We start from the raw sequence: 113317 nt of genomic DNA, 5'->3' as shown, positions 1-113317 counted from the left end.
CTTCGCTTTCGCCAGCTATCTTGCGTTTTGGTTTAATCGCGATCTGGAGCGTATGGACAGAGTGTTTCGGTCCTCGGGACTGTTTCGACAGAAGTGGGACCGTTCCGTCGGCGGAAAGAAAACTTATGGCCAATATACGCTTTCTCGTGCAATGAAGGGGAAAGAAAAGACGTTTATTCCCTATGATCGGACGCTTACACGGGACCCGGTTCCTCTCCCGGAGCCACCCCCGGAATATCCGAAAGAGGAATCCGCCGCGCCCCCGGTTTCGCCGCCTGCCGCTCCAGAGGATCCGGAAATTCTGAAAGACCCGAAAATGTATACGCTTGACGATACCGGCAATGCGTATCGTTTCCGGGACGCTTATTGCAAGGGGATCAAGTTCGACCACATAAATAAGATATGGATGATATGGACAGGCCAGCGTTGGACGGAAGACCAGACCGGGGAGGTTAAACGCCTGGCTGATGATCTGCTTGAACGGATGTGGAAAGAAGCTTCACCGGGTGAAAATAAGGAGGCGAATGATACCATGCTTAAACATATCCGCAGGACACGCTCCAGTAAATCAAAAAAAGCTATGATCGAGGAGACGCAGCATCTTCCCGGCATTCCTATCCTGCCGAATGAACTGGACCGTTATAAGGACGCGCTGAATGTTGCCAACGGCATTGTAGACTTAAAGACCGGGCAGCTGCGTCCGCATGATCGGCGGCTGAAAATGTCACTGTTGGCAGACGTTGAGTACATAGAGGGGGCAAAATGCCCGTTATGGATGAAATTTCTGAACGAAATCACCCAAGGTGATAAAGAGCTTCAGCTGTACATCCAACGCATGGTTGGGTATTTTCTGACCGGATCTACGGCGGAGCAGTGCCTGTTTTTCTTGTATGGGACAGGTGCTAACGGAAAAAGCACTTTTGTCAATATGATAAGCTCACTGTTCGGTGACTACACCAAAAATGCACAATCAGATACGATTATGCGAGCTGACAGGGGCAACTCCTCCTCGGCCAGGTCCGATATTGCCCGCCTGAAGAGTGTCCGCCTGGTCACGACGTCGGAGCCGTCCGGCGGCTGTGTCCTTGATGAAGCTTTGGTTAAGACGATGACCGGCGAGGATGTCATTACGGCCCGCAAACTGTACAAGGAAGAATTCCAGTTTCGACCGGAGTTCAAAATTGTGATGGCGACCAATGTAAAGCCAATTATTAAGCATAGCGATCACGGTATCTGGCGGCGCGTTCGCATGCTGCCCTTTGTCGCGCAGATTCCCGATGAGAAAAAGGATATCCATCTTGCTGAGAAGCTGCAGACGGAGAAAGCAGGAATCTTCCAGTGGGCGCTCAAGGGCGCTGTTGAATGGTACAAGAAAGGAATGCCTTCCTGCGCTAAGGTGAACGCAGCCAATGAGGAATACCGAAAGGAAATGGATAAGATGCAGCAGTTTGTTGACGACTGCGTGATCAGCGCCGCAGGATGCTCCATCCCCTCTGGCAAGCTCTATTCCGTATACCGGGCATGGTGTACTGACAGAGGAGAACGGTATCCCGCTTCGCAAAGCAAGTTTTCACTTGATCTGCAGGATAATTATCACTTTTATAAGCGGAAGACGGCGCGCTTCAATGAATTTGTGGACATTTCTTTGTCCGAGGCGGGAAATCAGTTTGCGGCAATGGCCCCCTCATCCCCCCAGTAAATGGAAGGGTATGGAGACTTGGAAGGTCTTTCCGAAACTTTCTCTTATAAATTTTACATGCAAAATTTATCGACTGGCCTTCCATGCTTCCACAAGTATCCACAAAGACAAGGCTGTTCTATATAATTTGAGCTATATATCTTCCATTATCTGTCCATGAGTATCCATAAAGGAGGATTTCTAAATGAATGATGAAGAAAAGAAAGAAAAATTAAGGCGGTACCTGATAGCAGTTGACCGGTTAAAGATGAAATGCGACGATGCGGCCCGATGGGAAAGCCTGAGCTTGGGCCCGTCTGGTGGGACCCGGATGCGCACGGGAGCTGCCGGTCCTGATGAAATAAAGGAAACGGCGATCCAGACCCGGCAGGAATGCGAAGGTCTTGCGGTGAAAGTGCGGGGCTTGCGGCAACAACTGGACGATGCTCTATCTCTGATGAAAGACGACCGTCTCCGAGGCTTCCTCGAAAGCAAGTACATTCAAGGAATGAGCGATCGGCAGATGTGCGAGGTTTATTGCTATTCAAAGCGTCATATGAGCCGCCTGATGGCTCAGGCGATACATGAGCTGGAAAGATCAAGCAGCTTCTTTTCCTAAAGGTTGTCCTTAAATGTCCGTGTTTGTCCGCAGATGTCACCTTGAAAAGCATACCGTTATTGACATATAATAATGCTCAGAGAGGTATGCTCGCAAGGGCATATCTCTCTTTTTACCCCCAAATTCAAATTGGCTCCAAATTCAAAGGGGTTAGGTGAATTCAAGGGGTAGCGGAAAGTTTTCAACAGTTTGCTGTCAAAAGTGCCTGCAGACGGGGGTTTTCCACAATGATGCAAAGGTTTTGAACAGAAAAAGCCAGGTGTGGTGCGGGTTGTGGGTCCTTCCGGCCCGGTGCCCCCGTTGCGGGTCTTGCGAGGCCCGAGGAATACCCGGATTAAAAACAAAAAAAGTGCTTTGAATATTTGAAAAGCCGGATTCCCGCCCCGTCATGGCAAAATTTATGCAAAGTGCCAAAGTCGACGGCCACTGGCGGTCAGACCGGGGCGAGGTGGTGGATTCGGCAGAATGCCGAAAAATGCAGAGCGGATTTTTCTGTGTTTCTTGGCTGGATGGTTTTGGAAGCAGAGGTCCGATTTGCACTAATCGGGGGGAAGGGGGAAATCTCTATGGTGGATGAAGAGAAGGCGGAACAAAGGGGGGATCTGTATTTCGAGGCAGGAACGATCATTGCCTGTACCCGATATGCGGCAGCGTATTTTGGGGTAACAGCAGCGACTCTCAGTAACTGGATGAAAGCTGGTTGTCCCCGTGTAAGGCATGGATATTACGACATCAAGGCTGTTACGGAATGGAATGCACAGCGGGAGGGTGAGAAGCTGGCGGAGGCCGCGAGAAGCGATCCGGACAAAATGACGCCGTCTCAACTGAAAACCCACTATGAAGCGGAATTAAAAAAAGAGCAATTGGAATCTTCGCGGCTGAAAAATCAGATCGCGGGTGGCGAGTATCTCTCAAAGACGGATATTGTAGAAAACCTGTCACGCTTTTTTTCTGTATTCAAAAGCTCCGTTTTTGGTTTGGGGCATGAGCTTGGGTTGACGGTTGCCTCCTATGTCGATGCGGATGAGGCTCGCCGGGTTGACCAGATGATTAACGACCGAATCGCTGATTCTCTGACCCAGATGTCGATTGATGGAGTTTACCAGCCGGAGGTTGATGAATCTTGAATTCGTATAAAGTTCCGGACTGGTTGCGATCAGCTCTGGTTTCGCTCAGACCCCCGGGGAAGAAGACGGTTAGCGAGTGGGCCGACGAAAATCGCATATTATCTCTTTCAGAATCAAGCAAACCCGGTCCATGGCGAACGGATTATGTTCCCTATCTCCGTGAAGTAATGGATGCATTTTCTGACCCGGAAGTAGTAGAGGAAGAATTTATCAAGGCTACTCAGGTAGGAGGAACAGAAGCAATCCTGAACATGATGGGGGCGGCGATATGTCAGGATCCGGGGCCAATGTTGGTGGTTTATCCGCAAAAAGAATTGGCCGAACGCATCAGTGATCACCGAATACAGCCTATGATGAAGAATTGCCGGGAACTGAAAAAAAGGTTTGATGAGAACAGTAAGCGGCTTGACCTGAATTTTACCGGAGGAATCAACATCGGAATTGTGGGGGCGAATTCCCCTAGCGATCTGGCGAGCTTCCCGATCCGATATGTTTTCCTTGATGAAGAGGATAAATATCCGATACAGGCCGGGAAGGAAGCGAGTCCGGCAAAGCTGGCCATGGAACGACAGAAGTCTTATCCGGCAAATAAAAAGACGGTTCGTGTTTCAACTCCGGTTTTTGAGTCGGGCCCGACCTGGCAGAATTGGCTGAAAGCCGATACTCAGATGGAATGCTTTGTTTCCTGCCCGCACTGCGGTGCAAGTTGGACTTTTAAATTCCGGCAATTGAAGTGGCCGGACGGCAGCACTCCGGATCAGGCAAGGAAGGAAGCATTTTACGTTTGCGAGGAATGCGGGTGTTTGATTTCGGATGCGGATCGAAATGAGATGGTTCGGCACTGTGAATGGAAAGCGGTGAGGACGAACGGTAGCCGTCGGAAAATTGCTTTTCGGTTGAACGCTTTTTATTCTCCGCTTTTGCGCTTCGGCGATATCGCGTCGGAGTTTTTGGACAGCAAAGGTCAACCGGAGCTGCTGCAGAACTTTATTAACTCTTGGCTGGGGGAGCCTTTTAAGGAAATTGAGCAGGAGTTGGATGCCGAGCGCTTGCTTAAAGAAAAGCAAAGCGTGTATCCCTCAAAGGTAGTCCCTCCGAATACTGTGATGCTGACCGGCGGGGTGGATGTCCAGAGGAAAAGCTTTTATTATACGATCCGTGCCTGGCGTGCAAACATGACAAGCTATAACGTGCTGCACGGACAGGTATTTACTTGGGCAGAGATAGAAGAAATTATGAACCGCTGGTACAAGGATAAGGCCGGAGTTAGATATCAGGTAAATCTGTGCTGTGTGGATTCCGGAGATCAGACGGACGATGTTTATGATTTTTGTGCAGTTAATCGGGAATGGACGGTGCCGATCAAAGGATCAAGTAGCCGTATGATTACGAAATATCGTCCGTCGGTTATTGACAGAGATGGGATTTCAAAAGGAATGACCCTGCTGATCGTCGATACGGATTATTACAAGGACATGATCTTTTCCCGTATTTTCAGGGATGAGGACAATGGTGGCTGGTATCTGCATGAGCGCTGTGACCCGGAGTATGCGGAGATGATTACAGCGGAACAGAAAGTTGTGGAGCGGGTGCGCGGTCATCTGATTCGCCACTGGGTGCAAAAGGCAACTGGAGGAGACAACCATTATCTTGACTGTGAAGTCTATGCCGCCTGTGCCGCGGACGTGTTTGGCATTCGTACTTTACATGCGAATCATACGCGTCAGGAGCGTGGAGATTCACAGCCTATGAGAACTCCTCAAATAAATCCGGAAATATTGCCGGCGAAAGAAAACCATTCAAATCAGATACATAGCGGAAAATCATTTCGGAAAAGGCGGTGGAGGTATTGACGATAACCGAACTGAAAGTCCGACGGGACAGTATTCTACAGGCAATCACGAAGATAGAAAATGGTGCCCAGGAATACCGGCTCGGTCAACGGACGGTGCAACGGGCCGATCTGGGGACGTTGTACGGGGAATACAATTCCCTGAATAATCAGATCGATCAGCTGGAGCGACCCGCGGCGACGGTGGCATTTCTGAGGAGGAGGCGGTGACCGAATGAAACAGAAGAAAATGTCGTTGATCAACCGGTTGCTGTTGCCGATCGCGCCGAAAATGGCTTTCCAGCGGGAAGTGTGGGTTCAACGTTCCCGTAATTTTTATTCCGCCGCGGATACCGGGCCTCGCAGTGGAGGGTGGACAACCCAAAATCCCAACGGGGAACAGGCAAATCAGGGAAGCCGGGATATGATCCGAGGACGCGCCCGCGATTTAGAGAGAAACAGCGATATTTTAGGGGCCGAGGTTCTCGCGCTGGAACGAAATGTGATTGGATCCGGGTTTGTCCTTCAGGCCAAAACTCTGAATAGCGACGGAACGGAAAATGAAAGCCTAAATACCAGCATTGAACAATGTTGGAAAAAATGGTGCCGACCGGAAAACTGCGAAATGACAGGACGGTTCAGCTTTTCAGAATTGGTTAGCATCTGCCTCCGCCGACGTTTTGTGGATGGCGGGATTCTGGTTCTGAAAGTGATGGATCAGGGACAGTTTCGGATTCAGTTGCTGGAAGTCGACGATCTGGATACATCGGTCCAGATGAACGGCGAGAATAGGGTTGTCGGCGGGGTGGAAATTGACAAGTACCGTCGGCCGGTTGCCTACTGGATCAAAATCTATGATGTATGGGGTTTTTCAGTAAAGTCGCAGCGGGTCCCGGCGAAACAAATTCTTTACCTTCCGTATCTGACGCGGCCCAGTCAGGTTCGAGAAATGTCGCAGACGGCCCCGTCACTGGGACGGATTGATGACACGAATGAGCTGATTGACGCGGCTCTGGAAAAGGAAAGGGTTCTTGCCCACCTGTCTGCGGTTGTCGAAAAAGATAGCGGGACTCTTACCGGGGTCTCCGGGTTGGGACGAGGGTACGATCAGGATTATGGGTCTTCGCCCGATCGGCAAGAGGAACCGCCGCAGGAAATCTTGGAACAGGGAACCGTAACTTATCTGAAGCCCGGAGAAAAAATCTCGACCGTCACGCCGGCCGGAACCAGCTCCACGGTTGACCCGATGGTGAAAACCACACAGCGGTTAGCCGGAGGGGCCGTAGGCCTGAGCTATGAAGCGGTTAGCCGGGATATGTCGCAGGTCAATTATTCCTCCGCACGGCAAGGGCTATTGGAAGATCAAAAGACCTATCGCCCCTTGCAGATATACATGATCGAACACCTGCTGGACGCGATTTATCCGGAATGGCTGGACTGGGCGGTGCTTTCAGGTCAGCTGAACATTCCTGGATATTTTAGAGATTCCGAAGAATATCGGCGTCATGTGTGGATTGCATCCGGCTGGGACTGGGTTGATCCCGTAAAAGAAGCAAATGCCAATAAGACCGCGTTGGCAACGAGTCAGAAAACGCTGCAGAAAATTTGTGCTGAAAAAGGCGAGGACTGGCGCGAAGTTCTGCGCCAGCGTGCGAAGGAAATGCAGATGATGCGGGATTTGAATCTGGAAGCGGGTCTTGATTCCCCCAATAAGGTCCCACCCATTGGAAACGGAAAGGATGATGAGAAGGATGGATCTTCCGATGATTCATAACAACAATTTGTTAACCCGGGCTGCCAGCGGCAACGGCGGCGGAGAACTGCGGCTGCAGTCCCGCGCATTGGAATGTAGGGCTGTCGAGGATCAGGAGAATCAGTATGAAATATCGTTTTCCAGCGAAACGCCGTATGTGCGCTGGGGCATCCCGGAAATTCTGTCGCATGATGCGGACGCTGTGGATTTAAGCTGTTTTACCGAAGGCGGAACCGGCGTATTGTTGTTTAATCACGGCAGCGATCTGGCTTACGGTAAGGTACCGATCGGGAAAGTAGTGAAAGCCTGGCTTGACGAAGCGCAGCATAAATGCCGGGCGATCATTGAAATGGATGCCGACGATCCGCAGGCCGCCCGCCTGCAGGGCAAGCTGGACAAAGGAATGCTGACCGGCGTTTCCGTCGGCTACACTGTGGGCGCATGGATGGAGCTCCAGACCGGCCAGAAAAGTCCGGACGGCCGTTTTATCGGGCCGGCAAACGTCGCGGTGAAATGGACACCGATGGAAATCAGTTTAGCCCCCGTCCCCGCCGATACCACGGTAGGGTTGGGAAGAAATATCAATTCTGAGGAGGAACATAGAATGGGAGAAGACAATAATACGAACCCTGTCTCCGCGGGCGGAGCAGCAGTCCCGTCGGTGGAGCCGACAGCAACCAGGTCACTTACCGGCACACAGCCGGGCGGAGCGCCTGCACCTACCGCGCCGGTCGCGGCACCGGTGACGTCCCCGAATCTGATCGAAGCGGAACGCCAGCGCTCTGCGGAAATCACTGTCCTGTGCCGCAGTTTCCAGATGGAGGATCGCGCCGCCGGGTATATCAGTTCCGGTACTGAACTGGACGCCGTTCGCGCAGAAATTCTGACGGCGCTGCAACAACGCAATGCGCCTCTTCCGGTTGGCGCGGAGCCGACCAATGTCGGTGTGACTCGCGACGAAATGGACAAGGTTCGCGCCGCAGCTGCCGACGGGATGCTGATGCGCAGCGGTATAAGCATTGAAAAGCCGGCGGAAGGTGCCAACGAATTCCGCGGCATGAGTATTAAGGATGTCGCGGTGGAATGCCTGATGCGCTTTGGAGACAGTAAGGCACATCGGTTGAGCAATGAGGAGCTATTCCGCCGGTCCATGACGCCAGATAGCGCGTTTGTGTCTATTGCAGACGACGTGGCAAACCGCACGGTACTCTCGGCGCAGCAGACGGCACCCACCACTTTCCAGGGGTGGACAAGTAAGGCCAGCCAGCCGGATTTTCGTCCTACGCATGTCTACGAAGTCAGTGACGGCGGTGAGCTGGAAGAAATTCCGCAGAACGGAGAATTCAAGGAAGCGAAACTTGGCGATGAGCCCGTTGCCACCCGTCGGCTGATTACTGTCGGAAAAATGCTGACGTTTACCCGCCAGATGTTTATTAACGATGATTTCAATCAAATCACCCGGTTTCTGACAGCCTACACCCTGGCGTTTGCACGCGGAATCAACAAATCCGTGTATGAAATTCTTCTGCAAAATCCGGCGATGCAGGACGGGCAACAACTGTTCAGCAACGCGCACAAAAATCTTGGAACCGGGGCTGTCCCGGGTACCGCATCGTTCAGCGAAGCGCGAAAGCTGATGCGCCAGCAGACAGACATGGACGGCAAAACCAAACTGAACGTAGCGCCCGCATATGTGCTGACCGGATCCACGACGGAAACCAGCATTGAGGCACTTCTTGCTTCTTTGGCAGACCCGTCCTCTGCAAATTCCGGCGTCGCGAACGTGTTCCGTAATAAGATGCAGATGATCACCGACGCGGAGCTGGATGTAGACAGCGGCGCACAACCGTATTTCTTCTCTGCAAATCCGGCGCTGACTCCGACGATCGAAGTCAGCTACCTGAACGGCGCCGAAGCACCGACCGTGGAATCGGAGGTCAGTTTTGACCATTTGGGCATTCGGTACCGTGTGTACGGTGATCGCGGAATCACCCTGTTGGGTTACCGCGGACTGGTTAAGAACCCCGGCATGGCTTAATCGCCGCCGGGAGTAGAGGAGGAAAATATAATGGCCAGATATATCCAGGAAGGCAAAATTATCAATTACCAGAATAGCACCGGAAGCGCAATCGCATACGGCGATGTTCTGGTTCTGACCGGGCGCATCGGCGTAGCCGTCGCGGATATCCCGAACGGCGCGTTAGGAAGCGTGGAACTGGAAGGCGTGTTCGAGATACCGGCGGAATCCACCCCCACATTGACGGTTGGTCAGACCGTGTACTGGGACGCAACTAATTCCCGTGTGACCGGAACAAAACCCGAAAGCGGCGAAATTGTCGCAGGAATTGTGGTGGAACCGAAGACCGCAGCAGAATCCACCGCGCTGGTGAAGCTGTAAGCGGAAAGGCGGAGAACAATGATTCAATTGAAATCGTCTTTTTTGTGGGATGGGCATCTGATCCCGGCTGGAAACTTAATCAGCTTGCCGGCGGAACTGGAACAGCGATTGGTTGCTGCGAGTAATGCTGCCGAACTTACATCTATTCCTAAAAATGAAGTTGAAATCGAACCTCCTGTGAATCCGGACGTTTCGGAGGAATCGTTAGACGCTGAGCTCACGGAGGACCCGGTTACCCCGGATCCCGAATTGAAACTCGGCCGCGGAGCTCCGAAGGTATGACGCTGCGGGAAGATATCGAAGAGGATCTTTCGATTTTTTTCGATATGGACGAAATGGCTACCGAGCACACAATTACTATTGGGCAGACGACCAAAACAGTTTCCTGTATTGTAGACAATGATGAAGGACAGCGAAATAGCCTGCGTTCCCCAGGGAGCAACTACGATGGCGATATGTTGTTTTTCATACGGTCATCGGATGCCGCAGGCATTGTTCCGGAGATGATGATCCAGTTCGACGGCAGGCCATATATGATTGCGGGGGTGGTCGAGGAAGACGGAATGACGCAGATCACGCTGACCGCCGGACAAGGAGGCTTTTGATATGGCCGGAAATGTTATTTATGCGAACACCAGGCAGTTAGACCAGATTGCCAAATTGCTGGAAGGGTACCCGAAAGACGCGGTGCGAATTATGAACAATGTTCTGTCCCGCACGGCGGATACCGTCCGGGTGGAAGCTGGACGGCAGATTCCGAAAGTGTTCGGCGCGCCGCAAAAGGAAATCAAAAGCGCGCTGAACAGCAAGCAGCGGAAAGTAAAAACCGTGATGGGAGCTTCTGGTACGGGCAGCGTTTCGGTTGTGGTTCTTGGCCGTCCGTTGACAATCACACGTTTTCAACACGTTCCAACATCCCCTGTGAAGAAAAACAAAGGCGGAAAGAAGCGTAATGTTCAGCCGATGGTGAAAATCTACAGCGAGAAAGGAAGGCTCCCCCTTGGTCCAGTTCGTGGAACGGACGGTAAAAATAACAAAGTATTTCTGGCTCCGGTTAAAAACGGTACAGAAGAGCGGTATCTATTTGCCGTACGGAACGGACCTAAAAAATACAGAGTTCTTCGGAGCCTTTCTGTTCCACAGATGGTGACAAACGAGGGTGTAGGCACCGTAATTGTGGATAAGGTCAATGAAGCCATAATGAAAAGGCTGACCCATGAGCTTGACCGGACGTTTGGAAACCTTGGGACCAATCTTGCGAAAGGGGCGGGATAATGCAGGCGGTATCTTCCCTGCAGAAAATTCAGGACTGGTTGCAACAGTTGATCGTAAAGGAGCATATCCAGTTAAAGCAGCCACAGGAAGATGATCAGACGGATCGTTATACATTGGTAGCTCCAGCCGTACATGTCGGGTACATTCCGCCGAAAGGGGAACTGTATCCGCAGGGAGGAATACGGATTCCCTGCTTGGTAGTTGGAACTTCTGAGGTTTCCGGCGACGAAGACAACGACACTATGAATCTGCAGATTACCGCCGTCGTGTGGGACCCGGGAATTCAGTCGACAATTGGGGCGGATGCTCCGATGCAGCTTTCCGCGAATTTCAGCGGTTATATCACGCTGCTGAATCTGCTTGACAGGGTTAAGCTGTGGATCCGGCGGGAAGACGGAATTGCCGGGAGGTTCCATCTGGAATCCCCTGTGAAGTTGAAAACATATGAAGAACAGCCGTGGCCGTATTGGTACGGATACCTGACCTGCACTGTTTCCGGGATTCCTGATCCTGAAACCCGGTATGCGGACGCGCTGAACTGACAAGCTGAACTTACAAAAGGAGTGAGTGATACATGAGCGAATACCGACACGGCGCATTTGCCGACCAGGTGGACAGTCAGGACTATACATCCCCCTCTGGCGTCGGCACGATCCCGGTCTATGTCGGACGTGCCCCGGTCCATCAACTGGCGGAGTACGCCGGAAAAACCAATGTCCCAATTCTGATTTCATCCTGGCAGGACGGGGTGCGAAAGATCGGATACAGCGAAGCCTGGGCGGATTATGACCTGTCCGAAGTGCTGTATGCGCATTTCCGGAACGACGTTAACAGCGTTGGGCCGATTGTGGTAATCAATGCGTTGAATCCCAACGACAAGAAAAATGAAGCCCCGCAGACGGCGACGGTCAATTTTGTGAAAAAGACGGCAGTACTGTCCAATCCAAAGGTGATCCTGTCGACGATTGAAATCACCGGCAAGGAGCTTGACGTCGATTTCAGCGCGGCATACTCTGACGATGGCCTGACCGTTGTAATCAAAGACCTGAAGGGAGGGCTGGTCAGCGCGGAAGTCAAATTCTACGAAGTGGATCCGAACGGCGTCAGCGACACTGACATAATTACCGCGATCAATACCGGGGTTTCAAAGGTCTACTATGACCTTTCCAAAGTGCCGACGATTCTGGCGGCTCCGGGGTGGAGCGATCATCAGATCGTTTTCGCGGCTCTAGTCGCTATGCTGGACAAGATCAACGGGCACTGGTACGCCTGGCTGAACGCTGATCTTGATTGCAGTACGATAAAAACCATTGATGCGGCGATCGAGGCAAAAGAAGCATATGAAACGACGACCGGCGCGGCCGGGCTCCTGTGGCCAATGGCCAAAAAGGGGAATCGGAAGTTTCATGCCAGCACACTCAACACAGTAACCATGCAATGGGTGGATTTCCAAAATAACAATCTTCCTTATGAGACTCCGTCAAACAAACAGATCGATATTGATTCTCTGTGCCTGGCGGATGGAACCGCGATTCAGTACGATCAGACGGAAGCGAACCGCCTGAACGCAAAGGGAATCAACACCATGACCTATTGGGAAGGGACCTGGCGGATGTGGGGCCCGCACACTATGAAGTACAGCGTGGATGCCAATATCAACGCCAGGGATGTTTTTGACTGCAATGTGCGCATGCTGCGTTATATCAACAATGCGTTTCAGCGGACTTACGGGTTGGAAGTTGACAAGCCTATGCCCCGGGGGCGCAAGGATTCCATCCTGAACGATTTTCAGGCATGGCTTGACGGGCTGGTCCAGGATGATGCACTGTTGCTCGGAACGGTGGAATTTGTGGCAAACGATAATCCCGTCAGTGATCTGGTTCAGGGGAACTTCGTCTTTTCAGGCGAATTCACAAACCCGGTACCCGGGAAGAGCCTTACCAGTAAGATGCGTTGGACTTCACGTGGCCTGAATGCAATGTTTGGAGGTGAATCCTGATGGCGCGTAAAACGATTGTGGGCGCTACCGGCGGAATTAAAGTGCTAGCAAATGGATACGAGATATCCAATGTAACCAGCGTATCCTTTGCTGAAATTGAAATGAAAGGCGAAGAAGTATCCGGCGCGGGACTCCTCGGCAGCTTCGCAATGCCGACGCCGGGTCAGTTTGGCGCAATGACCACGACGGTTTCCCTTCGCGCTGCCGGGGCTGATAAAAAATACCTGCTTGCCGCGACGGTCAATCTGGAAATTCGGATTGCCGCGAATCTGAGGGCCAGCGATGGCAGCATGGTTGTTTCCGGAACCAGATTCTATGTGACCGGGTATCCGTCAAAAATCAGTAACGGCAGCGGGGAAGTCAGCAAAACCCGGGACGAAAGTATTGATTATTCTACGGTGCGATACCGCGAAGTTGTGGACGGCGAGGAAATGCTGTTAATTGATCAGATCGCCGGAACCTACAAGGTTGGAGGAGTCGATCAGTTAACCGGGTTTCGCTCTGCACTGGGATAAGGAGGTAAATTTCTATGACAAAAGAACAGAACATGAGCCCTGATATCGGGGATAATCTGGCCGATGAACGTACGCTGATCCCGATGGGGAATCTGGGCGAGCAAAGCGACAATCAGGAGGAGATGCAGGATTCCGAATACTGTATGGTACTAAAGCATCCTCTTAAAATCGTCGGTGAGGAAATCCGGTATCTGGAGTATGATTTTGATGCTTTGACGGCCAATGATCTGCATCAGGCGTCCAAATACCTGAAGAATCTGGGAATTCCGGTCAGCGTGCCGGCACTGGACTATGAGTATCAGCTGGTTGTGTTTCACAAGGCCGTTAAAAAGAAAATGCCGGATGTGATGCTGGCCGACCTGATGCGGCTTTCCGGAGCCGATGCGATGAAAGCGACGGGGCTGGCTCGAGATTTTTTGCTCGACAAGGATCCCGGGCTGAAGGACTTGGGGTCAGAAGAATCATCACTCAGCTGACCATGACCACAGCAAACGATGTTGTGGTTCTTGGAAATCTTCCTCTTGACGATCTGTACCAATTGTATGAAGACGTCAATGAGGAGATGGACAGAATGCAGGCACCGGAGAAAGGCGGTGATGACGAATAAAAGGAAAAGAATTAAAGGCGCTGATCACACTTGCCGGAAAGGTAGATCCATCCTTGCAGGCCGCTCTGTTAAAGGCCAGCAACCAAAGCAGAAAAACATCTAATGTTTTTAACAAGGCAATGAGCGCTATGAATAAAGGCGTTCTGAGCGTTGCCGGGAAAATCAGCCCGGCGTTTCAGGCTGGACTAACCGGCGTTGAGACTAAGGCGTCGAAAGTGTTTGGCGCCGTACAAAAGGGTGCCGGCTATGTGGGAAAAGGTTTCCAGATAGCCGGCAAAGCTGCAAAAGGGCTGGCTCTGGGTGTCGGTGCCGTTGCAACAATTGGTGTTGCGGCGATGGCTCCTCTTGCCAGCCAGGGACTGGAATATGCAAGCAATCTGACAGAGGTGCAGAACGTTGTAGATACGACATTCGGAAAGAGCTCTGCCGTCATTGATGATTTTGCAAAAACTTCCATGCAGTCTTACGGGCTGACGACGCTACAGGCAAAGCAGTATTCTTCTGTGCTGGGTTCCATGTATAAAAGCATGGGCCTTGGTTCCCAGGAGACGCTGGCAATGTCGCAAAATATGACAGCGCTGGCCGGGGATATGGCGTCTTTTTACAATCTGGATCCGGAGGAAGCTTTCGAGAAAATCAAATCCGGTGTCTCTGGGGAAACGGAGCCGCTGAAAGCGCTCGGTATCAATATGAGTCAGGCCAATCTTCAGGCCTATGCGATGACTCAGGGGATCAAGAAGAACTACAGTAGCATGTCGCAGGCCGAACAGGCTCAACTGCGGTACAACTACCTTCTTTCCGCGACGGCTGATGCACAAGGGGACTTTTCGAAAACCAGCGGGACTTACGCCAACCAGCAAAAAATTATGAAGGCGAACCTTCAGCAGACGGCTGGAGAAATCATGCAGAAAATGATTCCGGCGCTGTCGACCGGAATGGGACAGATCAACCAATTTATCAGCAGCATGGACACCAATGCGATCGGAAGTTTTGTTGGTCAGCTTGGAAATATGGCGGTATCGTTCCTTCCACTGGTGCTGCAGCTAATGCCTCTGTTCGGGAGTCTTCTTCAGATGATCCTGCCGCCGCTGATTAGTATCGGACAACAGATCATGCCTGTCATTATCCTGGTCGTCCAGACTTTTCTAGCCGCACTGCAGCCGCTGATCCCTCCGATTATGCAATTCGTACAAGCCCTGCTTCCCCCACTCATGCAGATCCTGACAGCGGTATCCCCGCTGCTGATCCAGATAGCGGGAATTGTCGGTAACGTGCTGGGACCTGTGTTGAGCTTTGTAGTTGGGGTTATTCAGAACATTGCGGACCTGATTTCATCGGTGGCTAAGCCGGTAGGGGATTTCTTCGCAAGCGTTGGCTCGTTTCTCGGTATCAGCGGAAGCGCGCAGCAGCAGATATCTAATGTCGGCTCCTCTGCTTCCAGTACGAAAATCCCTGCATACGCAAACGGGGGATTTGCCAATAGTCCGGCCATTTTTGGCGAGGCTGGGCTGGAAGCCGCGATTCCGATCAGGCCCGGAAATGCCCGCAGCCTGGGCTTATTTGCGAAAACGGCGCAGCTGCTTGGTGTCGGTCGGCAGGATCCGGATGGCGAAAATGGAAAGAAAATGTTTGGATCCTTCTCTCAAGATAAGCATCTGCAATATCCAGGACGTCCTGTACGGCCGATTTCCTTTGTCTACGCTCCAGTTTTTCATGGAGAACGGCCTACGGAGAACGTGCTGAAGCGTGATGCGCAGAATGTTAAGCGGATTCTGGACGATTATTTTGGCAATAAGGGACGGTTAGCATGGGAATGATTGATGGTTTTGATTATACGACCATGGCCGGTGATACTTTCGATATGATCGCCCTGGATGCATACAACAACGAATTCCAGGCGGTCAAAATCATCAGGGCGAATCCTCAGTACGCTGGGATTGTGTCTTTTGACGCCGGTGTGGTGCTGCGGATTCCGTATCTGGAAGAGACTGCTCCGGAAACGCTTCCGCCCTGGAAAAGGTGATCAAATGGCACAAATATACTACGAAGGCAAGGACATTACCTCAGACGTCGAAATATCCGACCTGGTCGTCACAGACAGCTGCGGCGACCAGGCGGACGCAATCGACGCAAAGATGGCAAACAGCGAAAACCAATGGTCCAATTGGAATCCGAGAAAAGAAGACAGCATTAACATCATCCATCAAGGATACCGATCGGGAAGTATGTGGATTGACCGGGTTCGGCAGGAAATAGGATCAATCGATCTGGGCGCGGTCAGCATTCCACCCGGGGGGAAAACGAAACGCTCCCGGGCATGGGAAAACACCACACTGATTACGATTGCCTCCGACATCGCCGCCGCCCACGGACTGACGGCGCGGTTTCTGAATGTTCCTGCGTACACCTACGCGCGAGTCGACCAGATCGGCCGCGGGGACTTCGGATTTTTACAGGAACGCGCTATGCTGGAAGGTTGCAGCATCAAGGTCCAGGACGAAAAACTGTTTTTGTTTTCGGATACCCACATGGAAGATCAGCCGGCGGTCAAAACCATTTATGCCGACGACTTCCTCGAGGAGCCGCGGTTCAACAATTCGGCTGAAGATACATACCAGAGCTGCACCGTCGCCTGGAGGTCGGTCGGCGGGACGTTCTCTGACCAGGAAGCATCCGGACCGGCGCTGAATATTGGCACATACCCGGTTTCCAGTTCCGGGGAATCGCAGCGCTTTGCAAAAAACATACTGCGAAACCATAACAAAAAAGAAATGGTTGGAGAAATTTCCATTGCACTGGACACGACTATCACGGCAGGGAATGCGGTGATAGTCGCCGGGATGGGGCTAAGTGACGGAAAGTATTACATCGATACGGCGCAGCACAGTTTCGCGGGGGATATCAGCCGCCTGACGCTGCATAAGTGTTTTGGGAGGTATTAGTATGACATCAATTGGAACAGTGACGACAGTGCAGGCCAACCAGTACCGGGTTAATATCGGCGGAAGCCTGTCCGCACCAATCACGTGCCTGACAGGTGCCTTTCGGTTTCAGGTGGATGCTGAGGGCGTCATACAGCAGCTGCCGCCCTCGGTCGGTGACAGAGTTCTGTGCTGGTTCCCGGGGGAAGCCTACTGCGACGGCTACATTGTCGGGATAACGGAGGAATCGTTGTGATTGTTGGTACATTTGGAAACAAGATATTCGAGGTTTCTTCAAGCAAAATTTTGACTCCGAGGGATATATCCGTTTCGGGAGAGTTAAACGTATCAACCGAGGACACTTCGGGGAAGAAACCGACGACGACCATTAAAGGTCCGGGACTTGAGAAAGTCGGCCTTGAGCTCCGCGTCCTTGCAACGGCAGGAAATTCAGCGCAAACGGAAATAGACTCATGGAAGGCCCTGCGGGACGCAGCTGTCGCATATCCTCTTGTCCTGTTTGGGAAAGCTGTCAGTTTAAACAAATTTCTGCTTACAAATTGTTCGGCTTCGGACTACGTGGTGATCAAGATCGCCGGAGCGGCGTCGATCGCGGCGGCTACGCTAAAGCTGGAATTCTCCGAATATGTTCCGCCTGGGGCGCAGAAAAGTACTGCGGCGAGTAAAGCAGCCAGTGCGGCGGGACTTTCAGCTGCAGCTGTAAAAAATCCATACAAGGTTCCGACAACGGCGCAAAAAGCTTCCCAAAAGCGGGAAAATGAAAGGATGAGTGGTCCGTAATGGTGGTGCGGTCTGGAGAAGGTGGGATTAACTGGAATGCGACAGGCGACGATCGTATAGCACAGAACGTCCGCAATCTGATCAATACATACCGGTATGAAATTCCATATCACCGTACTATGGGAATCCCTGGTAGTCTGATCGATCGGCCGGGGCCTGCTCTGATGGAAAACGCCCGGGTGGAAATCGCCCAGATGCTGGCTGTCTATGAGCCTCGGGCCAATGTGAAGGATGTGCAATGTGAAATGGATGCGGATGGAAATGTGACAGTGGTGGTGATTTTGGAATGATAGAATTTGTTTCGACCGATCCGCAGCAGCTGCTGAATAATGCTGTTGCGCGCTACGAAGCTGTATCCGGAGAAACGCTGTATCCGGGGGATGAACATTATCAATTTTTATCTCAAATTGTGGAGCTGATTGTCGCCTGCAAGGAAGACATTAATTCATCTGCGAATCAGAATCTGCTTCGGTACTGCTCCGGAAGTATTCTGGATGAATACGGCAGCCAGTACGACGTGGACAGGGCTGCAGCAAAGACAGCAAGTGCAACCATGAAATTTTCGCTGCCTGCAGCGCTGGGATTTGACGTAACGGTTCCGGCCGGAACGAGGGCAACGCCAGACGGACAGTTGGAGTTTCCGCTTCAGACGGATGTAATCATTCCGGCCGGGCAGACTTCCGCTCAGGGAACCGTCGTTGCGAAATCAGCCGGAGCCGGCTATAACGGATTTCTTCCCGGACAAATTCAGAGCTTAATGGATCCCGTGGACTATATCGGATCGGTTACCAATGTGACGGCCACATCCGGTGGAGCTGATGAGGAAAACGACGATAGTTACCGGGAAAGGATCCGGCAGCGCTGGGAAGCGATATCGACTGCCGGGTCAAGAGAGAGCTATGAATATTGGGCTAAGGCGGCATCATCGGATATTGCGGATACCAGGGCGGTTAAAACTTCCCCCGGGGTCGTAACGGTATATGTTCTGATGAACGGGGCATCTGAGCCTTCTCAGAGCATCCTGAATGATGTCAGCACCTCCTGCAGTGAAGAAAAGCGCCGTCCCTTGACGGACAATGTCATTGTCTCTGCCGCCCAGGTAAAGGCCTATGATATTAATCTCACCTATTATATAAGCAACAGCCGATCGACAGAAGTTACAAGTATTCAGGCAGCGGTTAATAAGGCGGTTAATGATTCTATCGCTGCCCAAAAAACACATTTAGGTGGAAACCTGAATCCTGACAGCTTGCGCGGCGCGTTGTTGACGGCGGGGGCCTACCGCATTGATATTGCTGACCCGACCTATACGGAACTGCTTCCACAGGAAGTCGCGGTTGCAGGAACGGTTAGCGTTACTTATGGAGGAATCCTGTGATGGTTGATCTGAAAAATGTGGACCTGTTGTCTATGCAAAGTCAGCGCATGCAGCAGGATAGAACGACGCAGGCCCTATCCGCAGCCTTAACGCCTATACTGCAGGAGCTTGGCGAGGAGGTCATTGCGGTTATCCTGTATCCGTATCTTGACAGCCTTTCCGGTGCCGTTCTGGATGAGCTTGCTTGGGGGCTCCATGTGGACGTCTATGATGCGCTTGCTTCCGACGAGGAAAAGCGGCAGATGATCCGGAACTCGTATCTGATCCATAAGTATAAGGGGACTGTATTCGCGGTCCGGAAGATCGTGGAAAGCGTATTCGGAGAAGCGGGAAAAATCGAAGAATGGTTCCAGTACTCCGGAGATCCGTATCATTTCAGAATGGATGTGTATTGCCAGTCCAAGGGCGTAACGGCAGCCGAACAGATTAGGGCATTGCAACTGGTAGAAGCCGGAAAAAATCTACGGTCAGAGCTTGACGGGATTCGCTTAATCCTTTCACAGACGGTCAATGCGCGGGTTGCTGCGGTGACGTCTGTAGGATCTGTGATTGATGTGTACCCGATCGGTGAAATGGATACCCATAAAGTAAAAATTGCTACCGCTGCAATCCAGACAACGGTGGTTGACGTATACGCATTGGAGGGGTAAGCATGGAATATTACACGATAACAACAAATGCCTGTGATGCAGCAATTGCACAGGCTCTCCAGACCGGAATCTCGAAGACGTTTAAAAAGTTGGCTGTCGGGGATGGAAACGGATCCTATTATGAGCCTGCCAAAACGCAGACAGCACTTCGTCGGGAGGTCTGGAGAGGCGACGCCGTTACTCTGGTTGATCCTGATAACCCCAGGCGCGTGATTGTGGAGGCGGATATCCCCGCCAACGTGGGAGGTTTCACAGTCCGCGAAGCAGGAATATTTGACGAGGCGGGAACGATGATGGTTGTGTCGAAGCAACCGTTGTCGGAAAAAGTGGCCCCTGAGTCGGGAGCCAGCAATGATATGGTTATTCGGCTGCGTGCGGAAGTTTCTGACGCGAGCGCGGTAACCATCACGGTAGATCAGTCAGCAATCAGAGCGACAAAGGCGGATGTAAAGGCCGCAGGAGACAAGGCTGCCGCGGACCTTACAGCTCACGCTTCTGATGCTGTCGTGCACGTCACCCAGGCAGATCACGACAAGATTAACGGTGCCGTCCAGACCGCCACCATCGGCGGCGCTGCGGTCCCTAAGAGCGGGACGACGCTGCAACTTCCGGCGTATCCGGTCATTCCCAGCAGCCTTCCCGCCAACGGAGGTACGGCGGATTACGCCCATTACAGCAGTCATGCAGTCGGCTCCGGCGGCGCGGCCCTGCGCAACAACGCTGCTACGGTAGGCGGCAGTCCGTCAGGCGGCTCGGACGGTGACGGGTGGGACATATGCACATAAGGAGGCTGGGCGATGGGCGCACGATATGACAACATAGCCGGGGTGCAGCACAAGGTCAGTAAGCGGTACGATAACATCAACGGTGTGTGGCGGCCCGTAAGCAAGCGATACAACAATATCGCCGGGGTGTGGAGGCAGGGGTATTCTGGAACGATTGCTCAGGCGCACGTTAATCTCGACATATTACACGAGTCATATTTAAGAGAAGATGGTAGCGGACGATTGGGGTTACGTAGCACTTTTTATGATGATGACCCATCTAACTATAGTATGTCAATTGATTTTTACTTTGACGAAGCTATATCAATTGCACGCAACGGGACAGCTTTTCAGTTATTAGACATGACAGCAACCAGTTCCAGGGCAACTGACGGTGCATCAATTTATGTCCACGCATATAATGATGCTGGTACCGACTATTATCTTGGATACATTTACAGTAGCCAAACTCCTTATGGATTAAAGAACCCAGTAAAATCAAATTACGATGTTGTAGCAAAACGCGTCAATGTTTTATTTCAATCTAAATTATATGCTACTTCAAATTTCAATGCTTACTATTATGTGGATTTTCCTTCAGGAGCATTAACAATCGGTGGAAAAGTAATCAACTCGATTGAACTTATTTGACAGGAGGTAAAACATATGTCAACAATAAAATTCGCGAACGACACGGAGTTGCCAATTATCACGGCAATAGCCATCAATACCTATGCGCAGGGAGCGCAGCGGAGAGGCATAGAAATCCAGATGGCCAAGGATGCAATCACGTTCGACGTGCTGGATGCCCTGACTGCCGACAGCGCCAACACGGCCCAACTGACGCTGATCGACGGCGACAAGCAGTATGTCCATGACAATTACAGCATCCGCGCGGAGCTGGCCGTCAAGGCCGTGGAGATTACTCCCGCTACCGACACGGCCCCGGCGGAAACAGAGGACAGGCTGTGTGTCACGCTGGCGCAGCTCACGTACTTAGAGGTTACACAGGCGACGCAGGCCATGAAACAGACACAGACGGACGCGGCCATTGCGGAGCTGTCCGTACTAATTGCGGGAGGTAATGAGTAATGTTTACCGAAAATTCCGGCCTTGTGGCCGTGTGGGTGCGGCTGATTCAGGCAGGTACATACACCGAGGACAAGGTGCCGGCGCTGTCCAATTTACGAGATGCCGTGCATCAGGTTCTTAATGAGGGGGCGAGTACGTAAATGAACGGGATCGACGTCAGCAAACACAACAACAAGGGGAACCCGATTGACTGGGCCAAAGTCGACGCTTCCGGAATAGACTTCGCGCTGATCCGCGCCGGTTATGGGAACAGCATCAGCCAGAAGGACCCGAAATTTGAGGAGAACATGCAGGGTGCGCTGGCCCATAAGCTACATACCGGGGCATATTGGTTCAGTTATGCGATTTCCCCCGAGGATGCCCGGAAGGAATCCGAGGTTTTCAAAAAAGTTCTTGCTCCATACAGGGGAAGAATTGATTTTCCAGTTGCTTTCGATTATGAGTACGACAGTATTACATACTCACAAAAGCAAGGCGTAAACCCTACGAATACTTTGATCGACAATATCGCCAGGGCCTTTATAGATTCTATGTGCGCTGATAAATGGTTTGTCAACCTTTATACGAATCTCGATTTTATCCGGTCCGGCAGGTTTTCGGCAGCAACACTTGCAAAGTCCGACGTGTGGCTTGCCGATTATTCAGGAGGGCCGGATTACCCTTGTGGGATCCAGCAGACCGGCAGCGCCGGAGTGGTGCCCGGCATATCGGGGCCTGTTGATCTGGATAAAGCCTTTAAGGATTACCCGACTATCATCAAGGCAGGCGGCTATAATGGATATCCGCGGCCGCAGATCATAGACTTTAAGAGCGACACAACGACAGATATCCGCCTTAAGCTGGGACAAGCATATCAACTCAAGGTAACCGCAAAAAACGCTCCTGTGGTCACTGTGGGCACGACAGGGGTTGCCGCTCTCCTTCCTCGGTACAGACAAGGTGAGGACAGTTATTTTTATTTGGTGGGAATCGGGAAGTCTGGCACTGCCGCGGGGGTGTATGTCGATGGAGTGAAGCAGTTTGTAGTCTACGCCGCATAGGGAGGACTGCAGCTTATGGATATAGCAGAGGTTGCAAAGATCGCTGGTGATGCCCTCAGCCGCGCGGAAGCCGCGCATGATCGTCTCGATGAGCTGACCGGAGAAGTCAAAGATATCCGTAGCCTAACTGCTGTAATGGCTACGGCAAATCAAAAGATCGATAATCTCTCGTCGGATGTGAGCGAAATGAAACGCGACATTAAGGCGATTACGGAACGCCCGGGAAAGAGATGGGACAGCTTTACCACCGCGATTATTACCACTCTAGGTGCGTCACTCATTGCGGCGATATTGGCACTAATATTTAAATAGCCGGTCAACCCGGCAGGAAAGAAGGATACATATGAAAATCGATTGGAAACGGAAACTTACATCCCGGAAGCTGTGGGCGGCAATCGTGTCGTTCGCCGCGCTCCTTGTCGTCGCCTTGGGTGGCACCGAAGCGCAGGCGACGCAGATCACTGCGCTGATTATGGCTGGGGCAACCGTCGTAGCGTACATCGTCGGTGAGGGGCTTGTGGATGCGGCAAGTGCGAGGGCGGCATCGATCACGCAGCTCAGTGCACCGGTTATCGGTACCGTTGACCCCGCACCAGCCGAAGCTGCACGGACCGGAGCAGATCAGGCCGCGGCGATCAAACAGGAGACGGTGCTACCTGGGAACGAAAAAACGGAATAGGCATTAAAGCCCTCTGCTGACTTGAATTAGCCAACAGAGGGCTTTTAGTTCCAGATGAGATTGATTACCCCACAAATTTGTCTTAGTCCATCGAATTATATAATAGAACACATAAAAATATAATTTGAAACGAAGGCGATAAATAAGTGAAATCTACTGGGGCGATCCGTTATGCTGATACGTTTGGACGCGTTGCATTGCCAAAAAAGTTAAGAATAAAACTCAAAATAAAAGAGCAGGATCCCCTTGAAATTTATGTTGAGAATGGAAGAGTTGTCTTGAAGAAATACAAGCCTGCATGTGTCTTTTGTAACAGCATGCATAAACTCACGACATTCAAAGGCTACAGTATTTGTCGTGAATGTAGGGAGAAAATCAATGCAGTTGAAAATAAGCCGGGATAAAATTATCCCCCGCTGGCCTATCGGCTGACGGAGTTATCTCTATAAACAAAAACAGGCTCATCGGATTAACCGGTGGGCTTTTTTCACGTCACTGTGTCGAATTATGTAGTATAATATCTATAAAGAATATTGGCAAGGTGGTAATAACGTGAATACAGAAGATTTGAAACGCTATGATAAACGAGTTCAGCAAATTGTTGATCCGTTTGGAAATGGGTTTCCGAAACTGCGCAAACTTATGATAGAATGGGCACAAGAAAATAGCCTGTCCACTCACGATCTTATGGAGCAATACATGGCCTGGAAATGGAAAAAATAGATAAGTTTTCAGAAAACATATTAAAATGTTATCCCCTGAATTGATGCATAAACGCCTCCGGATGCCCCTTTCTTACCCATACATTACCATTGAAAAGAACGCATGTTCTATGTTACGCTAGCATACAATAGAACAAGGGTTCGGGGTGATAGCGGTGGAAAGGGTCATTGCGCATAGCGATCTAAATTGTTATTACGCTTCTGTAGAAATGCTGCGGAATCCACGCCTGCGTGATGTCCCGATGGCCGTGTGTGGAAGTACCAAGGAACGCCGCGGAATTGTTCTGACCGCAAACTACCCTGCAAAAAGACTCGGAGTGAAAACGGGCATGGCTAACTGGCAGGCTCATCAAGCTTGCCCTGGAATCTATACGGTTCCGCCGAGATACAACGATTACATGCAATTTTCCGGCTTTGTGAAGAATATGTATTCCAATTATACCGACCGTGTGGAGCCATTTGGGATTGATGAATCGTGGCTTGATCTGACCGGCTGCGTATCCTCTTTTGCACAGGGTGAGCTGTTGATACACGAAATGAGGGAACGAATCAAACGAGAAATTGGCCTGACTGTCAGCATTGGTCTCGCGGACAACAAAGTGTTCGCAAAGTTGGCGAGTGATATGAAGAAGCCTGACGCCTGCACGATTATTCCGGGGGACAAATTTAAAGAGATTGTGTGGCCGCTACCTGTTGGCGACCTTCTATACATCGGCACGGCAACGAAGCGCAAGCTTGAAAGCTATGCTATTCACACAATCGGTGATTTAGCTGCAACTGATACCAAGCGCCTGGAACGCTGGTTCGGAAAAATTGGCCCTGTGCTTCACGCCTTTGCTAATGGTGAGGATCGCTCGATGGTTGCGCCTGCCGGCTATGAATCACCCATTAAATCGGTTGGAAACAGCCAGACTTGCCTGCGCGATTTGGTTTCCGATACCGATGTAAAGGTTATGCTTTATGCGCTGTCCGAAAGTGTGGGCGGGCGGTTGATGGAAATGGGAATGTACGCCTCTACCGTTGAATTTTCGTTTTTAGACAGTGATTTGCAAAATTATGGTTCACGGCAATGCAAACTGACGGTCCCCACAAACATATCGGGCGAGATTGCCAATGCTGCGTTTAGACTTTTCAAGCGATGTTATGGCCACTGGCCGAAACCATTGCGAAAGGTAGGAGTTAGAGGCTGTGACCTGATAGGGATGGATGTTCCCCGGCAATTAACGATTTTTGAGGATGCAAACAAAGCAGTAGATAAAGAGGAATTGGAACGGGTGATCAACGCCTTGCGCGGCCGGTATGGTAACAAAATTATCCAGCGAGCGATTATGTATACGGATAAGGAACTATCGGGCGTGGATGCGAAGAAAGACCATACGATCCATCCTGTTGGTGTGTTTAACGGAGGTGTCAGTGTCACATGGGGCGGATACAAGACGAAAATTATGAAATAAGAATACCCGTTGATATGATCCAGCTGACGGAACGCAATGGGAAAGCATGGCCACTAGCATTTGACTGGGTGGAAGAGAGTACCGGTCAAACAATCCATGTAGAGATTGCGGACGTTAAGCCGGATATTATTCCTGATGCAGAACAGAAGAGCGGAACTGTGGGCGACCGTTACGAGTGCATCATTAACGGGCAGGTGGAATATCTGTATTACTCCATTCTACAACCTCGTAAGTGGTTTAAGTTAAAACGCGTCAGCGAAGCGGAGTACAAAGCATATTACAAGCTTCCTGGAGAAACCGCTGCAAAGGAGTGAGAGGGCTTTTTTTATTTCCAATTCTAACAAATAGTTTCTTCCGGACGATAATTATAATGAACAATTGTTACAGTGTGACCGGTTACATAATAAAACGAAATAGGAGATTTATTATGAAAAACAGGTTTAAGCTAAAAGGTTGTTTTATTTTTGTGCTTATTTTGACTTTGATCGTATCGACGATGCCGGTTATGGCCTTTGCCGAAGCGACGGATCAGTGGGTTGAAAAGGTATCAATGCAATCTCCCAGATTGGATTTTCAAACTGAAGTAATTAACGGTAAAATATATGCTTTTGGAGGTCACAATAGCGGTACAAGTTCTTTGTCAACAGTAGAAGCATATGATCCGGTTTCAGACACATGGGCGCAAAAAAAGTCAATGTCTATTGGAAGAACAAATTTTCGAGCAGAAGTCATTGATGGAAAGGTTTATATTATTGGTGGCTATGAAGTCAAGAATCAGACTTACTTATCTTCAGTAGAAGAATATGACCCTGTTTCTGATACTTGGACAACTAAAAAATCAATGAATGTAGCAAGGTATAATTTGGAGACAGAAACAATCAATGGGAAAATATATGCAATGGGCGGAAAGAACAAAAATGGCGTATTGTCAACTGTAGAAGAATATGATCCAGCTAGTGATACATGGATCGAAAAAGCATCAATGCCTACTCCAAGATACGATTTCCAAACGGAAGTTATTGATGGAAAAATTTATGCTATTGGTGGTGTAAGCGATAGCGGGGATATATCTTCGGTTGAAGAATACGACCTTTCCTCTGACATATGGACGACAAAAGAATCAATGTTGATTCCAAGAGCACTATGTCAAACAAAAGTTATTGGTGGTAAAATATATGCTTTTGCTGGTAGGAATAACAATAACAATGGTCCTCAATCTTCAGTTGAAGTATTTGATCCTGCATTAAACACATGGGATACAAAGGCACCAATGTTAACTGCAAGAGTTTCTTTTAAAGTTGAAGAAATCAATGGAAACATATATGCAATTGGTGGTTCTAATGCAAAAAGTCTGTCATCGACCGAAGAATATAACCCTATATCGGACACGTGGAATACAATAGCCCCACTGTCTGTTCCCAGATATGATCATCAGGCAGAAGTTATTAATGGAAAAATTTATGCTATTGGGGGATATGATGGTAGCAATCCGCTATCTTCAGTCGAAGAATACACGCCCACTTTAACTCAACCCGACACGCCCACAACCTTAACCGCGACAGCCGGAGACAAGCAAGTAACTCTGTCCTGGTCTTCCGTAACTGGAGCTACCGGCTATAATATTTACAGATCAACAACTTCTGGTAGCAACTATAGTAAGATCGCATCCAATGTCACCTCAACCACCTATGCCGACACTGGGTTAACTAACGGGGTTACGTATTACTATTACGTGACATCAGTTGACTCATCCGGTGCGGAGAGCCAACCCTCTAATGAAGCCTCGGCTACACCGACAGCCTCTTCAAGCGGTGGATATAATGCGACGCTTAGAATAACAATGGTAACTGGGGAAATCAAAGAATATAATGTAAATTCAACAGTCGTTGAAAGTTTTATTGCTTGGTTTAATAGTAAGGGCTCAGAATCCCCTGTGTTTACATTTGAAAAGACGTCAGACCTCGGCCCCTATACAAGCCATACGGATTATTTAGCATACGATAAGATATCCAGTTTTATAGTGTTGAAATATTAGTCTGAAACTGCCACTGAGAAAACCAATTGTGCCAAAAGAAACCCTCTCAGCCGTTGTCCACGGTTGGGAGGGCTATTAGCCTATAAGCCTTTATGCTTCAAATAATTTAGTTTAAAAAGCTCGAATATGGATTTAGATCATCATCTAACATTCTTAATTTTAGAATTTGTGACGTGCCCCATTCATTATCAAATTTTAATGTTAACTCTTCTACTCTGTATAAAGAAGAGTCTTGTTGTCCTCTAATTTTTGGGGCAAAAAGCAATATATTTCCATGTTCCAAAAATATTTCATCTCTGTTTGGCTGTATTGTAACAGTCATCCCTTTGCCGCACAGTCCTCCAGTACATTTATCGATGCTAGTAATATTATCATTGTTTAATACAATTAGTTTATTTGATAAGAATGCTTGATAGGTCAATTCAAGTATGGCCTTCATAACTTCTCTTATACAAATCGTGGCTAATAAATATTTTATTGTACTATAAATGGGTTCTTGCCTATTCATTAGTAATTTATCAATTTCGGAAGGGACAGAATGAACTCCGGAACTAAGTATCTGATGATTAATAGATTCAGCTAATGAAAGAAATTTACTTTTGCTTATCTGGGTCATGTCTGCATGCTTAAACTCTGATAGCAAACTAAAAATTTTACTATTTTGTAGTTCAGCTATTAAGCCATCACATATTGTTACATCAAAGAGATCATCAACATTCTTATAATATCCGTCGACAATATAATTTGAATACGGATTTAACAGATAAGCAAGTTGATGATTAATAATATGAAACGGTTCTGAACATTTTGTGTTTATATTATTTAATATACTATATCCAATAGTTAAATTCTTTTTTTCATCTTCTGTTAACGGAGGCAATGAGATATTAAGTTGCTCATGAATTGAATCTCTGCTTTTTTCACAGAGGAGGAACCCCAAGAATTGTGCATCTTTACTTCTTGCAAATTGATGATAAAAGTCTTTTGAGGGTAAGGAGTCATCAGGATTGCAGGTGGACAGTCCTTTCACTGTTGCCGCAATTGATGCTCTACAATCAATTGAAAATATATATTTACATATTTTGAAAACTTCGTTTTTAATACTCATCAATTACTTTCTCCTGTCCATGTTATTAACTATTTCGATAACTTCTTGCTCAGTTAATTGAGTAGATGTATCCGTTATTCCTTGAGGAGAATTTGTGAATCTTATATTTTCTTTCTCTAAATAATTCAACATATAATTGGGGAATAGTCTCCGACAGGAATCCAAAAATCGCTCTATAATAAGCTTTTCTCCAGTTGCATCTTTACTAACAAAGGGGTTCCATATTTCTGAATGATAACGACTTACATAACTAAGTGAGAATAGTATCATAAACATATATATTTCAATAGGTAAGGCTATTTTTTTGGAGTTTTTTAAATGCAATACCTGAAGATGTTTTTTCCCAGAAATATGAAATATCCCGATTTCATTATAGTCGAGTTTTCTTCTCAGAATTACATATTCGCCTATGTACTGGGGGGAAAGATAATTCGCTTTAAAGCCCCGAATATCATTACTAAAGGAGAAGGGTTCTGAAAAATTATTTAGATAATTATTTTGAATGCGTTCAACAACATTTTGCTTATTTTTCTTGATTTCTAAAGGAATACAATATGGTTGATGGCCTTGGTAACATAATAAAAAGTCATCTAAAATTTCGGGAATACTGCCCAGTAGCTCACTAATTGTCCAATCTCCAGAATGACAGATGTTTAATGAATCATCAAACATCTTAAGAAAAATGGATAGGGCACCAGATACTTCATTACACGGCCTGATCTGTATTTCGGCGATTTTACTATATTCTGGCGGAATAATAATTTTCATTCCATGATCAGTTATATGCTCTGTTTTTCCATTATGTAATCCTAATATCCCTAATAGAAGATTTGATACTCCATAATATAATAGAAGAGATCTTGTATAAAGTGAAGCTTGAATACTGGTGTTAAAATATTCTTGAGCTTGCAATATAGACCCTGAAATAATTTCTATTGTTTTATTATCATATGATAAGCCTTTATTGTTAAAATATCTTTCAATATTGCTTGAATATGTATATGTTTGCAAAATGCGCCATTGTTCAGTTTCGGGAGATTCAGCAAATATAGTTTTCATATCAAGCCTTCCTTTAGTTGTTACTTTATAATAATTATATCCTGAATATATTTTAATTACAATATAGCTTTCGTTTTTATATATTTAATAACAAATAGATATTAGGACCACCGTACTGGGCAATGATAATCTGTGCCAGCTTCGGATTGGTATTTTTAATATTGATCGGATACTGCAGGTTCTTCTGGTAATTCCACATTATTTGTTTCCCCCCTTGTTAACATCCCACGGCCATGGGGCGTTGATCCCATGCCAGCGGCTGGTGTCTGAACTGTTCTGATTCATCGGCCCGTAGGCCGCCTTGTACTGTATGATTAAATCATCCGCCATCCTGCGGTGTTTCTTTTGCTGCTTTGCTGCCTTACAATCGCCGGGATGGGTGAAAACAGGAAGCTCCCAGGTCGCAAAACGGCAGGCGTTCGTCCTGCGCATCAGCTGTTCCTGTTCGCTCATTTCCTCCTGCCTCCCAAAAACGGTTTGTCAAGCTCAGGGAAGATGGTTCCCATCTCCAACCCTTTTTCGGGAGTATAGGTGGAATTAAATTGTTGGAATGGAATATAGGCCATCGCTACAACCGGCATCGCCGGAAGGGGAGTCCGAGTCATTTCACAGCCCTGTCCGTCCATATCCATCATATTATCTGTCATTGTTTTTCTCCTCTCGTGAGCATTGGTATTATCTCACAATATATTATGTATTAGGATTTCAAATGGTGTAATTGCTTATTTCGTAACTTGACATTTCCCAAATGCGGGATTAATATTAGTTTACTAACAGTTAGCTTCCTAATTGACAGGAGGGATTTTTATGCCGGTTACGCTGCATATGGCGATCAATCGGGTATTTCACGCGCAAAAAAATGTGACGAGGCCCGGAATGGCGAAAATCGGCCTTTCACCCGGACAGCCGAAAATTCTGAACCACCTTTCACGGCAGAACCACTGCATGCAGAAGGACATTGCTTCGGCGCTGGACATCGAACCGGCCACCGTGTCGCAGATCCTGAACAATATGGTGCAGGCCGGCCTGATCCAGCGGTCGGCCCCCGCGGAAAGAAGAAGGGCGGAATCGGTGTCCATAACGGAAAAGGGCCGTGAATATCTGGAAAAATGGCAGCAGCTCTGTAAGGAAATCGAGGATGTGTCCCTGCAGGGGTTCACGCAGGAGGAGCAGGAGCAGTTCCTGGATTACCTCTATCGCATGTACTGGAATCTGACTGGGAAAGAGATTGAATAAAGCCTGTTCGGCACTTGGAGGGGAATGAGTGTTAAACCGTTTTTTTATTTATTTTGACAAGTATCGCAGGCATCTGGCCGGCGGGGTCGTCTGCGTCGCTCTGGAAGCGATGTTCGAGCTTGTCATTCCACTGATTATGGCCGATATCATCGACGTGGGCGTCGCCAACCGCGATACGAACTATATCCTGCGGAAAAGCCTTGCCATGGTTGCCTGTGCGCTGATTTCTCTGCTTCTGGGCGCGATTTACGCGCGTCTGGCGGCCAGAGCGGGTCAGGGCTTCGGCGCGGAACTGAGAAAAGCGGAATACCGCAAAATACAGGGCTTTTCCTTTTCCAATATGGATCATTTCAGCACCCCGTCGCTGATTACCCGTCTCACCAGCGATATCACCATTTTGCAGAACGCGATCTGCAACGGAATCCGGCCGATGGTCCGCGGTCCGGTCATGATGGTGATGGCGCTGGCGATGTCGATCAAAATGAGCGCGAAGCTGGCGGTGGTTTTCCTGACAGCGATTCCCGTGCTGGCCGTCTGCCTGGTTCTGATTCTTCGCAGGCTTCGCCCGATGTACGGAAAGATGCAGAAGGCGCTGGACCGGGTGAACTCTATTGTGCAGGAGAATCTGACGGCGATCCGTACGGTGAAATCCTATGTGAAGGGTGACAGCGAATGCCTGAAATTCAGCGCGGTCAACGAAACGTTCCGGTCTTCCTCGGAAACGGCTTTCCGCTACGCGGCGCTGAATATGCCCTGCTTTCAGTTTGTCATGTATTCCACCATTCTGTGCATCCTCTGGTTCGGGGGGAACTTTATCCACACGGGTACCATGCGGGTGGGACAGCTGACCGGATTTTTAAGCTATGTACTGCAAATCCTGAACTCGCTGATGATGATTTCCAACGTGTTCCTGATGCTCAGCCGTTCAATGACCTCCGCTTACCGTATTGCGGAGGTGCTGGACGAACCGGTGGGAATCACCGACGGCACGGGCAGCGGGACGGTGGAGCACGGAAGCATCGATTTTGAGCATGTCTGCTTCAAATATCAGGAGACGGCCAAAGAATATGTGCTGTCCGACATCAGCCTGCATATCGGCGCCGGTCAGACGGTGGGCATCATCGGCGGAACGGGCTCCGCGAAATCCTCGCTGGTACAGCTGATTCCCCGGCTTTACGACGTTACTTCCGGCAGCCTGAAAATAGACGGCCGCGACGTAAAGGAGTATCCGCTTGCGCATCTGCGCGACGCCGTGGGCATGGTGCTGCAGAAAAACACCCTTTTCAGCGGAACCATCCGCGAAAACCTGAAGTGGGGAAACGAAAACGCCACCGACGAGGAGCTGGACTGGGCGTGCCGGATCGCCTGTGCGGATGAATTCCTGTCCCGGATGCCGGAGGGCTACGACACCGACCTCGGGCAGGGCGGTGTGAATGTTTCCGGCGGGCAGAAGCAGCGGCTCTGCATTGCCCGCGCGCTGCTGAAACGTCCTAAGGTGCTGATCTTTGACGATTCCACCAGCGCGGTGGACACCGCCACCGAGGCGAAAATTCGCAGAAGGCTGGCGGAGGACTTAAAGGATACAACAAAGATCATGATTACCCAGCGCATCAGCTCGATTGAAAACGCGGATCTGATCGTGGTGCTGGAGGACGGGAAAATCAACGAGGCGGGCACGCATGAAAGCCTGCTGGCACACAATCCGATTTACCGCGATATTTATGAATTTCAGCAGAAGGGGGCTACGGCGTAATGGCGAGAACAACGCTGCATGAAAAGCCCAAGGATATCCGGAAAACGCTGAAATTCCTCTGGCGCTATCTGGAAAAGCACGGAACCGCTCTGCTGCTGATTACCGTCATGGTGGCCGTCAGCGCCGGGGCGAACGTCTTTGGCACCTATTTGCTGAAACCGGCCGTCAACGACTACATTATCCCCGGGGACATCCGGGGGCTTATGAAAATCCTGATCTTTATGGCCGCCGTCTATTTTGCCGGCGTAGCCGCGTCCTACGGATATTCCCAGCTGATGGTGAGAATTGCGCAGAAGATCGTACAGGAAATCCGCGACGACCTTTTCCGTAAGGTGCAGACGCTGCCCCTGAGCTTTTTCGATGCAAAAACGCACGGCGAACTGATGAGCCGGTTTACAAACGATATCGACACCATCGCCGAGGCCCTGAACAACAGCTTTACCGTGCTGATCCAAAGCTTCATTATCATCGTCGGCACGTTTACGGTGCTGATTATCCTGAATGCCGAGCTGTCGGCGATCGTGCTTTTGTCCTTCCTTGGCATGTTCCTGTTTCTGCGGTACAGCGGAAAGAAAAGCCACGCGTATTTTTCCTACCAGCAGAAGTTTATGGGCAGGCTGAACGGCTTTATGGAGGAGATGGTGGAGGGGCAGAAGGTCGTCAAGGTTTTCAATCACGAGGACAGGGACTTTGAAGAATTCTCCGACCGCAACAACAAGCTGCTGGATGCAGCCACGGGCGCGCTGACTTATTCGGGGCTTCTGATTCCGGTGGTGGTCAGCATTTCCTATTTCAACTATGCGCTTTCCGCCTGCATCGGCGCGTTCTTTGCCATTGCGGGCAGAATCGATCTGGGAAGCCTTGCCTCCTACCTTGTTTATGTCCGCCAGACGGCGATGCCCGTCAACCAGTTCTCCCAGCAGCTTAACTTTATTCTGGCCGCCCTGTCCGGTGCGGAGCGGATTTTTGAAGTCATGCAGGAAACGCCGGAAACGGACGACGGCACCGTGACCCTTGTGCATGCCGCGGTGGGGGAAAACGGCGAGCTGAAGGAATGCGGGGAGCGTACGGGCCAGTGGGCCTGGCGCGTACCGGATGCGGACGGGACCGACCGGCTGGTGCCTCTTTTGGGCGACGTCCGTTTTCACGACGTGGTGTTCTGCTACGTTCCCTGCCGCCCCGTTTTGAAGGGAATCAACCTTTACGCGAAACCGGGCCAGAAAATTGCCTTCGTGGGCTCAACCGGCGCGGGCAAGACGACCATTGCCAACATGATCAACCGTTTTTACGACGTTACCTCCGGAAGCATTACCTACGACGGGATCGACGTCCGGAATATCAAAAAGGACGACCTGCGTCATTCGCTCGCCGTCGTTTTGCAGGACACCCATCTGTTTACGGGCACGATCGCCGACAATATCCGTTACGGAAATCCGGATGCGGACAGGGAGCAGGTGATTAAGGCCGCCAAGCTGGCGAACGCGGATTCCTTTATCCAAAGGCTTCCGGACGGCTACGACACCATGCTTTCCGGCGACGGCGGAAACCTGAGCCAGGGCCAGCGCCAGCTGCTTGCCATCGCGCGCGCAGCGGTCTCCGACCCGCCGGTGCTGATTCTGGATGAGGCGACCAGCTCCGTGGACGCCCATACGGAAAAGCTGATTGAAACCGGCATGGATCACCTCATGGAAAACCGGACGGTCTTTGTCATTGCCCATCGGCTTTCCACCGTGCGGAACGCCAAGGCTATCATCGTGCTGGAAAACGGCGAAATCCTTGAGCGCGGAAGCCACGAGGAGCTGATTGCCCAGAAGGGGCGGTATTATCAATTGTACACCGGTCAGTTTGAATTGTCCTGAAGGGTTCCAATTCCCATCAGGCTTTCGGCTGTTTTCATAGACCGGCATATCCTCCAAATCGTTGCGTAAATGCGAAAGAGCCCTGCTTGCGTGAGTGTACGGAAGCAGGGCTCTTTTGGATGTTTCGGGGCTCTTGAAAAATTCTTGCGGAAAGAATAGAATTTAAGAAAAGAAACGGCTGAGGCCGCGGAAAGGAGACGTTATGGATTTTTTGATTGTTCAGGGAGATATTACAAAGCAAACGGCAGATGCTATTGTAAACGCGGCAAACACTTCCCTGCTGGGCGGCGGGGGAGTGGACGGTGCCATCCACCGCGCGGCGGGTCCGGAGCTTCTCAAGGAATGCCGGACCCTGCACGGCTGTGAGACCGGAAAGGCGAAAATCACAAAGGGGTACCGCCTTCCCGCAAAGTACGTCATCCATACGCCCGGACCGGTGTGGCGGGGCGGAGAAAGCGGCGAACCGGAGCTGCTGGAAAGCTGTTACCGCTCCTGTCTTGCGCTGGCGGAGGAATACCGATGCCGCACGGTTGCGTTTCCTTCCATCAGCACGGGCGTTTATCGTTTTCCGCCGGAGCTTGCGGCCAAAATCGCCGTGAGGACGATCCTGGAGTTTCTGAGCCGGAGCACCGCTGTGGAAACGGTCACCATGGTCTGCTTTGACCCGGAGACAAAGGCGGCGTACGACCGCGCGCTGGCGGCCGCGATGTGAATTTGGAAAGGGGGATTTTTTATGTCGATCGCAGGTGCGTTTATTATGCCGCATCCTCCCATTATCCTGCCGGAGGTGGGAAAAGGGGAAGAGCGGAAAATTCAGAGGACCGCCGACGCGTGCCGGGAGGTCGCGGGCAGGATTGCGGCGCTGAAACCGGACACGGTGGTGGTGACTTCGCCGCATTCCGCCCTGTACGCGGATTACTTCCATATTTCTCCCGGCGAATGCGCCCACGGGGATTTTGCCCGTTTCGGCGCGCCGCAGGCCGCCGTCGACGTCCGGTACGACAGTGAATTCGTACGGTCGCTGACCGACGCGGCCGGGAAAGCGGGCCTGCCCGCCGGAACCTTTGGCGAGAAGGAAAAATCCCTTGACCACGGCACTATGATTCCGCTCCGCTTTTTAAACGAATGCTGCACCGACTATCGGCTGGTGCGCATCGGGCTGTCCGGACTTTCCGGGCCGGACCATTACCGGCTGGGAAAATGCATCGCCCAAACGGCGGAGTCTCTGGGGAGAAAGGTCGTTTTTATCGCGAGCGGAGACCTTTCCCACCGTCTCAAAGAGGACGGGCCTTACGGTTTTGCGAAGGAAGGTCCGGAATTTGACAGCCGGGTGACCGACGCGATGGCAAAGGGGGACTTCCTGCGCTTTCTGACTTTCGGCCCCGACTTCTGCGACGCGGCGGCGGAGTGCGGGCTGCGCTCGTTTATCATCATGGCGGGCGCGCTGGACGGAAAGGCCGTCGAGCCCGAGCTGCTTTCGTATGAGGGGCCGTTCGGGGTCGGGTACGGCGTCTGCGCTTTCCGGATCACCGGGGACGACGAAAGCCGCCGGTTTGACGCAGTCTTTGAAGCCGAAGAGAAAAAAAGACTGGAACGGATCCAGTCGCAGGAGGATGAATATGTCAGGCTGGCCCGGCTGTCGCTGGAAACCTATGTCCGGACAGGGAAAAGGGCGGAGCTTTCCGCCGGACTGCCGGAGGAAATGCTGGGTCACCGGGCGGGAGCTTTCGTGTCGCTGAAAAAGAACGGGGAGCTTCGGGGGTGCATCGGCACCATCGGGCCGGTGACGTCCTGCGTAGCGGAGGAAATCGTAAGGAACGCGGTCAGCGCCGGTACGGAGGACCCGCGCTTTACGCCCGTTACGGAGCAGGAGCTGCCGACCCTTGTCTACAGTGTGGACGTGCTGGCGAGTCCGGAACCGATCGATACCGTGGAGGAACTGGATGCCGGGCGCTACGGTGTCATTGTCACCAGCGGGTACAAGCGCGGGCTGCTGCTGCCGAATCTGGAAGGGGTCGATACCCCGGAGCGGCAGATTTCCATCGCCATGCAAAAAGCAGGGATCCGCAAAGGGGAGCCCTGCTCTCTGGAACGGTTTGAGGTGGTGCGCCACAAATGAAAATCATCTGTGAAATCTGTCCCCATCACTGCGCGCTGGAGGAGGGGCAGACCGGTTTTTGCCGCGCGCGCAGAAACAACGGCGGCAAAGTGATTTGTGACAACTACGGAAAAGTGACCGGCCTTGCGCTTGACCCCATCGAAAAGAAGCCGCTGCGCCGCTTCTGCCCCGGCGGGAAAATCCTGTCCGTCGGCAGCTACGGCTGCAACCTGCGCTGTCCGTTTTGCCAGAACAGCTCCATTTCCATGACGGACGGGGAACACACGGAAAGCGCCGCGGTTCCGCCCGAGGCGCTGGCCGAAAAGGCGGCAGAGCTTGTGCCGCGCGGGAATATCGGCGTCGCGTATACCTACAACGAGCCGCTTGTGGGCTATGAGTTTGTCCGGGACTGCGCCGCCCTCGTCCGGGAGCGCGGGCTGAAAAATGTCGCGGTGACCAACGGCTGTATCTGCGAAGGGCCGCTGAAAGAACTGCTCCCGCTGATCGACGCGGTGAACATCGACCTGAAAGGCTTTACCGAACGCTTTTACCGGATGGTCGGCGGCGACCTGAAGACGGTGATGCGCGCGATTGAGCTGTCGGCGCAAAGCTGCCACACGGAAGTGACCACTCTGGTGATTCCCGGGGAAAATGACAGCGACGGGGAAATGGACGCGCTCTCAGGATGGCTTGCTTCGGTGGACGCGGAAATCCCTCTGCACGTTACCCGGTTCTTCCCGTGCTTTCAGATGACCGACCGCGGCCCGACTCCGGTGGAAACCGTTTACCGGCTGGCGGAAATCGCCCGCGGGCATCTGCGGTACGTCTATGTGGGAAACTGCTGACGCGGCACCGCTAAGGAGTCTGCTCCTTCCACGCTGGCAGCTTTGCCAGGGTTCTGACCGCCAGCTCGCAGGCGGCTTTTTCGTCGATCCCCTGTGTGCGGATCAGGAAACGGACGGTACCCTCCAGCTTTTCTGGGTAGGACTGCATGGAACCGTCCGGTCTGGTACAGTAAATGCAGTAATCCTTGCTTTCGTCCTGCAGGGGATAATCGGACGGCTTTGTCATGGGCATTCCACAGGCAATGCATGTTTTCATATTTTTCACACCTTTCGATCGCTTTCATAGGCTTCCAGCGCGGGAATCAGGCAATGGGTGATTCCCTGTACGCCGGATACGGTTATTGTCATCAGAATCGTATCCCTGATTTCGTCCCGCGATGCGCCGGCCATTTTGGCCATGGGGACATGCGCGGCAACGGCTTTGTCGTCTCCCTGGGACGCCTTGATTCCAATATAAACCAACTGACGGGTCTTGGCGTCGAGCGCGCCGGAAGAGACCGCCCGGATAAGTCCGTCAAACGCTTCGGAAACCTGGGGCGCCTCCTCTTTCAGTAATGCAAACGGGTTTTGATTGATCATGCCGGTTACCTCCTTTTATAAATATCGACATTCAGCCTGCAGAGCTCCTGTTTTCCGAGCTCCGTCAGGGAAAAGACGGTCGCTTTGTCGGCGTCGCGTTCAAACCACCCCAGCTCCAGCAGCCGTGAAAAAAGCCGGTTGCCCAGTGTGCCGCCAAGGTGCCCGTAACAGGATTTTGCTTTCAGTATTTCCGGGGGATGTTCGTTCATTGTCTTCAGCTCCTTTTTGATTCCGCCATTTTCAGATAAGTGTCGATCAGCGTTTCGCCGTACCTGTCAATGACCTTTCCGCCGGGGGCGAACAGGTCCGCGTTGGCAAGATAGTGGTGGATCAGCCCCAGCCATAAATTGAAAAGCAGGGAAACGGGCATCCGAAGGATTTTTCCGGTTTCCATTTCCCGCTCCGCTGCCCGGCTGAAATGCAGGGAGATTACGGACTGCAGCGAAATCCAGGCGTCTCGGGCCTGTGTGGGAAGCAGACGGTTTTCCGTGACAAGCGCGGTGTAAAACGGCTCGTATTCCCGGATGCCGTCCAGATGGGCGCGGAGCACTTCCCGCAGGGTTTGGCCGGAATCCGCAAGCTCGTGTGTACGCTGTGCTGTTTTCCCGACATACACTTCGATCACTTCCGCCATGAGTGCGTCCAGCGACGGGAAATGAACGAATACCGTGCCGTGGGAAACTCCCGCCGCCCCGGCGATATCGGAAATTCTGGTACTGAGAAAGCCGCGTTCAGAGAATATTTCAAAGGCTGTTTTGATTAAAAGCTCCCTTGTCTGCTCTTTTTGCAGCTGGCGGGCTGTTTTTTTCATTTCAATAACTCCTAAATCAGTGAATTTACAGTCATTATATAACCGCAAATGGATTCTGTCAAGTAGGCAGAACACTTTTAAGCCCCTTTTCTTGACTAATCTGCAAAATTGCCGTAAAATTTATGACAGTACGCCGCTGATCGGCAAAACCGGAGGATGATAACCTTGTGTTCGATACGAATTGACCCCGTCCTGTATACGTCAAAGCCCGCGGATGAGCGGCTTCCGAGAGAGACGGCGGTCTATGACCTGCTGGACAGGCTGGAAATCCCTTATACCCGCATTGACCACGACGCCGCCGGTCATGTAGACTTCTGCGACGAGGTGGGGGAAATCCTCGGGGTGGATATCTGCAAAAACCTGTTCCTGTGCAACCGGCAGAAAACGGACTTTTATCTTCTGATGATGCCGGGCAAGAAGGAGTTTCGTACGAAAGATCTTTCCGCGCAGATCGGCAGCTCCCGCCTGTCTTTTGCAGACGCCGAACGCATGGAAGAATATCTGAAGGTCACGCCGGGCTCCGTCAGCGTGATGGGCCTGATGAACGACGCTGGAAAGCGTGTCCGGCTGCTGATTGACCGGGAGGTGGCGCAGTCTGAATATTTCGGGTGCCATCCGTGCATCAATACCTCCAGCCTGAAAATCAGGACAGCCGACCTGCTTGAAAAATTCCTTCCCTTTGTAGAGCATGAACCGGTTTTTGTCACACTGTAATTTGAAAATCCGCCTGCACATCGCATAAGTGAAAAAAATTCACATTATAGAATTTCATAAAATCCCAACGCATCCGGAACGGCTTGAAAGCCCGTCTGGGTGCGTTTTTTATGCGATGTTTTCCCTCTGAAAATTACGGCACGCCATTCTTTGCAAGCGATAAAAAACATTTCAAAAATTAGCCTGAACAGTGCCATTTTATCCTGAATATTACTGTGATATAGAGTGATTTGAATGGAGGGCAACAATGAAGGGTATCGATGTCAGTAAGCACAACGGCACCATTGACTGGGGCAGGGTGGCGGCTTCCGGAATCGAATTTGTAATGGTCCGCGCCGGATACGGAAATCTGATCAGCCAGAAGGACCCCAAATTTGAAGAAAATGTCCGGGGTGCGCTTTCCCACGATCTGCATGTCGGCGCATACTGGTTCAGCTACGCGGTGTCCGCGGTGGACGCCCAGACCGAGGCGGAGGTCTGTAAGAAGGTCCTTGATCCCTATAAAGGGAAGCTGGACTTTCCGATCGCGTTTGATTACGAGTACGATTCGATCCGCTACGCAAACGAACAGGGCGTCAATCCGGACAATGCCCAGATCGACGGCATGGGCCGCGCGTTTCTGGAGCGGATGAAGGCGGACGGATGGTATGTCGCGCTTTATACGAACAATGATTTCATCCGGTCAGGCAGATTCAGCGCGGCTACTTTAAAGGCCTATGACGTGTGGCTCGCCGATTACAGCGGGGAGCCGGATTATCCCTGCGCCATCCGGCAGACCAGCTCCACGGGGACGGTTCCGGGCATCGGCGGAAAAGTGGACATGGATGAGTCCTTTCAGAATTATCCGGCCATCATCCCCGCCGGAGGCTATAACGGTTACCCGGTGCAGGTGAGTACCATTGTGGAGATCGATACCACAATGGATATTTCCTACGCGCATGGGACGTACTATGTTGTAAAAACCACGTCCCCCCAGCCGGTGACTCTTACCGCCGGGACGGGCGGGGTCGCGACCATCGTGCCGTTCCCCCGCACCGGGAACATTCAGTTGTTTGCGGTGGTGGCCGTGGGACAGTCCGGACAGGAGACGGGGATCTATACCTCCGTATCCGGCGAAAAGCCCCTGCGGCGCTTCAAGTTCAAAATTCAGTAGAGAGGGGATAAGAAATGGAGAAATGGAAAGCGGCCGTTATCGCGATATTCGCTGCGCTGTCCGCGTGGCTGGGGGTGCTGGCCGTTCCGGTGCTGCTGCTCGCGGCGGTAAACGTCATTGACTACGCTACCGGTCTGGCCGCGGCGAAATTCCGCGACCAGAAGATCAGCAGCTACAAAAGCTTTCGCGGGATTGCGAAAAAAATAAGCATGTGGCTTCTGGTGGCGGTGGGCGCAATTCTGGACTGCCTGCTTGCGTATGCGGCGCAGCGGGCCGGAACGGAGCTGCATTTCGGCTTTGCTGTCGCGTCGCTTGCCGCGGTGTGGCTGATCTGCAACGAGGTCATCAGCATTCTGGAAAACATATCCGATATCGGTGTGGCGCTGCCGCCGTTTTTGATGAAAATAGCGAGCGCCTTAAAATCACAGGTGGAAAGCAAAATCGATTAGAACCGTTTATAACAGATCAGGCGCAGGCCCCGGAGTCCGAAAGGACCGCCCGAAGCCTGCGCCTGTTTTTTTGTCCCGAAAGCCTTTATAGCGGCACAGTCCTTACTTACGACTGCTGAAAGCAGTAGAGGGAGTAAGACGACTGTGTGCCGGACGCGGAGGACCCGGTGTCTCCGCCGTATTCGGAGGGGTCAACGAGCACCGCGTTTTCCTTTACATAGGAGTCGATTTCGGAGTTGGAGCCTCTCGCCGTTCCGCTCTGCTCCGACACAAGGAAGTAGGTGACTTTCCCTTCGCTGACCAGCTGTTTCAGCTTGTTGAGGGTCAGCGCCTCATCCGATCCCAGAAAACCGCCGTAGGCGACCGCGGGCAGGCCCGTGTCCACGATAAAGGCCGCGACGTCGTTCGCTTTCTGGCCAACGACCAGATAGCTGCCTTCCTTGTAATGCGCCACCAGATAGTTTTCAAGGGCAAGGGTATTGCTGTCGCTTACGGTGAAGGTCTCCTGATTCGGCGTCATGCCCTGGGTCTCCTCCGTCGAGGCAAGCTCCGGCCCGGCATAGGGCATGGTCACGTTCTGGGGAACATAGAGCACCGTGGTCAGCGACCAGTAAAGCGGTCCCGCCAGCATGGCGGCAAGCATACATCCCGCCGCGGCAAAAAGCGTAAGCCGTTTCGGGCGGAAGAAATGAAGGAGCATCAGAAACAGCGCGGCGGAGCCGGCGACAACCATAACGGGAATCAGCCATGTCCTTAGATCGGAGTAGCTCCACACATACCACCCTTCTATGGCGAAGGTCGCAAGAAAAGAGACGGGGAGCAGCCATTGCCTCCAGCCGGATTTCGAGCGGTAAGCTTTCAGCATTTCAACAAAGCCGATTCCGACCGGCGCGGCGATTCCGGGCGCCAGCATGCACAGATAATACCGATGGTAGAAGCTCGCAAAGCTGAAAAAAGCCAGCATGGTAACAAGCCAGAGGACCCAGAAAAGCAGCGCGCCCTGCCGGATGTCCGGCTTTTTCAGGCTCCATTTCCGCAGGGAGGCCGCAATGCAGAACAGAGCCAGCACGATCAGCCAGGAAGCCTGGCCGTACATGCTGTCGGTCCACAGCCGCAGCACGCCCGCGGTGCCGATGTCATTGCCAACCGCGCCCCGTGTCTGGCCGCCCCGCGCCATCCCGTCGGTCCGGCCCGTGCCGTCCTGCCCGTTCATGGAAGGCGGCGCGCCGTTGCCCGTGCTGCCGTCCCGGGAGCGGTTCGGCGCCCCCTGCCCGTTTCCGTCGGGCTGTCCGTTTCCGTCCTGGCCTCCGCTGCCGTCAAAACGGCCGCCGCCCTGGAAACCGCCGCCGGTCCCGGTTCCGCCAAAGTTTCCGCCCCCGCCGCCGTAAATCCGCTCAAGGCCGTTATGGCCGACGATCAGCTCCATGACCGTGTTGTCCGTAGAGCTGCCGATGTAAGGACGGCTTTCGGACGGATACAGGTCCACCGCGATCACCCAGGCAAACGATACGACGGCGACGATGACGAGGCTGATCACGCTCGCCAGAATCCGCCGCCAGATCTTTTCTCTGGAGAACAGGAGATAAACGATGCCCATTGCCGGAAGAATCATATAGGCCTGCAGCATTTTGATGTTGAAGCCCAGCCCTACAAACAGGGCGGCCGCAAACAGGCTGCGCCATTTTCCGGTCTCGATTCCTTTAAAAAGGTACCGGACCGCAATAAGCAGGACAAAGACGAGCTGCATATCCATGGTGTTGTTGCGCGAAGCCACGACGACGGCGGGGGTCAGCGCAAGGACCAGAGCGGAAATCAGACCTGCCGGACGGCCGGAATATCTCGAAACCAGAACGTACATCATCAGGCACGCCCCGGTTCCGGCCAGCGCCTGCGGCAAAAGCATCGCCCAGCCGTGGTAGCCGAATACCAGCACGAAAAGCGCCTGTATCCACAGGGCAAGCGGCGGCTTGTCGACCGACACCACCCCGGCAGGGTCAAAAGAGACAAAGAAAAAATTATGAAAGCTCTGCGTCATGCTTTTGATTGCGGCCGCGTAGTAGGCGTTCCCGTATCCCAGCCGGGAGATTGCGTAAAAATTCAGTCCGAAGGACAGTGCGGCAATCGCCGCCAGCGCGTAAACGTACCGATATTTTTTCTGAAAGGGGCTTCTGATAAAGTCCCTGAAAACGTGTAGATTTTTCATGCTTTCACTTCACAATCCAATCCATGTTGATACTGTTTAGGATATCCTGCCGCTGTGACCGGAAGGTGAAGTCGGGTTGAATTTTCCGTGAGAGTGCTGATTCAGGGGAAACTCAGCCCTCGCTGTCGTAATCGTCCAGAAAGCTGTGCTGCTCGCCGCCCCTGCGGTAGCCGATGACCGTTTCCAGATTGACGTTGTGAATGCTGTGGAAGATATTCTGATCGATGTTCGGGCTGGTCTTCCGGAATTTTTTAATCAGCTCTTTCATCTCCTGCCGCTTGGAAGCGCCGCCGTTGTCGCCCAGCACGCAGTTTTCCGTAAAGCGGCAGGCGCACTGGATGAACTGAAGGTCGTTGTAGCGCCGCCAGGCAAGAATGTCGGCCTCCTTGACCATGTACAGCGGGCGGATCAGCTCCATCCCGGCGAAATTGGTGCTGTGCAGTTTGGGCATCATGGTTTTGATTTCCGCGCCGTACAGCATGCTCATCAAAATCGTTTCGATGACGTCGTCAAAATGGTGCCCCAGCGCGATTTTGTTGCAGCCCAGCTCCTGCGCCTGCTTATACAGGTGGCCTCTGCGCATTTTGGCGCACAGGTAGCAGGGCGACTGCTCCGTTTTTGCCACAATATCGAAGATCTTTGTCTCAAAAATCCGAATCGGAATATGGAGCGCCTCGGCGTTGTCGACGATCCGCTGCCGGTTTACCTGATTGTAGCCCGGGTCCATCACCAGATATTCCGCCTCGAACGGAAAATCGCTGTACTTCTGTAAATGCTGGACGCATTTCGCCATCAGCATGGAGTCTTTTCCTCCGGATATGCACACCGCGATCCGGTCGCCCGGCTGAATCAGACGGTAGTCCTTAATGGCCGCGATAAACGGAATCCAGATTGCCCTGCGGTATTTTTTGATGATACTGGTTTCCACCTGTTGATATTTTTCCATATTGTCCCTCTATTTTACAAATTGCCGGTAACATTCGTCAAAGGCCTTCAAAAAAGCCCCGTTTTCTTCCTGCGTGGTCAGGTGGCTCAGGCTGATGCGCAGGGTCGAGAGCGCCGCGCGCCGGTCCTTTGTCAGCGCGTAGACCGGTCGGGAAGGGGTGTTTGCCGCGCAGCAGGCCGATTTGGTGGAAAGGCAGATACCCCGCCCGGCCAGCGCCGACTGAAACTGCTCCGCCTTCGCTCCCGCAATACTGATATTGAGGATGAACGGGACGGACTCCTTTGTGCTGTTGACGCGGACCTTGGGATATTTTTTGAAAGCGTCCCGCAGCTGCCGGTTCATCCCCGACACCGTTTCGTAGCGTTCCTCTCTGCTTTTCACCGCCGTCTGGAGCGCCTGCGCCGTGGAGGCGATCAGGCTCAGCGCGGGAGTGCCGCTGCGGAACGGGGTGGTGCTTGTCCCGCCGTGAATCTGCGGCTCCAGCAGCACGTTTTCCTTTTTCACCAGTACGCCGCAGCCGTTCAGCCCATAAAATTTGTGGGGCGCAAAGGTCACCAGATCCACGTTTTCTATTTCCAGGGGAATTTTCCCCGCCGCCTGTGTGGCGTCCACATGGAACAGGCAGCGGGGATAGCCGGACAGGATTTCGGCGATTTGGCCGACCTGCTGGCGGATTCCGATTTCGCTGTCCACATAGCAGACGGAGAGCAGAATGGTGTCGTCCCGCAGAAGCTCTTTCAAATGCTCCAGGTCCACAAGGCCGTTTTCATCGATGTCCACATATTCGATCTCAAAGCCGCGGTTCTGCAGGGCCGCCATCGCTCCGTTTACCGAAGAGTGTTCCAGCCATGTGGTAATCACGTGTTTGCCATATGCCTGATACTGTCCGGCGGCGCCTTTAATGGCAAGGTTGTTGGATTCGCTTGCGCCGGAGGTATAGATGATTTCCTCCGCTTTTACGTGCAGGATGGCGGCGATTTCCTCCGTCGCCCTGTCCAGCCGTTCCTTTGCCGCCAGCCCGAGCGGGTGGGGCGAGTTCGGGTTCGCAATATACTCCCGCGTGACGTCGCAGAACGTCCGCAGGGCTTCTTCACAGGCCGGTGTGTTGGCCGCGTAGTCAAGATAAATCATAAAAGTCCTCTCTTCCGATTTCGCCGGACGGGAGTCCGGCAAAAGGTACGTTATTATAGTAACACGGATTTCATTTTTTTCAACCGGATATTTCCCCCGCTCCTTCGGCAGAAAGCGCTTCCTTTCGACGTCGTTTTTTCCGGGAGCATAAAAAACGGAAGAGAAATTCTTCGTTTTATGAGGACGCGCGGGCAGATGTATTTTCACAAATCTCTCTATTTTACATATTTTATACCAAAGGCGAACTATTTTTATGCGCACATGTCCCTTGAAAAAATGAACACAAAGATGAGGTGATACCGTTGGACGTACTCCGAGTTCAAAATATAGAAGCGACTTATCAGGCGGAAAATGGAGAAATAACCGCTCTGGACAATATCAGCTTTGTTGTGGAAAAAGGAGAATTTGTCAGCATTGTCGGGCCAAGCGGCTGCGGAAAGTCCACCTTGCTTTCAATTATTGCCGGCCTGTTGAAACCGACTGCCGGCGAAGTGTTTGTAAACGGAGAAAAAATCGTGGGGACTTCTCCCCACATCGGGTATATGCTTCAGCGCGACAATCTGCTGGACTGGCGGACCATTTACAGAAACGTACTGTTCGGCCTGGAAGTAAGGAAGATGCTCTCCCCCGAAAACAGGGAAAGGGCGGTCCAGCTTTTAAAAACCTACGGACTCTATGAGTTCCGGGATAAATATCCGGCGCAGCTGTCGGGAGGAATGCGGCAAAGAGTGGCGCTGATCCGCACTTTGGCGATCAATCCCGATATTTTATTGCTGGATGAAGCTTTTTCCGCGCTGGATTACCAGACGCGGCTGACTGTAACCGACGACGTCTACCGGATTTTAAAAAAGGAAAAGGTTACGACCGTCATGGTGACGCACGATATTCCCGAAAGCATCAGCATGGGCGATAAGATCATGGTCCTGAGCGCCCGGCCCGGCCGGGTAAGGGAAATCCTTGAAGTCGATTTTGAGGACGAAAACAGAACGCCTCTGAGCTGCAGAAACAATCCGAAATTCAGAGTGTATTTCGATCATATATGGAAAGAGCTGTCAGCCGATGAATAAACCCATCCTTTCTCAAGAGCGTACAAAATACCTGAAGAAAAAGAAACGCAGACAGCAGATGATCCGCTTCTGTCAGATCGCCGTTCTGGTCATTTTTATTGCCCAGTGGGAAATCACCGCAAGGCTGGGCTGGATCGACAGCTTTATTTTGAGCCAGCCGTCCCGCATCTGGCAGACCTTTTTGAACATGGCGCAGAACGATCTGTTCATGCACATGGGCGTAACGGTTTATGAAACGCTGGTCGGTTTTCTGCTGGGGGCCGTTTTCGGCACCCTTTTGGCGATTGCCCTGTGGTGGAGCAGTTTCGCGTCCAAGGTGAGCGAACCGTATCTGGTGGTTTTGAACAGCCTGCCGAAAATCGCGCTCGGCCCGGTGATCATTGTGATTGTCGGCGCGGGGACGCGAGCCATTATTTTTATGGCTCTGGCCATTTCGCTGATTGTCACCGTGCTGGAAATGCTCAACGGATTCCGCCATACCGATAACGAATATATCCGGATGGCAGCGACCTTCGGTGCGAACAAAGGGCAGATTTTTACAAAGGTCGTATTTCCCTACAATATTTCCACTTTATTCAATTCTTTGAAAATCAATATCGGCCTTTCCCTGGTGGGTGTTATTGCCGGCGAATTCCTTGTGTCAAAGGCCGGGCTGGGCTATCTGATCGTCTACGGCGGCCAGGTTTTCAAGCTGGACCTTGTGATGGCCAGCGTGATCATTCTCTCCGTTGTTGCGGCCGTGATGTATGAGGCGGTGGCGCTTCTGGAAAAGCTGGTCCTGAACTGGTACGGCCATTAAAAGAATACCGTAATCTGGTATAAAGCAGATTATTCGATAGGAAAGGGGAATTTCCCCGAATACAGTTTACGAAAGGGGTAAAGAGTATGAAGAAGGTGCTGAAATGGTCCGCCGTTGCACTCTGCCTTGCGGTCATGCTGGCAGCGGTCGCGGGATGCGGGAAAGCCGCGACGGAAAATAAGGAGAAGGTAAAAGTAAGGGTATGCGAAGTGACTCACTCCGTTTTCTACGCGCCGCAGTACGCGGCAATCAACCTCGGCTTTTTCGCGGATGAAGGAATCGACCTTGAACTGGCCACTGCGGAGGGAACCGATAAGGTGATGTCGACGGTCCTGTCCAACAACGCCGACATCGGTCTGGCCGGGCCGGAGGCCGCCATCTATGTTTACAATGAAGGAAAGGCGGACAGCGCGGAAATTTTTGCGCTGGTAACGCAGCGCGACGGTTCTTTCCTGCTCGGACGCGAGCCGGACCCGAATTTTACCTGGGATAAAATCCGGGGCAAGGTAGTGCTTCCCGGCAGAAAGGGCGGCGTGCCATACATGACTCTGCAGTATGTCATCCGTAAAAACGGGCTGGACCCGCAGAAGGACACCAAGCTGGACGACAGCATCCAGTATGCGCTGATGGGGCCGGCGTTCACCAACGGCACAGGGGATTATGTGACGATGTTTGAACCGGCGGCTTCCCAGATCGTAGCGCAGGGAAAGGGATACATCGTCGCTTCCATCGGCAAGGAAAGCGGAGAGATTCCCTACACGGGGTACTGTGCCAAGAAGAGCTATATCGAAAAGAATTCGGACCTGATCGCCCGCTTTACAAGGGCGGTCTACAGGGGACAGAAATGGGTCTACTCTCACACCCCGGAGGAAATCGCAAAGGCAATCGCGCCCTCCTTCCCGGATTCGGACGTAAAGCTCCTGACCACGGTCGCAAAGAACTATAAGGATATCGAGGCGTGGAGCCCCAATCCGATTTTAAAGCAGGAAGAGTTCTCCCTTCTGCAGGAGGTTATGACCCAGGCCGGCGAGCTGAAACAAACGGTTCCGTACGACAAGCTGATCAATACCTCCTTTGCCGAACAGGCGATCAAAGACGTAAAATAAACAAAATCTCCCGCGGGGCCGTTTCGGTGCGATACTGAAACGGCCCCGTTTTTCTGCCGAAGCGAAATGTCTTTCGGGAAAAATAAGGGACGGAGTATTTAAATTTACCTGCATCTTTCCGTCCGCGCTGCTATAATATTGGACATGGAATATTGCATAGAAGCATTTTGCAGCTTAGCCGGGAACGGAAAATTTCTGTGACCATTACGGACAGGCGGCCGAAAAGCCGTGCGCCCGTTTCGATGGAATATTAAATTGGAGGGAATGTTATGTCCTATCGTACCGTGTTGAATGAAACGTCTTACTTTGGCCCGGGGGCCATTGCGGAGCTGGCTCCGGAGGTAAAGAACCGCGGCTTAAAGAAGGTGATGCTTGTTACCGACAGGGATCTCATCAAATTCGGGGTCGCCACACGGGTGATGAAGGTGCTGGACGACGCCTCTGTTTCCTACGAGGTGTTCGATAACATCAAAGCGAACCCCACCATCCGGAACGTGCAGGACGGCGTGAAAGCCTGCAAAAAGATGCAGGCGGACTGCCTCATCGCCGTGGGCGGCGGCAGCGCCATTGATACCAGCAAGGCCATTGCCGTGATTATGACCAATCCCGGGCACGCGGATGTCCGCAGCTTGGAAGGCGCCGTGCAGACCCAAAACAAGTGCCTGCCCATTCTGGCTGTTTCCACCACCTCCGGCACCGCCGCGGAGGTGACGATCAATTATGTGATCACCGACGAGGAAAAGCACCGTAAATTCGTATGCGTCGATCCCCATGACATCCCCGTGGTCGCCGTCATCGACCCCGAGATGTCCGCCTCCATGCCGAAGGGCCTCTGCGCCGCGACAGGGATGGACGCGCTGACCCACGCGATCGAGGGATACATCACCAAGGGCGCATGGGAGCTGACCGACATGATGCACCTGAAGGCGATCGAAATCATTTCCCGCGCGCTGCGCAGCTCCGTGGCCGGAGACCCGAAGGGCCGCGAAGAAATGGCCCTGGGCCAGTATGTGGCGGGCATGGGCTTCTCCAATGTGGGCCTCGGAATCGTGCATTCCATGGCGCATCCGCTCAGCGCGCTGTACGATACGCCCCACGGGGTGGCCTGCGCGACCATCCTGCCCACCGTGCTGGAGTACAACGCGGAGTGCACCGGAGAGAAATACCGTGAAATCGCGCGCGCGATGGGCGTGCAGGGCGTGGACGATATGACGCAGGAGGAATACCGCAGGGCGGCCATTGACGCGGTCAGGCAGCTTTCCAGGGATGTCGAGATTCCGCAGAAGGTCTCCGAGGTGGGCGTCAAAGAAGAGGACATCCTGTTTCTCTCCCACTCCGCCATGGCGGACGCCTGTACGGGCGGCAACCCGAAGGACCCCACGGTGGAGGATATTATCGCTCTTTACGAGTCCATGATGTAGGCGTTTCCCGCGTTTCAGGCAGTACGCTCCGGTGAAAGCCGGATTTATCAGCGCGGCCGGAGTTTTCCGGCCGCGCTGATTTGCTGTTTTTTCAAAACGGCGGGGAAGCCTTCGGGGACAGAATTCGGCACCTTTTAAATTTACTGGGAATTGGTTTGTTTTGTGTTATGGATACATTTTGCTCCATGATAGTATATATTAATAGGATTTCCATTTTCGTTTGAAAAGAAGGATTTTTGTGAAACTGGTTGATTTGGAGCAATCCAACGGCAAGCTGATGCGGATCGTACAGGAAATTGTGCCGGGCAAGCAGATTACCATGGCGCATGTGATCGCGAGCCCCAATACGGTGATTTATCAAAAACTGGGACTGGACCCCAGAATCGACTACGCCAAGGCGGCAATCGGCATTCTGACCATGTCCCCCAGCGAAACCTCCATTATCGCCGCGGACATCGCCCTGAAAAAATCCGGCATCGATATCGGCTTTATAGACCGGTTCAGCGGCACGCTGATTATTACCGGAAAAATATCGGACGTGACCACCGCGCTGGAGGCCGTTCTGGATTACGCGGAAAACGTCATGGGCTTTACCGTGTGCAACCTGACGAAAGCGTAGGCGCAAAGGTGAAAAAAATAATGCTGGTGGGCAGGACCGGCTGCGGAAAGACAACCCTGACGCAGGCGCTCAGGGGAGAAAAAATACGGTACCATAAAACGCAGTATGTCAACCGTTACGACGTCATCATCGACACGCCCGGCGAGTACGCGGAAAACAGGGAGCTGGCGCGGGCGCTGATCATTTATTCCTATGAGGCGGACGTAGTGGGCATGCTGCTGAACGCCAGGGAGAATTACTCGCTGTACAGTCCCAACATCGTGGCGGGAGCGACCAGAGAGGTGATTGGCATCGTCACGCAGATCGACACCGAGGGCGCGAGGCCCGATCTGGCGGAAAGCTGGCTGAGGCTCGCGGGGTGCAAAACGGTCTTTCACGTCAGCTCCGTGACGGGGGAAGGCATCCCGGACATTTTAAACCATCTGAGGGAACCCGGCGACGTTCTGCCGTGGGAGGAAGGTCTTAATTTTGCAGGAAATCAGTCTTGATTTTACCTGTGGGTCGGAAGGAGAAAAATATGGACAAAATTCAGAAAAAAATACTGATTCTGGCGGGGGACTTTACAGAGGATTACGAGGTGATGGTTCCTTTTCAGACCCTTGGCGTGTTCGGGCTTCAAGCCGAGGTGGCGTGCCCGGGCAAAAAGGCCGGGGAATCCATTAAAACGGCCATCCATGACTTTGAGGGCGACCAGACCTACACCGAAAAGCCGGGGCACCGGTTTGTGCTCAACGCCACCTTTGCCGGACTCCAGATCGAGCAATACGCGGGGCTCTATCTGACGGGAGGGCGCTCCCCGGAGTATCTGCGGCTGAACGACGAGGTGCTGGACATTATACGGTATTTTATGAAGCTGAGCAGGCCGGTGGCCGCCATCTGCCACGGGGTCCAGCTGCTGACCGCGGCGGACGTGGTGCGGGGCAGAAGGCTTACGGCGTACCCGGCGGTCCGGCCGGAAGTGGAAATGGCGGGGGGGATTTATATCGAAAAGCAGGCGGATGAGTCGGTTGCGGACGCCAATCTGGTGACCTCTCCCGCGTGGCCGGGAAATACGGCTATTTTGAAGGATTTTGTCGATCTGCTTGGAATTTCGGTTTCCTTTTCAATGTCGGATTTTTGAGAAAAGAAAATTTTTCTGTAAAAACAATAAAGGTTTCACAGACGATAAAGTTCCGAAATTTTTATGGATATTTCATAAAATGTACTTGTTTTAAAAAGCATTTTGGTTTCAATTTTACATTGTTTGAGTCTGGATAGTATTGTGCGGTCAAGCAGAGGCGGGTATATAATCAAACAAGAAATCGGACTTCGGTGTTTAAAAATTCGTCGATCAAATTTTTTTAAGGAGGTATTTAAAGTGATAGAAAAAGGATTTTCCAAACCAACGGCAAGGGTTGAAAAGCTAAAGAAAATGATTTTGGATGCAACCCCTTATGTTGAGTCGGAAAGAGCGGTTCTGGTTACGGAGTCTTATAAGGAAACGGAAGGACTTCCCCCGATTATGAGACGCGCCAAGGCGGACGAGAAGATTTTTAACAATCTTCCTGTTACCATCCGTGACGACGAGCTGATCGTCGGCGCCATCACCAAGCATCCCCGCTCAACGGAAATCTGCCCCGAATTTTCCTTTGACTGGGTTGAGAAGGAATTCGACACCATGGCCACAAGGCTGGCGGACCCGTTCGTGATTCCGAAGGAAACCGCCCAGGAGCTGCATGAGGCCTTCAAGTACTGGCCCGGGAAGACGACAAGCGAGCTTGCTTCTTCCTACATGTCCCAGGAAACAAAGGACTGCCAGGCAGCCGGCGTATTTACGGTAGGCAATTACTTCTACGGCGGCGTAGGCCATGTGTGCGTGGACTACGGCAAGATTTTGGAAAAAGGCTTCCGCGGGATCATCGCAGAAGTGGTCGACGCCATGATGAAGATGGACCTGTCGGACCCCAGCTACATAAAGAAACAGCAGTTCTACAATGCTTTGATTATTACTTATAATGCGGCCATCAATTTCGCCCACAGATATGCCGATGAAGCCAGAAGGCTGGCTGCTTCGGAAACAAATTCCACAAGAAAGGCCGAGCTTCTGCAGATCGCCGCCAACTGCGACAGAGTGCCGGAAAACGGCGCCCGCAATTTCTATGAGGCCTGCCAGTCCTTCTGGTTTATCCAGAGCATGATGCAGATCGAGTCCAGCGGACACTCCATTTCCCCGGGCCGCTTCGACATGTATATGTATCCGTATCTTGCCGCAGATAAGAATATCTCGAAGGAGTTCGCGCAGGAACTGGTCGACTGTATCTGGATCAAGCTCAACGACGTCAACAAGACCCGCGACGAAATTTCCGCTCAGGCGTTCGCAGGCTACGCGGTGTTCCAGAACATCGGCGCAGGCGGCCAGACGGAGGACGGGCTGGATTCCACCAATGACGTTTCCTACATGATGATGGAGGCGTGCGCACAAACAAAGCTGCCGGCGCCTTCCTTCTCCATCCGCGTGTGGCAGGGAACTCCGGACGAATTCCTCTACAGGGCCTGCGAGCTTGCCCGTCTCGGGCTGGGCTTCCCCGCAATGTACAATGACGAAGTGATTATTCCGGCGCTTGAAAACAGGGGCGTATCCCTGGAAGACGCCCGCAACTACTGCATCATCGGCTGTGTGGAGCCGCAGTGCCCGCACAAGACCGAGGGCTGGCACGACGCCGCGTTCTTCAATGTCGCCAAGGTTCTGGATATCACCATCCACGGCGGCAAGGCCGGCGACAAACAGCTCGGCCCGGTCGTCCCGGATATGAGCCAGTGGAAATCCATCGACGAGTTCTACGATGCATTCAAGAAGGAAATGGCTTACTTCGTAAGGCATCTGGCGGAAGCCGACAACTGCGTCGACCTGGCCCATGCGGAAAGATGCCCACTCCCGTTCCAGTCGGCTATGGTTGACGACTGCATCAAGCGCGGCAGGTCCGTACAGGAAGGCGGAGCTATTTACAACTTCACCGGCCCGCAGGCGTTTGGTATCGCTGATTCCGGCGACTCCGTCTATGCGATGGATAAGCACGTGTTCCGCGACAGAGATATCACCGCCGCCCAGCTGAAAGAAGCTGTGGACGCGAACTTCGGCCGTCCGGTCGGCGAAAAAACCTTTGGAGCGGATCCCTGCAGCAGCACGGCGGATGCCCTTACGGAGCAGAAGATCTATGAGGCCGTCAGGAAGGTCCTCGGCAATTCCAGCAATATCGATATGGCCGACCTGCAGAAGATGTGCGGCGTAAAGGATACCTGCGCAGCTTCCTCCGGCAGCGGCGACTATGAGAATATTTTCCGGCTGATGGACAACACAGAATGCTTCGGAAACGATATTGACGAAGTCGATATGGTTTCCCGCAAGATCGCCAGAATCTACTGCGAAGAGGTTCAGAAGTACACCAATCCGCGCGGCGGCCAGTTCCAGGCGGGCGTATACCCGGTATCGGCCAACGTGCTGTTCGGTAAAGACGTCGGCGCGCTGCCGGATGGCAGACTCGCAAAGCAGCCTTTGGCGGACGGCGTATCGCCCAGACAGGGCAAGGACGTAAAGGGACCCACCGCGGCGCTGAATTCCGTCGCCAAGCTGGATCACTTTATCGCGTCGAACGGAACACTGCTGAACCAGAAATTCCTGCCCTCCGCACTCGCCGGGGACACGGGGCTGCAGAACTTCGCCTCCGTTGTCAGAAGCTACTTCGACCACAAAGGCATGCATGTGCAGTTCAACGTTGTCGACAGGGATACCCTGCTAGCCGCCCAGAAAAACCCCGACCAGTATAAGGACCTGGTAGTACGCGTTGCCGGATACAGCGCACAGTTTGTCGTGCTGGCAAAAGAAGTGCAGGACGATATCATCAGCCGCACGGAGCAGACCTTCTGATTGCGATGATATTGCTCCATGCGCTGATGAAATGTAACTAAGGGAGTTGTAGGTGGTGGATTCTATCAATTATAGCGCATCGGGACTTGTCTTCGACATACAGAGGTTTTCCGTACATGATGGTCCTGGTATTCGCACGATCGTATTTTTAAAAGGATGTCCTTTGTCATGCCAATGGTGCTGTAATCCTGAATCCCAAAAGCTGAAACCGGTGATTACTTATCAGAAAATGCGTTGTATTCATTGTGGAAAATGTATCAAAGCCTGCAGGCAGGGAGCGATCGATCCAAACAACAAGGGCCTGATCAACAGGGAGCTTTGTATTGGGTGCGGAGAATGCGCCAATGTCTGCCCCACGGGCGCGCTGGTGCTGAAAGGCGCCGGGATGACCGTGCAGCAGGTGGTGCAGGAGCTGAGAAAGGACGCGACGACCTACCGGCGCTCCGGCGGCGGAATCACCGTTTCAGGCGGGGAACCCCTGGTGCAGTCCGATTTTACAATGGAACTGCTCAGGGCCTGCAAGGAGCAGGGATGGCATACGGCAATCGAAACGACTGCGTATGCGGACGGCGAAGCGGTTGAAAAGGTGCTTCCCTATGTGGATTTGGCCCTGATGGATATCAAATCAATGAATCCTGAGGCACATAAAAAATACACGGGGGTAAGCAACGAGCTGATACTGAAAAACGCCGTCAGGGTGTCCGAAATCACGCAGACAGTGATCCGGGTCCCCACCATCCCCGGGGTAAACGCCACGGAAGAGGACATTCTTGCAATCAGCAGGTTTGCGAAAACATTACACAATATCAAGACAATCCATTTGCTTCCGTATCACACCTACGGGGAAAACAAATACGAGCTTTTGGGCAGGGACTATCTGATGAAGGACGTGAAGACACTGACTCCTGACAGGATACAGGCATTAAAAAGCGTGGTTGAAGAGCAGGGCTTCGAATGTATTATCGGTGGTTAAAAAAATTCAATGAAACGGAGGATAGGCAATGGACCAGCAATTAATCAATAAGGTAGTGCAGCAGGTTGCCGATGAACTGAAAATAAAACCTGAGGAAAAAGCAGCGGAAACCGGCACACCTTGCAGTTCACTGGGAGTGACAGAATTTGTGGGTACCTCTGTAGGCGATACGATCGGATTGGTCATCGCCAGCGTGGACCCGATGCTTGTCGATGTGATGAAGCTCGGTAAATACCGTTCAATCGGGATTATCGGCGGCAGAACGGGGGCAGGCCCGCAGATCATGGCGGTGGATGACGCCGTCAAAGCAACCAACACGGAAGTGATCACGATCGAACTGCCCAGAGATACGAAGGGCGGGGCCGGTCACGGCGACTTGATCTATATCGGAGCGGAGGATGTTTCGGATGCGAGAAGAGCGGTGGAAATCGCCCTGGCCAGCCTTCCGAAATACTTTGGCGATGTTTACGGGAATGATGCCGGACATCTGGAATTCCAGTATTCGGCAAGAGCCAGCCAGTGCCTTGAAAAGGCGTTCGGCTCTCCTCTGGGCAAAGCGTTCGGCATGACCTGCGCGGGCCCTGCCGCGATCGGCACGGTTCTGGCGGATGTGGCCGTGAAGGCGGCGAGTGTGGACGTGGTCTGCTACAGCTCTCCGGGCAACGGCGGGACCAGCTACTCGAACGAAGTGATCCTTATCTTTACGGGAGATTCCGGCGCCGTACGGCAGGCGGTCAGAGCGGCCAGAGATGTCGGTCTGAAGCTGCTTGGCGCGTTGGGCTCCGAGCCAAAATCAACCACTCATCCATATATTTAACACTAACGCTACAATGAAGGAGGTTTACACATGAACTCTGATGCACTGGGTATGATCGAAACACATGGACTCGTACCGGCAATTGAAGCAGCCGATGCCATGGTCAAGGCGGCAAACGTCACCCTGGTCGGCTACGAAAAGATCGGTTCCGGACTGGTAACGGTAATGGTACGCGGAGACGTCGGGGCCGTCAAGGCCGCGACGGACGCCGGAGCGGCTTCCGCCAAAATGGTCGGCGAAGTGGTCTCCATCCACGTCATTCCCCGTCCTCATTCGGACACTGAGAAAATTATCCCTCATATGGACTAATTCATCACCACTCAATTCTTCTTCCACACGTGACGGTGTAGGGCGTTAATGGTACGGAAGGGTCGGGGAATGCTCTTCCCTGATTCCTTCCTATCATGACCGCCTTTTCATTAGTCAGGATCAAAAGCTCTGGAAAGCAAAGGAGGGGTACCGTGGAAATCAATGAAAACAATCTGTATCAGATCATCCTGAAGGTGATACAGAAAATGCAGGCCGAAAATTTGTTGCCCAATTCCTCCGTACCCGAACAGAAACTGTATGTCATCCTTACCGAAGGATGGAGAGAGGAATACCGTTCCTTTTTTGAAAAGCTGAGGGACCGGCGCGAATACCGGGTCGTTACGGTGATTCCCCCTTCCATGACAAACGACTACCACATGAAAAAGCTCAGGGAATGCGAAGGCTGCGGCACCATTCTCAGGCAGGAGGAAGCCGATCTGGCAAAGCTGCCGGACGGTCCGACCGTTTTCCCGGCCGCTTCGAGAGAGCTTGTAGTCAAAACCGCGCTGTGCATCGGCGATACCTTCGAGACAAAATGGGTACAGAGCTGCATGGCGAACGGGCAGAAAATCGTGCTGCTGAAATCGGGTCTGGAATCGCTTACGAGGAAGGAACCCGCGGCGTATGCCGCCAGAATACGGGAATATTACAAAATCATCGCTCAGTACGGCATTGAAATCAAAGAGGAACTTTTTGACGGAAAACCGGTTCCCGGAAATCCCGGAATCACACGAGTCCAGCTGACGCCGCGCGCGGACAGCGGGCGGAAAGTGATTACGGAAGGCGATATCGACAGGTTTGCGCAGGAAGGACGGATTGTGCTGCGCCCGGGTGATCTTCTGACCGCTCTGGCGGAGGAGAAAGCGTCCCGGCTGGGCATTGAAATCGTCGGACAGTAATTTGAAAAGCGGAAAATCAGGTAATCAAATTTGATTTTGTTTACATTTTATATATTTTCAGAAGAAAAAAAGAAGTAAGGTGACAAAATGAAAAACGCATTGGGGTTAATAGAAATACGGGGACTGGCAACGGCCGTTCTGGTAGCGGACACCATGGTGAAAACAGCGGACGTGACGATTATCCAGATCGAAAAAGCAAGAGGGCACGGCTGGATTACCGTGAAGATCACGGGCGATGTGGCAGCCGTAAATGCCGCCGTCAGCGCGGGCAAGCAAGTCGGCGAGACCTTCCAGCACTATATTTCTTCCAAAGTGATTCCCAGACCTGCGGACAGCGTTGAAAGAGTATTTTGTCAGACTGAGAAAAAAGAGGACGGAACAACACCGCCGGATCATCCGGAACCTCCCGCGCCGAAGACGCCGGAGCCCGAACCGGAGCCGGAGCCGGAAGTTTCTGCAGCGCCGGAAATTCCGGAAGAGAAGCCAGAAGAGCCTCTCGGGGAGCCCGCCGTACCGCAGACAGAAGAACCTGTCCCGCCGGAGCCCGCACAGGAAGAGGCTGCAGTTCCCGCACAGGAAGCTGTTCTGACGGAGCCGGAAACGGTTTTGTCCGTGGAAGAAGTCCCTCTGCCCGAACCGGAAGCGGTTGTCCCGGAACAGGAAATCCCCGCGCCGGTGCCGGAAACGATTCAGACGCAGGCAAAGACGGAATGGGAAGCCCCTGCTGAATTCCCGGCAAAGGAAGAAAAGCCGCAGGATCCGCCTGCTGTTTCCGCAGCGGACGAACCGGCCGTTTCCCAGCCGGATGCCAAAGCCAAACCGTCCGGCAGAACGGGGAGGGGAAAATCCGCTGCAGCGGGAAGCACCGGCCCCAAAAACACGGTAGTGAAAGAAAAGGGGACCGCCAAACAGACTCCCAGAAAGCCGAGGGCCAAAAAAGAGAAATAATCCTTAAGAACTAAGGTCAGGAAAGGATTGTGATTACCATTTATATGGCAAAAGTGGTGGGCAATGTTGTTGCGACGCGGAAGGAAGAATCTCTGGTCGGTTTCAAGCTGATGATTATTCAGAAAATTGATTCCCAGAAGCGCAACATCGGCTCCGAAGAGGTTGCCGCCGATTATGTGGGGGCGGGCATCGGGGAGTATGTCCTGGTCTGCTCCGGGTCGGCCGTGCGTGTTCAAAAGCATAATGTCTCCGTTGACATGGCCATTGTAGGAATTATTGATACGATGGATATTTAGAAACAGGCAGTGTCATATCCTGAATTTATTTAACTGAAAGCCTGAGAAATCAGGCGAAGGAGAGGTTAAGATGAATACTGCGCAAATTGGAGAACTGGTGAAGAAATACCTGACCTGCAGCGATATGGTGAGAAGCGGGGTCTTCCGTTCGGTAAATGACGCCGTCGCGGTAGCGCAGGGAGCCTACACCCAGTATTCCAGGCTTACGCTGAATGAACGTCAGGAAGTCATCGATGCGATCAAAGAAGAGCTTTTGCCGCTGGTGAATGTAATCGCTGAAATGACGGCGGAAGAAACCGGAATGGGCAATGTGGAGGATAAGGTCAAAAAGCTCCTTCTGGCCATCCGGAAAACACCCGGCGTAGAGGATCTGATCACCGAGGTGAAAACGGGAGACAGCGGGATGACCCTGTATGAACTGTCCTCCTACGGCGTCGTCTGCGCCGTGCATCCCTGCACCAATCCGTGCGCCACACTCATTAACAATACCATCGGCCTGCTCGCCGCGGGAAATGCCGTCGTGCATGTCCCGCATCCCAGAGCCATCAAGGTTTCCCAGTTTGTCACGGAAATGATCAACGTCGCCATCCGGGATACCTGCGGCATCGACAATCTGGTCGTCACGCTGGGGGATACCTCCATGGCGGTGACTCGCGAGCTGATGACGCATCCCGATATCTCCATGGTGGTGACTACGGGCGGCAGCGGCGTTTTGAGAGAGGCGCTTGCCAGCGGCAAAAAAGTGATCGGCGCGGGGCCGGGGAATCCGACCGCCATCGTCGACGAAACGGCTGATCTAAAGCAGGCGGCAAGGGACATCGTCGAGGGTGCTTCCTTCGACAACAACGTCATGTGCATCTCGGAAAAAAGCATCGTGATTGTCGCGGCCGCCGCGGATGAATTTGTGGAAGAGCTCAAGAAAAACAACGTTTACTATATCCATAACGAGGAAGACATGCTGAAGCTGACCTCCGTGACCGTCACACAGGACATGGGCATCAACAAAGCGTTTGAAGGCAAAAGCGCCAATGAAATTTTAAAGGCGGCCAAAATCCCCTGCAGTGAAACCGTCCGGCTGATCGTGGTCGACACCATTCAGCATCATCCGTTCGTTACGCTGGAAATGCTGATGCCGGTCGTCCCCCTTGTCAGGGTGGCCGACTTCGACGAAGCGCTGGAAACCGCCTTTGAAATCGAACAGGGGTTCCGCCATACCGCGACCATCCACTCCCAGTCCATTGAACGGCTGAACCGGGCGGCAAAGAAAATGCAGACCTCCGTCTTCGTGAAAAACGGCTCTTCTCTGGCCGGGATTGGGTACAATGGGGAGGGTGACACCAGCTTTACCATTGCGACGATCACCGGGGAGGGAACCACGACCGCAAGGCATTTCGCAAGAAGGAGAAGATGCACGCTGATGGACGCCTTTACCATTCGTTAGAAAGCGGGGATGAAATTGGAACGTATCTATCTGAGAACCAAGATTTATTACGGGGAAAACTCGCTGGAACATCTCGCGGACATCACGGGAAAAAGAATCTGGATCATCTGCGACCGGTTCCTGATTGAAAACGGGAGCATCCGGAAAGTACTGGAGGTAATCGACAACAGCAACGAGGTAAAACTATTTAACGGGGTTCTGCCCGATACGCCCCTGACCGTCATCGGGAAAGGGGTCGCGATTTTGAAACAGTTCCGGCCCGAGGTCATGATCGCATTCGGCGGAGGCTCCGCTATTGACACCGCGAAGGGAATCCTCTATTTTGCGCGGGAGATGAAGCTTGCCGCCGGCGTACCGTTGATCGCGATTCCGACCACAAGCGGAACGGGCTCGGAGGTAACGGCAGCAACGGTCGTGGTGGACCACGAAACCAAGAAAAAACATATCTTTTTCGACGACAGCATCTATCCCGACGAAGCGATTCTCGACGCAAAGCTGACGCTGTCGCTTCCGCCGGAAATTACGGCGAACACCGGCATGGACGTTATGACCCACGCGATGGAGGCCTATGTGGCAAAGGGAGCCAGCGTTTACACGGACGCAATGGCCGAAAAAGCCGTGGAGTTGATTATGAGATCGCTCCTGCAGTGCTACCGTCACGGCGACGACGAGCAGGCAAGGGTGGAAATGCTTCTGGCTTCCAGCCTGGCGGGCATCGCGTTCAGCATCGCGGGACTTGGCATGAGCCACAGCATCGCGCATCAGGTGGGGGGAACCTTCCATATTACGCACGGGCTTGCAAACGCCCTTCTGCTCAATGAAGTGATTCTGTTCAACAGCCTGGACGACCGGGTCGCTGCCAAATATGCGCAGATGGCCTACCGGACGGGTATGGTGGAAAGAAGCGCAGACCCCAAGCTTGCCGTAGCGGTTCTTCTCGCCTGCATCACTTCCCTGAAAAAGCTGATGAATATGCCGCTCACCCTCAGCGAGTGCGGTGTATCGCAAGAAACTTTCGACCAATATGTCCATTATGTGGCCCAAAATGCGGTGCAGGACGGATGTACTCCAATGAACCCAAGGGGAATAACAGTGCAGGATGTCGAAACATTATTGAAAAAAATACACTAAAAATCCCCCAAGTCAAAGAATATATTATATAATATGGGCAGTGTGGTATATTAGAGTAGTATATTCTTGATTTAGGAGGTTGCTTTCATGGATGAGTTCTTAAATACCAAAATTAAAGATTTGGTGCAGGATGAAGACAGTGTGTTCAACAATTTCGATATCAACCATCTTTTTGGGAAAGAGAAGCTAGAAGATATCCAGGAAAAAATTTCCAAAGCGACGGGCCTGGCGTTTGTCACGGTGGATTTTAAGGGGGAACCGGTCACGGAAATGACCTCTTTCACCAAATTTTGCCGTGAAATCAGGAGGAATGAAGGAGAAAAACGCCTTTGCTGGTCCTCCGATGCGTTCGGCGCGATCCAGGCCGCGGTGACACAGAAAACTTCGGTGTATTTCTGTCCCTGCGGGCTGATGGAGGTCGCCATCCCGATTATCGTCCGGGGGCACTACCTCGGAGGCTTTATCGGGGGGCAGAAAAGGTGCAGCGACGCCCCTCCGAGTGTATGCAGGCTGGAAACCGTGATGCACCACGCGGAGGACTATAAAGTCAGCAAGAGCGACCTGTTCAATGAAATACAGGAAATGTCTTACCAGCAGTTTGTCAATATAGCGGACATGATTTCTCTGATTGTCAATCAGCTTGGCGAAAAGGAACTGTCAAGGCTGATGCTCAAGGAATCTTTGAACAAGGAAATGGAAAGCTTGAGCGAGAAGCGAAAGAGAATGGAGCTGGAGTACAGCCTGAAGAACGCCGAGCTGAGCGCGCTGCAGTCACAGATGAATCCCTCCTTTTTATTCCGGTGCCTGAACTCCATTTCCAATCTGGCGGTCATTGAAAGCGCCCCAAAGACCAATGAAATGGTGACGCTGTTTGCGGAGTTCTTACGGTATAACCTTATCAATACCAAAAATTCCATCTCCGTAGCGGATGAAATGGAAAATATTGAACGGTATCTGAAAATACAGAAGGTCCGGCTGGGAGAGCGGCTGAACTATTCCATTGATATTGCGGAAAATATACATATGCAGCGGATCCCGAAAGTTATTGTTCTTCCCTTTGTGGAAAAGGCGGTTTTTTACGGAATTGACCAGAAGCGGGAAGGCGGCACCGTGCGCATCTCGGTTTCCTATATGGACAGCGACGTGGTCATTTCCATAGAGGACAGCGGTCTGGGACTGAACGAGGAAAAAATTTCGCAGAGGTTCAAATCGTATAAAGAAGGCGGTTACGAAGGAGATACCATAGAAACGGGGATCTCCAGTATCAGACAGAGGCTGGTCAGTTCCTTTGGCCCGCAGTACGACGTTGTTATGCAATACAGCGAGAAAAGCGGAACAAAGTGTCTGATTAAATATCCAAAAAACTTTGATGAAAAGGTACTGTAAATGTATCGGGTAATGATTGCTGATGATGAAGAACTGATGAGAGAAGCCATGCGGATCATGGTATCCGACGTGAGTGGCTTTACTGTCGTGCGCACTGTTGCCAATGGAGAGGACGCCGTAGAGGTTTGCAAAACGGAAAAAATCGATATTGTATTTATGGATATTATGATGCCGGGAATCTCCGGGATCGAAGCGAGCAAACAGATTTATACGAACAACCACAACATCACAATTTATATTGTTTCCGCCTATAACAATTTTGAGTTTGCGCGCGAGGCTTTGAAAGCGGAGGTCCGGGAATATATTTCAAAGCCGGTTACCGGGACCCTCATTAAGAGCTTGCTGGACGGCTACTCGGAATCCCATAAAAAATACGGAAAGCAGACGGACTCCCTTTTCTCCATCCTCAAAGAAAAAGATTTCAAAAAAATGTACTACCAGATTCCGCAGATCGTGAATGAAATTTACTCCGATACGGGCAGTGACACCGAACAGCTGAAAGCCACGTTTATGAAGCTGGGACAGAGCCTGATGAGCATGCTGGACTGGCTGAATGAGGGGCAGACAAAATGCGAAGAACTGTTCCCGATGACGGAGGTTCTGCTCTCCGAAAAAAAGAGCCTGGAATTCTGGCTGTTCAATGTCATGAATTACATTTTCCAGCAGGTCAGCATTAAAAAGTACAAGGTGCTGGAATCCGTGTTCCGCTACATTGATGAAAACATCAAGAAGGATATCGGCCTGAATCAAATTGTGGACCACTGCAATATCAGTCAGGGGTACCTGAGCCGCATCTTTATGCAGCAGATGGGGGTAAGCGTCATTGAATATCTGCATATGCGGAAACTGACCATCGCAAAAGGGTATTTTTCCTTTACCGACCTAAACATTATCGACGTTGCGTTCCGCCTTGGCTATAACGAGAGCAGCTATTTCAGCAAAGTCTTTAAAAAATATGAGCATGTGACCGTGTTCCAGTATAAGAAATCACTGGCGCTGGAACAGGACAACGCTTTGAAATCAAGGTAGGGAAGAGAGAATGGATGAGTATTTGGTAACATCGGAATCTGTCACGGAAGGGCATCCGGACAAAATATGCGATCAGATTTCAGATGGGATATTGGATGCGTATCTGGCGAAGGACCCGGAGTCCCGGGTAGCTTTGGAGACCATGATTTCACCCGGCACGGTTATGATTGCGGGCGAGGTAACGTCCAAAGCAAAGGTGGACGTTCCCGGCGTCGCAAGGGAAATCGTGAAAAAGATCGGCTACACGCGTCCCTGCACCGGCTTTGACTGCCAAAACGCCGTCATCCTGACCAACATCACTTCCCAGTCGCCGGATATCGCCCGGGGAGTGGACGCTTCACGGACGGCGGATTGCGGAAAGAAAGTTTTCGGCGCGGGGGATCAGGGGATGATGTTCGGCTACGCGTGTGACGAAACGGAGCACTACATGCCGGTGACCATCGATCTGGCGCACCGGCTGGTCATGAAGCTTGCGCAGGTCCGAAAGGACGGAACCGTTCCCTGGCTGTACCCGGACGGAAAAAGCCAGGTAACCATGAAATACAGCGCAGAGGGGGAACCCCTCTGTCTTACCGGGATCGTCGTGTCCGCGCAGCACGAGGCGGACGTCGACCATGAAACCGTCTACAACACCATTTTACATAAAGTCATCCGGAGCGAGGTAGACCCCAAATGGATGAACAGCGAAACCAAAATCTACATTAATCAGACCGGCCGCTTTGTCATCGGCGGCCCGGCGGCGGACGTAGGGCTGACCGGCCGCAAGATCATGGTCGACACCTACGGCGGGGTCGGCAAGCACGGCGGCGGCGCCTTTTCCGGAAAGGACCCGACAAAGGTGGACCGTTCGGCGGCCTATATGGCCCGCTACGCGGCGAAAAATATCGTCGCGGCAAAGCTGGCCAGAAGATGCGAAGTGGCGCTGGCCTACGCGATCGGCATGGCCGATCCCGTTGCCGTCACCATCAACACGTTCGGCACGGAGCGGATCAAAAAGAAATATATTGATTCCGCAGTCAGGGAGACCTTCTCCTTTTCCGTAGCCGATATTTTGGAGCAGCTGAAGCTTCGGAAACCCCAGTTTTTAAAGACCGCGGCGTACGGGCACTTTGGCCGTGAGGATCAGGATTTTCAGTGGGAAAAGCTTGACAAAGTGCAGCTGCTGCAGGAAAAAGCAATTCAATCGGCCGCAAGGCTGATTTGTAATTGAACCGAAGAGTCGATTTCTATTTTGTGAACAATCATTCCAAAGGAGGCTTCCCCTATGATGAAATATGTTCCGCCCAACCGAATCAACCGAAGGCCGGTAGGCCGGGATTGAACAGAAACCGTCAGATCAAGCAGAAGGTGGCTGATACAGAGATGCAAACGGATGTCCTTGAAACAATTGCAAAACTGGTCGTTGAAAAGATTCAGAATCTGGAAAACTGCAAAATTCCGGTTGGCGTGTCAAACCGCCATGTGCATCTGAACCAAAGCGATCTGGAAAAATTATTCGGCCCGGGTTACCAGCTGACGCATATGAAAACGCTGAAGCAGCCCGGTCAGTTTGCGGCGAAAGAAACGGTCAATATCCGCGGACCGAAGGGTGAATTTCAGAATGTGCGTATTTTGGGACCGCTGAGAAAAGCGAGTCAGGTCGAAATTTCCCTGGCCGACGGATTCCGTCTGGGGGTCAGGGCCCCGATCAGGGAATCGGGAAGGCTGGACCATACGCCGGGACTGGAGCTGATTGGGCCGAAAGGGAGCATTACGCTGCCCTGCGGCACCATTGTGGCGCTCAGGCACGTCCATATGACCCCCGGGCAGGCGGCGAAAATGGGCGTAAAGGATAAGGAGATCGTGGAGGTGGAGACCTGCGGGGAGCGCAGATGCGTTCTTGGGAATGTCCTTGTGCGGGTTTCCGAGAAATCCTCGCTGGAAATGCATGTGGATTTGGATGAGGCAAACGCGTGCGCGTTAAAGAACGACGACTTTGTCATTCTGCGGAAGATCAAAGCGCCGAACCCCCGCGCATAAGCGGATGGAGCAGGGCAGATGTCCTATATTGTGCTATTGATGAATAAGGGGTGGAAAATCGATGGATATAGATGCGAATTTAATTGAAAAAATGGTCAAACAGGTACTGAACGAAATTGACGCGGGCAAAGCGGAAAAAACCGCCGCTGCCGAAATCAAAAAGGAAGAAAAGGGCGGAGCTTACGGGATTTTCAATACCATGGAAGAGGCGATCGACGCCTGTGATATTGCCCAAAAGCAGTACTTGTTCTGTTCGATGGCCGAAAGGCAGAAATATGTCCAGACCCTGCGGGACGTGGTCCTGAAACAGGAAAATCTGGAACTGATCTCCCGGCTGGCCGTGGAAGAAACCGGAATGGGGAATTACCCACACAAATTAATCAAAAACAGGCTTGCCGCGGAAAAATCACCCGGCATTGAGGATTTGGAAACAACGGCCCTGTCCGGAGACGACGGCCTTACCCTCGTGGAATATTGCCCGTTCGGGGTCATCGGCGCGATCACGCCCGCGACCAACCCGACGGAAACCATTATCTGCAACTCCATTGGGATGCTTGCGGCGGGGAATTCGATTGTGTTCAGCCCGCACCCGCGGGCAAAAGACGTTACCATCAGGCTGGTCACCATGATCAACAGGGCGCTGGAAGAAGCCGGCGCGCCGAAGAACTTGATCGTTACCGTCATGGAGCCGTCCATTGAAAATACCAACGTTATGATGAAGCATCCGAAAATCAGAATGCTGGTCGCCACAGGCGGCCCGGGAATCGTCAAGCTTGTCATGTCCACCGGGAAAAAGGCCATCGGGGCCGGCGCGGGAAATCCACCCGTCGTGGTCGACGAAACAGCGGACATCAAAAAAGCGGCGATCGATATTGTCAACGGCTGCAGCTTTGACAACAACCTTCCCTGCATCGCGGAGAAAGAGGTCATTGCGGTCGACCGGATCACCGATGAGCTGATCCGCAGCATGAAGGAAAACGGCGCCTATCAGGTTACCGATCCCGCCGTGATTCAGAAGCTTGCCGATCTGGTCAGGAAGGAAGGCGGCGGGCCGAAAACGTCCTTTGTCGGCAAGAGCGCCGTTTATATCCTTGATAAAATCGGGATTCAGGCCGGGCCGGAGGTCAAGGTCATCATCATGGAAACGCCGAAGGACCATCCGTTCGTGATGGAGGAACTGATGATGCCGATTCTGCCGATCGTCCGGACGAGAAACGTAGACGAGGCGATCGACCTTGCACTGATCGCGGAAAGAGGCAACCGCCACACCGCCATGATGCACTCCAAAAATGTCGATAAGCTGACCAAGATGGCAAAGCTCTTGCAGACCACCATCTTTGTCAAGAACGCCCCGTCCTACGCGGGTATCGGCGTCGGCGGCGAGGGACATACCACCTTTACCATCGCGGGGCCGACCGGCGAGGGCCTGACCAGCGCGAAATCCTTCTGCAGAAAGCGCAGATGCGTTTTGTCGGACGCGTTCCACATCAGAGATTTTTCCAAAGGATTATAAATCAGGCTGTCGATAAAGTCGCGTGGCCGCAAAACGGTAAAACAAGTTTGCTTACTGCGCTGGCTGCACGATTTCTCGACGCCTGACAGTTTTTCGACACTCTCATCAATCACAACCCAACACGGAATTTAAAATATGCTGACGCGGGATTAGTCTCAGGCAAACAAATCACAGATAGAATCCGTTGGGGGCCGCGGCGTTCGGTTATGCTGCGGCCCCCAACCGCAAAGGAAACCTGTTCCGCTGTGTGATGTTGATTGTTTTCAGGAGTCTGACCGGCAAGAGCGGTTTTAAATGAGAAGCATGAAAAAGCGGAAAGGCGGCCTGTATATGATGGATTTAGACAGAGTGGACAGCTATATGGCGCGGGTGGAGGAGTCCGAGACCAAAACCTTTCAGCCCGTCGGCGATAAATTGAAGGTCGGCGTCGACCTTGGCACCGCATACATCGTCCTCGTCGTTTTGGATGAGGATAACAATCCCGTCGCGTGTGAAAAAAAGGCGGCGCGCGTCCTGAGGGACGGCGTGGTCGTGGATTATCTCGGAGCGCAGCGCATCGTCAAGGAGCTGAAAGCGAAGCTCGAGGAACGCCTGGGCAGGGAACTAACCCACTGCGCGATCGCTATGCCCGCGGGGACTCAGTCCAGCACCAAAACCCACATTTATGTGGCGGAGGGCGCGGGGCTGGAGGTGGTCAACGTGCTGGATGAGCCGACGGCGGCAAATTCCGTTTTTCAGATCAGCGACGGCGTTGTCGTGGATATCGGCGGCGGGACGACCGGGCTTGCCATCTTCAAGGACGGCAAGGTGGCCGAAATCGAGGACGAACCGACGGGGGGAACCCATCTGACGCTGGTTCTGGCGGGAAATATGCACATTTCCTTTGAAGAAGCCGAGCAAATCAAGCTGGATTACGCGCGCCACCGTGAAATTTTCCCGGTGATCAAGGCTGTCCTTGAAAAAATGGCGGCGATTGTCAGGAAATACATCAAAAAAGACGATACACAGGCAATCTATCTCTGCGGTGGTACCTGCTGCATGACGGATATTGAAAAGGTGTTTGAGAAGGAAACGGGAATTCAGACGATCAAACCCCATTATCCGTTCCTGATCACTCCGGCGGGTATCGCGATGAATTGCGAAAGCAGGTAGAGGATAGGAGGAGCTATGGAGATGCAGGGGGGAAACCATACAAAGCCCGGCCTTCTGATATTGACGCAGAAGCACGACCACAGTACCGGGTGCCACCGGATGCTGGAGAGCGGGCGGCTGACGGCCCGCTACCGGACGGAATGTGCCCTGAAGGGCGAATACGGCTGTTCCGTGGACGAATTTTCGGCGGTCGTCCTTTTCAACCTGACGAACGATATGCTGGTCCGGATCGCTGGCGGAACGGAGGACACTCCGTACTCGAAAGCGGCGGTTCAGGCTATTTTAAAAGGGAAGACCGTCTTCGCGGTTGAGGAAGAAGTCGAGCTGTTCGATTATAAGAGGACGGCCCCGGCGGTTTACTACAACATGATGCTGGAGAAGGTCAATTTTCTGAAGGAATCTGGCGTGATTTTCTGCCCGCTGAGTCAGCTGGAGGACAGCGTGCTGGGCGAAACGACGGACGCGGCGTCCGCCGAGGCGCCTGCCGTGCAGCCGTGTCCGCGGCGGAAACGGTCGGGCGGAACGGGACGGGAAATTGTGACGGCAAGGGATCTGGCACTGCTGAACAACGACAGTATTCTTGTCATGCGGGTGGCGGCCGACAGCATCATTTCTTCCGAAGCCTGGGACTATGCCCGCGTAAACGGGATGCAGATCATCCGGGAATAACGAAAAACATGTATGGAATGTTTTATTTAGGACGGTGATACCATGAATCTGACAGAAGCGATTAAGGACGCCGGTGTCGTCGGCGCGGGCGGCGCGGGCTTTCCCACCCATGTGAAGCTTTCGGCGAAAGCGGACTGTTTTATCATCAACGCCGCCGAGTGCGAGCCGCTGATCGAGACGGACAAATATATCTCCCGTACTTATCCCGACCGGATCGTCGAGGCCGCGCAGGCCGTCTCCGCCCATCTGGGCGCAAAGCGGACGGTAATTGCCCTGAAAAGAAAATATACGGCGGAGATCGCCGCGCTCAGGAGCGCGATTGAAAAATCGGGAGCGCCGATCGAGCTGTTTGAAATGCCCGCTTTTTATCCCGCCGGAGACGAGCAGGTGATGGTGCAGCTGGTCTGCGGAAAATCCGTCCCGGAGCGGGGGATTCCCCTCGATGTGGGAGCGGTCGTGGACAATGTGGGCACGATGCTCAATATTTACGACGCGCTGCAGGGCAGGCCGGTAACGGACAAATATCTGTCCGTTGTGGGGGAGGTCAGAGAACCGGTTCTTCTCCATGTGCCGGTGGGGACTCCTGTAACCGAATGTATTGATAAAGCGCAGCCGACCGTTTCCGATTACGACATTATTTTGGGCGGGCCCATGATGGGGAAGGTGTTTACGGACCCCGTCCGGATTAAAGAGCTGAGCGTTACCAAGACGACGGGAAATATCATCGTCCTGCCGAAGGATCATTATCTGATCCGTCGGGCGACCATGCCGCTCCACCGCATCCGGCTTCAGGCCAAAAGCGCGTGCGTCCAGTGCAGAATGTGCACGAGCCTTTGTCCACGGAACCTGATCGGTCACAATATGAAGCCGCATCTTGTCATGCGCAGTCTGTTCCGGGAACCTTTTATCACCGATAACGAGGAATATAAGAAAGCCTTCGGAACGGCGATGAACTGCTCGGAATGCGGCGTCTGCGAGATGTTTTCCTGCCCTATGGGGCTGTCTCCCCGGAAGGTGAATATTTATCTGAAGGGCCAGCTCAGGGAACGCGGCATCAAGGTGGAGCAGAACAGGAATCCCGTTCCCAGCGAGGCCGCCCGGTACGGGCAGGTGCCTACCGGCAGGCTGGCGGCCCGGCTGAATATCATGGACTATTACCGGCTTCATGCAAAGGAATGCTGTGAGCTTGCCCCGGAAAGGGTGTTCATTCCTTTCCAGCAGCATATCGGCAAACCGGCTGCTCCGGTCAAACAGGTCAATGACCGCGTTGCAAAGGGCGAGCTGCTGGCCGCAGCGGCGCAGGGCGGATTGTCCGCGAACATCCACGCGAGCATTGACGGTGTGATAGAAAAAATCGACGGGACCGGCGCGGTCATCCGTCGGAGCAGGGAGGAGTGAGCAGCATGAGCAAGGCAATCGGTATGATTGAATTTTCCAGTATCGCCAGAGGAATTGAAACAAGCGATTATATGATCAAGGCCGCGAACGTGGACCTGCTGAAAGCGTCCACCGTCTGCCCCGGTAAGTATATTGTGCTGATCGGCGGGACGACCGGGGATGTCAAGGTTTCCATGTCCGTGGGGGAGAAGTACGCCGGAGAATATCTGGTGGATACCCTGCTGATCCCGAACATCCACTCCCAGCTGATTCCCGCGATCTGCCTGACGAACCAGGTGGAAAATCCCGGGGCGATCGGCGTGCTGGAGTTCTATTCCATCGCTTCGGCGGTAACGGCCGGGGATGTGGCGGCAAAAGCGGCGAACGTTACGCTGGTCGAAATCAAGATCGGCTATTCCATCGGCGGAAAGGGCGTGGTCGTCCTGACCGGAGACGTGGGGGCCGTGCGCACCGCCGTGGAGGCTGCGACAAAGCAGTGTGAGCTTCTGGTGCAGACAACGGTGATCCCGAAACCGTCTCCCAAGCTTTACGAGACGCTGCTCTAGTTTCCATGTTCCGTTCCCTTTCCATTCGCAGTATAAACAGATACATCCTTTTTTTAATCTTTCAGGCTTGAATCCATGTTTTTGCCCCACGGAAGGAAGTCCGTACTGGAAAGATCGACCACGCCGGAAGGCTTGGCTGATCTGCAGTATGGGCTTCTTTTTTTGTGAAAATTGCAGAAATTTCACATTAATATTCTTGCAATTTAACAACAGGGAAAGCATTTCATGGTATAGTATAGAAAATAATGGCAATTTGTCGATTCCATTTAAAAAGATAAATTTCGGAATCAATTGATCCGTTTACACAATTCAAAAATAATGGAAAAAATGACTGTCTCGACGGCAACGGAAAAGCATCCGGGAAAGTGCTTTTTCATTGCTGTACATCCATGAAATGACTGAAAAGGGGATTTCAAAATGATAAAAAAGCATTCGCTGCACCTGAAAGGAAAATTGGTCCTGTTTATTGGAGGCCTGCTGCTTAGTTTGATCGTTGTGCTGTCCGGCATTTCCTATCTCTGTATGGACCGGGCGTTCAATCTTTCCATTGCCGCCACCAAACAGGCGTATGATAAGGAAATCAAGGTCGCGGTTGAAAACATCGTCAGTGCTCTGGACGCGAATTATAAAAGCTATCAGGACGGGAAAATCACGGAACAGCAGGCGCTTGACAATGCGAAGGCAATTGTCCGGGATACCCGCTATAACAGCGGGGAAGGGTATTTCTGGGCGGACGAGGCCGACGGGCTGTGCGCGGTGCATATGAACAAGGAATATGAGGGTACCATGCGCTATGACGCCAAGGACCTGGCGGGCAATTATTACATACGCAACGTGATTGCTGCCGGCAATCAGGAGGGCGGCGGATATACTGAGTTTTATTTTACCAAGCCCGGGGAGCAGGGAACTTTTCAGAAACGGGCCTTTACCCAAAAATTTGAACCCTACGGCTGGTATATCAGCACGGGAAATTATTATGATGATATCAACAAGGCGGTGGCCAGCCAAAACCAGCAGAAAATGTGGTCCCTTTTCCTTCTGCTTCTGGTCAGCGCGGCCCTTGCCGTTTCCGGTATGCTGCTGATGTACCGGTGGGCGGGAAAGATCACCGGGCCGATCCAGAATGTCACCAAACGGCTGCACGGCCTTTCTTTAGGCGACGTTCAGTCCCCACCTTCGCCGGTTGTTATGACGGAGGATGAAACGGGCGTGCTGACTCAGGCGACGGAACAGCTGATCGTCATGATGCGCAGTATTGTTCAGGACATTACCGACCATTTGCTCAGAATCGCTCAGGGGGACGTCACCTCCGCCGTTGAGCAGGAATATATCGGGGATTTTATACCGATCAAAGAGTCCCTGCAGACCATCTATACCTCTTTGAACCGGACGCTGTCAACGATGAACGAATCCTCTCAGCAGGTGAAGTCCGGAGCGGATCAGGTATCCTACGCTTCACAGGCGCTGGCTTCGGGCGCGTCGGAACAGGCCGCCGCCATCGAGGAGCTGTCCCAGTCCATCGTCAATGTGTCCGAGCAGGTAAATCACAACGCAGCCAGCGTCGGCCAGGCGACGGATTACGTCGTGCAGACGGTTTCCAGTATTGAAGAAAGCAACCGACACATGGGGCAGATGCTCTCCTCAATGAACGAGATGAAGGTGTCCTCGGACCAGATCGGCCAGATCATCAAGGCCATTGAGGATATTTCTTCCCAGACGAACATTCTGGCGCTCAACGCGGCAATCGAGGCGGCGCGGGCGGGGGAAGCCGGGAAAGGCTTTGCCGTTGTCGCCGATGAGGTCCGCGTTCTGGCTGCAAAATCCGCCGAGGCGGCAAAGCGGACATCCTTGCTGATCAACGCTTCGATTGAGGCGGTGGCGGACGCCTCCCGGACCGCGGAAAATACGGCGGCGGAGCTGAGCCGGGTGACCGAAACCTCCGAACAGGTCAAAATTTCCATTGAAGAAATCGATAAGGCTTCTCAGGAGCAGGCGGCGGCAATCGCTCAGATCACCCAGGGCATCGAACAGATTTCCGCGGTGGTACAGACAAACGCCGCGACCGCGCAGGAAAGCTCCGCTTCCAGCGAGGAGCTTTCCGCTCAGGCAGCGATTCTTCACGATGAGGTCGGCCGGTTTCAGCTGGCGGCTGAGACATTCGATTCGTAAATGATATCAGAGGGAGCCGGTTCCCATGGAACCGGCTCCCTCTCTGTGTAAATAGAAAAGATGAACTCGCTACTGCTTTATTTCATATAACATAAAGTATTATTATGTATGATTATACCAATAGTTAATTATTTCGATTGATATCATAATGGTTTCTTTATCAGAACAAAATATCTGGAAATATTTTGTTGGTTTTAAACAAAACAGCAGAGTGTATTGTTTCGCTATTGACGAAATTGATTCCGTATTATAGAATTCAATTGACTTTTCCTGAATCTTATTCTAAAATATAGCCATCTGAAAATTTGCTTTTTCATATACAATATTTACGCTTTTAACGTTTTACAGAAAGGGATTTTTGCAATGACAGGCGAAACGGGTGTTTTTGTACAGTCTGTTGTCCGTGCACTGGATATTTTGGAGTGCTTTGAAGGACAATTGGTTGAGCTTGGAATTTCCGAAATTTCTGATCAGATGAAATTAAGCAAGAGTACCGTTTACGGGCTTGTGAATACATTGGTCAGCAAAGGGTATCTGGAACAGAATGTACAGACAAAACGGTATCGTTTGGGCATAAAGCTTTTCGAACTGGGCAGTCTGGTATATAAGCGCATGGATTTGCGCAACGAAGCAAAGCCGTTTTGTGAAGAGCTGGTCAGCAAGCACAACGCTACGGTTCATCTGGCCGCCCATTATGGGGACGAAATCGTTTATATTGATAAAGTGGACGCCCCCGGTGCCATGATCGTTTATTCTCAGACGGGTAAACGGGCTCCGATGCACTGCACGGGTGTGGGAAAAGCGATCCTTGCATTTTTAGGCGACGAGGCGCTCAGGCATCTGTTTGTGAAAGGGAATCTTGAGCAGTATACCGAGCATACTCTTACCTGTCTGGAGGATTTGAGCCAGGAAATGAATCATGTGCGCGCCTGCGGTTACGCGATCGACAACGAGGAAATCGAAACGGGCCTGCGCTGTGTGGCTGCTCCTATTTTCAATCATTTAAATCAGCCGGTTGCGGCGATCAGTGTGTCTGCCCCTACGGCAAGGCTGCCGATGGAAAATATCGCCTCCATTGCAAAGGATGTGCAGGGCTGCGCGCTGCAGATTTCACAAAGGCTGGGATATAAATAGCCCGGCATGAAATTTTTCTGAGAAATATAATGAACGGCGTTCGTTAACAGCGAATGCTATTCTTAAATTCATAATTATGAACGCTGTTCGTTAATGACGAACATGGAGGAAAGTATGGAAGATATCCGGGATACGATATTCAAAGGAATTGCCGACAAAGAATTTCGCGCTCTGCTGATTCCCGAGCGTGACGGATGCCTGTCCGGCACGGAGGAGGCACAGCGGCTGACCGGGGAGATCGGCGCGAAGCTCAGACTGTTTCTGCACGAGGGGGACAGCGTAAAGGCGGGAGAGCCGATCGGCGAAGTGATCGCTGCCCCGAAAATAATGGCAATGGCGGAAGAAAGGGTGATTGGAACGCTCTCTAAGTTTTCCGGTATCGCTACGGCCTCTCAGAAAGCCGTCCGGCTTGCACAGGGGAAAATACGGATTGTGTCCGGCTCGTGGAAGAAGATGCCTCCTGCCATCAAGAACGGTGTGCGTCAGGCGATTGTCGCGGGCGGAGCTTCCTTTCGCATCAGCAGTACGCCGATGGTCTATCTCGATAAAAACTATATCCGTATGCTCGGCTCCATCCCCGCCGCACTGGAAAGCGTGCGCGGCTGCGGGGATCTGGCGAAGGTGATTCAGATAAAGGGTAAAGAAAATTCTATTGAAGAAGAAACAAAGCAGGCTGTGGAAAACGGCTGCAGCATCCTGATGGTAGACACGGGCAATCTGGAGGATGTGGTCCGCTGTACCAAAAAGATTGAGCAAATGGGAATGAGCGGAAAGCTTCAGATCGCTTTTGCGGGTGGCGTCAAGCTGGAGGATATTCCGAAATTCATTGATTACGGAATAGATATGCTCTGCATTGGGAAAGAAATTGTTGACGCTCCGCTTCTGGATATCAAGATGGATGTTGAGCTGCAAAAAAATTGAGACGGAAAGGGGATTCTGAAGATGGGTCTGAACCTGCTGGAAAAGACGGAGCTCTGGGTCAACCACATCAAGCTCGATCATGTGAATTTGACCTTGCTCGCCCAGATCGTGGCGGATGTGCTTGGGCTGGAAAGCAGCAAGGTGCTGGTGGTCGACGTGCGCCCTGACCATATTACGCTGGACATTATGGAAAACGATATTCCTACTGAGAATATTGTAGGAAAGGAGCGCGCGCTGCTGGAAGCGCTTGCGAAGCTGGACGGCGTGCATCTGACCGAAGATTCCTGCATCCATTCCAACGGAATTCTGGGCCTGATCTGCCTGGAAGGGGAGAATCCCACCAGAATGAGCCGAAAGGTCGACCAAATGGTGGATGAAATGAGGGAGCGTATTGCCAAACGGGCAATTATCTTCCCGACCGGCTTTGAGCTGAAGCAGAACCTGATTGAAGATACGAACACCCCCTATCTGAAAGAACTTCTGGAGTCCGAGGGCTACCAGGTGACCGTAGGGGATGTGATTGAAGACGATCTGGACGACATGGAATATAAGCTGTCCGATGCGGTTTCGCGCGCGTTCGGGCTGATTATCACCACCGGAGGGGTCGGCGCCGAGGACAAGGATAAATCAGTCGAGAGCATGCTCAGAATCGACCCGCAGGCGGCAACGCCCTATATTGTGAAATTTCAGCAGGGAACCGGGCGCCACGTCAAGGACGGGGTGCGTATTGCTGTCGGAACGGTCGGGCCGTCCATGCTGGTGTCCTTCCCCGGGCCGAACGACGAGGTCCGGCTGGCGGCGGGCGTATTGCTGGAATGCCTGAAAAACCATGACGGAAAAGAGGAAACCGCTCAGAAAATCGCCGCGGTGCTTGCGGAAAAGCTGATGAAAAAGCCTTTCCACCATGAACACCACGGATTCGATCATCATTCATAAAAAGGAGTAAGATTTATGGACCGCAAGAAAATTGCTCAGGACTTATTGGAAGCAGAGAAAGAACGCCGTCAGATTGCGATGCCCACAGCGTCCAATCCCGATATGACCGTCGAAGATGCCTACGCCGTTCAGCTCGAAAATGTGGCAAAAAAGCTTGGCGCGGGTGAAAAAATCATCGGTATGAAAATCGGTCTTACCAGCAAGGGCATGCAGAATCTTCTGCATGTGAACGAGCCGGATTACGGCCATCTGACCGATAAAATGCTGGTGCTGGAGGGCGAAGCCTGTCCCGTTGACGAACTGATCCAGCCTAAGGTCGAGGGCGAGCTCGCTTTCTGTCTGAAAAAGACTTTACGCGGACCCGGCGTGACCGTCGCCGACGTATACAATGCCACGGAGTATGTGGTTCCCGCGATTGAAATCGTAGACAGCCGAATCAAGGACTGGAAGATTACCCTTGCGGATACCATTGCGGACAACGGCTCCAGCGCAAGATTCATCATCGGCGGCCGCATGACTCCCATTGCCGATGTGGATATGCGCCTGACCGGAATGACGCTGGAAAAGAACGGCGAGCTTGTGAACAGCGGCACCTGTGCCGAGGTCCTGGGCAACCCCGCGGCCTCCGTCGCCTGGCTGGCGAATAAACTCTCTGCTTTCGACATTGAACTGAAAGAAGGAAATATTGTAATGGCGGGTGCATTGACCGCCGCACAACCGGCTGCAAAAGGCGACAGCTTTACTGTGAGCTTTTACGGCATGGGCAGTGTGACAGCCAAATTCAAATAACATTCTTGAAAGGAAATCAAAATGGAGAAAATTAAGGTAGGCATCATTGGCCCCGGCAACATCGGGTCCGACCTGATGTATAAGGTTATGAAGAGCAAACATCTGCAGATGCATATGATGGCCGGCATCGTGGAGTCCGAGGGTATTAAAAGAGCCGCGGGGCTGGGCTTTAAAACATCGCTGAACGGCGTTGACGCGGTCGCCGCGGACCCGGATATCAAAATCGTATTTGACGCAACAAGCGCAAAAGCGCATTTACATAACGCGCCGATCCTGAAGGCCGCCGGAAAGATCGTAATGGATATGACCCCGGCCGCGGTGGGACCCTATGTGGTTCCCTGTGTCAACCTGGAACATCTTGCCCATGTCGATAACTTCAACATGGTGACCTGCGGCGGCCAGGCGACGATTCCGATCGCCTATGCCATTGATAAGGTAGCGGACTCCTCCTACACCGAGATCGTCGCGTGCCTTTCTTCCAAGAGCGCGGGCCCCGGAACCCGCGCAAACATTGACGAGTTCACACAGACGACAAGAAAAGCGCTTGAAATCGTCGGCGGCTCGGACAAAGCCAAGGCGATTATCGTTCTGAACCCCGCAGATCCGGCCCTGATGATGACGAACACCATTTACTCCATCGTAAAGAATCCCGATGAAAAAAAGATCATTGATTCCGTGTACGAATATGTGGAAAAGGTTCAGGCCTATGTGCCGGGCTATCAGCTTCGTGTTCCTCCGGTGATCGACGGGAACAAGGTTACCGTGATTGTACAGGTTGAGGGCGCCGGCGACTTTTTGCCGAAATACTCCGGCAATCTCGACATTATCAATCAGGCGGCAACCGCCGTTGCAGAAAAAGTTGCAGAAAATCTGCTGAGCAGGGAGGACTAACCGCTATGGAAAAAAGGAAAATTAAGATTGTAGATACCACACTGCGTGACGGAAGCCATGCAGTCAGCCACAGCTTTACGGTAGAACAGGCCACCGCAATCGCCGGAGGACTGGATAAGGTGGGCGTCAGCCTGATCGAACTGAGCCACGGCGACGGCATCGCGGGCTCTTCCATCAATTACGGGATGTCCAAGGTGCCGGAGATGAAGCTTCTCAGCGCCGCGAGCAAAGTGGTGAAAAACGCAAAGCTGACTGTTTTGCTGCTTCCCGGCATCGGGACCATTGAGGACCTTCAGGAAGCAAAGGACAACGGGGCACAGGCCGTGCGTGTCGCCACTCATGTAACTGAGGCGGATATCGCCATTCAGCATATCAAATACGCGAAAAGCATCGGTATGACGGCGGTGGGTTTTTTGATGATGTCCCACATGGCTTCTCCGGAAAAAATCGTCGAGCAGGCAAAGATTTTTGAGGAATGCGGAGCGGACTACATCAACCTTGCGGATTCCGCCGGACATATGGTGCCGGACGACGTCCGCGCAAGAATCAGCGCGCTGAAAAATTCCATTGGAATTCCGGTCGGCTTCCATTCCCACAACAACCTTGGCCTTTCCATCGCAAACTCCGTCGCGGCTGTCGAGGAAGGCGCTTCCTATATCGATGTCACCTGCCGCGGGCTGGGTGCGGGCGCCGGAAATACGCAGAACGAGGTCCTCTGTGCGGTTCTTGACCGCCTTGGATACGATACCGGCGTTGACCTGTACGGCATTATGGACGTCGCCGAGGAGATCGTCGAGCCGATTATGCAGCGCCCGCAGGTCGTCAATACGGCTTCCCTGATGCTCGGTTACGCCGGTGTTTACTCCAGCTTCCTGCTCCATACTTACAGGGCGGCGGAAAAATTTCATCTGAATCCCCGCGATATTCTTGTTGAGCTGGGCCGCCGCGGAATGGTCGGCGGACAGGAAGACATGATTATCGACGTTGCGTTTGAACTTTCCCAGCAGAAAACCCGGTAAAAAGATGGGGGAGAAGAATATTCTACTTTCAAAAGGAGGCAATCGGTTGGATGAATCCAGGCAGAATCGTATTGAAAAGGTCCGCAGTCAGGAAAACAGCAGCAGGAGAGGAGAGATTTAACGGATGAAACGAGTGACTCTTTTGGCCGAAGTGCAGCAGGACGTATGCCGCGGCTGTAAGGTATGTGAAAAGGTGTGTCCTGTTTATGCTATTTCGGTGACAGACAAAAAAGCAAAGGTAAAAGAGGATGAGTGCCGGGGATGTACCAACTGTGAATCCCGATGCCCGTTCCACGCGATCAAAATGGTAAAAAGGGAGAAACCGTTTACCGTCGGGGTGGATATTTCCCAATACGATTCCGGACAAATCCGCGAATTGTGTGAAAAGGCGCATCTGAATCCGGAACAGGTCATTTGCTACTGCGTAGGCGTGCGCGCCGAGGAGGTTGCCGCGGCGATTATGGCCGGGGCAAAAACCCCGGACGAAATTTCTTCCGTGACGGGGATCCGCACCGGCTGCACGATCGAGTGCATTCAGCCGCTGCTCCGTCTGATTCAGGCGGCGGGAATCGAGCTGAAACGCGATGAAAACGGCTGGCAGTGGTACGGCGTAACGCCTACCGCATGGACGCTTCCCGAAGATATTGTACACAAGTACAACAAGAGAGGCTTCTATTTTGAAGAGGATAAACAGCTGTTGGACCGCGTCGTACACACCAATCCGGAAGGGGAGGAAAAGAAATGAATTACACGGAATTGATGCATGAACCCATTAAGCCGATTCTGCCAAAGCCTTCCCAATACGGCATTGACCCTTCCCTGGTGAAAGCGCGTGTTTCCGAAATGCCGGGAATGGTGTCCCTTTATCTGCGCGAGCTCTTCCCGGACCTTCCCCCCGTGCTGCTGCCGGGTGGACCGGACGCGATCAAAAACGTCCGCCAAGCGGCGGAAGACGCCCTGATGAAGGTCGACATGAGCATGATTAAGCCGGAGCATTCCGTAAATGTGCTGGCTTCCCACCACGGCTTTACCCTGTTCGGCGGCGAACCGTACGCCGAGCTTTTAAAGGCGATCAGGGATGTTGTGGAAAAGAGGACCGGATGCAAAGATATCCGTCTGCGTGCCGGTGTCGGCATGCGTTTCCGTGAGACTGAGGAATATATCAAACGGTACGGATTGGATACTTATTATCACGGCAAGGCGATCGGCGTTGCCCCGATTGACGAAGGCATTCCGATCGAGACCGAGATCGGCACCCTTTACGGAATCAAGAAGGTCTACGACGCGGACTGGATCATCCACGCGCATCATACCGACGTGCGTGAGGTGCATTTTCACAGACAGGTAGACAAGGCGGTAAAGCCGTTCGGCATGTCCTATGCCCGTTGTGAAACCCGCAGCACCTATCATCAGAACCTCGGCCCCCGCGCGGCAAATTTTACGGCCCGTGCGATTTTTGAATCCAAATTCGTTCAGAGCAAATTCGCCTTTGCGGCTTTCCTGAACTGCGGTCCTCACGGCGTCATCGGCGCGGACTGCGACAACGATCTTTATGCGCTCAACGACCGGGCAACCTTTGTCGGCTGTCAGCTATACGGCAAAATCATGACGCTGTTCGGAGAAGTTGACAAGTGCATCGCGGTCCTCGACTTCCCCTGTCCGGTACCGTACGTCTTTTCCGCGGGCGTGATCTACGCCAACTTTACCGGCGCGAACACGGACCTTTACGATATGGAAAGCCCGCTTCCGCCTTACACCTGGTACACCGAAGCGTTCTACCGCAGGAACGGCCAGCCGCTGCTCGAAGAAACGCCGCCGATGAACCCGGCCATCAAAATGTGTGTGCACAACTACGCCTGGACCGGTTACCCGTCGGAATTCTTCTCCAAAAACATCCCCACGGTGGTTGTTGGCGAGGAACAGGGGAAACTGTTCGACACCGACTCTATGAATATCGGCTATATGGACTATGCGGTCACCGCAAGATCCACCGAGCAGGCGATGCAGTTCGCTTACAACGTTACCGGAACGGATAAGGTCATCATCTTCGACGGCGCAATGGGAGGCATGAACGTCAGCGAATCCCTTGCAAAGCTCCTGATTGACAAAGCACCGGAAGTCAGCAAAAAAGTTGACAATGTGCTGCTGCCGAAGTGGCTCAAGCAAAGGGGCGTAGACATTTCCGCACTTGACGCGCTTAAAAAAGACTGATTCCGTACGGTTCCTTTCAATCGATTGAAGGAGCCCCTAAACCGTAAAGATCCGTCTGTATATCAACAGACGGTCTGGATTATTAATGGTCAATGAGAAAGAGGAGGAATTGAAATGAAACCTATTCTGCGCGAATGGCTGTCTCAAATGGAAGAGGATGGAACCCTGAAGCGAATCAGCAAACAGGTAGATCCCATCAATGAACTGGCAGCGATCGGGAAAAAGCTGGAGCCGGACTACGGCGCTTATTTTGAAAATGTCAAGGGCAGCACTATGCCCGTTGTCACAGGACTCAGCCACACCCGCGAGGGAATGGCAAAGTCATTGGGAATGACCTACCCGGAGCTGAGGGAGCGCTTTTCTCAGGCACTGAGCAACCTGACTCCCTGCAAGGTATACGAAAAGAACGAGAAAAAGTTTGCCGTAAAGGAAAATATTATGATCGGCGACGAGGTAGACCTTGATATTCTGCCCGCCTGCCTGCACCATGAAAAGGACAGCTCCCGTTATATTACCGCTGCTATGTGCATTACAAAGGACCCCGATACCGGGATACGCAACGTAGCGATCCACCGTCATGAGGTAAAGGATAAAAACCATCTGGGCGCTCTGCTTCTGCCCCGTCACACCAATCAGCTTTTCAACAAAATGGAAGCCATGGGCAAGCCTCTGGAAATCGCTCTTGTGATCGGCGTGCATCCGTCCCTGCTGCTGAGTTCGCAGGCGACCACACGACTCGGCATTGATGAGTTTGAAATCGGGGGAACCCTTCTGGGCGAGCCGGTCGAGCTGGTAAAATGCGAGACGGTTGACCTTGAGGTTCCAGTGGAAAGCGAAATCGTCATCGAAGGAAAGATCATGCCCAATGTCCGTGAAAACGAAGGCCCGTTTGGTGAATACCCCAAGACCTACGGCCCCAAAGCGCCGCGTCATTTCATTGAGGTAACGGCAATCACTTATAGAAACAATCCGATTTACCACACGATTATCCCCGCAACCATGGAACATCTTCTGCTCGGCGGTATTTCCCGCGAGGCGATCCTGATGCAGGTGATCCGTCAGGTTACTCCCAACATTAAGAATGTTCATCTTACCCCCGCAGGCGGCTGCCGTTACCATGTGGTGATCCAGCTTGACCAGAAGCACGACGGCGAAGCGAAGAACGCAATGCTTGCCGCATTTACAAGCAGCACGGAAGTAAAGCATGTGGTTGCTGTCAACACGGATATTGACATCTTCAATATGCAGGATGTTGAGTGGGCGATTGCCAACCGCGTTCAGGCGGCAAGAGACATCTTTATCATTCCAGGCGCCATGGGCAATAAGCTGGACCCGTCTTCAAGGGAAGGCGTCTGCGACAAAATGGCTGTTGACGCAACAATTCCCATGAGTGGTAATAGGGAACGTTTTGAAAAGATACATATCTCCGGAATGGAAGATATCGATCTTAAAAACTATCTGTATTAATTCCGGGTCATAAGGACCCGGAATCTTCCGAAAAGTAAATGAAAAAGAGATTATATTTTAGAAAGGAACCATAAAAATGGAACTTAATATGGCTCTGATTTCTTTGATTGCCGTAATCGTTTTATTTGTCATAGGCGGTCTTGGTGCGATTCAAAAGAACCCGATCCACCTTGGACTGATGGGATTGCTGCTCGCATTCATCGTCGGCAAAATGGCTGGAATAAAAGAAACGGAAATCATGGGATTTTTCCCCACGGCCCTCTTTGTACGCGTATTTGGCATTATGTTTTTCTTTGCCATCACCCAGGTAAACGGCTCTATTGAACTGCTGGCAAAAAAACTGCTTGCCAAAGTCGGAAAAAATGCAAAGCTGATCCCTTTCTTCCTGTTCTACGTTGGTGTCTTCCTTAGCTCTATCGGCATCAACAGCCTTGCCGGCATGGCGATTCTGTCCGGCATCGGCATCTCTCTTGCACACGCATCCAACGGCAAGCCTCTCCTTTACGGCTTGGCCGGCGCTTACGGCATTGCCTGCGGATGTTACAGCCCCATCAATGAGTATACCATTAATATTACCACTGCCGCCGAATCATCGGGGCTGCATATTAACCTTGTATACGTTTACCTTTTCTGCCTGGTTGCTTTTTCCGTCAGCTTCTTTGTGGTGTACCTGATTTTAGGCGGACTGCAGGTGAAAGGTTCCGTTGAAACGGAATCGGTTACGAAAGAGCTGCCGAAATTTTCCCGTGCGCAGATGGTCAGCCTGTTAGGCATTATTGCGGTAGTTGCACTTGTCGTCCTGTTCAATGTGGACATTGGCTGGTCCGGAATCATTGTGGGAATCGCCTGCCTGATTCTTGGAGCCTGTAACTGTGCGGATGCCGTCAAAAAGGTTTCCCTCAGTTCCCTGATGCTGATTTGCGGCGTCGGTACGCTGATTAACCTCGTATCCAAGCTGGGCGGTTTCCAGCTGATGAGCTCTGCTCTTGCTTCCATTATGAGCACAAACACAGTTGCTCCTATCATGAGCTTTACCGCCAGTATCATGGCAATGTTCACGCTTTCACGCCTGGTGGTTTTGACTCTTATCCCAACGATTCCTGGAATTATTGCGTCTATCCCATCCGCTTCTGCAACGCTGGCAATCATTGGGACTTCAGCGGGTGCGTTTGCCGCCTGCATGAGCCCTCTGGGTGCTACCGGAGCAATCGTCATGTCCAATCTTGTACAGCAGTACGGCGAAAAAGAGGCGCAGAGCTACTTTGCCAAACAAATCCTCATGGGCATCGTCGGTGCTCTTGTGGTTGCCCTTGTCTGTTTTGTGGCTTCTGTGTTAGGAATATTCAGCGCTTGACCCGGTTGCCTGAATGATTCTCCAGCGGGGATTTTGTTTGAAAGAATCATCTATAGAAAGTGGTTGGATTATGCAGAAAAGACGAATGATAGTCGCCATAACCGGTGCGAGCGGTGCAATTTTAGGGATACGCCTGATAGAAGAGCTTCATCGGGCAGGAGTCGAGGTGCATCTCATCATCAGCGATTGGGGACAGCGCACGATATCGCTGGAAACGGACTATACGGTGGAACAGGTCTGCGCTCTTGCGGATACGGTATACCCCGCGGATGACTTGGCTGCGGCTGTTTCCAGCGGCTCTTTCCCAGTGGACGGGATGATTGTCATTCCCTGCAGCATGAAGACTTTGGCCGGGATTGCAAACGGATTTTCCAGCAATCTGATTGAAAGGGCCGCTGACGTGACCCTGAAGGAACGCCGCCCGCTTCTCCTGGTCCCGAGGGAGAGCCCGGTGTCGCGGATTCATCTGCGCAATATGCTCACTCTGTCGGAGATGGGCGTGATTATCCAGCCTCCCTGTGTGGAGTTCTATACGCGCCCGAAATCACTGACTGACATGATTGATTATCTGGTGGGAAAAACGATGGATGAATTGAAGATTGAACACGAACTGTTTGTCCCCTGGGGCGGCTCTGAATAAAACCAAACGGATAGTCGGAGTCCGGTTCTGCCGCCTTCCGGCTTAGGCAAGGCGCCGCGGATATTCCATGGTTCTGTTTATGGGAATATCCGCGGCGCTTTTATTCATAACAGGGATTATCATATAAAATGGAGATATCATATGCAAATAGTAGTGATTGACGGACAGGGCGGGGGAATGGGAAGGAGCATTGTGGAACGGCTGAAAGACGCACTGCCCGAGGCGGAAGTCGTTGCGGTGGGTACCAACGCTCTGGCAACCTCCAATATGATGAAGGGCGGAGCAAACGCCGGGGCGACCGGGGAAAACGCGGTGGTATACAACTGTGCCCGCGCGGATGTCATCGTCGGCCCGCTCGGAATCATCCTTCCGAACGCCATGTACGGGGAGGTTACCCCGAAAATGGCGATGACGGTTTCGGGCTGCGCGGCAGACAGGGTCTTTTTGATCCCTGCTGTGAAAAGACATGTCCATATTATCGGGATACAGGAGAAGACCATTTCTCAGTATATCGATGAAGCCGTTGCGGAGATAAAAAGGCATTGTGACAGCGAGCCGCCCATCCGGTAAAGGCCGAAAAGAGGGTACCGAATCTATGATTCGGTACCCTCTTTTCATGCGTATTTGGCATTCCGTTTACTTTCCGGGAGAAGGCGGGTATAATAAAAAAAAAGCGTGCGCCGCTCTATAGCAGCGCACGTACGGCAGAATGGCTTTCAAATTTCAGATTGCTCAAGAAGGGGGACAGCAGATGCTCATAGGAACGGCACAGATTACGCTTTACGCGCCGTGGGTGCATTCGCTGAAGGAAAAACGCATGGTGGTGAACAGCCTTCTGGCAAAGGTGCAGAATCAGTTCCATGTGTCCGCCGCCGAAATCGACTGTCAGGACGTCCATCAGACAATCGTCATCGGCATCGCCTGTGTGGCGGGGACCGCCGCGCTGGCGGACAGCGTGATCGATCATGCTGTGAATTTTATTGAAAGCAGCACCGAGGCGGAAATCACCGATGTGCTCAAAGAAATCAGGTGAACAAAATGCGTCTTTTTATAGCGGTCAACTTTCAGAACGAAGTGAAGGACAGCCTGTGCGGCTGTATCGAAAGGCTGAAAGAAAACTCGGTGCGGGGCAATTTCACCCGGCGTGAAAATCTGCACCTGACTCTGGCTTTCCTCGGCGAGACCCCGCGGGCCGATTCGGCAAAGCGGGCGATGGACGCCGCTGCCGGGGTGCCTTTTGAACTGAGGATTGGGGGCTTTGGACATTTTCGCCGCGGCGGGGACATTTACTGGGTCGGCGTTGAGCACAATGCCGCGCTTACGGCCCTTCAGGCAAGCCTGTGCGTGGAACTGCGCAGGGAAGGGTTCTCCCTTGAAACGCGCGAATTCAAACCGCACCTGACCCTTGGCCGGGAGGTTTCGCTTGTGCCGGGCTTTGACCGGGAAGCGTTTGCGCGGGCAATTCCTCCCATGCACATGCGGGTGGAAAAGATCAGCCTGATGAAGTCGGAACGGCTGAACGGACGGCTCACCTATACGGAGATTTACGCAAAGCAGTTGGAAAATACGTGAAGTCCCGCGGGCTTTACAGGAGCGTGTCTATCAGCAGATAGATATTCAGGCCGGTTACCGCGATTCCGACCGCCCACAGCATCGCGTTGTGGAGCGGCGTGTTCTTGTATTCACCCATTACCTTCCGGGAGGAAGTCAGATACAGCTGCAGGAAAATGGTGATGGGAAGCTGAATGCTCAGCAGCATCTGGGAAATGAGAAGGCCGTTGAACGGGTCGCTGATGAACAGAATGGCCGCCATAGCGACGATCAGGGTGCCCAATACGCCGATGCGGGTGTGCCTGTCGCTGATGCTGTAGGGCTCGCCGAACATGCCCGCCAGAATGCTGCCGCCGGTCATTCCGGCCGTAATCGACGAGGAGAAACCGGCGAAAAGCAAAGCCACGGCAAAGATGACGGCGGAAGCGTTTCCGATCAGCGGCGTCAGCAGCGTGTGCGCCTGGGAAAGCTCGTCCACCGGGATGCGCTGCTGAAAAAAGGTGGCGGCCGCAAGCAGGATCATCGCGCTGTTGATGGCCCAGCCTATGACCATGGAGAGAAGGGTATCCGTAAATTCGTATTTCAGCTGTTTTTCCAAGACAGCTTTGTCCTCCAGGTTAAATTGCCTGCTCTGAATGACTTCCGAGTGCAGAAACAGGTTGTGCGGCATTACCACCGCGCCCAGCACACTCATAATGATAAACGCGGAGTTTTCCGGGAAAACAGGCGTCACCCATCCCGCGGCAGCCGCGCCCCAGTCGATTTTCACCATGGTCAGCTCGTACAGGAAGGACAGCCCGATCACGGAAACAAATCCGATGATGATTTTTTCAATCTTCTTATAGGAGTTGCTGAAAAGCATTGCCGTGACCGCAGCAAAAACAATCAGGGAACCGGCTTTTACCGGGATATGGAACAGCATATTCAGCGCGATGGCCCCGCCGAGCAACTCCGCAAGGGCGGTGGAGGCGCAGGCCAGCAGTGCGGTAATCAGCACGGGAACGCTGATTTTTTTATGCAGATGCCGGGTGGCCGCCTCCGCAAGACAGTCGCCGGTCACAATTCCCAGATGGGCGACGTTGTGCTGAAGAAGAATCAGCATAATTGTGGAAAGCGTGATTACCCAGAGCAGGCCGTAGCCGAAATCCGATCCGGCGGCGATGTTGGTCGCCCAGTTTCCCGGGTCGATAAAGCCCACCGTCACCAGAAGACCGGGCCCTATGTATTTAAAAAGGCTGAGCGAAATGTCCGGCCGTTTATGGTCCTTCGCAAAGAGCTTAGTGATTTTTTGTTTAACTGCATTCATGAAAAGCGCACCCCAGATTCTGTCATTTTTACAATACAAATAACAGTATATCTGAAAATGGCGTTTTTATCAATCCCCGGAAAATGGGCTGGACTTCTTTTTAACTGCGGCGGTCAGTGTGACGCCGGATATTTTATCAATACTCTCTTCCGAGAGATCGCACAGGGAGAATATCGCGTCCCGGCGTGCGTTCTCCGGGGAAACCTGAAGGGTTTCGGAAAAAAAGGCATACAGCAGCAGATAGCGGGTATACAGCTCGTTCGCGATTCGGACTCCGCGCGCGGTGAAACGCACGGTTCCGTAATATTCTTTATCAATCAGTCCTTCCAAAGCAATGGCTTTCAGCATTTTGGAGGCGCTAGGACATTTAATTCCGAGAGACCGCGCGATGTCTTTGCAGTGGACTTCGCGGCCATCGAATCCCAGCTCGTAGATTGCAAACAGATATCGTTTTTTGCAGGAAGAAAACATTTTTACTCTCCTTTTTTACCTATTTACTTTTCATGGATCAACTCTGTTCAATAAATTTATAAAAAAAGCGCAGGCTTCAAACCTGCGCTTTTTCTATCAGGCCTTGTGGCTTTCGCTCGTGTCGGAGCAGTGATCGCAATGACCGCCGCACCCGGAGCAGCCGACACATTTTCCAGCCTTGTGCGCTTTATAAGTGTACCGCGCGGACGCGGCGAGAGCTGCGAAAAGAATAACCGAAATAATGAATGTTGCCATAAAAACGCCTCCTTTAGGCTGCGCGCGCTCCCTTCAGGGAATGAGCGCTTGTTGGTTTATAGCTGCGGAACAGAAGATAGAGAAGACCGAGAGAGAGGAGAGTGGCAACGGCTGTTCCGATACCAAAGCCGCCGCCCATGAACAGGGTGCCGAACTGGTAAACAATCAGGGAAAGGATATAGGCAAACACACACTGATACCCAACAGAGAACAGCGTCCATTTTGTGGAGCCCAGCTCGGTCTTGGCTGCGCCGATTGCTGCAAAGCACGGAGCGCAGAGAAGGTTGAACATCAGGAAGGTATAAGCGGAAAGCTGGGTAAAGGAGCTCTGCAGGTTGGCCCAAACTTCCGTGCCGTCTTCCGCCACTTCCGAGAAGCCGTACAGGATACCAAAAGTACCCACGACGTTTTCCTTCGCGATCAGGCCGGTAACGGTAGCAACGGCGGGTTTCCACTGTCCCCACCCGAGAGGTGCAAAGAGCGGGGCAATCACGCGTCCGACAGAAGCGAGAATGGATTCTTCAATGTCGACCATCTGAAGGTTCCAGCCAAAGGTGCTGAGGAACCATACGCCGACCGTTGCGAGCAGAATGACGGTTCCCGCTTTTTTGATGAATGCCTTGCCGCGGTCAAACATGTGAATGAGAACTGTCTTGGCGCCCGGAATGTGATACGCGGGCAGTTCCATGACAAAGGGCGCCGGATCACCGGCAAACAGCTTGGTCTTTTTCAGAATGATACCCGACATAATAATCGCCGCGATGCCGAGGAAATAAGCGGAGGGGCCGACCCAGGGCGACTCGGGGAACAACGCGCCGGCAATCAGCGCAATTACGGGCAGCTTGGCGCTGCACGGAATAAAGGTGGTTGTAATAATGGTCATCCGGCGGTCATGCTCACTTTCAATGGTGCGGGTCGCCATGATGCCCGGAACGCCGCATCCGGTACCGATCAGGATGGGAATAAAAGATTTACCGGACAAGCCGAACCGACGGAAGACCCGGTCCATAATAAAGGCGATACGCGCCATATAGCCGCAGTCCTCTACGATTGCAAGGCAGAGGAAAAGCACCAGCATCTGCGGTATGAATCCCAGTACAGCGCCTACACCGGCTACAATGCCGTCCAGAATCAGCGAACTGAGCCATTCGGCGGCGCCGACGGAAGCTAAGAAGCCGCCGATTGCGTTCGGTACGATATCACCGAACAAAACGTCGTTGACCCAATCCGTACCCATGGTACCGACAGTCGTAATGGAGATATAGTAAACCAGGAACATCACCACGGCAAAGATGGGAAGTGCCAGCCAGCGATTCGTAACGATCCGGTCGATTCTGTCCGACGTCGTCATTCCGGAGTTCTTTTTGTGTACGCATTTGGCAATCAGCTTGCCAATGTAATTGTAGCGTTCATTTGTGATGATGCTTTCGGAATCGTCGTCCGCTTCCGCTTCACAGGCGGTGATGACCGTTTCAATTTTGTCCTGTACGTCCTTTGAAAAATGGACTTCCTCCAGAACCTTGGAGTCTCTTTCAAACAGTTTGACTTCGTACCAGCGGGAGAAATCAGCGGGAATATAGCTTTTACCCAGCTCCCCGACTTCTGAGATCGCCTTTTCAATCGATTCGCTGAAAGAGTGCTGGGGGACGGTTCTGGCTTTTGCCTTTGCCAACGCGTAGGCTCTTTCCGTGACTTCTTTGGAGCCGGTCCCCTTTACCGCAGAGGTTTCCACCACTTCGCAGCCGAGCGCTTCGCTCAGCTTTTTGGTGTCGATCTTATCGCCGTTTTTCTTTACCACGTCGATCATGTTCAGCGCGATAATCACGGGGATGCCGATCTCCACGAGCTGTGTGGTCAGGTACAGGTTGCGCTCTATATTGGAACCGTCAACCAGATTGATAATCACATCCGGGTGCTCGTTAATCAGAAAGTTTCTGGTAACAACCTCTTCCAGCGTATACGGGGAAAGAGAGTAGATACCGGGCAGGTCAACGATGGTAACATCCTTGTGGCCCTTCAGTTTTCCTTCTTTTTTTTCTACGGTTACGCCTGGCCAGTTGCCTACGTACTGCGAACTGCCTGTCAGGTCATTGAACATTGTCGTCTTGCCGCAGTTAGGGTTGCCGGCAAGCGCTATTTTAATAGACATTGTGCGTACCTCCTTCATAATAGTTAGCCAAAGCTAACTTACCATCATAAAAATTTGGCCTCGCCGTACGGCTACGCCACTTCGATGTTTTGAGCATCTGCTTTCCGGATGGACAACTCGTAATTTCTGACGGTAATTTCCACCGGATCGCCTAAAGGAGCTACTTTCCGCACATAAATCTGTACGCCCTTCGTGATTCCCATATCCATAATCCTGCGCTTGATTGCTCCGCCGCCGCTTAAGGCGGTAACCGTTACGGTAGTACCGCATTTCGCATCTTTCAGTGTCATTCTGTTTCCCTCCTGTCAATTTTGCATATGAAATGAAGACCGTCGGGCCTTCTATGCCACCATAATCCTGTTTGCCATGCTCTTGCTGATTGCAATGCGGGTATCCTTTACATTTACGATCATGTTGCCGCCGATTTCCGATACAACGGTAACATTGCCTCCGACAACAAAACCCAGACTTTCCAGAAAGCGCCTGGTTTCGTCTTTGCCGTGGATCTCGTGAATAATACTTTGTACACCGGACTGTGCCATTGTGAGCGGCATAATGAATCCTCCTTTTTTATCAAACAACAAGGGAATAATTTTTGGTAGTTAGCATACACTAACTATTTATAATTTACTCCGCAATCGGCGATTTGTCAATACTTAGAGCTAAGAAAGAGAATAAAAGCCTCAATTTTATGAAATTTGTTTAACAATACAAAAAATCAGGGCACGGAACTGTGCAAGATGGAAAAATACAGAATACATCGCCCCGATCACTCCGTTGCGTATATAATCAGAAAGCGGCATCGGCCTTCGGCTGTCAATGGCTTGAACGCTGAAAATTTTAGCCGAAGATAACATGAAGAAAAACAGTTGACAAAGCGAAAAGCGCATGCTATGATGTCATCAGTTAGCGGACGCTAACCAAAACAAAGAACGAGGTTCCGCCATGACAAACCGCCAACTGGATTCTATGCTTGCGTTCCACTGTTCGCCAACGCTGGCCGGAATAAAATCAGCAAGCCTGTTTACCGTAAAAAGAAAAGACAGTGACGGTCTGCTGGATTTGCTTTCGGAATACAATCGGCAGCTGGAACAGGCCGGCGTCAGGCTGGAAGTGCTGTGTGAATGTGAAACGCACTTTTTGGTGCTGGTTTACCGCAGCAGCCTCCTTTGGCCGGAGCTAAAGAATCGGCGGGTCCGCCGCTTTCTGGAAGCGTACGGATACACGGATTGGACGGATTTGGCCGCGGTTCTGAACCGACTGAAATCCCGCTGCCGGGAATGCTGTTTTCCCCATGAGATCGGCCTGTTTCTGAGCTACCCTCTGGACGATGTGATCGGTTTCATTGAGCACAGAGGAAAAAACTGCAAAATGTGCGGATACTGGAAAGTTTATTCGGACGAAGAGGCCGCGCGGAAGCGTTTCAGAAAGTATACGCTGTGCAGAGACGATTTTTACCGGCGTGTACAGAGCGGAGTATCCCTTTTGGCCTTGTTTCATGCCGCATAATTCTTTCAGAAGCGGATCGGGTTCCCGCGCGAACCTGCCGTTTGTCCCTGATTTTGCCGCGCGGAGAAAGATCGGTTGACTTATGAGTAATGTTTACATTGTTTATTGGAGCGGTACCGGAAATACGGAGACCATGGCGAATCTGATCGCCGAGGGCGTACAGCAGGCGGGCGGCCAGGCAGAAGTCACGACGGTTTCGGACGCTGACCGTGCAAAAATCGAATCCAGCTCCGTGATCGCCTTCGGATGCCCCGCGATGGGGGACGAGGTTCTGGAAGAATCCGAATTCGAACCCTTTTTCACGGAAATAGAGAGCGGGCTCAAGGGCAAAAACGTTGCCTTGTTCGGCTCCTACGGTTGGGGTGACGGCGCGTGGATGCGCGAATGGCAGGACCGCGTACAGGCGGCCGGGGCCAGGCTGGCAGACGACGGCCTGATCGTACAGTCCGCGCCGGAAGCGGACGGGGAGACACAGTGCAGAGAGCTTGGAAAAAGCCTCGCATCCCTTTAATTAACTCATTCCTTCATTTGAATCCATATAGAACATACAGCAAAACGGCGTACCTGCTTTTCAGCGGTGCGCTGTTTTGTTATCTATTGCACGGCGGGGCTTGTGCCGGGGCTCATCAAAGGGTATACTAGGAATCATGAAAAACGAATACCCGCAACAGCGGGCTTTCTGAAAAGCAGGTGAAGACATGGACGGAAAGATCAGGGCCAATATCAAAATCGGCGCGCTGGTGGACGTTGTGCTGAAGAAGGACCAGCCCACGGGGAAGCTGACCCGCGGTCACGTCAAACGGATTCTGACCAACAGCCCCACACATCCCCACGGCATCAAGGTGATGCTGGCTGAAGACGATCTGGTGGGACGAGTACAGAAAATCATAGAAGAACAGGAGTGAAAACCATGAGTTTATTTGTATGCTACCCGAAATGCACGACCTGCCAAAAGGCGAAAAGATGGCTGCAGCAAAACGGCATTGCGTATGAGGAGCGGAATATCAAGGAACAGAATCCTACTGTGGAGGAATTAAAGGAATGGCACCGGAAAAGCGGGTTGGAGCTGAAAAAGTTCTTTAACACCAGCGGTCTGCTTTATAAATCCCTGGGCCTTTCCAAAAAGCTGCCCTCCATGAGCGAGGAGGAGCAGTTTGCCCTGCTGGCCACGGACGGAATGCTGGTGAAGCGGCCGATCCTGGTAGACGGCGGCACCGTGCTGGTGGGCTTCAGGGAAACGCAGTGGGAGATATTAAAATAAAACAAAAGGTTCAAAAGGAAGCTCGTAATCCACTCCTTTTTGAACCTTTTTGCGTTTGTATGCTTTTGGATGGTCCGGTTTTCTGGTAACAGGGTTTAACGGACCCCATGTTGTTCGTCTGGAAAGATCCAGCGCCCGCTTTGCTTTTTTGCTCAGCTTTTGCGGGCTGACATATTTTTTCATAAAATCACTCCTCATATCCCAGTATAGCACAAATCACCGTGTGCTCCAATAGGAAAGGAATGTCAGGCCGGCCTCTCAGGGGGCAGAAAGCGAAACCGCCCGGAAAGGAATTTCCGGGCGGTTTCGCTTGCCGCTGGGCCATCTGTTAAGAGAAAGTCCCCGGCGGGTATATCTTAAGTTGAAAGCAGGGCATTGATTGCGCCGGTGTAGCATTCCACCGCTTTGTGCAATTGGTCGATTTCAATAGATTCGTTGATGGTATGGGCCAGCGATTCCAGCGAAGGCCCCAGACCGATGGTTTTGATTCCGCCTTCTCCGGCGTAGTGGCTGCCGTTGGTACAGAACTGATACTGCGTGATTTCCGGCTGAAAGCCCATGCGCCGAAGCTCCGCGACAACGTTCTGAACAAAGGGCTCCTCCCGTGCGAACAGCCAGCCGGGGAAAAAGCGCTCCCCGCTGATTTCCGCGCCGGTATAGCATTCTTCCTGCCCTTGGGCGTAGGAGACCCGCGCCCTCAGGGCAGGATCCCTGCCCATTTCCTTTTCCAGCAGGGCTTGCAGGGGAGCCAGCACGCTTTCCCGGGTTTCTCCCACCAGAAGCCGTCTGTCGTAAGTTGCGCAGCAGTATTCCGGAACTACCGAGGCGCCGGGGTAGGGGGTGGACTTGATATCCGTCAGCTCCAGAATCCCTTTCCCCAGTACCTCCTGCTCGGGCGGGGGAAGATTGCGGATCCGGTCGATCAGGCCGCAGATCCGGTAAACCGCGTTTACACCCTTTTCCGGGTTCGCGGAGTGAGCGGGGACGCCGAAGGTTTCCAGCCTGATTTCCGCGCGGCCCCGCTGGCCGATTTTCACGTTTAAGTCGGAGGCTTCCCCGATGACCACATAGTCCGGCCTGACCAGGGAGCTGACGGAACGCGCCGCCACCCCCTCAAAGCATTCCTCGTGCACGACTCCGGCAACGTACAGCTCGCCCGCGAAATCTCTGCGGCCGCTCCGGGCGAAATTGCTCACTGCGCACGCCATGGCGGCGACCGCGCCCTTCATATCCGACGCGCCGCGTCCGTATATTTTGCCGTCGCGGATTTCCGCGCCGAACGGGTCGCTGTCCCACGCGGAAGGGTCGGTGACCGCAACGGTGTCGATATGCCCGTCGAACAGAATTTTTCTGCCGGGCCTGTTTCCTTTGATACAGCCGATGACATTGCCGTAAGAATCCGTCTGAACGCTGTCAAAGCCCTTCGCTTTCAAAAAAGCTTTCAGCACCTGCGCGGCGGAGGCTTCTTCGCCGGAGTAGCTTTTTTCGCGGATCAGGCTTTGGCACAATGCTGTGACTTCCTGCTTCTGCTCCTGTGTCAGCATCGGTTTTCATATCCTTCCCTTATATCATTTTTTCCTGATGAAGGATCGAAAGCTACGCGCTGAGCACCTTGGCAAGGAAGTCCCTGCACCGGTCGTTCTTGGGCGCCGTAAAAATTTCCTTTGCGGTGCCCTGTTCCACAATGTAGCCGCCGTCCATAAAGATCACGCGGTCGGCCACGTCGCGGGCGAAGTTCATTTCATGGGTCACGATCACCATGGTCATGCCCTCCTGCGCGAGGTCCTTCATGACCTTGAGCACTTCATCGACCATTTCCGGGTCAAGCGCGGAGGTCGGCTCGTCAAACAGCATGATTTTCGGGTTCATCTGCAGCGCGCGGGCAATCGCCGCTCTCTGCTTCTGTCCGCCGGAAAGCGTCTGGGGATAGACGTCCTTTTTGTCCTCCAGCCCGACCTTTTTCAGAAGGGCGAGGGCTTTTTCCTCGGCTTCCTTCCGGTTCATTTTTTTTAGCTCCAGCGGGGCAAGCAGCATGTTCCCCAGCACGGTGTAGTTGGGGAAAAGGTTGAACGACTGGAAAACCATGCCGATGTTTTCTCTCAGCCTGTTGATGTTTTTGGTGTGGGTGACGTCCTCGCCCAGCACGACGACGCTTCCGTCCTGAATATCCTCCAGCCGGTTCAGGCAGCGGAGCAGCGTGCTTTTTCCGGAACCGGACGGGCCGATGATGCAGAGCACCTCGCCTTCGTCCACAGTCAGGGAAATGTCGCGTAGAACCTGCAGCTTTCCAAAGCTTTTTTTGATTTTATTCGCCTCGATGATCATAACTCAGCTTCCTTTCCATCTGTTTTGAAATCATGGTCAGAATCGTAATAAAGACAAAATACATGAGGGCTACGATCGCGTACACCTCAAACGGGCGATAGTTGTTCGCAATGATGATCTGTCCGCTCAGGGTGAGCTCTCTCACACTGACGACGGAAAGAATGGAAGTATCCTTGATGGTGGTAATAAATTGATTCATGATGGACGGAATCATGATCTTTACCGCCTGCGGCAGGATCACCCGTTTCATCGCCTTGAAATAGTTCAAACCTAGGCTCCTGGCCGCTTCCATCTGTCCGAAATCGATCGCCTGAATGCCCGCGCGAAAAATCTCCGCCATGTACGCGCCCGCGTTGATGGTCAGCGCAATAATGGCGGCGACCATGGGGTCAAAGCGAATCTGCAGCGCGGCGCCGACGCCGAAATACAGAAACAGGCCGAGAATCATCAGCGGAATCCCGCGAATGACGTAAATATATGTAGTGGAAATGGCTTTCAGCAAGCGAAATCTGCTGATGCTGAAAATGCACATGATCAGTCCGACGATTGACGCGAAAAACAGGGATAAAAGTGCCATGATAACGGTAATCCGCAGCCCGCTCAAAAGACTGGGCAGCGATTCCTGAAATATCTTCAAAAACAAATCCAAACTCCATACCTCCTATAATCTGCCCCTTGGAAAGCGCAGCGGCCCGCGCAAGCGCGGGCTGCCGCTTTATTTTTGCTCTTTTATAAGTACTGGTTGACAATTTTGTCGTATGTTCCGTTTTCCTTTACTTTTTTCAGGCCTTCGTTGAACATTTTCAGCAGGTCCTGATTCTTGCCTTTATCTACGGCAAAGGCGTCGTACGGGGCCTCGCCGATGGACTCGACCGCTACCTTCAGCTTGGAACCGGCGTTGATCTTGATGGAGTAGGAAATAACCGGGAAGTCTTCCACCAAAAAGTCCGCGTTTTTGTTTTCCACGGCCTGGAACATGGAGGGGGAGTCGTCGTAAACATTGACCTTCAGGCCGTATTTGTCCTTGTTTTCTTCGGCAAACGAAGCGCCCGTGGTGCCCTTCTTAACGGCGGCGGTTTTGCCCTTCAGATCATCTAGGGACTTGATGCTGTCGTCGTCCTTGTTCACAACGATGGAGGAACCCGCCTGAATATATCCGTCGGAGAAGTCAACGGATTCTTTTCTCTTTTCGGTGATGTTCATTCCGGCGATCGAACCGTCGATCTGACCGGCCTTGATTGCGGGGATGATGCCGCTGAAATCCATCGGCTTCAGTTCATACTGGAAACCCTCCACTTTCGCAATGGCGTCCAGCAGTTCCACGTCGATCCCTTTGTATTTGCCGTCTTCTTCAAAGGAAAAAGGAGCGTACTTTGCGTCGCACGCAATCAGATATACTTTTGAACTGGCGGCCGACGCAGCAGATGAGCCCGCGTCTGTTGATGCGGCGGGAGCGGCGGAACTGGCCGCGGTGCCGGAGCTGCAGCCCGCAAACACAGTGGCCGCCATCAGCACCCCCGTCAGCATCCCCGCGATGATTTTCTTCTTCATAGCCTTCAATCCTCTCAATCAAATACTTTTCAATCCGTGTCGTAAAACAAAAAAAGAGGCCCGCTGCCGAAGCAGTGAACCTCTTTGTTCGTATGCCCACCATTATAACTGACGAAACGCTCCGCGTCAATATGCAAGCTTACCTAAGTTTCAAAAATCAATCCGTGTTTTCTTGTCGGTTGCTATAATCTTTTTGGATAATAATTGGAGGTTTGAAAATAGAAACTTGCAAAAACATTCCTGATACAAATCGATTGTCCCGTAAAACAGGTTGACAATGCAGGAATCAGGATTTATAATTCATAATAATAGCAAGGGCGCTGTGGATTTTATTATCCGCGGCGTCCTTTTTTTACCAGGTTTGAGGGTGTGGAATATGTATCCGAAAGTGTCCGTAGACACAAAAAAACTGCTGGAAAATGTCAGGGTGGTCCGTGCGCTTTGCGGCCGGCACCATATCCGGATTACGGCGGTTACCAAAATGTTCGGCGGAGATCCGCGCCTGGCGCAGGTCTTTCTGGACGGGGGAATCCGCATGCTGGGGGACGCCCGTATCCAGAACCTGGAGCGGATGGAACAGCTGAAAGCGGAAAAATGGCTGATCCGCATCCCCATGCTGAGCGAAGCGGCAGATGTGGTACGCTACGCCGATGTGTCGCTCAACTCGGAGCTGGAAACCGTGCGGGCCCTGCAGAAGGAAGCAAAAAAGCAGAACAGGGTACATAAAATCATATTGATGGCGGATATGGGGGATATCCGCGAAGGGTATGTGGATGATCATCAGCTGATGCGCACGGCGGAGGAAATCCTGCGAATGGATTCCCTCCTGCTTTATGGAGTGGGAACCAATCTGACCTGTTTTTCCTTTGTACAGCCGGATACCGAAAAGCTGGAGCATCTGGAGCTTTTAAGCAGGGCGATGGTGGCTGCGGGGGGAAGCGGCATTGTCAGCGGAGGAAATTCCGCGACGATCGACCTGATGCTGCACAACGGCATTCCGCGGGGAATCAACAATCTGCGTCTGGGCGAAGCGCTGCTTTTCGGCAAGGAACGGACGCATTACCAATATCTGGATCATACCTGTTCGGATGTGTTCATCCTGCAGGCGGAGATCGTGGAAATCAAGGATAAGCCGTCCCAGCCCTGGGGAAAAATCGGCGTAAATTCCTATGGGAAAAGGCCCGTTTTCGTCGATCGGGGTGTGCGAACCAGGGCCATCTGTGCGATAGGACGTCAGGATGTGGATACCGGCACCATGGAACCGCTGGACCCCGGGGTGACCCTGCTCGGCGCCAGCTCGGACCATTTGATCCTGGATGTGAGCGACAGCCGCCGCTCCTATCGTATCGGTGACATTGTCGAGTTTAAGCTTGGATATTTCGCGGCTATGCGCGCCTTTAATTCCCGTTATGTACAGAAGGAGTATGATTAAATTCCAGCCGCATTTCTTTCCTCCTTCCCAGCAAAATACAGCGTTTCCAGTTGATTCTGAAACGAGGCTGCGTTCCTCCCCCGCCTTCGGCGGGGGAGGAACGCGTTTTATCGCGCAAACTGAAAGAAAATTGCTATAGTAGTTTTCCGGAAGATGAATTTTATTCTTATATGGAAAATATATCAAAGCAATATTATGTAAAATAAGGATAAATTCAGGAACGGCAGTCATAATAGGAAGGATGAGCGCAGTGAAAAATTTATTTTTTTATGATACGGATATCGGGCGGATTGCTATTGCCGAAGACGGTACGGGGATTACCGACCTTTGCTTTGAGGGAGCCGCCGTCCCTCCCGGTGCTGCCGTGAGGGAAACGGAGCTGCTGAAGCAGGCGGCAAAAGAGGTGCGGGAATATCTGGCGGGGAACAGAACGGAATTTACCGTCGCGCTGTCTCCGTCCGGGACGGAATTCCAGCGCAAGGTGTGGAACTGCCTGTGCGGCATCCCTTACGGAGAAACCCGCAGCTATAAGGAAATTGCCGAAAGTGCCGGCAGCCCGAAGGGATTCCGCGCGGTAGGAATGGCGAACAACAGAAATCCGATTCCGGTCATCATTCCCTGTCACCGTGTCATCGGCGCGGACGGGTCACTTGTTGGGTACGGCGGGGGCATGGACATCAAGGTGCGGCTCCTGAATCTGGAAAAACAGGCGCGCTGAAGAAAGCTTCATGTCAGGCCGATTTGTGCGTACGGCAGGCGGCAAACGGATGACACAAAACGCCGGAAAAGTCGGGGAAGAAAATGAGTATCAAACAGAATTTATTTGAATCGATGGAACAGCATCTGCTTGCGGATGAAAAGCCTTCGCTGTATTTTGAGGAGCTGGACAAAACCGCCGCTTTGCGGGAGGTTCCCTTTGCCATGCTGCACGATCTGAAAAACGCCGAGCAGTCGCCGCAGCATCATCCGGAGGGGAACGTCTGGAACCACACCATGCTGGTGGTGGATGAGGCCGCGAAGGTGAAGGAGAAAAGCAGCGACGCAAGGGTCTTTATGTGGGCGGCGCTGCTGCATGACGTCGGCAAGCCGGGAACGACCAGAATCCGCAGGGGAAAGATCACTTCCTACGACCATGACAAGTTGGGCGCAAGAATGACTGCTGAGTTTTTAAAGCAGTTCAGCGGGGACGAAGCATTCATTGAGAAAGTGACCGCCCTTGTGCGCTGGCACATGCAGCTGTTGTTTGTGGTAAACGGCCTTCCTTTCGCGGATGCGGAGCAAATGAAAAGTCAGACCTCCGTCCGGGATGTGGCGCTGCTGGGCCTTTGCGACCGGCTGGGCAGGCTGAACGCGGACAGGGAAAAGGAAGAGGAAAACGTCCGTATCTTTCTTGAGAAAACCAGATAATAAAGTAAAAATGTCCGGAGCTTTTAAGGCTTCGGACATTTTTTATGAGGAATATGGAGATCAATTCTGCGGTTTCAGAACCGCAAGCACATTTTCCTGAAAGAATCTTTTGGCGGTGGTGCCGGTAACGCTTTGCACTTCTCCGGAGTCTATTTTTACACAGACCCCCTGATGAGTGCAGTGACCCATGCAAAAGGCCGCTTTGATTTTCACGCTGTCGTGCAGACTGTATTTTTCGATCATCTGCTGAAACGCGGCGATCACGTTATAGCTGCCCTCCAGGTGGCATGCTGTTCCAATACAGACACTGATAACCATTCAAATCACCGATTCCTCTCTTTATATTCGACATGGAGAAGCTCGTGGACCCTTCCCTTGAGTAAATCGGAGTAAAGCGACATCACGACCGGATTTTCTTCCGAGCGCTTGATGCTGCACATTTTATCGGCCGCATAAAGGCCGCTGCCGCGCTTCGTTTTGCCCTGCGCGTCGGTAATCGGCTGTCCGGCTCCGCAGACACAGCCGCCCGGGCACGCCATGACCTCTACGAAATCATAGCTTGCCTCCCCGCTCTGAATGCTGCGGATCAGGTTCTCCGCGTTTTTCAGCCCGCTGACGATGGCGATTTTCAGTTCGCGGCCGCCGTAGGGGACAGTGGTTTCTTTCGTGCCTTCCATCCCTCTTACGCCGTTGAACGCGATTGCGCGCAGCTCGGTGGTGGATTTATTTTCGGCAAGACGGCGGATAACCGCCTCGGTCACGCCGCCGGTCACGCCGAAGATGACGCCCGCGCCGCTCCGGTTGCTGAACGGCATGTCGATGGCTTCCGATTCCAGTTCGGAAAAATAGATGCCGGATTCCTTAATCATCTGAATCAGTTCCTGCGTGGTGATGACGTAGTCCACATAGGGAACGCCGTCCTTTTTGAATTCCTCCCTTGCCGCCTCAAACTTTTTGGCGGTGCAGGGCATGACGGCCACGCTGACGATACGGCGGCTGGAATGGCTGTATTCTTCCTTTAAAACGGAAGCGAACATTTCCATGGGGGAACGGCAGGTGGAAATATTGGGCAGGAGCTCCGGGTGCTTTTTCTCGGCGTACTGTATCCACGCCGGGCAGCAGGAGGTGAACAGCGGAAGCTTTCCGCCGTTTTCCAGGCGCTCCAGCAGCTCGTTCGCCTCTTCCATCACGGTCAGATCGGCGCCCGTCGCGGTGTCGAACACCTCGTCCGCACCCATGCGCTTGAGGGCAGCGACGATTTTGCCCATCAGGTCCTCGCCGGCCTTCTGGCCCATTTTGCCGCCGATACCGACGCGCACCGCGGGGGCGATCTGTACGACGACCTTGGTATCCGGGTCGCTCAAAGCGTCCCAGACGCTTTCGGTATCCTTTTTCACCACAATGGCCCCGGTGGGGCAGACGGCGGCGCACTGGCCGCAGCCGACGCAGTTGGAGTCCGCGATCGGCACATGGAACGCGGTGCTGACCGTCATTTTTGCTCCTCTGGACATGAAGTCGATCGCGCCCACGTTCTGGACCTCGTTGCACATTCTCACGCAGTCGCCGCAGAGAATGCATTTATTGGTATCGCGGATGATGCACAGGGAAGAGGTGTCCAGCTTCGGTTCCTCCGCGGTGTTCTTGAAACGGACCTGTCTGATTCCGAAGCGTTCCGCCAGCTCCTGCAGCCTGCATTCCCCGTTTTTCTCACAGGTGGTGCAGTCGCGGCAGTGGTCGGAAAGCAGCAGCTCCAGAATCATTTTGCGGTATCTTCTCAGTTTCGGCGTATTGGTATAGATTTCCATCCCCGCTCGGGGCGGGGTGGAGCAGGCGGCTTCCATACCGCCGCGCTTGTTTTCCACCATGCACATGCGGCAGGCTCCGTAAACGGAAAGCTCGGAATGGTAGCAAAAGGTCGGCAGCTCGATTCCCGCCTTGCGGATGAGGCTGAGCAGGTTCTTTTCATCCTCTATTTCCACCGGGATGTTGTCAATCAGCATAAATTCTCCGGTCATTAACTTAGTCCTCCTTTACCGCGTGGAAGGCGCAGGCTTCCACACACGCACCGCATTTGATGCATTTCGCGCCGTCGATCACGAACGGCGATTTGATCTGGCCGGTAATCGCGCCCACGGGACAGTTCCGCGCGCACTTGGAACAGCCCTTGCACAAAGCTGCGTCTATGTAAATCTTTTTCAGCTTCTGGCAGTTCTTGGTGGGGCAGCGCTTTTCAATAATATGGTTTTCGTATTCGTCGCGGAAATATTTGATCGTGCTCAGCACCGGGGACGCGGCGGTCTTGCCCAGCCCGCAGAGCGCGGTTGCGGAAATGGTTTCCGCCAGCTCTTCCAAAAGATCAATGTCGTCCGGCTCTCCGTTTCCGGCCACGATGCGTTCCAGAATTTCCAGCATCCGCTTGGTACCTTCGCGGCAGGGCACGCATTTTCCGCAGGATTCGTTCTGCGTGAAGCTCATGAAGAAACGCGCCACTTCGACCATGCAGGTGTGGTCGTCCATGACGACCAGTCCGCCGGAGCCGATCATCGCGCCGACTTTTTTCAGGTTGTCAAAGTCCAGCGGCAGGTCGAGGTGCTCTTTTGTCAGGCATCCGCCGGACGGGCCGCCGATCTGTACGGCCTTGAACTCCGCACCGTCGCGCATTCCGCCGCCGATATCGTAAATGACCTCGCGCAGGGTGGTGCCCATGGCGACTTCGATCAGTCCGGTATTCATGATATTGCCGGTCAGCGCAAACGCTTTGGTTCCCGGGCTGTTTTCCGGGCCGATGCTGCGGAACCACTGGCCACCGTTTGTGATAATCGCCGGTACGTTTGCAAAGGTTTCCACGTTGTTCAGTACGGTCGGGCTGTCGAACAGTCCGTGCTCCACCGTTCTGGGCGGCTTTACGCGCGGCATTCCGCGTTTGCCCTCGATGGAGGCGGTCAGCGCGCTGCCCTCGCCGCAGACGAAAGCGCCCGCGCCGCGGCTGATTTTGATATCGAAGCACAGGTCGGTGCCGAGAATATGGTCGCCCAGAAGCCCGAGCTTCCTCGCCTGGTCAATGGCAATGCCGAGACGGGTGACGGCGAGCGGGTACTCCGCGCGGACATAGATGTAGCCGTATTTCGCACCGCAGGTATATGCCGCAAGGATCATGCCCTCCAGCATTTTATGCGGATCGCTTTCCATTACGCTTCTGTCCATAAACGCGCCGGGGTCGCCCTCGTCGCCGTTGCAGACGATGTACTTGTTTTCCGCCTTCTGGCGCTTTACCTGGGACCATTTTCTCGCGGTCGGGAATCCGCCGCCGCCGCGTCCGCGCAGGTTGGATATTTCCACTTCCTGCAAAACTTCTTCCGGGGTCATTTCAAACAGGGCTTTTTCCAGCGCCGAGTATCCGCCGTTCGCTATGTATTCGCCGATGGAGGTGGCGTCAATATGTCCGCAGTGTTCCAGCACGACGCGCTTCTGCCGTTTGTAAAACGGAATGGATTCCTGATGCCTGTGGAACTCGTCCCCCTTATGATAGGTGAGCCTTTCCACACAGGTGCCGCTGACCACGCTGGCCTCCAGAATTTCCTCACAGTCTTCGGGTTTTACTTTTACATATAAATAGCCCTTTGGTTCGATACGCACCAGCGGGCCCATTTCACAAAATCCGTGGCAGCCGCTTTTTTTTACGCCCAGCGGTTCCCCTTCCGGCTCATGCTCCAGATCGACCACACAGTTGATTCCTTTTTCCGCAATGAGCTTCATAAATGTATCGTATAATACGAGGGACCCGTTCGCGACACACGCGGTGCCGGCACAGATCAGAATTTTCACTTTCTGTTTTTCAAGGCGGGCCTGATATAGGCTGCGGATATTCTGCAAATCTTCTCTACATTTCAGCATCTGCTTTTTCCTCCCTGAGTGTTACAAGTAAATCGGTTACCTTCTGCGGAGTCATCATTCCCATGACCTGGTCGTTCACTGTCAGCGTGGGGGCAAGTCCGCAGGCGCCGAGGCAGGATACCGTTTCAACGGTGAATAGCAGGTCCTCCGTTGTTTTCTTCGCTGAAGAGAGGCCCAGCTCCTTGCGCAGCTGATCCAGGATAGCGGCCGATTTTCTCACATGGCAGGCCGTGCCGTCACACACCTTGATGACATATTTTCCTTTGGGCTCCAAAGAAAAATTCTCGTAAAAGGTCGCGATGCTGAAAATCTGCGCCTGGCTGATTCCAAGCCGGTCTGAATAATAGGGGAAAATATCCTTTGGAAGATAGCGGTACACCTCCTGTGTATCCTGAAGGATCGCAATGATGTTGCCGGGGTTGTACTGGTGTTTTTCCAGTATTTCGTCCAAAATCTTGTGGTCGCACTGAGTATCCATTGATTTTTCTCCTCGCAATTCGTTTCGGTTTACCTGTTAAAAAGTTCCCTAGGCTACAAAAAAGATAACATATCGTTATTTTATTGTCAATGATTTTTGGGAATATCGATGAAAAAAATAAGCTTCAGCTATCTTTTGGTAAATTTACCCTATGGACTTTCTTTATTAAATGAAAATAAACATTTAAAATTATGCAAAAAACAGATAATAAATAAGGCAATGAACAATGATATTCATCCCCGCTTTGTCAATACTATGGGCGAGGTGATGATCAATGGCAAAAGCCAGCGCTTATTTCGATTTAGAAAATATGACCAATCAAAAAGACGTCCAGACCATTAAGAAAGAGCTCGACACTCTGCAAGGAGTCATCTCCGTCAGCACCAATACGCACACGGGAAGAGTTGCCGTGGACTACGACACCACGGGGGTGGAGCAGAGCCGGATTGAGGATAAGCTCCAGCGGCTCGGCTATAAAATCAGGGCCGAAAAAAACGAAGACCATGTGATGTAGGAGGAAGAAAAATGGATGAGAAAAAACTTCCGGATAAAAACGGCCTGAACGGGGAAAACCGGATGGAAGCCGTCAACGAAGCGGGCCGGTCAAAAAAACCGGAGAACCAGAACCAGTCGCACAACACAAAGAAGGGATCGCTTGGGCCGAATACCAAACGATAATAAAATTTATGCGGCGGTGTCTTTTCCGTTATTTACTTTTAGGCGCTGTTTGTGTATAATGGGATGAAAGAAAAATATCGAAGCAGCGATCGGGCAAAAAAATGTTGAATACGGAATAAAATTCCGCGATCAGGCGACAATACCAAGGAATATCCATCCAAATAAAATCCAATAGAAAATGACGAAAATATTTTGGTCATGTTTGACCGGAAAGAAGGATGTTATTATGAAAGCGACTCTTGACAGAAGCGGATGCATTTCCTGCGGACTCTGCCCCGAAACCTGTCCCGAGGTTTTCAGAATGGGCGACGACGGAGTGGCCGAGGTTTACAGGGAGGATGTGCCGCCCGAGGTTGAGGACAAGGCGATCCAGGCGCAGGAAGGCTGTCCGGTTTCGGTTATTACGGTGGAATAAGCAGAACAGACAAAAAGAGAAGGCCCGTTTTAGCGGGCCTTCTCTTTTTTGCCGGGTTGCGGTGGTCAGTTCAGATCGATTTTGTCGAGAATTCCGGACAGATACGCGATCACCACGCCGTAGTTGGACATGGGAACGCCCTGCGCGCGTGCGCGTTCCACGCGGGACAGCACATATTTTCGGTTGAACATGCAGGCCCCGCACTGAATGACCAGATCATACGGGGAAAGGTCCTCCGGAAAATCGGAACCGCTCACCACGTCGACCGTCAGGGCTTCTCCGGCCTTTTTGCGGAGCATGCGCGGGAGCTTTTCCCGTCCGATGTCCTCTGCCAGCGGCGCGTGGGTGCAGGCTTCCGCAATCAGCACCCGGGACCGCTCCGTCAGGCGGTCGATCGCACTTGCGCTTTCCACATAATACGGGAGGTCGCCCTTGTAGTTGGCGAACAGCACCGAAAAAGAGGTCAGCCTGCTTTCCTTCGGCTTCTTTTCATATACGGTCTTAAATACCTGCGAATCGGTGATAATCAGCTTGGGCGGTTCTTTCAGACAGGCCAGCGCTTCGTCCAGCTTGTCGGTGGTCGCGCTGAGGACGACGCACTTTTTATCAAGCAGCTCGCGCAGCGTCTGTACCTGCGGCAGAATCAGGCGGCCCTTCGGTGCCTGAATATCCTGCGGCATCACCAGCAGGATCAGGTCTCCGTTGTCCGCCAGCCCGCCGGTGATACTCTTTGCCTCGTAATCCTCGGGCAGCTGGCGGATGAGCTCTTCGCGGATTTTTTCAATCCCCGTTTTTGCCTTTGCACTGACCACAATGGGGCTCAGCTTGGCGGTTTTCCGGACCTTCGCGGCGATTTCAGCCGCGTCGGCAAGAATATCGGCCTTGTTGACGACGGCGATGACCGGAATTTTATGCTCCTGCAGGGTGTCTGTCCAGCGGATTTCCTCCGCAATGTCTTCGCCGCTGAAAACGACCAGGGCAATGTCGGTTTTGTCAATGACCTTTTTCGTTTTCTTTACCCGCATTTGGCCCAGCTCGCCCACGTCGTCGAACCCGGCGGTGTCGATGAACACACAGGGGCCGATGCCGTAAATTTCCATGGACTTATACACGGGGTCCGCCGTTGTTCCGGCGACGTCCGAAACCAGCGCGGTCTCCTGCCGGGTGAGCGCGTTGATCAGGGAGGACTTTCCGCTGTTGCGCTTCCCGAAAATGCCGATGTGAAGCCGGTTGGCTCTTGGGGTATCCGTCAGGCTCATTTTTCGCACCCTTTCTTAATGGATTACTCTTTAAAACCGGAAGTCCCGTTTTCCCGCTTTCATCTCCTGCAAATGCTCCATGGCGATCGAGCGGACTTTTTCGTTCGGGATATTGAAAACTTCTTTGGCAATCAGCGCTTCGCCTTTTTGTCTGGTATCCTTGGAGGCGTAATCCTCCAGATATTCCTTGAGCGTCATCAGGGCGTTCGGATGACAGCAGTTCGCGATCTGCCCGGCCTTTACCAGGGTCATGAAGCGGTCTCCGGTCCGTCCCGCGCGGTAGCAGGCGGTGCAGAAGCTGGGGATAAAGCCGAGGTCCAGCAGCCAGCCGACGATTTCGTCCAGCGTACGCTTGTCGTTTACCTCGAACTGCGCGGAGTTGTCCTCCTCCTCCTCCGGCTCGACGTACCCGCCGACACTGGTGGAGGAAGCGCCGCTGATCTGGGAAACGCCCAGCTCCAACACGCGTTCCCTTGTTTTCTGGGACTCCCTGGTGGAGATAATCATGCCGGTATAGGGGACCGCAATGCGCAGCACGGCGACGATTTTGGCAAAAATATCGTCCGAGATAGCGTTTGTGAAGTTCTTTGGGTCAATGTCGTCGGCGGGCCGGATACGCGGTACGCTGATGGTGTGCGGACCGACGCCCATAGCGGCTTCCAGATGCTCCGCGTGCATGAGCAGCCCGACAAAGTCATAGCGGTACATATTCAGTCCGAACAGCACGCCGATTCCCACGTCGTCAATACCGCCTTCCATCGCGCGGTCCATGGCCTCGGTGTGGTAGGCATAGTCGTGCTTCGGCCCTGTGGGATGCAGCTCCTCATAGCTCTTTTTATTATAGGTCTCCTGAAACAGAATGTAGGTACCAATCCCGGCTTCCTTCAGCTTCCGGTAGTTTTCCACGGTCGTCGCCGCAATATTGACGTTGACGCGGCGGATAGCCCCGTTTTTATGTTTGATGCCGTAAATGGTCTGAATGCTTTCCAGCACGTATTCAATCGGGTTGTTCACCGGGTCCTCGCCGGTTTCCAGCGCCAGACGCTTGTGGCCCATATCCTGCAGGGCGACGACCTCACGGGCAATCTCTTCCTGCGTCAGCTTTTTGCGGCAGATTTTTTTATTCTTAAAATGATAGGGGCAGTATACGCAGCCGTTAATGCAGTAGTTGGAAAGATAGAGCGGGGCAAACATCACGATCCGGTTGCCGTAGAATGCCTGCTTGATTTTTTTTGCCAGCCTGAACATCTTTTCGTTTTCGTCCGGCAGGTCGCATTCCAGCAGGACGGCCGCTTCCCGGTGGGTCAGGCCCTTACAGTCCTTCGCCCGCTCAAGCAGCCCGTCGATCAGCTCGCGGTTCCGCTTATTCTTTTGGGCGTAGTCCAGAGTATCCAGAATTTCCTCGTCGTCGATAAATTCGGTCGCTGTTTTCGATTTGCACTGATACATGATAAATACTCCTTAATCGTTCAGATTGGCGGGGCGGAAATCTCCCCGGTCGACCACAATCCGGTATCCGATGCTTTCCATCCGGTTCTGCAGGCAGAACCGGCATTCGGCCGCTTCCTCGCCCGTACAGATTTTGTTGTCGTACAGCTCGTATTTTTTCCGTACTCTTACGGGGGAAAGATTGGGCATGACGACATTCGCCCCGGCTAAAATCCCTTTTTCCCGCCCGCTCGGGTGAATGGTGCCCAGCGCGGTCGTCGCGGGAATCAGCGCGTTCGGCAGCATCAGCCGGAGAATACCGATCAGGAACAGCGTCAGTTCCAGGCTTCCCGCGGGCTGATCGGCAAACGGCGTGCCGTGGTGGGGGATATATGGCCCGATCCCCACCATCTCCGGCTCGAGCCGCCGGATAAAAAGCAGATCTTCCGCCAGATTTTCCACCGTCTGGTAGGGCGACCCGACCATAAAGCCGGTGCCCACCTGATAGCCGGTTTTCTTCAGCGCCCGCAGGCATTCCATCCGGGTCTGCAGCGTCTGGTTTTCCGGGTGGAGCCTGCCGTAGTGGTGCGCGTTGGCAGTCTCATGCCGCAGCAGATAGCGGTCCGCCCCCGCCTGAAAATATTTCCGATAGGCCTCCTCGCTTTTTTCGCCGATGGAAAGGGTGACGGCGCAGTCGGGATAGCTTTCTTTGATGGAGCTTACCAGAGAAATGATATCCCCATCCGTATAAAACGGGTCTTCGCCCCCTTGCAAAACGAAGGTACGGAAGCCCAGCCCGTAGCCGCTTTCACAGCAGGACAGAATTTCTTCCTTCGTCAGGCGGTAGCGTTCCGCCCTGTGGTTGCCGCACCGGATTCCGCAGTAGTAGCAGTCGTTGCGGCAGTAGTTGGTAAACTCGATCAGCCCGCGGACGTAAATCCGGTTCCCGAAATGTTTTTTGGACACGCTCCGGGCCAGCTGAAAAAGGTATTCGCTGTTTTCCGGTGTGCAGTGGCTTAAAAGGAGGCAGAAATCTTCTTTGCTGAGCGTTCTTTCCGTGTAAAGCCTGTCGATCAGAGCCCTCATTCATAATCTCCGTTCTGATTACTCTTCCGTTGGGGGAACTTTTGAGTAGACTGTTTTGATGTTGACGTGAGGAATCATTCCCAGCTTCCCGGAAAGGGCGCTGATGACGTCCCCCGGCGCGTCCATCACGATGCTGATGACCGAAATGTGCCGTTTGTGATAGGGAATGCCCATCCTTCCCACAATGTACTCCCCGTATTCGTGGAGGATGGCGTTGATTTTTTCCACCGAGTCGGTATTTTCCACTACAATTCCGACCAGAGCGATTCTGGATTCCATTGGATAGCCTCCTTTCCGTTCAAAAAAAATCCCTGCGCCGAAAAGGCACAGGGATAGCATATCAAAACAAAGGCGCGCAGACGTGCCCCTTTGAATTTCCACTATTCTCTCGCCTTCTCATTCGGGACGAACCCTCCTGCATTCAGTACGATCACTTTTTGAAAAGTTTCCCCATGGTTTGCCGTAAGATGAAAAACTCCGTCTCAGCCGGCGCACCGGAAGCTTATTTGTTAATATTATATCATGGTTCTACGAAAAAGCAAGAAGGATTTCATAAAGGAAACTGTTATATTCACTATAAATCGGATATTTGGATTTTGTTTCCTATTTAATTCTTCTAATTACATCCTGCTCTTGGACGGCGCCGACCGACAGGCGGCGTTGAGTTCGCCGAAGAGCTTTTCAGCTGCTTTGACAAAGAAGCTTGGCTCCTTTTACAGAATCAAACCAGTTCTGCGGTGTTTTTATGCAAACGATTTTCATTTTTCCCGTTCTGTGTTATACTGTTTTAAACGTTAATGTTTGCTCTAAGTCGAGCGAAAAAAAGATTTACAATTTGTATAATGAGTGGGGGAATTTCCAATGGGTTATACTATTAAACAGGCGGCGGAAAAAATGAGTCTGACGGCGCACACGCTGCGTTATTATGAAAAAGAGGGCCTTCTGCCGTTTGTTGAACGGACGGAGAACGGAATCAGAGTCTTTACGGATTCCGATTTGGAACGGTTGTCCGTAATTTGCTGCCTGAAAGGTACGGGGATGCCGATTAAGAAAATCAAGGAGTATATCGATCTTTCGCTTGAAGGGGACGCGACGCTGGAAGAAAGACGGCAGATCTTCATCCGGCAGCGGGAAAGCGTGCTGGAGCAGATTCAGGAGCTGCAAAAGCACCTGGCCAAAGTAAATTATAAAATTCAGTTTTACGATCAGGCATGTTCTGTTCATCTGTCAAAATCAAATTGCATGAACAAACCGATCAAACAGTCCGTCTGACGATGATCCCAGGAGGAAACATGCTTATCAGAGGAACATTTTGTAAGTGCTTCATAAGATGAATCGGATTCCTACAGCATTTCCAGTCTCGCAAACTGAAATGGAATTGCTGTAGTTTTGATGTATTGAGTAGATTTATAAAATTATTGATACATAAAGTATAATTTGATTATTTTAATACAATCAGTCTTGGAAATTGCCCCAATAATTGTAATAAATATATAAAAATATACTATTTGTATTTATTCTAATCAAAAGCGCATGGCTGTTCATTCAGTCGTGCGCTTTTTGATTTGTCAGTCCAAAGGTTTTGGAGCGAGGAAAAATCCTCGTTTTTTCAGAATCAGGCTCCGCGCCGGTTACAGTAATAAACAATGGCGCCGTCCAGCCCGACTGCGGTCAGGCCGGCGAGGGAGTAAAAAGCGTTGCGCAATCCAAATACACTGGTCAAAGCGCCGGTCACAATCGGCAGCAAGGTCATGCCGACCGCATAGACCGACTGATAAAATCCCATTGCAGTCGATTTCGTTTCTTTGGGGATGTTTTTCATCGCTTCGGAGGTACAGAAGGAAAACAGTATCCCAGTGGAAAGTCCCGATAAAATCTGTGCGGGGTAAAACCACTCTATGTTCGGAAGATTTGGAATCAACAGGCAATAAATCGTCAGACAGGCCAGAATCACAGGAATCCAGAAGGAAGGGCCGAGCTTATGAGCCGCTTTTGAGGCGGCAAAATAAGAGCTGAGCACCGCTGTGATTATGTAAATGACGGAGCATAAGCCGATCTGTGTGTTGTCCGCCCCGCGCGCCTGCGCCGCCTGCGTTGTAAAAGACATGGAGGTGGAAATCTGTATCCCCTGCTGAATCAGCGCAAGCAGGGAAAAAAGAATGAGACGCCTGTCCGTGCATATCTTCAGTAAATCCCTTACGGGCGGCGCCTGCCCTTCATGAGATGGCTCGATGATAAACAGCGACAGGAAAAGCGCCGGAAGCGCGGCGGCGGCGCTCAGTATGCACAGCAGATGCATTCCAAAATGCCGGTAAAGCAGGGTACCTGCGGAAAAGCCGAGAAAAATCCCCAAATTATTCGCGCCGACAATTAAGCCGGAAGCCTTTTGCAGGTGATTTTCCTGAAAGTGGCTGAAAAACAGGATCATAAAAGAAATCCAGGTGGCCGAAGCGAAGCCGGAAAACAGGTTGCCAAGGAAAAAACCGTATTCGTTCGGAAGAAAGATTCGAAACAAGGAAGCGGTTCCGGCACTGAAAATTCCGAGTATAATAAAGAATCTTTGCCTGCCATAGCGGTCAGACGTTACGCCCAGCGGCAGGCGCATGACCATCTGCGTGAATCCATAAGCGCCTGTTACAATGCCGATCAGGGTGGGCGCGCAGCCGATTCCCGACAGGTAGATCGTTTGGTAGGGAATATAAACATACTGGCAAAACCAAAAAAGAGACACGATAACGGACAGGAGAAGGATCTGCGGCGTGTCCCTCGTTTTCTTTTCTGCTACGGTTATCATAATGGGAAATCCCCTCTGATCTGATGATTTGGCGGTTAGATTGGCAGAAAGACGGAATGCTTTTCTCCGCCTTGTTGTTTGATTCTGGGTGCGGCCCCTCGCTGACCGGAGCAGATTCCGCCAACTTTCAATTTAAGAGATCGCTGCTATTAAATGGAGAAGCAAAAGGCTTTACATGAACGGTAAGCCTTTTGCTTCTGTGGAGAGAGGAATTGTCACCGGAAGGAACGGGGCAGCGTCCTTCCGGCTTCTGTGCCGGTTCTGTTGCCGGCTATGTACAAACGGGTTTCGGCTTAGATGGTGCCGTCCCAGGTGCTTACAGTCGTGGATTTGGATTCTTCTTCGTCAAACCAGCGGGTGGTGACGACCTTGCTGTCCGTATAGAACCGGTAGCCGTCTTTGCCAAGGCAGTGCAGGTCGCCGAAGAAGGACTTTTTATGCCCGGAGAAGGTGAAATATCCCACGGGTACCGGAATGCCGACATTCACGCCGACCATGCCGCCGTCGGTGTGGCGGACAAATTCCCTGGCGTAATGCCCGTTCTGGGTAAAGATCACGGAGCCGTTCGCAAACGGATTCTCGTTCATAACGGCAAGGCCCTCTTCAAAGGTTTTTACTCTCTTAATGCAGAGCACGGGCCCGAAGATTTCTCTTTCACCGACCGTCATGCCGGGCTTTACATGGTCAAAGATGGTTGGCCCAAGGTAAAATCCCTTTTCAAAGCCTTCTACTTTGACATTCCTGCCGTCAAGCACAAGGGCGGCTCCTTCGTCGATCCCTTTCTGAATCCAGTCGGATACGGACTGGCGGTGCGCCTCGTTGATCACGGGACCTAACTTTGTGCTTTTGTCATAGGCAGGCCCTATTTTCATCTTATTGGACTGTTTCACAATCTCAGCGACCAGCCGGTCGGCGATTCCTTCCTGGACGACGACGACGGGAAGTGCCATGCAGCGCTCGCCGGCGCAGCCGAAAGAGGAGTTAATGATACCGGCCGCGGTTCTTTCAACCGGTGAGTCGTTCAAAACCAAAGCGTGGTTTTTTGCTTCGCAAAGCGCCTGCACCCGTTTTCCGTGTGCAGCCGCAGTGGAATAAATATGCTGACCGACATCGGTGGAGCCTACAAAAGTAATGGCTTTTACATCGGGGTGGGTCAGAAGGATTTCGGCCTCATGCCGGGAACAGGTGACAATGTTGATGACGCCGTCCGGAAGGCCGGCCTCTTTGTACAGTTCCGCAAACCGGAGAGCGGACTGCGGGGTAAACGTCGCCGCTTTTAAAACGATGGTGTTGCCGCACGCAATGCAGATCGGCGTCATCCAGCCCATTGGGATCATGGACGGGAAGTTGAAGGGGATAATTCCCGCACAAACGCCCAGAGGGACGCGGTACAGAACGGTATCGTAGCCCTTGGAGGCATCCATCAGGCTTTCGCCCATCATCAGCGAGGGTGCCGAGATTGCCTGTTCGGTACCTTCTTTCGCCTTCAGCACGTCGCCCTGTGCCTCCGACCAGTTCTTGCCGTTTTCCTGCGCGACCAGATAAGTCAGTTCGTCGAGGTGCTCCTCGATCAGCTGCCGCATCTTATAAAGAATCTGCACGCGCTTTACGACCGGTGTGGACGACCAGCCCGGGTAAGCCGCTTTGGCGCTTGCGACCGCTTGCTCCACCTCATCCGGTGTACAGCAGGGCACCTTGGCGATCACTTCGCCGGTACTCGGATCGTAGGCGTCGCTGTATTTTTCCGTCTTTGACTCGATGAATTCTCCGTTGATATAAGGCCTCAGTTTCTTGACTTCACTCATTCTTTTTCC

General features: G+C 52.3%; 129 protein-coding genes (1 of these 129 only partly in view). 96 read left to right on the top strand and 33 right to left on the bottom strand.

The genetic code is table 11. The features are described 5' to 3' along the window. The 36 genes from LY85_RS06950 to LY85_RS06790 all read left to right on the top strand — a co-directional run. Positions 1 to 1699 carry the 3' portion of a phage/plasmid primase, P4 family gene (locus tag LY85_RS06950; RefSeq protein ID WP_141826036.1) on the top strand. 770 nt of this gene lie to the left of the window's left edge, so the window shows 1699 of its 2469 coding nt (coding positions 771–2469); the start codon falls outside the window, past its left edge; the stop codon is at positions 1697 to 1699. A gap of 184 nt (positions 1700 to 1883) precedes the next feature. After that, the gene (locus LY85_RS06945) at positions 1884 to 2297 is read left to right on the top strand and encodes a hypothetical protein (RefSeq protein WP_141826035.1); all 414 of its coding nucleotides are present in this window, start codon (positions 1884 to 1886) and stop codon (positions 2295 to 2297) included. Positions 2298 to 2863: 566 nt separating this feature from the next. Further along, positions 2864 to 3424: a terminase small subunit gene (locus tag LY85_RS06940; protein ID WP_141826034.1), complete on the top strand. Its 561-nt coding sequence runs from the start codon at positions 2864 to 2866 to the stop codon at positions 3422 to 3424. Beyond that, positions 3421 to 5277, top strand: coding sequence for a terminase gpA endonuclease subunit (locus tag LY85_RS06935; RefSeq protein WP_207705548.1), 1857 nt, complete (start codon positions 3421 to 3423; stop codon positions 5275 to 5277). Before LY85_RS06940 ends, LY85_RS06935 begins: the two co-directional genes overlap by 4 nt. Further along, positions 5274 to 5486 carry a peptidylprolyl isomerase gene (locus LY85_RS06930; protein ID WP_141826033.1) on the top strand — a complete coding sequence of 71 codons (213 nt, stop codon included), beginning with the start codon at positions 5274 to 5276 and terminating at the stop codon, positions 5484 to 5486. The genes LY85_RS06935 and LY85_RS06930 overlap by 4 nt, the downstream gene beginning before the upstream one ends. Before the next feature lie 4 nt (positions 5487 to 5490). Continuing rightward, positions 5491 to 7029: a phage portal protein gene (locus LY85_RS06925; RefSeq protein ID WP_141826032.1), complete on the top strand. Its 1539-nt coding sequence runs from the start codon at positions 5491 to 5493 to the stop codon at positions 7027 to 7029. Then, a complete protein-coding gene (locus LY85_RS06920; RefSeq protein ID WP_141826031.1) occupies positions 7019 to 9046 on the top strand; it encodes a peptidase in 2028 nt (675 codons plus the stop codon). Before LY85_RS06925 ends, LY85_RS06920 begins: the two co-directional genes overlap by 11 nt. A 30-nt stretch (positions 9047 to 9076) precedes the next feature. Beyond that, entirely contained in the window at positions 9077 to 9406 is a 330-nt protein-coding gene (locus LY85_RS06915) for a DUF2190 family protein (protein ID WP_141826030.1), read from the top strand. An 18-nt stretch (positions 9407 to 9424) separates the two neighbouring features. Then, the gene (locus tag LY85_RS06910; RefSeq protein ID WP_141826029.1) at positions 9425 to 9688 is read left to right on the top strand and encodes a hypothetical protein; all 264 of its coding nucleotides are present in this window, start codon (positions 9425 to 9427) and stop codon (positions 9686 to 9688) included. Beyond that, a complete protein-coding gene (locus tag LY85_RS06905) occupies positions 9685 to 10011 on the top strand; it encodes a hypothetical protein (RefSeq protein WP_141826028.1) in 327 nt (108 codons plus the stop codon). The genes LY85_RS06910 and LY85_RS06905 overlap by 4 nt, the downstream gene beginning before the upstream one ends. Position 10012: 1 nt before the next feature. After that, on the top strand, positions 10013 to 10681 hold the full coding sequence (locus LY85_RS06900) for a hypothetical protein (protein WP_141826027.1): 669 nt from the start codon (positions 10013 to 10015) through the stop codon (positions 10679 to 10681). Further along, entirely contained in the window at positions 10681 to 11223 is a 543-nt protein-coding gene (locus LY85_RS06895) for a hypothetical protein (RefSeq protein ID WP_141826026.1), read from the top strand. Before LY85_RS06900 ends, LY85_RS06895 begins: the two co-directional genes overlap by 1 nt. A gap of 32 nt (positions 11224 to 11255) precedes the next feature. After that, on the top strand, positions 11256 to 12680 hold the full coding sequence (locus tag LY85_RS06890) for a phage tail sheath protein (RefSeq protein ID WP_141826025.1): 1425 nt from the start codon (positions 11256 to 11258) through the stop codon (positions 12678 to 12680). Further along, positions 12680 to 13195, top strand: coding sequence for a phage major tail tube protein (locus LY85_RS06885; protein ID WP_141826024.1), 516 nt, complete (start codon positions 12680 to 12682; stop codon positions 13193 to 13195). Before LY85_RS06890 ends, LY85_RS06885 begins: the two co-directional genes overlap by 1 nt. A gap of 14 nt (positions 13196 to 13209) precedes the next feature. Beyond that, positions 13210 to 13671, top strand: a complete 462-nt coding sequence (locus LY85_RS06880; protein ID WP_141826023.1) for a hypothetical protein — start codon at positions 13210 to 13212, stop codon at positions 13669 to 13671. 2 nt (positions 13672 to 13673) lie between these two features. Further along, the gene (locus LY85_RS19675) at positions 13674 to 13802 is read left to right on the top strand and encodes a hypothetical protein (RefSeq protein WP_279230991.1); all 129 of its coding nucleotides are present in this window, start codon (positions 13674 to 13676) and stop codon (positions 13800 to 13802) included. A 128-nt stretch (positions 13803 to 13930) separates the two neighbouring features. Next, on the top strand, positions 13931 to 15619 hold the full coding sequence (locus LY85_RS06875) for a hypothetical protein (protein ID WP_141826022.1): 1689 nt from the start codon (positions 13931 to 13933) through the stop codon (positions 15617 to 15619). Then, positions 15610 to 15825, top strand: a complete 216-nt coding sequence (locus LY85_RS06870) for a LysM domain-containing protein (RefSeq protein WP_141826021.1) — start codon at positions 15610 to 15612, stop codon at positions 15823 to 15825. Before LY85_RS06875 ends, LY85_RS06870 begins: the two co-directional genes overlap by 10 nt. A gap of 4 nt (positions 15826 to 15829) precedes the next feature. After that, complete coding sequence (locus LY85_RS06865; RefSeq protein WP_141826020.1) at positions 15830 to 16744, top strand: phage late control D family protein; 915 nt, start codon at positions 15830 to 15832, stop codon at positions 16742 to 16744. 1 nt (position 16745) lies between these two features. Continuing rightward, the gene (locus tag LY85_RS06860; protein ID WP_141826019.1) at positions 16746 to 16979 is read left to right on the top strand and encodes a hypothetical protein; all 234 of its coding nucleotides are present in this window, start codon (positions 16746 to 16748) and stop codon (positions 16977 to 16979) included. After that, positions 16976 to 17524 carry a phage tail protein gene (locus tag LY85_RS06855; RefSeq protein WP_185741137.1) on the top strand — a complete coding sequence of 183 codons (549 nt, stop codon included), beginning with the start codon at positions 16976 to 16978 and terminating at the stop codon, positions 17522 to 17524. The genes LY85_RS06860 and LY85_RS06855 overlap by 4 nt, the downstream gene beginning before the upstream one ends. Further along, positions 17524 to 17814: a hypothetical protein gene (locus LY85_RS06850; RefSeq protein ID WP_141826017.1), complete on the top strand. Its 291-nt coding sequence runs from the start codon at positions 17524 to 17526 to the stop codon at positions 17812 to 17814. The genes LY85_RS06855 and LY85_RS06850 overlap by 1 nt, the downstream gene beginning before the upstream one ends. Beyond that, the gene (locus LY85_RS06845) at positions 17811 to 18902 is read left to right on the top strand and encodes a baseplate J/gp47 family protein (protein WP_141826016.1); all 1092 of its coding nucleotides are present in this window, start codon (positions 17811 to 17813) and stop codon (positions 18900 to 18902) included. The genes LY85_RS06850 and LY85_RS06845 overlap by 4 nt, the downstream gene beginning before the upstream one ends. Beyond that, positions 18902 to 19552 (top strand): phage tail protein I, encoded by a 651-nt coding sequence (locus LY85_RS06840; protein ID WP_141826015.1) that lies wholly within the window; start codon positions 18902 to 18904, stop codon positions 19550 to 19552. The genes LY85_RS06845 and LY85_RS06840 overlap by 1 nt, the downstream gene beginning before the upstream one ends. 2 nt (positions 19553 to 19554) lie before the next feature. After that, positions 19555 to 20337, top strand: coding sequence for a phage tail protein (locus tag LY85_RS06835; protein WP_141826014.1), 783 nt, complete (start codon positions 19555 to 19557; stop codon positions 20335 to 20337). Between the two features lie 12 nt (positions 20338 to 20349). Further along, positions 20350 to 20967 (top strand): hypothetical protein, encoded by a 618-nt coding sequence (locus tag LY85_RS06830; RefSeq protein ID WP_141826013.1) that lies wholly within the window; start codon positions 20350 to 20352, stop codon positions 20965 to 20967. Positions 20968 to 20982: 15 nt separating this feature from the next. Further along, a complete protein-coding gene (locus LY85_RS06825; protein ID WP_185741136.1) occupies positions 20983 to 21408 on the top strand; it encodes a hypothetical protein in 426 nt (141 codons plus the stop codon). After that, the gene (locus LY85_RS19235) at positions 21408 to 21548 is read left to right on the top strand and encodes a hypothetical protein (protein WP_185741135.1); all 141 of its coding nucleotides are present in this window, start codon (positions 21408 to 21410) and stop codon (positions 21546 to 21548) included. Before LY85_RS06825 ends, LY85_RS19235 begins: the two co-directional genes overlap by 1 nt. Then, entirely contained in the window at positions 21549 to 22448 is a 900-nt protein-coding gene (locus LY85_RS06820) for a GH25 family lysozyme (protein WP_141826012.1), read from the top strand. Between the two features lie 15 nt (positions 22449 to 22463). Continuing rightward, positions 22464 to 22760, top strand: coding sequence for a hypothetical protein (locus LY85_RS06815; protein WP_141826011.1), 297 nt, complete (start codon positions 22464 to 22466; stop codon positions 22758 to 22760). Between the two features lie 31 nt (positions 22761 to 22791). Then, entirely contained in the window at positions 22792 to 23127 is a 336-nt protein-coding gene (locus tag LY85_RS19770) for a hypothetical protein (RefSeq protein WP_347562421.1), read from the top strand. A 146-nt stretch (positions 23128 to 23273) separates the two neighbouring features. Beyond that, positions 23274 to 23531 carry an AbrB/MazE/SpoVT family DNA-binding domain-containing protein gene (locus LY85_RS06805; RefSeq protein WP_141826010.1) on the top strand — a complete coding sequence of 86 codons (258 nt, stop codon included), beginning with the start codon at positions 23274 to 23276 and terminating at the stop codon, positions 23529 to 23531. A gap of 148 nt (positions 23532 to 23679) precedes the next feature. After that, a complete protein-coding gene (locus LY85_RS19230) occupies positions 23680 to 23850 on the top strand; it encodes a hypothetical protein (protein WP_185741134.1) in 171 nt (56 codons plus the stop codon). A 154-nt stretch (positions 23851 to 24004) separates the two neighbouring features. Then, the gene (locus LY85_RS06800; protein ID WP_141826009.1) at positions 24005 to 25303 is read left to right on the top strand and encodes a DNA polymerase IV; all 1299 of its coding nucleotides are present in this window, start codon (positions 24005 to 24007) and stop codon (positions 25301 to 25303) included. Further along, positions 25270 to 25617, top strand: coding sequence for a hypothetical protein (locus LY85_RS06795; protein WP_141826008.1), 348 nt, complete (start codon positions 25270 to 25272; stop codon positions 25615 to 25617). The genes LY85_RS06800 and LY85_RS06795 overlap by 34 nt, the downstream gene beginning before the upstream one ends. Positions 25618 to 25730: 113 nt before the next feature. Beyond that, positions 25731 to 27338: a kelch repeat-containing protein gene (locus LY85_RS06790; RefSeq protein ID WP_185741133.1), complete on the top strand. Its 1608-nt coding sequence runs from the start codon at positions 25731 to 25733 to the stop codon at positions 27336 to 27338. 106 nt (positions 27339 to 27444) lie between these two features. Here LY85_RS06790 and LY85_RS06785 read toward each other — a convergent pair whose 3' ends face one another. From LY85_RS06785 to LY85_RS06765, 5 genes are all read right to left on the bottom strand, one after another. Then, a complete protein-coding gene (locus LY85_RS06785; RefSeq protein WP_141826006.1) occupies positions 27445 to 28446 on the bottom strand; it encodes a hypothetical protein in 1002 nt (333 codons plus the stop codon). 3 nt (positions 28447 to 28449) lie between these two features. Further along, the gene (locus LY85_RS06780) at positions 28450 to 29505 is read right to left on the bottom strand and encodes a YaaC family protein (RefSeq protein ID WP_141826005.1); all 1056 of its coding nucleotides are present in this window, start codon (positions 29503 to 29505) and stop codon (positions 28450 to 28452) included. 76 nt (positions 29506 to 29581) lie between these two features. Next, positions 29582 to 29704: a manganese catalase family protein gene (locus LY85_RS06775; RefSeq protein ID WP_141826004.1), complete on the bottom strand. Its 123-nt coding sequence runs from the start codon at positions 29702 to 29704 to the stop codon at positions 29582 to 29584. Further along, the gene (locus LY85_RS06770; protein ID WP_141826003.1) at positions 29704 to 29958 is read right to left on the bottom strand and encodes a spore coat protein CotJB; all 255 of its coding nucleotides are present in this window, start codon (positions 29956 to 29958) and stop codon (positions 29704 to 29706) included. The genes LY85_RS06775 and LY85_RS06770 overlap by 1 nt, the downstream gene beginning before the upstream one ends. Beyond that, the gene (locus LY85_RS06765) at positions 29955 to 30152 is read right to left on the bottom strand and encodes a spore coat associated protein CotJA (RefSeq protein WP_038325450.1); all 198 of its coding nucleotides are present in this window, start codon (positions 30150 to 30152) and stop codon (positions 29955 to 29957) included. Before LY85_RS06765 ends, LY85_RS06770 begins: the two co-directional genes overlap by 4 nt. A gap of 160 nt (positions 30153 to 30312) precedes the next feature. Here LY85_RS06765 and LY85_RS06760 point away from each other — a divergent pair, with 160 nt between their 5' ends. The 6 genes from LY85_RS06760 (at position 30313) to amrS (ending at position 37296) form a co-directional block, all read left to right on the top strand. Then, a complete protein-coding gene (locus tag LY85_RS06760; protein ID WP_141826002.1) occupies positions 30313 to 30741 on the top strand; it encodes a MarR family winged helix-turn-helix transcriptional regulator in 429 nt (142 codons plus the stop codon). A gap of 46 nt (positions 30742 to 30787) precedes the next feature. Continuing rightward, positions 30788 to 32494: an ABC transporter ATP-binding protein gene (locus LY85_RS06755; RefSeq protein ID WP_347562453.1), complete on the top strand. Its 1707-nt coding sequence runs from the start codon at positions 30788 to 30790 to the stop codon at positions 32492 to 32494. Continuing rightward, positions 32494 to 34353 (top strand): ABC transporter ATP-binding protein, encoded by a 1860-nt coding sequence (locus LY85_RS06750; protein WP_141826000.1) that lies wholly within the window; start codon positions 32494 to 32496, stop codon positions 34351 to 34353. The genes LY85_RS06755 and LY85_RS06750 overlap by 1 nt, the downstream gene beginning before the upstream one ends. Positions 34354 to 34555: 202 nt before the next feature. After that, complete coding sequence (locus tag LY85_RS06745; RefSeq protein WP_141825999.1) at positions 34556 to 35065, top strand: O-acetyl-ADP-ribose deacetylase; 510 nt, start codon at positions 34556 to 34558, stop codon at positions 35063 to 35065. 21 nt (positions 35066 to 35086) lie between these two features. Further along, entirely contained in the window at positions 35087 to 36472 is a 1386-nt protein-coding gene (gene amrA, locus LY85_RS06740; RefSeq protein WP_141825998.1) for an AmmeMemoRadiSam system protein A, read from the top strand. Beyond that, a complete protein-coding gene (amrS, locus tag LY85_RS06735) occupies positions 36469 to 37296 on the top strand; it encodes an AmmeMemoRadiSam system radical SAM enzyme (RefSeq protein WP_141825997.1) in 828 nt (275 codons plus the stop codon). Before amrA ends, amrS begins: the two co-directional genes overlap by 4 nt. Before the next feature lie 10 nt (positions 37297 to 37306). Here amrS and LY85_RS06730 read toward each other — a convergent pair whose 3' ends face one another. Genes LY85_RS06730 through LY85_RS06715 form a run of 4 tightly spaced genes read right to left on the bottom strand, consistent with a single transcriptional unit; the run spans position 37307 to position 38686 of the window. Next, positions 37307 to 37552 carry a zinc ribbon domain-containing protein gene (locus LY85_RS06730; RefSeq protein WP_141825996.1) on the bottom strand — a complete coding sequence of 82 codons (246 nt, stop codon included), beginning with the start codon at positions 37550 to 37552 and terminating at the stop codon, positions 37307 to 37309. A 5-nt stretch (positions 37553 to 37557) separates the two neighbouring features. Next, complete coding sequence (locus tag LY85_RS06725; RefSeq protein WP_141825995.1) at positions 37558 to 37875, bottom strand: carboxymuconolactone decarboxylase family protein; 318 nt, start codon at positions 37873 to 37875, stop codon at positions 37558 to 37560. Positions 37876 to 37880: 5 nt separating this feature from the next. After that, positions 37881 to 38084, bottom strand: coding sequence for a hypothetical protein (locus LY85_RS06720; protein ID WP_141825994.1), 204 nt, complete (start codon positions 38082 to 38084; stop codon positions 37881 to 37883). A gap of 5 nt (positions 38085 to 38089) precedes the next feature. Further along, positions 38090 to 38686: a TetR/AcrR family transcriptional regulator gene (locus LY85_RS06715; RefSeq protein WP_141825993.1), complete on the bottom strand. Its 597-nt coding sequence runs from the start codon at positions 38684 to 38686 to the stop codon at positions 38090 to 38092. A gap of 165 nt (positions 38687 to 38851) precedes the next feature. Between LY85_RS06715 and LY85_RS06710 the strand changes: the two genes are divergently transcribed. The 3 genes from LY85_RS06710 (at position 38852) to LY85_RS06700 (ending at position 41002) form a co-directional block, all read left to right on the top strand. Beyond that, entirely contained in the window at positions 38852 to 39400 is a 549-nt protein-coding gene (locus LY85_RS06710; protein WP_141825992.1) for a prolyl-tRNA synthetase associated domain-containing protein, read from the top strand. Between the two features lie 247 nt (positions 39401 to 39647). Next, the gene (locus LY85_RS06705; RefSeq protein ID WP_141825991.1) at positions 39648 to 40553 is read left to right on the top strand and encodes a glycoside hydrolase family 25 protein; all 906 of its coding nucleotides are present in this window, start codon (positions 39648 to 39650) and stop codon (positions 40551 to 40553) included. Positions 40554 to 40567: 14 nt separating this feature from the next. Next, a complete protein-coding gene (locus LY85_RS06700) occupies positions 40568 to 41002 on the top strand; it encodes a phage holin family protein (protein WP_038325429.1) in 435 nt (144 codons plus the stop codon). 106 nt (positions 41003 to 41108) lie between these two features. Here the strand turns inward: LY85_RS06700 and LY85_RS06695 are convergent, their stop codons facing one another. The 3 genes from LY85_RS06695 to LY85_RS06685 form a co-directional block, all read right to left on the bottom strand. Then, positions 41109 to 43205: a glycosyltransferase family 39 protein gene (locus LY85_RS06695; RefSeq protein WP_141825990.1), complete on the bottom strand. Its 2097-nt coding sequence runs from the start codon at positions 43203 to 43205 to the stop codon at positions 41109 to 41111. A 112-nt stretch (positions 43206 to 43317) separates the two neighbouring features. Next, positions 43318 to 44151, bottom strand: coding sequence for an ATP-binding protein (locus LY85_RS06690; RefSeq protein ID WP_141825989.1), 834 nt, complete (start codon positions 44149 to 44151; stop codon positions 43318 to 43320). Positions 44152 to 44160: 9 nt separating this feature from the next. Further along, on the bottom strand, positions 44161 to 45282 hold the full coding sequence (locus LY85_RS06685) for a cysteine desulfurase family protein (protein WP_141825988.1): 1122 nt from the start codon (positions 45280 to 45282) through the stop codon (positions 44161 to 44163). Positions 45283 to 45584: 302 nt separating this feature from the next. Between LY85_RS06685 and LY85_RS06680 the strand changes: the two genes are divergently transcribed. The 40 genes from LY85_RS06680 (at position 45585) to thpR (ending at position 85826) form a co-directional block, all read left to right on the top strand. After that, positions 45585 to 46349, top strand: a complete 765-nt coding sequence (locus tag LY85_RS06680; RefSeq protein ID WP_038325427.1) for an ABC transporter ATP-binding protein — start codon at positions 45585 to 45587, stop codon at positions 46347 to 46349. Further along, on the top strand, positions 46342 to 47148 hold the full coding sequence (locus LY85_RS06675) for an ABC transporter permease (RefSeq protein WP_038325426.1): 807 nt from the start codon (positions 46342 to 46344) through the stop codon (positions 47146 to 47148). Before LY85_RS06680 ends, LY85_RS06675 begins: the two co-directional genes overlap by 8 nt. A gap of 86 nt (positions 47149 to 47234) precedes the next feature. After that, positions 47235 to 48254 (top strand): ABC transporter substrate-binding protein, encoded by a 1020-nt coding sequence (locus tag LY85_RS06670; protein WP_141825987.1) that lies wholly within the window; start codon positions 47235 to 47237, stop codon positions 48252 to 48254. Positions 48255 to 48523: 269 nt separating this feature from the next. Then, entirely contained in the window at positions 48524 to 49675 is a 1152-nt protein-coding gene (gene fucO, locus LY85_RS06665; protein ID WP_141825986.1) for a lactaldehyde reductase, read from the top strand. 277 nt (positions 49676 to 49952) lie between these two features. After that, on the top strand, positions 49953 to 50294 hold the full coding sequence (locus tag LY85_RS06660) for a BMC domain-containing protein (protein ID WP_141828003.1): 342 nt from the start codon (positions 49953 to 49955) through the stop codon (positions 50292 to 50294). An 8-nt stretch (positions 50295 to 50302) separates the two neighbouring features. Beyond that, entirely contained in the window at positions 50303 to 50782 is a 480-nt protein-coding gene (gene eutP, locus LY85_RS06655; RefSeq protein WP_038326300.1) for a EutP/PduV family microcompartment system protein, read from the top strand. A gap of 29 nt (positions 50783 to 50811) precedes the next feature. Continuing rightward, positions 50812 to 51414, top strand: a complete 603-nt coding sequence (locus LY85_RS06650; RefSeq protein WP_141825985.1) for a DJ-1/PfpI family protein — start codon at positions 50812 to 50814, stop codon at positions 51412 to 51414. Between the two features lie 237 nt (positions 51415 to 51651). Beyond that, positions 51652 to 54198, top strand: a complete 2547-nt coding sequence (locus tag LY85_RS06645) for a glycyl radical protein (protein ID WP_038325421.1) — start codon at positions 51652 to 51654, stop codon at positions 54196 to 54198. A 52-nt stretch (positions 54199 to 54250) separates the two neighbouring features. After that, a complete protein-coding gene (locus tag LY85_RS06640) occupies positions 54251 to 55171 on the top strand; it encodes a glycyl-radical enzyme activating protein (RefSeq protein WP_141825984.1) in 921 nt (306 codons plus the stop codon). 28 nt (positions 55172 to 55199) lie between these two features. Next, positions 55200 to 55988 carry a propanediol utilization microcompartment protein PduB gene (gene pduB / locus LY85_RS06635; protein ID WP_141825983.1) on the top strand — a complete coding sequence of 263 codons (789 nt, stop codon included), beginning with the start codon at positions 55200 to 55202 and terminating at the stop codon, positions 55986 to 55988. Positions 55989 to 56018: 30 nt separating this feature from the next. Continuing rightward, positions 56019 to 56297, top strand: coding sequence for a BMC domain-containing protein (locus LY85_RS06630; RefSeq protein WP_141825982.1), 279 nt, complete (start codon positions 56019 to 56021; stop codon positions 56295 to 56297). A 152-nt stretch (positions 56298 to 56449) separates the two neighbouring features. Further along, a complete protein-coding gene (locus LY85_RS06625) occupies positions 56450 to 57196 on the top strand; it encodes a hypothetical protein (protein ID WP_141825981.1) in 747 nt (248 codons plus the stop codon). Between the two features lie 87 nt (positions 57197 to 57283). Then, positions 57284 to 58144: a BMC domain-containing protein gene (locus LY85_RS06620; protein WP_141825980.1), complete on the top strand. Its 861-nt coding sequence runs from the start codon at positions 57284 to 57286 to the stop codon at positions 58142 to 58144. 29 nt (positions 58145 to 58173) lie between these two features. Next, entirely contained in the window at positions 58174 to 58440 is a 267-nt protein-coding gene (locus LY85_RS06615) for a EutN/CcmL family microcompartment protein (RefSeq protein WP_347562417.1), read from the top strand. A 70-nt stretch (positions 58441 to 58510) separates the two neighbouring features. Further along, complete coding sequence (locus tag LY85_RS06610; RefSeq protein WP_141825979.1) at positions 58511 to 59881, top strand: aldehyde dehydrogenase family protein; 1371 nt, start codon at positions 58511 to 58513, stop codon at positions 59879 to 59881. A gap of 15 nt (positions 59882 to 59896) precedes the next feature. Then, on the top strand, positions 59897 to 61012 hold the full coding sequence (locus LY85_RS06605; protein ID WP_243122498.1) for a 1-propanol dehydrogenase PduQ: 1116 nt from the start codon (positions 59897 to 59899) through the stop codon (positions 61010 to 61012). An 87-nt stretch (positions 61013 to 61099) separates the two neighbouring features. Next, the gene (locus tag LY85_RS06600) at positions 61100 to 62398 is read left to right on the top strand and encodes a PocR ligand-binding domain-containing protein (protein WP_141825977.1); all 1299 of its coding nucleotides are present in this window, start codon (positions 61100 to 61102) and stop codon (positions 62396 to 62398) included. Next, positions 62399 to 63427 carry a response regulator gene (locus LY85_RS06595; protein ID WP_038325415.1) on the top strand — a complete coding sequence of 343 codons (1029 nt, stop codon included), beginning with the start codon at positions 62399 to 62401 and terminating at the stop codon, positions 63425 to 63427. Between the two features lie 10 nt (positions 63428 to 63437). After that, a complete protein-coding gene (gene metK, locus LY85_RS06590; RefSeq protein WP_141825976.1) occupies positions 63438 to 64637 on the top strand; it encodes a methionine adenosyltransferase in 1200 nt (399 codons plus the stop codon). Between the two features lie 152 nt (positions 64638 to 64789). Then, positions 64790 to 65446 (top strand): phosphate propanoyltransferase, encoded by a 657-nt coding sequence (locus LY85_RS06585; RefSeq protein WP_141828002.1) that lies wholly within the window; start codon positions 64790 to 64792, stop codon positions 65444 to 65446. Positions 65447 to 65507: 61 nt separating this feature from the next. Beyond that, positions 65508 to 66959: an aldehyde dehydrogenase family protein gene (locus LY85_RS06580; RefSeq protein ID WP_141825975.1), complete on the top strand. Its 1452-nt coding sequence runs from the start codon at positions 65508 to 65510 to the stop codon at positions 66957 to 66959. A gap of 330 nt (positions 66960 to 67289) precedes the next feature. Continuing rightward, positions 67290 to 68111: an ethanolamine utilization protein EutJ gene (gene eutJ, locus LY85_RS06575; protein ID WP_141825974.1), complete on the top strand. Its 822-nt coding sequence runs from the start codon at positions 67290 to 67292 to the stop codon at positions 68109 to 68111. A gap of 15 nt (positions 68112 to 68126) precedes the next feature. Beyond that, on the top strand, positions 68127 to 68780 hold the full coding sequence (locus LY85_RS06570) for a hypothetical protein (protein WP_141825973.1): 654 nt from the start codon (positions 68127 to 68129) through the stop codon (positions 68778 to 68780). 42 nt (positions 68781 to 68822) lie between these two features. Then, complete coding sequence (locus tag LY85_RS06565) at positions 68823 to 70178, top strand: 4Fe-4S dicluster domain-containing protein (RefSeq protein ID WP_141825972.1); 1356 nt, start codon at positions 68823 to 68825, stop codon at positions 70176 to 70178. A gap of 5 nt (positions 70179 to 70183) precedes the next feature. Then, positions 70184 to 70723 (top strand): BMC domain-containing protein, encoded by a 540-nt coding sequence (locus LY85_RS06560; protein WP_141825971.1) that lies wholly within the window; start codon positions 70184 to 70186, stop codon positions 70721 to 70723. Positions 70724 to 71140: 417 nt separating this feature from the next. After that, positions 71141 to 72892 carry a methyl-accepting chemotaxis protein gene (locus tag LY85_RS06555; protein ID WP_141825970.1) on the top strand — a complete coding sequence of 584 codons (1752 nt, stop codon included), beginning with the start codon at positions 71141 to 71143 and terminating at the stop codon, positions 72890 to 72892. A gap of 363 nt (positions 72893 to 73255) precedes the next feature. Continuing rightward, on the top strand, positions 73256 to 74026 hold the full coding sequence (locus LY85_RS06550; protein WP_141825969.1) for an IclR family transcriptional regulator: 771 nt from the start codon (positions 73256 to 73258) through the stop codon (positions 74024 to 74026). Between the two features lie 114 nt (positions 74027 to 74140). Then, positions 74141 to 74947, top strand: coding sequence for a quinolinate phosphoribosyl transferase (locus LY85_RS06545; protein ID WP_141825968.1), 807 nt, complete (start codon positions 74141 to 74143; stop codon positions 74945 to 74947). Between the two features lie 21 nt (positions 74948 to 74968). Continuing rightward, positions 74969 to 75883: a molybdopterin-binding protein gene (locus tag LY85_RS06540; RefSeq protein WP_141825967.1), complete on the top strand. Its 915-nt coding sequence runs from the start codon at positions 74969 to 74971 to the stop codon at positions 75881 to 75883. Between the two features lie 15 nt (positions 75884 to 75898). After that, complete coding sequence (locus LY85_RS06535; RefSeq protein WP_141825966.1) at positions 75899 to 76672, top strand: fumarylacetoacetate hydrolase family protein; 774 nt, start codon at positions 75899 to 75901, stop codon at positions 76670 to 76672. Positions 76673 to 76693: 21 nt separating this feature from the next. After that, the gene (locus LY85_RS06530) at positions 76694 to 77563 is read left to right on the top strand and encodes an acetaldehyde dehydrogenase (acetylating) (RefSeq protein WP_141825965.1); all 870 of its coding nucleotides are present in this window, start codon (positions 76694 to 76696) and stop codon (positions 77561 to 77563) included. Between the two features lie 5 nt (positions 77564 to 77568). Then, on the top strand, positions 77569 to 78582 hold the full coding sequence (gene dmpG / locus LY85_RS06525; protein ID WP_141825964.1) for a 4-hydroxy-2-oxovalerate aldolase: 1014 nt from the start codon (positions 77569 to 77571) through the stop codon (positions 78580 to 78582). 124 nt (positions 78583 to 78706) lie between these two features. Then, the gene (locus LY85_RS06520) at positions 78707 to 79327 is read left to right on the top strand and encodes a 4Fe-4S binding protein (RefSeq protein WP_141825963.1); all 621 of its coding nucleotides are present in this window, start codon (positions 78707 to 78709) and stop codon (positions 79325 to 79327) included. Then, positions 79324 to 80793, top strand: coding sequence for a hypothetical protein (locus LY85_RS06515; protein WP_185741131.1), 1470 nt, complete (start codon positions 79324 to 79326; stop codon positions 80791 to 80793). Before LY85_RS06520 ends, LY85_RS06515 begins: the two co-directional genes overlap by 4 nt. Before the next feature lie 114 nt (positions 80794 to 80907). Beyond that, complete coding sequence (locus tag LY85_RS06510) at positions 80908 to 82260, top strand: UbiD family decarboxylase (protein ID WP_141825962.1); 1353 nt, start codon at positions 80908 to 80910, stop codon at positions 82258 to 82260. A 76-nt stretch (positions 82261 to 82336) separates the two neighbouring features. Beyond that, complete coding sequence (locus LY85_RS06505; RefSeq protein WP_141825961.1) at positions 82337 to 83614, top strand: SLC13 family permease; 1278 nt, start codon at positions 82337 to 82339, stop codon at positions 83612 to 83614. Positions 83615 to 83684: 70 nt separating this feature from the next. After that, positions 83685 to 84254: a UbiX family flavin prenyltransferase gene (locus LY85_RS06500; protein WP_141825960.1), complete on the top strand. Its 570-nt coding sequence runs from the start codon at positions 83685 to 83687 to the stop codon at positions 84252 to 84254. 141 nt (positions 84255 to 84395) lie between these two features. Further along, positions 84396 to 84824, top strand: a complete 429-nt coding sequence (locus LY85_RS06495; RefSeq protein WP_141825959.1) for a DUF3842 family protein — start codon at positions 84396 to 84398, stop codon at positions 84822 to 84824. A gap of 181 nt (positions 84825 to 85005) precedes the next feature. Further along, a complete protein-coding gene (locus tag LY85_RS06490; protein WP_038325398.1) occupies positions 85006 to 85287 on the top strand; it encodes a DUF503 domain-containing protein in 282 nt (93 codons plus the stop codon). A 5-nt stretch (positions 85288 to 85292) separates the two neighbouring features. Next, entirely contained in the window at positions 85293 to 85826 is a 534-nt protein-coding gene (gene thpR / locus LY85_RS06485) for an RNA 2',3'-cyclic phosphodiesterase (RefSeq protein WP_141825958.1), read from the top strand. Positions 85827 to 85839: 13 nt separating this feature from the next. Here the strand turns inward: thpR and LY85_RS06480 are convergent, their stop codons facing one another. The 6 genes from LY85_RS06480 to LY85_RS06455 form a co-directional block, all read right to left on the bottom strand. After that, positions 85840 to 87111 carry an Nramp family divalent metal transporter gene (locus tag LY85_RS06480; protein WP_141825957.1) on the bottom strand — a complete coding sequence of 424 codons (1272 nt, stop codon included), beginning with the start codon at positions 87109 to 87111 and terminating at the stop codon, positions 85840 to 85842. Positions 87112 to 87180: 69 nt separating this feature from the next. Next, a complete protein-coding gene (locus tag LY85_RS06475) occupies positions 87181 to 87582 on the bottom strand; it encodes a metal-dependent transcriptional regulator (protein ID WP_042082127.1) in 402 nt (133 codons plus the stop codon). A 96-nt stretch (positions 87583 to 87678) separates the two neighbouring features. Continuing rightward, complete coding sequence (locus tag LY85_RS06470) at positions 87679 to 87837, bottom strand: FeoB-associated Cys-rich membrane protein (RefSeq protein WP_081928351.1); 159 nt, start codon at positions 87835 to 87837, stop codon at positions 87679 to 87681. A gap of 13 nt (positions 87838 to 87850) precedes the next feature. Further along, complete coding sequence (gene feoB / locus LY85_RS06465; RefSeq protein WP_141825956.1) at positions 87851 to 89986, bottom strand: ferrous iron transport protein B; 2136 nt, start codon at positions 89984 to 89986, stop codon at positions 87851 to 87853. Between the two features lie 71 nt (positions 89987 to 90057). Continuing rightward, positions 90058 to 90276 carry a ferrous iron transport protein A gene (locus LY85_RS06460; RefSeq protein ID WP_038325394.1) on the bottom strand — a complete coding sequence of 73 codons (219 nt, stop codon included), beginning with the start codon at positions 90274 to 90276 and terminating at the stop codon, positions 90058 to 90060. A gap of 51 nt (positions 90277 to 90327) precedes the next feature. Next, positions 90328 to 90540: a FeoA family protein gene (locus tag LY85_RS06455; protein WP_038325393.1), complete on the bottom strand. Its 213-nt coding sequence runs from the start codon at positions 90538 to 90540 to the stop codon at positions 90328 to 90330. 391 nt (positions 90541 to 90931) lie between these two features. Here LY85_RS06455 and LY85_RS06450 point away from each other — a divergent pair, with 391 nt between their 5' ends. The 4 genes from LY85_RS06450 (at position 90932) to LY85_RS06435 (ending at position 92756) form a co-directional block, all read left to right on the top strand. Next, positions 90932 to 91495 (top strand): DUF3793 family protein, encoded by a 564-nt coding sequence (locus LY85_RS06450; RefSeq protein WP_141825955.1) that lies wholly within the window; start codon positions 90932 to 90934, stop codon positions 91493 to 91495. A gap of 82 nt (positions 91496 to 91577) precedes the next feature. Next, positions 91578 to 92006 (top strand): flavodoxin, encoded by a 429-nt coding sequence (locus LY85_RS06445; RefSeq protein WP_038325391.1) that lies wholly within the window; start codon positions 91578 to 91580, stop codon positions 92004 to 92006. 187 nt (positions 92007 to 92193) lie between these two features. Further along, the gene (locus LY85_RS06440) at positions 92194 to 92400 is read left to right on the top strand and encodes a YwbE family protein (protein WP_141825954.1); all 207 of its coding nucleotides are present in this window, start codon (positions 92194 to 92196) and stop codon (positions 92398 to 92400) included. A 5-nt stretch (positions 92401 to 92405) separates the two neighbouring features. Next, positions 92406 to 92756 carry an arsenate reductase family protein gene (locus LY85_RS06435; RefSeq protein ID WP_141825953.1) on the top strand — a complete coding sequence of 117 codons (351 nt, stop codon included), beginning with the start codon at positions 92406 to 92408 and terminating at the stop codon, positions 92754 to 92756. Here the strand turns inward: LY85_RS06435 and LY85_RS06430 are convergent. From LY85_RS06430 to LY85_RS06410, 5 genes are all read right to left on the bottom strand, one after another. After that, positions 92748 to 92939 (bottom strand): hypothetical protein, encoded by a 192-nt coding sequence (locus tag LY85_RS06430; protein WP_141825952.1) that lies wholly within the window; start codon positions 92937 to 92939, stop codon positions 92748 to 92750. The two genes, LY85_RS06435 and LY85_RS06430, sit on opposite strands and share 9 nt — an antisense overlap. 173 nt (positions 92940 to 93112) lie before the next feature. Then, positions 93113 to 94300, bottom strand: a complete 1188-nt coding sequence (locus tag LY85_RS06425; protein WP_141825951.1) for a YgeY family selenium metabolism-linked hydrolase — start codon at positions 94298 to 94300, stop codon at positions 93113 to 93115. Positions 94301 to 94352: 52 nt separating this feature from the next. Beyond that, a complete protein-coding gene (locus LY85_RS06420; protein ID WP_141825950.1) occupies positions 94353 to 95081 on the bottom strand; it encodes an amino acid ABC transporter ATP-binding protein in 729 nt (242 codons plus the stop codon). Beyond that, positions 95062 to 95730, bottom strand: coding sequence for an amino acid ABC transporter permease (locus LY85_RS06415; protein ID WP_141825949.1), 669 nt, complete (start codon positions 95728 to 95730; stop codon positions 95062 to 95064). The genes LY85_RS06420 and LY85_RS06415 overlap by 20 nt, the downstream gene beginning before the upstream one ends. 80 nt (positions 95731 to 95810) lie before the next feature. Beyond that, positions 95811 to 96632 carry a transporter substrate-binding domain-containing protein gene (locus tag LY85_RS06410; RefSeq protein WP_038325384.1) on the bottom strand — a complete coding sequence of 274 codons (822 nt, stop codon included), beginning with the start codon at positions 96630 to 96632 and terminating at the stop codon, positions 95811 to 95813. 376 nt (positions 96633 to 97008) lie between these two features. On the opposite strand from LY85_RS06410, the gene LY85_RS06405 reads away from it, so the two are divergent. The 3 genes from LY85_RS06405 to LY85_RS06395 all read left to right on the top strand — a co-directional run bounded on the left by LY85_RS06405 (position 97009) and on the right by LY85_RS06395 (position 99471). Next, positions 97009 to 98064: an alanine/ornithine racemase family PLP-dependent enzyme gene (locus LY85_RS06405; RefSeq protein WP_141825948.1), complete on the top strand. Its 1056-nt coding sequence runs from the start codon at positions 97009 to 97011 to the stop codon at positions 98062 to 98064. A gap of 250 nt (positions 98065 to 98314) precedes the next feature. Then, positions 98315 to 98782 carry a methylated-DNA--[protein]-cysteine S-methyltransferase gene (locus LY85_RS06400; protein WP_141825947.1) on the top strand — a complete coding sequence of 156 codons (468 nt, stop codon included), beginning with the start codon at positions 98315 to 98317 and terminating at the stop codon, positions 98780 to 98782. Between the two features lie 83 nt (positions 98783 to 98865). Continuing rightward, positions 98866 to 99471 (top strand): HDIG domain-containing metalloprotein, encoded by a 606-nt coding sequence (locus tag LY85_RS06395; protein ID WP_141825946.1) that lies wholly within the window; start codon positions 98866 to 98868, stop codon positions 99469 to 99471. A gap of 60 nt (positions 99472 to 99531) precedes the next feature. On the opposite strand, the gene LY85_RS06390 is transcribed toward LY85_RS06395, so the two are convergent. Genes LY85_RS06390 through LY85_RS06375 form a run of 4 tightly spaced genes read right to left on the bottom strand, consistent with a single transcriptional unit; the run spans position 99532 to position 103843 of the window. Beyond that, positions 99532 to 99789 carry a (2Fe-2S) ferredoxin domain-containing protein gene (locus LY85_RS06390; protein WP_038325381.1) on the bottom strand — a complete coding sequence of 86 codons (258 nt, stop codon included), beginning with the start codon at positions 99787 to 99789 and terminating at the stop codon, positions 99532 to 99534. A gap of 5 nt (positions 99790 to 99794) precedes the next feature. Beyond that, the gene (locus LY85_RS06385) at positions 99795 to 101486 is read right to left on the bottom strand and encodes a [FeFe] hydrogenase, group A (protein ID WP_141825945.1); all 1692 of its coding nucleotides are present in this window, start codon (positions 101484 to 101486) and stop codon (positions 99795 to 99797) included. Between the two features lie 4 nt (positions 101487 to 101490). Continuing rightward, entirely contained in the window at positions 101491 to 103365 is a 1875-nt protein-coding gene (locus LY85_RS06380; RefSeq protein WP_141825944.1) for an NADH-quinone oxidoreductase subunit NuoF, read from the bottom strand. Continuing rightward, complete coding sequence (locus LY85_RS06375) at positions 103352 to 103843, bottom strand: NAD(P)H-dependent oxidoreductase subunit E (RefSeq protein ID WP_141825943.1); 492 nt, start codon at positions 103841 to 103843, stop codon at positions 103352 to 103354. Before LY85_RS06375 ends, LY85_RS06380 begins: the two co-directional genes overlap by 14 nt. Positions 103844 to 104117: 274 nt before the next feature. Between LY85_RS06375 and LY85_RS06370 the strand changes: the two genes are divergently transcribed. From LY85_RS06370 to LY85_RS06365, 3 genes are all read left to right on the top strand, one after another. Beyond that, the gene (locus LY85_RS06370) at positions 104118 to 104357 is read left to right on the top strand and encodes a heavy metal-associated domain-containing protein (protein ID WP_141825942.1); all 240 of its coding nucleotides are present in this window, start codon (positions 104118 to 104120) and stop codon (positions 104355 to 104357) included. An 11-nt stretch (positions 104358 to 104368) separates the two neighbouring features. Beyond that, positions 104369 to 104521 (top strand): hypothetical protein, encoded by a 153-nt coding sequence (locus LY85_RS19225; RefSeq protein WP_185741130.1) that lies wholly within the window; start codon positions 104369 to 104371, stop codon positions 104519 to 104521. A 226-nt stretch (positions 104522 to 104747) separates the two neighbouring features. Continuing rightward, the gene (locus tag LY85_RS06365) at positions 104748 to 104936 is read left to right on the top strand and encodes a ferredoxin (protein ID WP_038325376.1); all 189 of its coding nucleotides are present in this window, start codon (positions 104748 to 104750) and stop codon (positions 104934 to 104936) included. 65 nt (positions 104937 to 105001) lie between these two features. Here LY85_RS06365 and hydF read toward each other — a convergent pair whose 3' ends face one another. The 4 genes from hydF to LY85_RS06345 are packed head-to-tail and all read right to left on the bottom strand — an operon-like array spanning position 105002 to position 108988. Beyond that, on the bottom strand, positions 105002 to 106195 hold the full coding sequence (hydF, locus tag LY85_RS06360) for a [FeFe] hydrogenase H-cluster maturation GTPase HydF (RefSeq protein WP_141825941.1): 1194 nt from the start codon (positions 106193 to 106195) through the stop codon (positions 105002 to 105004). 30 nt (positions 106196 to 106225) lie between these two features. Then, a complete protein-coding gene (gene hydG, locus LY85_RS06355) occupies positions 106226 to 107644 on the bottom strand; it encodes a [FeFe] hydrogenase H-cluster radical SAM maturase HydG (RefSeq protein ID WP_038325374.1) in 1419 nt (472 codons plus the stop codon). A gap of 12 nt (positions 107645 to 107656) precedes the next feature. Beyond that, a complete protein-coding gene (hydE, locus tag LY85_RS06350; protein WP_141825940.1) occupies positions 107657 to 108709 on the bottom strand; it encodes a [FeFe] hydrogenase H-cluster radical SAM maturase HydE in 1053 nt (350 codons plus the stop codon). A gap of 18 nt (positions 108710 to 108727) precedes the next feature. Next, on the bottom strand, positions 108728 to 108988 hold the full coding sequence (locus LY85_RS06345; protein ID WP_141825939.1) for a TM1266 family iron-only hydrogenase system putative regulator: 261 nt from the start codon (positions 108986 to 108988) through the stop codon (positions 108728 to 108730). A gap of 582 nt (positions 108989 to 109570) precedes the next feature. On the opposite strand from LY85_RS06345, the gene LY85_RS06340 reads away from it, so the two are divergent. Further along, complete coding sequence (locus LY85_RS06340; protein WP_038325371.1) at positions 109571 to 109981, top strand: MerR family transcriptional regulator; 411 nt, start codon at positions 109571 to 109573, stop codon at positions 109979 to 109981. A gap of 343 nt (positions 109982 to 110324) precedes the next feature. Here the strand turns inward: LY85_RS06340 and LY85_RS06335 are convergent, their stop codons facing one another. Continuing rightward, positions 110325 to 111503, bottom strand: a complete 1179-nt coding sequence (locus tag LY85_RS06335) for an MFS transporter (RefSeq protein ID WP_141825938.1) — start codon at positions 111501 to 111503, stop codon at positions 110325 to 110327. Between the two features lie 293 nt (positions 111504 to 111796). Then, positions 111797 to 113308, bottom strand: a complete 1512-nt coding sequence (locus LY85_RS06330) for a CoA-acylating methylmalonate-semialdehyde dehydrogenase (protein ID WP_141825937.1) — start codon at positions 113306 to 113308, stop codon at positions 111797 to 111799. Positions 113309 to 113317: the final 9 nt, after the last annotated feature.

This window comes from Clostridium sp. KNHs216 (assembly GCF_006714885.1).
In the GTDB taxonomy this organism is placed as follows: Bacteria; Bacillota; Clostridia; order Oscillospirales; family Acutalibacteraceae; genus Caproiciproducens.
This window is presented reverse-complemented; position numbering and strand designations above follow the sequence as displayed.

Coding starts and splice junctions, on each gene's coding strand:
- LY85_RS06945 (WP_141826035.1), top strand. CDS start 1,884: ATGAATGATGAAGAAAAGAAAGAAAAATTAAGGCGGTACCTGATAGCA.
- LY85_RS06940 (WP_141826034.1), top strand. CDS start 2,864: ATGGTGGATGAAGAGAAGGCGGAACAAAGGGGGGATCTGTATTTCGAG.
- LY85_RS06925 (WP_141826032.1), top strand. CDS start 5,491: ATGAAACAGAAGAAAATGTCGTTGATCAACCGGTTGCTGTTGCCGATC.
- LY85_RS06920 (WP_141826031.1), top strand. CDS start 7,019: ATGATTCATAACAACAATTTGTTAACCCGGGCTGCCAGCGGCAACGGC.
- LY85_RS06915 (WP_141826030.1), top strand. CDS start 9,077: ATGGCCAGATATATCCAGGAAGGCAAAATTATCAATTACCAGAATAGC.
- LY85_RS06910 (WP_141826029.1), top strand. CDS start 9,425: ATGATTCAATTGAAATCGTCTTTTTTGTGGGATGGGCATCTGATCCCG.
- LY85_RS06905 (WP_141826028.1), top strand. CDS start 9,685: ATGACGCTGCGGGAAGATATCGAAGAGGATCTTTCGATTTTTTTCGAT.
- LY85_RS06900 (WP_141826027.1), top strand. CDS start 10,013: ATGGCCGGAAATGTTATTTATGCGAACACCAGGCAGTTAGACCAGATT.
- LY85_RS06895 (WP_141826026.1), top strand. CDS start 10,681: ATGCAGGCGGTATCTTCCCTGCAGAAAATTCAGGACTGGTTGCAACAG.
- LY85_RS06890 (WP_141826025.1), top strand. CDS start 11,256: ATGAGCGAATACCGACACGGCGCATTTGCCGACCAGGTGGACAGTCAG.
- LY85_RS06885 (WP_141826024.1), top strand. CDS start 12,680: ATGGCGCGTAAAACGATTGTGGGCGCTACCGGCGGAATTAAAGTGCTA.
- LY85_RS06880 (WP_141826023.1), top strand. CDS start 13,210: ATGACAAAAGAACAGAACATGAGCCCTGATATCGGGGATAATCTGGCC.
- LY85_RS19675 (WP_279230991.1), top strand. CDS start 13,674: ATGACCACAGCAAACGATGTTGTGGTTCTTGGAAATCTTCCTCTTGAC.
- LY85_RS06875 (WP_141826022.1), top strand. CDS start 13,931: ATGAATAAAGGCGTTCTGAGCGTTGCCGGGAAAATCAGCCCGGCGTTT.
- LY85_RS06870 (WP_141826021.1), top strand. CDS start 15,610: ATGGGAATGATTGATGGTTTTGATTATACGACCATGGCCGGTGATACT.
- LY85_RS06865 (WP_141826020.1), top strand. CDS start 15,830: ATGGCACAAATATACTACGAAGGCAAGGACATTACCTCAGACGTCGAA.
- LY85_RS06860 (WP_141826019.1), top strand. CDS start 16,746: ATGACATCAATTGGAACAGTGACGACAGTGCAGGCCAACCAGTACCGG.
- LY85_RS06850 (WP_141826017.1), top strand. CDS start 17,524: ATGGTGGTGCGGTCTGGAGAAGGTGGGATTAACTGGAATGCGACAGGC.
- LY85_RS06845 (WP_141826016.1), top strand. CDS start 17,811: ATGATAGAATTTGTTTCGACCGATCCGCAGCAGCTGCTGAATAATGCT.
- LY85_RS06840 (WP_141826015.1), top strand. CDS start 18,902: ATGGTTGATCTGAAAAATGTGGACCTGTTGTCTATGCAAAGTCAGCGC.
- LY85_RS06835 (WP_141826014.1), top strand. CDS start 19,555: ATGGAATATTACACGATAACAACAAATGCCTGTGATGCAGCAATTGCA.
- LY85_RS06830 (WP_141826013.1), top strand. CDS start 20,350: ATGGGCGCACGATATGACAACATAGCCGGGGTGCAGCACAAGGTCAGT.
- LY85_RS06825 (WP_185741136.1), top strand. CDS start 20,983: ATGTCAACAATAAAATTCGCGAACGACACGGAGTTGCCAATTATCACG.
- LY85_RS19235 (WP_185741135.1), top strand. CDS start 21,408: ATGTTTACCGAAAATTCCGGCCTTGTGGCCGTGTGGGTGCGGCTGATT.
- LY85_RS06820 (WP_141826012.1), top strand. CDS start 21,549: ATGAACGGGATCGACGTCAGCAAACACAACAACAAGGGGAACCCGATT.
- LY85_RS06815 (WP_141826011.1), top strand. CDS start 22,464: ATGGATATAGCAGAGGTTGCAAAGATCGCTGGTGATGCCCTCAGCCGC.
- LY85_RS19770 (WP_347562421.1), top strand. CDS start 22,792: ATGAAAATCGATTGGAAACGGAAACTTACATCCCGGAAGCTGTGGGCG.
- LY85_RS06795 (WP_141826008.1), top strand. CDS start 25,270: ATGGGGCGGATACAAGACGAAAATTATGAAATAAGAATACCCGTTGAT.
- LY85_RS06790 (WP_185741133.1), top strand. CDS start 25,731: ATGAAAAACAGGTTTAAGCTAAAAGGTTGTTTTATTTTTGTGCTTATT.
- LY85_RS06785 (WP_141826006.1), bottom strand. CDS start 28,446: ATGAGTATTAAAAACGAAGTTTTCAAAATATGTAAATATATATTTTCA.
- LY85_RS06780 (WP_141826005.1), bottom strand. CDS start 29,505: ATGAAAACTATATTTGCTGAATCTCCCGAAACTGAACAATGGCGCATT.
- LY85_RS06775 (WP_141826004.1), bottom strand. CDS start 29,704: ATGTGGAATTACCAGAAGAACCTGCAGTATCCGATCAATATTAAAAAT.
- LY85_RS06770 (WP_141826003.1), bottom strand. CDS start 29,958: ATGAGCGAACAGGAACAGCTGATGCGCAGGACGAACGCCTGCCGTTTT.
- LY85_RS06765 (WP_038325450.1), bottom strand. CDS start 30,152: ATGACAGATAATATGATGGATATGGACGGACAGGGCTGTGAAATGACT.
- LY85_RS06760 (WP_141826002.1), top strand. CDS start 30,313: ATGCCGGTTACGCTGCATATGGCGATCAATCGGGTATTTCACGCGCAA.
- LY85_RS06750 (WP_141826000.1), top strand. CDS start 32,494: ATGGCGAGAACAACGCTGCATGAAAAGCCCAAGGATATCCGGAAAACG.
- LY85_RS06745 (WP_141825999.1), top strand. CDS start 34,556: ATGGATTTTTTGATTGTTCAGGGAGATATTACAAAGCAAACGGCAGAT.
- amrA (WP_141825998.1), top strand. CDS start 35,087: ATGTCGATCGCAGGTGCGTTTATTATGCCGCATCCTCCCATTATCCTG.
- amrS (WP_141825997.1), top strand. CDS start 36,469: ATGAAAATCATCTGTGAAATCTGTCCCCATCACTGCGCGCTGGAGGAG.
- LY85_RS06730 (WP_141825996.1), bottom strand. CDS start 37,552: ATGAAAACATGCATTGCCTGTGGAATGCCCATGACAAAGCCGTCCGAT.
- LY85_RS06725 (WP_141825995.1), bottom strand. CDS start 37,875: ATGATCAATCAAAACCCGTTTGCATTACTGAAAGAGGAGGCGCCCCAG.
- LY85_RS06720 (WP_141825994.1), bottom strand. CDS start 38,084: ATGAACGAACATCCCCCGGAAATACTGAAAGCAAAATCCTGTTACGGG.
- LY85_RS06715 (WP_141825993.1), bottom strand. CDS start 38,686: ATGAAAAAAACAGCCCGCCAGCTGCAAAAAGAGCAGACAAGGGAGCTT.
- LY85_RS06705 (WP_141825991.1), top strand. CDS start 39,648: ATGAAGGGTATCGATGTCAGTAAGCACAACGGCACCATTGACTGGGGC.
- LY85_RS06700 (WP_038325429.1), top strand. CDS start 40,568: ATGGAGAAATGGAAAGCGGCCGTTATCGCGATATTCGCTGCGCTGTCC.
- LY85_RS06695 (WP_141825990.1), bottom strand. CDS start 43,205: ATGAAAAATCTACACGTTTTCAGGGACTTTATCAGAAGCCCCTTTCAG.
- LY85_RS06690 (WP_141825989.1), bottom strand. CDS start 44,151: ATGGAAAAATATCAACAGGTGGAAACCAGTATCATCAAAAAATACCGC.
- LY85_RS06685 (WP_141825988.1), bottom strand. CDS start 45,282: ATGATTTATCTTGACTACGCGGCCAACACACCGGCCTGTGAAGAAGCC.
- LY85_RS06675 (WP_038325426.1), top strand. CDS start 46,342: ATGAATAAACCCATCCTTTCTCAAGAGCGTACAAAATACCTGAAGAAA.
- LY85_RS06670 (WP_141825987.1), top strand. CDS start 47,235: ATGAAGAAGGTGCTGAAATGGTCCGCCGTTGCACTCTGCCTTGCGGTC.
- fucO (WP_141825986.1), top strand. CDS start 48,524: ATGTCCTATCGTACCGTGTTGAATGAAACGTCTTACTTTGGCCCGGGG.
- LY85_RS06660 (WP_141828003.1), top strand. CDS start 49,953: ATGCGGATCGTACAGGAAATTGTGCCGGGCAAGCAGATTACCATGGCG.
- LY85_RS06650 (WP_141825985.1), top strand. CDS start 50,812: ATGGACAAAATTCAGAAAAAAATACTGATTCTGGCGGGGGACTTTACA.
- pduB (WP_141825983.1), top strand. CDS start 55,200: ATGGACCAGCAATTAATCAATAAGGTAGTGCAGCAGGTTGCCGATGAA.
- LY85_RS06630 (WP_141825982.1), top strand. CDS start 56,019: ATGAACTCTGATGCACTGGGTATGATCGAAACACATGGACTCGTACCG.
- LY85_RS06620 (WP_141825980.1), top strand. CDS start 57,284: ATGAAAAACGCATTGGGGTTAATAGAAATACGGGGACTGGCAACGGCC.
- LY85_RS06610 (WP_141825979.1), top strand. CDS start 58,511: ATGAATACTGCGCAAATTGGAGAACTGGTGAAGAAATACCTGACCTGC.
- LY85_RS06600 (WP_141825977.1), top strand. CDS start 61,100: ATGGATGAGTTCTTAAATACCAAAATTAAAGATTTGGTGCAGGATGAA.
- LY85_RS06595 (WP_038325415.1), top strand. CDS start 62,399: ATGTATCGGGTAATGATTGCTGATGATGAAGAACTGATGAGAGAAGCC.
- metK (WP_141825976.1), top strand. CDS start 63,438: ATGGATGAGTATTTGGTAACATCGGAATCTGTCACGGAAGGGCATCCG.
- LY85_RS06585 (WP_141828002.1), top strand. CDS start 64,790: ATGCAAACGGATGTCCTTGAAACAATTGCAAAACTGGTCGTTGAAAAG.
- LY85_RS06580 (WP_141825975.1), top strand. CDS start 65,508: ATGGATATAGATGCGAATTTAATTGAAAAAATGGTCAAACAGGTACTG.
- eutJ (WP_141825974.1), top strand. CDS start 67,290: ATGATGGATTTAGACAGAGTGGACAGCTATATGGCGCGGGTGGAGGAG.
- LY85_RS06570 (WP_141825973.1), top strand. CDS start 68,127: ATGGAGATGCAGGGGGGAAACCATACAAAGCCCGGCCTTCTGATATTG.
- LY85_RS06565 (WP_141825972.1), top strand. CDS start 68,823: ATGAATCTGACAGAAGCGATTAAGGACGCCGGTGTCGTCGGCGCGGGC.
- LY85_RS06560 (WP_141825971.1), top strand. CDS start 70,184: ATGAGCAAGGCAATCGGTATGATTGAATTTTCCAGTATCGCCAGAGGA.
- LY85_RS06555 (WP_141825970.1), top strand. CDS start 71,141: ATGATAAAAAAGCATTCGCTGCACCTGAAAGGAAAATTGGTCCTGTTT.
- LY85_RS06550 (WP_141825969.1), top strand. CDS start 73,256: ATGACAGGCGAAACGGGTGTTTTTGTACAGTCTGTTGTCCGTGCACTG.
- LY85_RS06545 (WP_141825968.1), top strand. CDS start 74,141: ATGGAAGATATCCGGGATACGATATTCAAAGGAATTGCCGACAAAGAA.
- LY85_RS06540 (WP_141825967.1), top strand. CDS start 74,969: ATGGGTCTGAACCTGCTGGAAAAGACGGAGCTCTGGGTCAACCACATC.
- LY85_RS06535 (WP_141825966.1), top strand. CDS start 75,899: ATGGACCGCAAGAAAATTGCTCAGGACTTATTGGAAGCAGAGAAAGAA.
- LY85_RS06530 (WP_141825965.1), top strand. CDS start 76,694: ATGGAGAAAATTAAGGTAGGCATCATTGGCCCCGGCAACATCGGGTCC.
- dmpG (WP_141825964.1), top strand. CDS start 77,569: ATGGAAAAAAGGAAAATTAAGATTGTAGATACCACACTGCGTGACGGA.
- LY85_RS06520 (WP_141825963.1), top strand. CDS start 78,707: ATGAAACGAGTGACTCTTTTGGCCGAAGTGCAGCAGGACGTATGCCGC.
- LY85_RS06515 (WP_185741131.1), top strand. CDS start 79,324: ATGAATTACACGGAATTGATGCATGAACCCATTAAGCCGATTCTGCCA.
- LY85_RS06510 (WP_141825962.1), top strand. CDS start 80,908: ATGAAACCTATTCTGCGCGAATGGCTGTCTCAAATGGAAGAGGATGGA.
- LY85_RS06505 (WP_141825961.1), top strand. CDS start 82,337: ATGGAACTTAATATGGCTCTGATTTCTTTGATTGCCGTAATCGTTTTA.
- LY85_RS06500 (WP_141825960.1), top strand. CDS start 83,685: ATGCAGAAAAGACGAATGATAGTCGCCATAACCGGTGCGAGCGGTGCA.
- LY85_RS06495 (WP_141825959.1), top strand. CDS start 84,396: ATGCAAATAGTAGTGATTGACGGACAGGGCGGGGGAATGGGAAGGAGC.
- LY85_RS06490 (WP_038325398.1), top strand. CDS start 85,006: ATGCTCATAGGAACGGCACAGATTACGCTTTACGCGCCGTGGGTGCAT.
- thpR (WP_141825958.1), top strand. CDS start 85,293: ATGCGTCTTTTTATAGCGGTCAACTTTCAGAACGAAGTGAAGGACAGC.
- LY85_RS06480 (WP_141825957.1), bottom strand. CDS start 87,111: ATGAATGCAGTTAAACAAAAAATCACTAAGCTCTTTGCGAAGGACCAT.
- LY85_RS06475 (WP_042082127.1), bottom strand. CDS start 87,582: ATGTTTTCTTCCTGCAAAAAACGATATCTGTTTGCAATCTACGAGCTG.
- LY85_RS06470 (WP_081928351.1), bottom strand. CDS start 87,837: ATGGCAACATTCATTATTTCGGTTATTCTTTTCGCAGCTCTCGCCGCG.
- feoB (WP_141825956.1), bottom strand. CDS start 89,986: ATGTCTATTAAAATAGCGCTTGCCGGCAACCCTAACTGCGGCAAGACG.
- LY85_RS06460 (WP_038325394.1), bottom strand. CDS start 90,276: ATGACACTGAAAGATGCGAAATGCGGTACTACCGTAACGGTTACCGCC.
- LY85_RS06455 (WP_038325393.1), bottom strand. CDS start 90,540: ATGCCGCTCACAATGGCACAGTCCGGTGTACAAAGTATTATTCACGAG.
- LY85_RS06450 (WP_141825955.1), top strand. CDS start 90,932: ATGACAAACCGCCAACTGGATTCTATGCTTGCGTTCCACTGTTCGCCA.
- LY85_RS06445 (WP_038325391.1), top strand. CDS start 91,578: ATGAGTAATGTTTACATTGTTTATTGGAGCGGTACCGGAAATACGGAG.
- LY85_RS06440 (WP_141825954.1), top strand. CDS start 92,194: ATGGACGGAAAGATCAGGGCCAATATCAAAATCGGCGCGCTGGTGGAC.
- LY85_RS06435 (WP_141825953.1), top strand. CDS start 92,406: ATGAGTTTATTTGTATGCTACCCGAAATGCACGACCTGCCAAAAGGCG.
- LY85_RS06430 (WP_141825952.1), bottom strand. CDS start 92,939: ATGAAAAAATATGTCAGCCCGCAAAAGCTGAGCAAAAAAGCAAAGCGG.
- LY85_RS06425 (WP_141825951.1), bottom strand. CDS start 94,300: ATGCTGACACAGGAGCAGAAGCAGGAAGTCACAGCATTGTGCCAAAGC.
- LY85_RS06420 (WP_141825950.1), bottom strand. CDS start 95,081: ATGATCATCGAGGCGAATAAAATCAAAAAAAGCTTTGGAAAGCTGCAG.
- LY85_RS06410 (WP_038325384.1), bottom strand. CDS start 96,632: ATGAAGAAGAAAATCATCGCGGGGATGCTGACGGGGGTGCTGATGGCG.
- LY85_RS06405 (WP_141825948.1), top strand. CDS start 97,009: ATGTATCCGAAAGTGTCCGTAGACACAAAAAAACTGCTGGAAAATGTC.
- LY85_RS06395 (WP_141825946.1), top strand. CDS start 98,866: ATGAGTATCAAACAGAATTTATTTGAATCGATGGAACAGCATCTGCTT.
- LY85_RS06390 (WP_038325381.1), bottom strand. CDS start 99,789: ATGGTTATCAGTGTCTGTATTGGAACAGCATGCCACCTGGAGGGCAGC.
- LY85_RS06385 (WP_141825945.1), bottom strand. CDS start 101,486: ATGACCGGAGAATTTATGCTGATTGACAACATCCCGGTGGAAATAGAG.
- LY85_RS06380 (WP_141825944.1), bottom strand. CDS start 103,365: ATGCTGAAATGTAGAGAAGATTTGCAGAATATCCGCAGCCTATATCAG.
- LY85_RS06375 (WP_141825943.1), bottom strand. CDS start 103,843: ATGGATACTCAGTGCGACCACAAGATTTTGGACGAAATACTGGAAAAA.
- LY85_RS06370 (WP_141825942.1), top strand. CDS start 104,118: ATGGCAAAAGCCAGCGCTTATTTCGATTTAGAAAATATGACCAATCAA.
- LY85_RS19225 (WP_185741130.1), top strand. CDS start 104,369: ATGGATGAGAAAAAACTTCCGGATAAAAACGGCCTGAACGGGGAAAAC.
- LY85_RS06365 (WP_038325376.1), top strand. CDS start 104,748: ATGAAAGCGACTCTTGACAGAAGCGGATGCATTTCCTGCGGACTCTGC.
- hydF (WP_141825941.1), bottom strand. CDS start 106,195: ATGAGCCTGACGGATACCCCAAGAGCCAACCGGCTTCACATCGGCATT.
- hydG (WP_038325374.1), bottom strand. CDS start 107,644: ATGTATCAGTGCAAATCGAAAACAGCGACCGAATTTATCGACGACGAG.
- hydE (WP_141825940.1), bottom strand. CDS start 108,709: ATGAGGGCTCTGATCGACAGGCTTTACACGGAAAGAACGCTCAGCAAA.
- LY85_RS06345 (WP_141825939.1), bottom strand. CDS start 108,988: ATGGAATCCAGAATCGCTCTGGTCGGAATTGTAGTGGAAAATACCGAC.
- LY85_RS06340 (WP_038325371.1), top strand. CDS start 109,571: ATGGGTTATACTATTAAACAGGCGGCGGAAAAAATGAGTCTGACGGCG.
- LY85_RS06335 (WP_141825938.1), bottom strand. CDS start 111,503: ATGATAACCGTAGCAGAAAAGAAAACGAGGGACACGCCGCAGATCCTT.
- LY85_RS06330 (WP_141825937.1), bottom strand. CDS start 113,308: ATGAGTGAAGTCAAGAAACTGAGGCCTTATATCAACGGAGAATTCATC.